98 protein-coding genes, 1 tRNA gene, 2 pseudogenes and 1 riboswitch (2 of these 102 cut by a window edge) are annotated in these 115,343 nt (G+C 42.8%); of the genes and pseudogenes, 35 read left to right on the forward strand and 66 right to left on the reverse strand.

Features of this window, described 5'->3' with window-relative positions; genetic code table 11:
* Both QM738_RS15500 and QM738_RS15505 read left to right on the forward strand, forming a co-directional pair.
* Window positions 1-470, forward strand: the 3' portion of a protein-coding gene (locus QM738_RS15500) for a carbon-nitrogen hydrolase (RefSeq protein WP_462277639.1). It extends 403 nt beyond the left edge of the window; only the last 470 of its 873 coding nucleotides appear in the window; the start codon falls outside the window, past its left edge; it ends in the stop codon at window positions 468-470.
* Window positions 471-534: 64 nt separating this feature from the next.
* Entirely contained in the window at window positions 535-1,632 is a 1,098-nt protein-coding gene (locus QM738_RS15505; RefSeq protein ID WP_462277640.1) for an agmatine deiminase family protein, read from the forward strand.
* Between the two features lie 47 nt (window positions 1,633-1,679).
* Here the strand turns inward: QM738_RS15505 and QM738_RS15510 are convergent, their stop codons facing one another.
* The gene (locus QM738_RS15510; RefSeq protein ID WP_462277641.1) at window positions 1,680-2,063 is read right to left on the reverse strand and encodes an SET domain-containing protein-lysine N-methyltransferase; all 384 of its coding nucleotides are present in this window, start codon (window positions 2,061-2,063) and stop codon (window positions 1,680-1,682) included.
* A 69-nt stretch (window positions 2,064-2,132) separates the two neighbouring features.
* On the opposite strand from QM738_RS15510, the gene mgtE reads away from it, so the two are divergent.
* From mgtE to QM738_RS15535, 5 genes are all read left to right on the forward strand, one after another.
* Window positions 2,133-3,524 carry a magnesium transporter gene (mgtE, locus tag QM738_RS15515; protein WP_462277642.1) on the forward strand — a complete coding sequence of 464 codons (1,392 nt, stop codon included), beginning with the start codon at window positions 2,133-2,135 and terminating at the stop codon, window positions 3,522-3,524.
* A gap of 268 nt (window positions 3,525-3,792) precedes the next feature.
* Entirely contained in the window at window positions 3,793-5,628 is a 1,836-nt protein-coding gene (gene glmS / locus QM738_RS15520; protein WP_462277643.1) for a glutamine--fructose-6-phosphate transaminase (isomerizing), read from the forward strand.
* Between the two features lie 166 nt (window positions 5,629-5,794).
* Window positions 5,795-7,915, forward strand: a complete 2,121-nt coding sequence (locus QM738_RS15525) for a DUF4954 family protein (protein WP_462277644.1) — start codon at window positions 5,795-5,797, stop codon at window positions 7,913-7,915.
* Between the two features lie 30 nt (window positions 7,916-7,945).
* On the forward strand, window positions 7,946-8,575 hold the full coding sequence (locus QM738_RS15530) for a peptidylprolyl isomerase (RefSeq protein ID WP_462277645.1): 630 nt from the start codon (window positions 7,946-7,948) through the stop codon (window positions 8,573-8,575).
* Window positions 8,576-8,645: 70 nt separating this feature from the next.
* Entirely contained in the window at window positions 8,646-8,906 is a 261-nt protein-coding gene (locus QM738_RS15535; RefSeq protein ID WP_462277646.1) for a hypothetical protein, read from the forward strand.
* Here QM738_RS15535 and aroQ read toward each other — a convergent pair.
* The 10 genes from aroQ to infA form a co-directional block, all read right to left on the reverse strand.
* Window positions 8,887-9,312 (reverse strand): type II 3-dehydroquinate dehydratase, encoded by a 426-nt coding sequence (aroQ, locus tag QM738_RS15540; protein WP_462277647.1) that lies wholly within the window; start codon window positions 9,310-9,312, stop codon window positions 8,887-8,889. The two genes, QM738_RS15535 and aroQ, sit on opposite strands and share 20 nt — an antisense overlap.
* A 79-nt stretch (window positions 9,313-9,391) precedes the next feature.
* On the reverse strand, window positions 9,392-10,021 hold the full coding sequence (locus QM738_RS15545; protein WP_462277648.1) for a hypothetical protein: 630 nt from the start codon (window positions 10,019-10,021) through the stop codon (window positions 9,392-9,394).
* Between the two features lie 132 nt (window positions 10,022-10,153).
* A complete protein-coding gene (carA, locus tag QM738_RS15550) occupies window positions 10,154-11,254 on the reverse strand; it encodes a glutamine-hydrolyzing carbamoyl-phosphate synthase small subunit (protein WP_462277649.1) in 1,101 nt (366 codons plus the stop codon).
* 243 nt (window positions 11,255-11,497) lie between these two features.
* The gene (gene rplQ, locus QM738_RS15555; protein WP_462277650.1) at window positions 11,498-12,016 is read right to left on the reverse strand and encodes a 50S ribosomal protein L17; all 519 of its coding nucleotides are present in this window, start codon (window positions 12,014-12,016) and stop codon (window positions 11,498-11,500) included.
* A gap of 101 nt (window positions 12,017-12,117) precedes the next feature.
* Complete coding sequence (locus QM738_RS15560; protein ID WP_462277651.1) at window positions 12,118-13,113, reverse strand: DNA-directed RNA polymerase subunit alpha; 996 nt, start codon at window positions 13,111-13,113, stop codon at window positions 12,118-12,120.
* A 76-nt stretch (window positions 13,114-13,189) separates the two neighbouring features.
* Window positions 13,190-13,795 carry a 30S ribosomal protein S4 gene (gene rpsD / locus QM738_RS15565; RefSeq protein ID WP_462277652.1) on the reverse strand — a complete coding sequence of 202 codons (606 nt, stop codon included), beginning with the start codon at window positions 13,793-13,795 and terminating at the stop codon, window positions 13,190-13,192.
* A 198-nt stretch (window positions 13,796-13,993) separates the two neighbouring features.
* A complete protein-coding gene (rpsK, locus tag QM738_RS15570) occupies window positions 13,994-14,407 on the reverse strand; it encodes a 30S ribosomal protein S11 (RefSeq protein ID WP_462277653.1) in 414 nt (137 codons plus the stop codon).
* 160 nt (window positions 14,408-14,567) lie between these two features.
* On the reverse strand, window positions 14,568-14,948 hold the full coding sequence (gene rpsM, locus QM738_RS15575) for a 30S ribosomal protein S13 (RefSeq protein WP_462277654.1): 381 nt from the start codon (window positions 14,946-14,948) through the stop codon (window positions 14,568-14,570).
* 101 nt (window positions 14,949-15,049) lie between these two features.
* Window positions 15,050-15,166: a type B 50S ribosomal protein L36 gene (gene ykgO / locus QM738_RS15580; protein ID WP_255154769.1), complete on the reverse strand. Its 117-nt coding sequence runs from the start codon at window positions 15,164-15,166 to the stop codon at window positions 15,050-15,052.
* A 93-nt stretch (window positions 15,167-15,259) separates the two neighbouring features.
* Window positions 15,260-15,478, reverse strand: coding sequence for a translation initiation factor IF-1 (infA, locus tag QM738_RS15585; protein ID WP_255154770.1), 219 nt, complete (start codon window positions 15,476-15,478; stop codon window positions 15,260-15,262).
* 86 nt (window positions 15,479-15,564) lie between these two features.
* On the opposite strand from infA, the gene QM738_RS15590 reads away from it, so the two are divergent.
* Window positions 15,565-16,236 carry a hypothetical protein gene (locus QM738_RS15590; protein ID WP_462277655.1) on the forward strand — a complete coding sequence of 224 codons (672 nt, stop codon included), beginning with the start codon at window positions 15,565-15,567 and terminating at the stop codon, window positions 16,234-16,236.
* Window positions 16,237-16,249: 13 nt separating this feature from the next.
* Here the strand turns inward: QM738_RS15590 and QM738_RS15595 are convergent, their stop codons facing one another.
* The 12 genes and pseudogenes from QM738_RS15595 to QM738_RS15650 all read right to left on the reverse strand — a co-directional run bounded on the left by QM738_RS15595 (window position 16,250) and on the right by QM738_RS15650 (window position 28,882).
* On the reverse strand, window positions 16,250-19,678 hold the full coding sequence (locus tag QM738_RS15595) for a T9SS type A sorting domain-containing protein (RefSeq protein ID WP_462277656.1): 3,429 nt from the start codon (window positions 19,676-19,678) through the stop codon (window positions 16,250-16,252).
* Window positions 19,679-19,936: 258 nt separating this feature from the next.
* Window positions 19,937-20,344, reverse strand: coding sequence for a hypothetical protein (locus tag QM738_RS15600; protein WP_462277657.1), 408 nt, complete (start codon window positions 20,342-20,344; stop codon window positions 19,937-19,939).
* Window positions 20,345-20,391: 47 nt separating this feature from the next.
* A complete protein-coding gene (locus QM738_RS15605) occupies window positions 20,392-21,510 on the reverse strand; it encodes an ABC transporter permease (RefSeq protein ID WP_462277658.1) in 1,119 nt (372 codons plus the stop codon).
* Window positions 21,507-21,764 carry an ABC transporter permease gene (locus tag QM738_RS15610; RefSeq protein ID WP_462277659.1) on the reverse strand — a complete coding sequence of 86 codons (258 nt, stop codon included), beginning with the start codon at window positions 21,762-21,764 and terminating at the stop codon, window positions 21,507-21,509. Before QM738_RS15610 ends, QM738_RS15605 begins: the two co-directional genes overlap by 4 nt.
* Window positions 21,765-21,834: 70 nt before the next feature.
* Window positions 21,835-22,614: pseudogene (locus tag QM738_RS15615) on the reverse strand (ABC transporter permease); the annotation flags it as partial.
* A gap of 33 nt (window positions 22,615-22,647) precedes the next feature.
* The gene (locus QM738_RS15620; RefSeq protein WP_462277660.1) at window positions 22,648-23,010 is read right to left on the reverse strand and encodes a four helix bundle protein; all 363 of its coding nucleotides are present in this window, start codon (window positions 23,008-23,010) and stop codon (window positions 22,648-22,650) included.
* Between the two features lie 42 nt (window positions 23,011-23,052).
* Window positions 23,053-23,799, reverse strand: coding sequence for an ABC transporter ATP-binding protein (locus QM738_RS15625; protein ID WP_462277661.1), 747 nt, complete (start codon window positions 23,797-23,799; stop codon window positions 23,053-23,055).
* A gap of 1 nt (window position 23,800) precedes the next feature.
* On the reverse strand, window positions 23,801-24,715 hold the full coding sequence (locus QM738_RS15630) for an ABC transporter ATP-binding protein (RefSeq protein WP_462277662.1): 915 nt from the start codon (window positions 24,713-24,715) through the stop codon (window positions 23,801-23,803).
* A 3-nt stretch (window positions 24,716-24,718) separates the two neighbouring features.
* The gene (locus QM738_RS15635; protein ID WP_462277663.1) at window positions 24,719-25,657 is read right to left on the reverse strand and encodes an HlyD family secretion protein; all 939 of its coding nucleotides are present in this window, start codon (window positions 25,655-25,657) and stop codon (window positions 24,719-24,721) included.
* Window positions 25,658-25,666: 9 nt separating this feature from the next.
* Window positions 25,667-26,923 carry a TolC family protein gene (locus tag QM738_RS15640; protein WP_462277664.1) on the reverse strand — a complete coding sequence of 419 codons (1,257 nt, stop codon included), beginning with the start codon at window positions 26,921-26,923 and terminating at the stop codon, window positions 25,667-25,669.
* Window positions 26,924-26,927: 4 nt separating this feature from the next.
* Window positions 26,928-27,545: a TetR/AcrR family transcriptional regulator gene (locus QM738_RS15645; RefSeq protein ID WP_462277665.1), complete on the reverse strand. Its 618-nt coding sequence runs from the start codon at window positions 27,543-27,545 to the stop codon at window positions 26,928-26,930.
* A 179-nt stretch (window positions 27,546-27,724) separates the two neighbouring features.
* Entirely contained in the window at window positions 27,725-28,882 is a 1,158-nt protein-coding gene (locus tag QM738_RS15650) for a homogentisate 1,2-dioxygenase (RefSeq protein WP_462277666.1), read from the reverse strand.
* A 176-nt stretch (window positions 28,883-29,058) separates the two neighbouring features.
* Here QM738_RS15650 and QM738_RS15655 point away from each other — a divergent pair, with 176 nt between their 5' ends.
* Window positions 29,059-29,490: an NUDIX hydrolase gene (locus tag QM738_RS15655; RefSeq protein WP_462277667.1), complete on the forward strand. Its 432-nt coding sequence runs from the start codon at window positions 29,059-29,061 to the stop codon at window positions 29,488-29,490.
* 1 nt (window position 29,491) lies between these two features.
* A complete protein-coding gene (locus QM738_RS15660; RefSeq protein WP_462277668.1) occupies window positions 29,492-30,028 on the forward strand; it encodes a metallophosphoesterase family protein in 537 nt (178 codons plus the stop codon).
* A gap of 1 nt (window position 30,029) precedes the next feature.
* On the opposite strand, the gene QM738_RS15665 is transcribed toward QM738_RS15660, so the two are convergent.
* Window positions 30,030-30,791, reverse strand: a complete 762-nt coding sequence (locus QM738_RS15665) for a M12 family metallo-peptidase (protein WP_462277669.1) — start codon at window positions 30,789-30,791, stop codon at window positions 30,030-30,032.
* Window positions 30,792-30,839: 48 nt separating this feature from the next.
* A complete protein-coding gene (locus tag QM738_RS15670; protein WP_462277670.1) occupies window positions 30,840-31,952 on the reverse strand; it encodes a TolB family protein in 1,113 nt (370 codons plus the stop codon).
* 104 nt (window positions 31,953-32,056) lie between these two features.
* Between QM738_RS15670 and QM738_RS15675 the strand changes: the two genes are divergently transcribed.
* Window positions 32,057-32,854: a tetratricopeptide repeat protein gene (locus QM738_RS15675; protein WP_462277671.1), complete on the forward strand. Its 798-nt coding sequence runs from the start codon at window positions 32,057-32,059 to the stop codon at window positions 32,852-32,854.
* A 178-nt stretch (window positions 32,855-33,032) separates the two neighbouring features.
* Window positions 33,033-33,680 (forward strand): ribulose-phosphate 3-epimerase, encoded by a 648-nt coding sequence (rpe, locus tag QM738_RS15680; RefSeq protein ID WP_462277672.1) that lies wholly within the window; start codon window positions 33,033-33,035, stop codon window positions 33,678-33,680.
* Here the strand turns inward: rpe and QM738_RS15685 are convergent.
* Window positions 33,673-34,554 carry a hypothetical protein gene (locus tag QM738_RS15685; protein WP_462277673.1) on the reverse strand — a complete coding sequence of 294 codons (882 nt, stop codon included), beginning with the start codon at window positions 34,552-34,554 and terminating at the stop codon, window positions 33,673-33,675. The two genes, rpe and QM738_RS15685, sit on opposite strands and share 8 nt — an antisense overlap.
* 148 nt (window positions 34,555-34,702) lie before the next feature.
* Between QM738_RS15685 and QM738_RS15690 the strand changes: the two genes are divergently transcribed.
* From QM738_RS15690 to QM738_RS15735, 10 genes are all read left to right on the forward strand, one after another.
* Window positions 34,703-37,204 (forward strand): TonB-dependent receptor, encoded by a 2,502-nt coding sequence (locus tag QM738_RS15690; RefSeq protein ID WP_462277674.1) that lies wholly within the window; start codon window positions 34,703-34,705, stop codon window positions 37,202-37,204.
* A gap of 5 nt (window positions 37,205-37,209) precedes the next feature.
* Entirely contained in the window at window positions 37,210-37,707 is a 498-nt protein-coding gene (locus tag QM738_RS15695; protein ID WP_462277675.1) for a hypothetical protein, read from the forward strand.
* Window positions 37,708-37,912: 205 nt separating this feature from the next.
* On the forward strand, window positions 37,913-38,263 hold the full coding sequence (locus QM738_RS15700) for a nuclear transport factor 2 family protein (RefSeq protein ID WP_462277676.1): 351 nt from the start codon (window positions 37,913-37,915) through the stop codon (window positions 38,261-38,263).
* Window positions 38,264-38,525: 262 nt separating this feature from the next.
* Window positions 38,526-39,509, forward strand: a complete 984-nt coding sequence (locus tag QM738_RS15705) for a PhoH family protein (RefSeq protein WP_462277677.1) — start codon at window positions 38,526-38,528, stop codon at window positions 39,507-39,509.
* 45 nt (window positions 39,510-39,554) lie between these two features.
* The gene (locus QM738_RS15710; protein WP_462277678.1) at window positions 39,555-40,223 is read left to right on the forward strand and encodes a C40 family peptidase; all 669 of its coding nucleotides are present in this window, start codon (window positions 39,555-39,557) and stop codon (window positions 40,221-40,223) included.
* A gap of 62 nt (window positions 40,224-40,285) precedes the next feature.
* Window positions 40,286-40,888, forward strand: coding sequence for a nuclear transport factor 2 family protein (locus QM738_RS15715; protein WP_462277679.1), 603 nt, complete (start codon window positions 40,286-40,288; stop codon window positions 40,886-40,888).
* Window positions 40,889-40,970: 82 nt separating this feature from the next.
* The gene (locus QM738_RS15720) at window positions 40,971-41,375 is read left to right on the forward strand and encodes a hypothetical protein (RefSeq protein WP_462277680.1); all 405 of its coding nucleotides are present in this window, start codon (window positions 40,971-40,973) and stop codon (window positions 41,373-41,375) included.
* Window positions 41,376-41,385: 10 nt separating this feature from the next.
* Complete coding sequence (gene crcB / locus QM738_RS15725; RefSeq protein WP_462277681.1) at window positions 41,386-41,757, forward strand: fluoride efflux transporter CrcB; 372 nt, start codon at window positions 41,386-41,388, stop codon at window positions 41,755-41,757.
* Window positions 41,758-41,774: 17 nt separating this feature from the next.
* Window positions 41,775-42,314 carry an inorganic diphosphatase gene (locus QM738_RS15730; RefSeq protein WP_462277682.1) on the forward strand — a complete coding sequence of 180 codons (540 nt, stop codon included), beginning with the start codon at window positions 41,775-41,777 and terminating at the stop codon, window positions 42,312-42,314.
* A complete protein-coding gene (locus QM738_RS15735; RefSeq protein WP_462277683.1) occupies window positions 42,311-42,772 on the forward strand; it encodes a sulfite exporter TauE/SafE family protein in 462 nt (153 codons plus the stop codon). Before QM738_RS15730 ends, QM738_RS15735 begins: the two co-directional genes overlap by 4 nt.
* On the opposite strand, the gene QM738_RS15740 is transcribed toward QM738_RS15735, so the two are convergent.
* The gene (locus QM738_RS15740; protein WP_462277684.1) at window positions 42,773-43,516 is read right to left on the reverse strand and encodes a C40 family peptidase; all 744 of its coding nucleotides are present in this window, start codon (window positions 43,514-43,516) and stop codon (window positions 42,773-42,775) included.
* Between the two features lie 79 nt (window positions 43,517-43,595).
* On the opposite strand from QM738_RS15740, the gene QM738_RS15745 reads away from it, so the two are divergent.
* The 3 genes from QM738_RS15745 (at window position 43,596) to QM738_RS15755 (ending at window position 45,710) form a co-directional block, all read left to right on the forward strand.
* Window positions 43,596-44,159, forward strand: a complete 564-nt coding sequence (locus QM738_RS15745; RefSeq protein WP_462277685.1) for an RNA polymerase sigma factor — start codon at window positions 43,596-43,598, stop codon at window positions 44,157-44,159.
* Window positions 44,160-44,238: 79 nt separating this feature from the next.
* The gene (locus tag QM738_RS15750) at window positions 44,239-44,661 is read left to right on the forward strand and encodes a hypothetical protein (protein WP_462277686.1); all 423 of its coding nucleotides are present in this window, start codon (window positions 44,239-44,241) and stop codon (window positions 44,659-44,661) included.
* Window positions 44,662-44,789: 128 nt separating this feature from the next.
* Entirely contained in the window at window positions 44,790-45,710 is a 921-nt protein-coding gene (locus QM738_RS15755) for a methyltransferase domain-containing protein (RefSeq protein WP_462277687.1), read from the forward strand.
* A gap of 47 nt (window positions 45,711-45,757) precedes the next feature.
* Here QM738_RS15755 and QM738_RS15760 read toward each other — a convergent pair whose 3' ends face one another.
* The 7 genes from QM738_RS15760 to QM738_RS15790 form a co-directional block, all read right to left on the reverse strand.
* Window positions 45,758-48,250: a T9SS type A sorting domain-containing protein gene (locus QM738_RS15760; protein WP_462277688.1), complete on the reverse strand. Its 2,493-nt coding sequence runs from the start codon at window positions 48,248-48,250 to the stop codon at window positions 45,758-45,760.
* Window positions 48,251-48,336: 86 nt separating this feature from the next.
* Window positions 48,337-50,718, reverse strand: coding sequence for a hypothetical protein (locus tag QM738_RS15765; RefSeq protein ID WP_462277689.1), 2,382 nt, complete (start codon window positions 50,716-50,718; stop codon window positions 48,337-48,339).
* Between the two features lie 239 nt (window positions 50,719-50,957).
* A complete protein-coding gene (locus QM738_RS15770; protein WP_462277690.1) occupies window positions 50,958-52,091 on the reverse strand; it encodes a tetratricopeptide repeat protein in 1,134 nt (377 codons plus the stop codon).
* 159 nt (window positions 52,092-52,250) lie between these two features.
* A complete protein-coding gene (locus QM738_RS15775) occupies window positions 52,251-52,565 on the reverse strand; it encodes a hypothetical protein (RefSeq protein WP_462277691.1) in 315 nt (104 codons plus the stop codon).
* 120 nt (window positions 52,566-52,685) lie between these two features.
* On the reverse strand, window positions 52,686-53,999 hold the full coding sequence (gene der, locus QM738_RS15780) for a ribosome biogenesis GTPase Der (protein ID WP_462277692.1): 1,314 nt from the start codon (window positions 53,997-53,999) through the stop codon (window positions 52,686-52,688).
* A 158-nt stretch (window positions 54,000-54,157) separates the two neighbouring features.
* Window positions 54,158-55,024, reverse strand: coding sequence for a GTPase Era (era, locus tag QM738_RS15785; protein WP_462277693.1), 867 nt, complete (start codon window positions 55,022-55,024; stop codon window positions 54,158-54,160).
* A gap of 130 nt (window positions 55,025-55,154) precedes the next feature.
* Window positions 55,155-55,226, reverse strand: a tRNA-Met gene (locus QM738_RS15790).
* Window positions 55,227-55,331: 105 nt separating this feature from the next.
* On the opposite strand from QM738_RS15790, the gene QM738_RS15795 reads away from it, so the two are divergent.
* Entirely contained in the window at window positions 55,332-56,147 is an 816-nt protein-coding gene (locus tag QM738_RS15795; RefSeq protein ID WP_462277694.1) for an alpha/beta hydrolase, read from the forward strand.
* Between the two features lie 97 nt (window positions 56,148-56,244).
* Here the strand turns inward: QM738_RS15795 and QM738_RS15800 are convergent, their stop codons facing one another.
* Entirely contained in the window at window positions 56,245-56,964 is a 720-nt protein-coding gene (locus QM738_RS15800; RefSeq protein WP_462277695.1) for a head GIN domain-containing protein, read from the reverse strand.
* Between the two features lie 17 nt (window positions 56,965-56,981).
* Window positions 56,982-57,698, reverse strand: coding sequence for a head GIN domain-containing protein (locus QM738_RS15805; protein WP_462277696.1), 717 nt, complete (start codon window positions 57,696-57,698; stop codon window positions 56,982-56,984).
* A gap of 190 nt (window positions 57,699-57,888) precedes the next feature.
* Window positions 57,889-57,989: riboswitch (TPP riboswitch) on the forward strand.
* 59 nt (window positions 57,990-58,048) lie between these two features.
* Between QM738_RS15805 and QM738_RS15810 the strand changes: the two genes are divergently transcribed.
* A complete protein-coding gene (locus QM738_RS15810) occupies window positions 58,049-60,220 on the forward strand; it encodes a TonB-dependent receptor (RefSeq protein ID WP_462277697.1) in 2,172 nt (723 codons plus the stop codon).
* Window positions 60,221-60,297: 77 nt separating this feature from the next.
* Here QM738_RS15810 and QM738_RS15815 read toward each other — a convergent pair whose 3' ends face one another.
* From QM738_RS15815 to QM738_RS15835, 5 genes are all read right to left on the reverse strand, one after another.
* The gene (locus QM738_RS15815) at window positions 60,298-60,606 is read right to left on the reverse strand and encodes a rhodanese-like domain-containing protein (RefSeq protein WP_462277698.1); all 309 of its coding nucleotides are present in this window, start codon (window positions 60,604-60,606) and stop codon (window positions 60,298-60,300) included.
* A gap of 7 nt (window positions 60,607-60,613) precedes the next feature.
* Entirely contained in the window at window positions 60,614-61,423 is an 810-nt protein-coding gene (locus tag QM738_RS15820) for a PASTA domain-containing protein (protein WP_462277699.1), read from the reverse strand.
* A gap of 127 nt (window positions 61,424-61,550) precedes the next feature.
* Window positions 61,551-62,516: a D-alanine--D-alanine ligase gene (locus QM738_RS15825; protein ID WP_462278196.1), complete on the reverse strand. Its 966-nt coding sequence runs from the start codon at window positions 62,514-62,516 to the stop codon at window positions 61,551-61,553.
* A gap of 137 nt (window positions 62,517-62,653) precedes the next feature.
* Window positions 62,654-63,130: a YybH family protein gene (locus QM738_RS15830; protein WP_462277700.1), complete on the reverse strand. Its 477-nt coding sequence runs from the start codon at window positions 63,128-63,130 to the stop codon at window positions 62,654-62,656.
* Window positions 63,131-63,327: 197 nt separating this feature from the next.
* Window positions 63,328-63,678, reverse strand: a complete 351-nt coding sequence (locus tag QM738_RS15835; protein ID WP_462277701.1) for a 4Fe-4S dicluster domain-containing protein — start codon at window positions 63,676-63,678, stop codon at window positions 63,328-63,330.
* A gap of 65 nt (window positions 63,679-63,743) precedes the next feature.
* Between QM738_RS15835 and QM738_RS15840 the strand changes: the two genes are divergently transcribed.
* The gene (locus tag QM738_RS15840) at window positions 63,744-64,739 is read left to right on the forward strand and encodes an acyl-CoA reductase (protein WP_462277702.1); all 996 of its coding nucleotides are present in this window, start codon (window positions 63,744-63,746) and stop codon (window positions 64,737-64,739) included.
* A gap of 177 nt (window positions 64,740-64,916) precedes the next feature.
* Window positions 64,917-66,455 carry a trypsin-like peptidase domain-containing protein gene (locus QM738_RS15845; protein WP_462277703.1) on the forward strand — a complete coding sequence of 513 codons (1,539 nt, stop codon included), beginning with the start codon at window positions 64,917-64,919 and terminating at the stop codon, window positions 66,453-66,455.
* Window positions 66,456-66,530: 75 nt separating this feature from the next.
* Here QM738_RS15845 and QM738_RS15850 read toward each other — a convergent pair whose 3' ends face one another.
* On the reverse strand, window positions 66,531-67,934 hold the full coding sequence (locus tag QM738_RS15850; protein ID WP_462277704.1) for an alpha-amylase family glycosyl hydrolase: 1,404 nt from the start codon (window positions 67,932-67,934) through the stop codon (window positions 66,531-66,533).
* Between the two features lie 102 nt (window positions 67,935-68,036).
* On the opposite strand from QM738_RS15850, the gene QM738_RS15855 reads away from it, so the two are divergent.
* Window positions 68,037-69,260: a 4-hydroxy-3-methylbut-2-enyl diphosphate reductase gene (locus QM738_RS15855; protein WP_462277705.1), complete on the forward strand. Its 1,224-nt coding sequence runs from the start codon at window positions 68,037-68,039 to the stop codon at window positions 69,258-69,260.
* 56 nt (window positions 69,261-69,316) lie between these two features.
* Here the strand turns inward: QM738_RS15855 and QM738_RS15860 are convergent, their stop codons facing one another.
* From QM738_RS15860 to QM738_RS15880, 5 genes are all read right to left on the reverse strand, one after another.
* The gene (locus QM738_RS15860; RefSeq protein WP_462277706.1) at window positions 69,317-73,741 is read right to left on the reverse strand and encodes a beta strand repeat-containing protein; all 4,425 of its coding nucleotides are present in this window, start codon (window positions 73,739-73,741) and stop codon (window positions 69,317-69,319) included.
* Between the two features lie 114 nt (window positions 73,742-73,855).
* A complete protein-coding gene (locus QM738_RS15865; protein ID WP_462277707.1) occupies window positions 73,856-74,485 on the reverse strand; it encodes a Crp/Fnr family transcriptional regulator in 630 nt (209 codons plus the stop codon).
* 350 nt (window positions 74,486-74,835) lie between these two features.
* A complete protein-coding gene (cmk, locus tag QM738_RS15870; protein ID WP_462277708.1) occupies window positions 74,836-75,531 on the reverse strand; it encodes a (d)CMP kinase in 696 nt (231 codons plus the stop codon).
* 53 nt (window positions 75,532-75,584) lie between these two features.
* On the reverse strand, window positions 75,585-75,974 hold the full coding sequence (locus QM738_RS15875) for a c-type cytochrome (protein WP_462277709.1): 390 nt from the start codon (window positions 75,972-75,974) through the stop codon (window positions 75,585-75,587).
* 87 nt (window positions 75,975-76,061) lie between these two features.
* Window positions 76,062-78,608: an ATP-dependent Clp protease ATP-binding subunit gene (locus QM738_RS15880; RefSeq protein WP_462277710.1), complete on the reverse strand. Its 2,547-nt coding sequence runs from the start codon at window positions 78,606-78,608 to the stop codon at window positions 76,062-76,064.
* Window positions 78,609-78,816: 208 nt separating this feature from the next.
* On the opposite strand from QM738_RS15880, the gene QM738_RS15885 reads away from it, so the two are divergent.
* Window positions 78,817-79,194, forward strand: a complete 378-nt coding sequence (locus QM738_RS15885; protein WP_462277711.1) for an STAS domain-containing protein — start codon at window positions 78,817-78,819, stop codon at window positions 79,192-79,194.
* Window positions 79,195-79,323: 129 nt separating this feature from the next.
* Window positions 79,324-80,226 (forward strand): ribonuclease Z, encoded by a 903-nt coding sequence (locus QM738_RS15890; protein WP_462277712.1) that lies wholly within the window; start codon window positions 79,324-79,326, stop codon window positions 80,224-80,226.
* A 113-nt stretch (window positions 80,227-80,339) separates the two neighbouring features.
* Here the strand turns inward: QM738_RS15890 and QM738_RS15895 are convergent, their stop codons facing one another.
* The 6 genes from QM738_RS15895 to galA all read right to left on the reverse strand — a co-directional run bounded on the left by QM738_RS15895 (window position 80,340) and on the right by galA (window position 88,564).
* Window positions 80,340-81,527 (reverse strand): alpha/beta hydrolase, encoded by a 1,188-nt coding sequence (locus tag QM738_RS15895; protein ID WP_462277713.1) that lies wholly within the window; start codon window positions 81,525-81,527, stop codon window positions 80,340-80,342.
* Between the two features lie 68 nt (window positions 81,528-81,595).
* Window positions 81,596-82,474, reverse strand: coding sequence for a 4-hydroxy-tetrahydrodipicolinate synthase (dapA, locus tag QM738_RS15900; protein ID WP_462277714.1), 879 nt, complete (start codon window positions 82,472-82,474; stop codon window positions 81,596-81,598).
* A 99-nt stretch (window positions 82,475-82,573) separates the two neighbouring features.
* Window positions 82,574-83,383, reverse strand: coding sequence for a murein L,D-transpeptidase catalytic domain family protein (locus tag QM738_RS15905; protein ID WP_462277715.1), 810 nt, complete (start codon window positions 83,381-83,383; stop codon window positions 82,574-82,576).
* A gap of 178 nt (window positions 83,384-83,561) precedes the next feature.
* Entirely contained in the window at window positions 83,562-84,524 is a 963-nt protein-coding gene (locus QM738_RS15910) for a glycoside hydrolase family 5 protein (protein WP_462277716.1), read from the reverse strand.
* Between the two features lie 6 nt (window positions 84,525-84,530).
* On the reverse strand, window positions 84,531-85,670 hold the full coding sequence (locus tag QM738_RS15915) for a glycoside hydrolase family 26 protein (protein ID WP_462277717.1): 1,140 nt from the start codon (window positions 85,668-85,670) through the stop codon (window positions 84,531-84,533).
* Between the two features lie 23 nt (window positions 85,671-85,693).
* Window positions 85,694-88,564, reverse strand: a complete 2,871-nt coding sequence (gene galA / locus QM738_RS15920) for a beta-galactosidase GalA (protein WP_462277718.1) — start codon at window positions 88,562-88,564, stop codon at window positions 85,694-85,696.
* A 150-nt stretch (window positions 88,565-88,714) separates the two neighbouring features.
* Here galA and QM738_RS15925 point away from each other — a divergent pair, with 150 nt between their 5' ends.
* Window positions 88,715-90,388 carry an alpha-amylase family protein gene (locus tag QM738_RS15925; RefSeq protein WP_462277719.1) on the forward strand — a complete coding sequence of 558 codons (1,674 nt, stop codon included), beginning with the start codon at window positions 88,715-88,717 and terminating at the stop codon, window positions 90,386-90,388.
* Between the two features lie 12 nt (window positions 90,389-90,400).
* On the opposite strand, the pseudogene QM738_RS15930 reads toward QM738_RS15925, so the two are convergent.
* The 12 genes and pseudogenes from QM738_RS15930 to QM738_RS15985 form a co-directional block, all read right to left on the reverse strand.
* A pseudogene (locus tag QM738_RS15930) lies at window positions 90,401-92,376 on the reverse strand (glycoside hydrolase family 97 protein).
* Between the two features lie 25 nt (window positions 92,377-92,401).
* Window positions 92,402-94,138, reverse strand: a complete 1,737-nt coding sequence (locus QM738_RS15935; protein ID WP_462277720.1) for an alpha-L-arabinofuranosidase — start codon at window positions 94,136-94,138, stop codon at window positions 92,402-92,404.
* Window positions 94,139-94,153: 15 nt separating this feature from the next.
* Window positions 94,154-96,937, reverse strand: coding sequence for a glycoside hydrolase family 31 protein (locus QM738_RS15940; protein WP_462277721.1), 2,784 nt, complete (start codon window positions 96,935-96,937; stop codon window positions 94,154-94,156).
* 22 nt (window positions 96,938-96,959) lie between these two features.
* Entirely contained in the window at window positions 96,960-99,221 is a 2,262-nt protein-coding gene (locus QM738_RS15945) for a glycoside hydrolase family 3 N-terminal domain-containing protein (protein WP_462277722.1), read from the reverse strand.
* Entirely contained in the window at window positions 99,211-100,479 is a 1,269-nt protein-coding gene (locus QM738_RS15950) for an AGE family epimerase/isomerase (protein WP_462277723.1), read from the reverse strand. Before QM738_RS15950 ends, QM738_RS15945 begins: the two co-directional genes overlap by 11 nt.
* Window positions 100,476-101,693 carry a glycoside hydrolase family 130 protein gene (locus QM738_RS15955; RefSeq protein WP_462277724.1) on the reverse strand — a complete coding sequence of 406 codons (1,218 nt, stop codon included), beginning with the start codon at window positions 101,691-101,693 and terminating at the stop codon, window positions 100,476-100,478. The genes QM738_RS15950 and QM738_RS15955 overlap by 4 nt, the downstream gene beginning before the upstream one ends.
* A 30-nt stretch (window positions 101,694-101,723) precedes the next feature.
* Window positions 101,724-103,553, reverse strand: coding sequence for a sodium:solute symporter family protein (locus QM738_RS15960; RefSeq protein ID WP_462277725.1), 1,830 nt, complete (start codon window positions 103,551-103,553; stop codon window positions 101,724-101,726).
* Between the two features lie 15 nt (window positions 103,554-103,568).
* Window positions 103,569-104,726, reverse strand: coding sequence for a glycoside hydrolase family 26 protein (locus tag QM738_RS15965; protein WP_462277726.1), 1,158 nt, complete (start codon window positions 104,724-104,726; stop codon window positions 103,569-103,571).
* 1 nt (window position 104,727) lies between these two features.
* Window positions 104,728-105,954, reverse strand: a complete 1,227-nt coding sequence (locus QM738_RS15970) for a glycoside hydrolase 5 family protein (RefSeq protein WP_462277727.1) — start codon at window positions 105,952-105,954, stop codon at window positions 104,728-104,730.
* Window positions 105,955-106,163: 209 nt separating this feature from the next.
* Window positions 106,164-107,192: an IPT/TIG domain-containing protein gene (locus QM738_RS15975; RefSeq protein WP_462277728.1), complete on the reverse strand. Its 1,029-nt coding sequence runs from the start codon at window positions 107,190-107,192 to the stop codon at window positions 106,164-106,166.
* 20 nt (window positions 107,193-107,212) lie between these two features.
* Window positions 107,213-108,790 carry a RagB/SusD family nutrient uptake outer membrane protein gene (locus tag QM738_RS15980; protein WP_462277729.1) on the reverse strand — a complete coding sequence of 526 codons (1,578 nt, stop codon included), beginning with the start codon at window positions 108,788-108,790 and terminating at the stop codon, window positions 107,213-107,215.
* Window positions 108,791-108,813: 23 nt separating this feature from the next.
* On the reverse strand, window positions 108,814-111,918 hold the full coding sequence (locus QM738_RS15985) for a SusC/RagA family TonB-linked outer membrane protein (RefSeq protein WP_462277730.1): 3,105 nt from the start codon (window positions 111,916-111,918) through the stop codon (window positions 108,814-108,816).
* A 203-nt stretch (window positions 111,919-112,121) separates the two neighbouring features.
* On the opposite strand from QM738_RS15985, the gene QM738_RS15990 reads away from it, so the two are divergent.
* Both QM738_RS15990 and QM738_RS15995 read left to right on the forward strand, forming a co-directional pair.
* Window positions 112,122-113,063, forward strand: a complete 942-nt coding sequence (locus tag QM738_RS15990; protein WP_462277731.1) for an AraC family transcriptional regulator — start codon at window positions 112,122-112,124, stop codon at window positions 113,061-113,063.
* A 25-nt stretch (window positions 113,064-113,088) separates the two neighbouring features.
* Window positions 113,089-114,210 carry an SGNH/GDSL hydrolase family protein gene (locus QM738_RS15995; RefSeq protein ID WP_462277732.1) on the forward strand — a complete coding sequence of 374 codons (1,122 nt, stop codon included), beginning with the start codon at window positions 113,089-113,091 and terminating at the stop codon, window positions 114,208-114,210.
* On the opposite strand, the gene QM738_RS16000 is transcribed toward QM738_RS15995, so the two are convergent.
* Window positions 114,211-115,343 carry the 3' portion of a sialate O-acetylesterase gene (locus tag QM738_RS16000; protein ID WP_462277733.1) on the reverse strand. The gene runs 283 nt beyond the window's last position, so the window shows 1,133 of its 1,416 coding nt (coding positions 284-1,416); its start codon lies beyond the right edge, outside the window; it ends in the stop codon at window positions 114,211-114,213. It lies immediately after the preceding gene.

Raw genomic sequence — 115,343 nt, forward strand, 5'->3', positions numbered from 1 at the left:
ACCTGGGCTATAAAGTTTTTAAAACAAAATTCGCCACTATTGGTGTATTGATCTGCTGGGACCAATGGTATCCCGAAGCGGCAAGGATCACTTCATTAATGGGTGCTGAAATTTTATTTTATCCCACTGCTATCGGCTGGGCCACTTCGCAGGATGAAGCCACCAATACCGAGCAATACAATGCCTGGCAAACCATACAGCGCAGCCATGCGGTGGCCAATGGCGTGCATGTGGTAAGTGTGAACCGCGTAGGTTTTGAGCAGGATGGCGCCATGAAGTTCTGGGGCGGTTCTTTTGTAAGCAATCCATTTGGTTCCATCATTTACAAAGCCTCTCATGAAGCGGAAGAAGTGAAAATAGTAGAGATCGATACCAAACTAACAGACCGTTACAGGACACACTGGCCGTTCTTACGTGACAGAAGAATTGATTCTTACCAGCCTATTACAAAAAGATATATTGACGAATAACCCCTATCCCCTAAAGGGGGAAATGGAGAAGATTATGTTTTATAAAATTTAGCGCTATTTATCAATGTCATCACAAAAGAATATAAACACTTCGAATAACTCCCCTTTAGGGGCTGGGGGCAAAACGCCAAAAGAACTCGGATACTATTTCCCTGCAGAATTTGCGAAGCACAGCGCCACCTGGCTCAGCTGGCCGCATAAGGAAGCATCCTGGCCGGGAAAGATCCATACCATCTACCCTTATTACAGCCAGTTCATTAAAGAATTGACAAAGGGAGAAAAAGTGTGCATCAATGTGAATGATGAGAACATGCGGGAGTTTGCCGTGCAGCATTTACAAACTGCCGGTGTTAATTTAGATAAAGTGGAATTCTTCTTTCATCCCACCAACGATGCCTGGTGCAGAGATCATGGTCCTGCTTTTTTGATCAATCCCGGTGCAACAGAAAATAAAAAAGTAATTGTCGACTGGGGTTATAATGCATGGGGCAATAAATATCCGCCATTCGACCTGGATGATGTGATCCCTACTTTGATCGGCAAACATTATAACATCCCCGTTTATAACCCGGGTATTGTAATGGAAGGTGGCTCTGTGGAATTCAATGGCAAAGGCACTATCATGACTTCCACTGCCTGCTTATTGAATCCTAACCGTAACCCGCATTTGAACCAGGGGCAGATAGAAAAATATCTGTACGATTATTACGGTGCAGAACAAATTCTTTGGGTAAATGATGGTATTGTAGGCGATGATACCGACGGACATATTGATGATACCGTTCGTTTTGTAAATGAGGACACGGTGCTTACCGTGGTGGAAGAAAATAAACAGGATGAGAATTATCAATTGCTGCAGGATAATTTAAAACAGTTACAACAAATGCGTTTGCTCAATGGCAAACAATTGAATATTGTGGAACTGCCGATGCCCGACGCTGTTGTGTACGATGACCAAAGATTACCGGCGTCTTATGCCAATTTTTATATCGCCAATCATGCAGTGATAGTGCCCATCTTCAATTGTAAAAAAGATGAGGCAGCGCTCATTACCATACAAAGCTGTTTTCCCGGAAGAGAAGTGGTGGGCATTGATTCTACAGAAATTATCTGGGGCCTGGGTAGTTTTCATTGCATGAGCCAGCAGGAACCCGCCGTGTAGGCACACGTCTGAGGCGTGCGCCTACACGGCGGCGTATCAATACGTGGTTATACCGCATCAAACCATATTTTTGTTGCGTCATTGCTGTCGCCATTATAATTAATGGTCAGCTCCTCTCCTTTTTCTACGGTACGCACGGTTTCTATCATGATCACATCTTCTTCGTAATCCATAAAATAATCGCAATTGCTTTTATAACTGTGATTGTACATGGGTATAAAACCCAGGGCCATACACACCTTATCCCGTTCTTTACCCCATTCAAAAATATAATCGTGGAGTTTGGTCTTGTCCAGGTGCTCCCGGTCTTCTTTTTCCATCACTATCACAGGTGAAATTTCGATGACAGTGCCTTTGGGAATTTTTTCTTTTGTAAAAACGCCCCTGCCTGCATGATCCGTTATATCCAGGTATAAATAAGGCTTAAGCATAACATTCGGTTAAGATTAAATGGGTTAAATTGCGTTCAATCTTTAAGCGAAAATAATAACAAAGTACCGATGTCGCTGGAACTGGAAGAAATATCATTACAACAAAAATTTGAGGAAGCCATTGCATCCGAAGATAAACTGCTGATACAGGATTTCCTGAACCACCAGAATATCAGCGATGTGGCCGATCTTATTTACACCAATGAAGATTTTGAAACACAGATCATCTCCCATCTTTCCATTCACCGTGCGGTAAGTGTTTTTAAAATACTGGAATCCCCTACTCAGAAAAGGATCATCAAAGACCTGCCGGCATTTAAAACTGCCGAACTGCTGAACGAGCTGCCGCCCGATGACCGTACCGATTTTTTCAGCGAACTACCCAGCAGCGTGGTAAGGGAACTGGTGAAAACGCTGAACCCCGAAGAAAGAAAAGTAGCACTTTCGTTGTTGGGTTACCCAGAGAACAGTGTTGGCCGTTTGATGACGCCGGATTATGTGTACGTATACGAAAATGATTCGGTAGAAGACGTATTCAATACCATTCGTCGTGTGGCCAAAAGCAGTGAGACAGTAGATGTATTATACGTACTGAATGATAAAGGTGAATTACTGGATGATATCCGGATCAAGGATTTTATACTGGCCTCCCCCGATAAAAAAGTAAGCGACCTGATGGATGGCCGTTTTATTTCTTTACATGCAGAAGACGACCAGGAAGTAGCCAGCGAGGTATTCAAGATGAATAATCGTGTAGCCTTACCTGTTATAAGTAAAAGTAATAAATTGTTGGGCATTGTTACTATTGATGATATACTGTGGGTGGCGGAAGAAGAATATAGTGAGGATATGCAAAAGATCGGGGGTACACAGGCACTGGATGAACCCTATCTTGAAATGCCGCTCTTTAAGTTATTCCGGAAAAGGATCGGCTGGCTGGTGGTATTGTTTTTAGGAGAGATGCTTACTGCAACTGCGATGGGTTATTTTGAAGGGGAGATACAGAAATTTGTTGTACTGGCCTTATTTATCCCGCTCATTATTTCATCTGGCGGTAATACCGGTTCGCAGGCTTCCACGCTGATCATACAGGCAATGGCAGTGGGCGAGATCACTATTTCCAACTGGTGGCAGGTGATCCGCAGGGAAATAATACAGGGACTGATGCTGGGCTGCGTGTTGGGCATCATTGGTTTTATAAGGGTATTGATATGGGCTAAGATCGTTCCGGGAGTGTATGGCCCTCATGATGTAAGAGTAGCATTTACAGTAGGCTTTGCCTTGCTGGGCGTGGTGCTCTGGGGTACACTCAGCGGTTCAATGTTACCGATAGTTTTAAAAAAATGTGGCGCCGATCCTGCCGTATCTTCTGCCCCGTTTGTAGCCACATTAGTGGATGTTACCGGTCTGGTGATTTACTTTTCTGTGGCCTATTTATTTTTACAGGGCATTTTATTATAAAATAATTCGTACTCCTGGGTCATTTCATACCTCATAGGGTCACAGGGCAGCTGCACATTTCCCAGGGCTGCATTCTGTACCGAAAAAGCATCCTTATTGCATTTTCTAGGAGCCCATTCTTAACAAAATACCTGTATTTGTTATAATAGTGCAATTGCAGGCAGTCCAGCACCGTTAATGGTACAAATTTGCTATTTTGCAACAAAATTAAAACGCCATTAAAGCTGCTGCTAAAGCTGACTGGCCTAAAACAAAAACTAACTCAATTATGTGTGGAATTGTAGGATATACCGGCCCTCGTGAGGCATACCCGATCGTGATAACGGGTTTAAAAAGACTGGAATACCGTGGTTACGACAGTACTGGTGTGGCGCTGCTGAACGGCGGCCTGAAAGTGTACAAAAAGAAAGGCCGTGTGGCCGAACTGGAAGAAAGCATTATTGGCAAGAATCTTCACTCTAATATCGGCATCGGGCATACCCGCTGGGCCACGCACGGCGAACCCAGCGACCGGAATGCGCATCCCCATACCAGCGCCACGGGCAAGCTGGCCATGATACACAACGGCATTATCGAGAACTATGCCCAGATAAAAAAAGACCTGGTGAATAAGGGCTACAATTTTACCAGCGATACCGATACCGAAGTTTTACTGAACTTTATTGAGGACATTAAAAAGAACAATGACTGCGGTCTTGAAGAAGCCGTAAGGGTGGCATTGAAAAGGATCACCGGCGCTTATTGCATTTTGCTGATAGACCAGGACGATGCCGAAACCATCATTGCTGCAAGAAAAGGCAGTCCATTAGTAATTGGTGTGGGTAAAGGCGAACACTTTTTAGGCAGTGATGCCAGCCCGATGCTGGAGTATACCAAAGAAGTGGTGTACGTGAACGATTATGAACTGGCAATTGTAAAACCAGACGAACTCATTCTTAAAAATTTAGGGAACGAAAAGATCACTCCTTTTATCACCAAGCTGGATATGGAACTGGCGGCCATTGAAAAAGGCGGCTACGATCATTTTATGCTGAAGGAGATATTTGAACAGCCTTCCACTATTCATGATTGCTTACGCGGACGCTTAGACGCAACTGCTGGCACTATTACCATGAGTGGTGTAATGAATAATATTGAACATTTTAAAAATGCCAATCGCATCATCATCATAGCCTGTGGCACCAGCTGGCATGCGGGCTTGCTGGCAGAATATGTAATTGAAGAACTCTGCCGTATCCCGGTAGAAGTGGAATATGCCAGTGAATTCCGCTACCGCAACCCGATAGTCAATAAGGGAGATATCATTATTGCCATCAGCCAGAGTGGTGAAACTGCAGATACACTGGTTGCTATCGAAAGGGCTAAAGAGAATGGCGCAATTATTTTTGGTATTGTAAACGTGGTAGGTTCTTCCATTTCCCGTATTAGTGACGGTGGCGCCTACACGCACGCAGGACCTGAGATCGGCGTAGCATCTACCAAAGCATTTACCGGTCAGCTTGCGGTGATCATGATGATGGCATTGAAAATAGGAAAAGAAAAAGGAACGATAACAGAAGACCGCTATAAGACTTTATTACTGGAGCTGGATGCAGTGCCCGAAAAAGTGGAAGCCTTGCTTAAAAGCGCCGACCAGATAAAAAAGATCGCGGAGAAATATAAATCTGCCGGCGATGCCCTGTTCCTGGGCCGTGGCTACAACTTCCCTATTGCGCTGGAAGGTGCATTAAAGCTGAAAGAAATTTCTTACATACATGCAGAAGGTTATCCTGCTGCCGAAATGAAACATGGCCCTATTGCATTGGTGGACGAAAATCTGCCGGTGGTATTTGTAGCTACCAAAGACAGCTACCACGAAAAGATCGTGAGCAATATGCAGGAGATCAAAGCCCGTAAGGGTAAAGTGATCGCCGTGATCACGGAAGGTGATGATATCATTCCTGCTATGGCGGATGATGTGTTTTATGTACCCTCTGCAGATGAGATCATTGCGCCGATGCTGAGCACTATCCCATTACAACTGTTGAGTTATTACGTGGGTATCGCTAAAGGTGTTGATGTGGATAAGCCGAGGAATTTGGCGAAGAGTGTAACCGTTGAATAATGAATAATGGGATAATGAATAATTGATAATTAAATTAGTTGGTTCATTTTCCCATATTAATAATATTGAACCTTAAACAATAAATTTTTATTTATTTGCTATTCAATAATAATGCAGCGTCGCGGATGCATTATTAATTATTCATTGCTAATTATTCATTGCTTTCATGAACATTATCAAAAAACATTCTGTAATTGATCTTGGATACAATTTTGTAGAAAAAAAATATATCCCCGCCGGCAAGGATGAATACCATTTAAGGAACCAGCAGAATGCCAATGGCGTCGCTCACCGCAAACTCACCGCCCTGGAAATTGAAGTATTGGTACGCAACCGTAATACTTCCGACGACTGGAATAATATTTTTGTTTCCTCTTCTTTTAATGCAGAGCTGGTAAAGAACTGTAAGTTCCTGGGGTTGGTACGTATCGGCAACCTGGAACCGTTGTACCTGGAATTTCATAACCTGCGAATGGCTGTGGGATTGTACAACAGCACCATCATCAGCTGCGATTTTGGTAATAATGTTTGTATCGATAATGTCAATTATCTCAGCCACTATATTATTGGCAACGAAGTAATGATCGCCAATGTAAATGAATTGGCCACTACCGACAGGGCAAAATTTGGTAATGGTATTTTAAAAGAAGGTGAAAGTGAAAAAGTAAGGGTATGGCTGGAGCTGTGCAATGAAAATGGCGGCAGAAGTGTTTTACCTTTTGATGGCATGCTGCCCGGCGATGCGTATTTGTGGAGCAAGTACCGCGATGATGAAGCGCTGCTGGATAAATTCAAAGAGTTTACGGAAAACCTTTTTGATAAACAGCATGGTTATTATGGTAAGATCGGCGACCGTACTGTAATAAAAAATTGCAAGATCATTAAAGATGTATGGGTGGGTTCGGATGCTTATTTTAAAGGCGCCAATAAATTAAAGAACCTTACAGTAAACAGTGATGAGAACCGCACTTCACAGATAGGCGAAGGTTGCGAAATTGTGAATGGTATTGTTGGTTATGGCTGCAGGATATTTTATGGCGCCAAAGCGGTGCGTTTTGTAATGGCATCGCATTCGCAGTTAAAGTATGGCGCCAGGTTGATCAACTCTTACCTGGGCAACAATTCCACCATTTCCTGCTGCGAGGTTTTAAATTCATTGATATTTCCTGCACATGAGCAGCATCACAATAATTCTTTTTTATGTGCTGCCATTGTGATGGGACAAAGTAATATGGCTGCAGGTGCTACCATTGGCAGCAACCACAACAGCCGTGCTGCAGATGGTGAGATCATTGCAGGACGTGGTTTTTGGCCGGGCCTGTGCGTAAGTTTAAAACACAATTCAAAATTTGCTTCTTTTACCATTATTGCAAAAGGAGATTTTCCTGCGGAGCTGAACATACCAATTCCATTTAGTTTAGTAAGTAATGATGTAGCCAATGATACGTTGCAGGTAATGCCTGCGTACTGGTTCATGTACAATATGTATGCACTGGCCCGCAATTCTCAAAAATATGTTGACCGCGACCGAAGAACAGAAAAGATACAGCATATTGAATACGATTACCTGGCGCCGGATACTGTGAATGAAATATTTGATGCCCTGAAAATATTAGAAGGGTTAAAACCGGATGAAGAAGGCACAGCAGAAACAACAGGCTGGGAAAATACCAGCCGTGCTGTAAAAGTTACCAAGGTACCACAGGCCATTGCATTGTTTAAAGAGCTGGTAAAATATTATGGTACGTTAGAACTGCTGCACCACCTGCAGCAAAATAAATTCAGCAGCTTTGATCAATTTAAAAAAACACTATCTGCAAAAATACAACGCAGTGAATGGCTGAATATCGGCGGCCAGTTGATCCAGAAGCCTGCGGTGGAAAATTTAAAAAGAAATATCAAATCCGGCAAAGTAAAAGGCTGGAGCGATATGCACCAATTCTATAAACAACAGGGCATTGCTTATACTACTGATAAATTAAGTCATGCTTACACTTCTTTACTGGAAATCCTCAATATTACTCCCCGGCAGTTCACTCCTGCCCTTTTAAAACAATTATTGCAGGAAGCAATGATCACCAAGGAATGGATGAGCAAGGGCATTTACGAATCCCGTGCGAAGGATTACAAAAATCCATTTAAAAAAATGGTGTATGATAACACCGAAGAAATGAACAAAGTAATAGGCAGGCTGGAAGACAACAGTTTTATACAACAGCAGCTGGGTGAACTGGAAGAAATGAAAAAACTGGTAAAGTCAGCCATCCGTAAAATGAAACTGGCATAATTGCCCTATTTTATCCATCAAAATTTTCGTGTGAAAAAAATAATTTCCTGTTTATTGTTTACCTGCATTGTGTTAGCAGCAAAAAGCCAAACGGTTGCCCAGATAAAAAAAGTACTGGATACCACCAGCAATCCCATTGGTTTTGTAAAATATGTATTGAAGAAAAAATATTTTATTGATACCATTACGGTTGTCACCACGGGTTCCTTCATGGGTAAGGCAGACAGCCTGGCTTACAGGGGTAAAGTGGGCAAAACCTATGGCCCTTTTAAGGGAGAAAATATCCTGGTAAAGATATTGTACAAAGCGCCCAATACTTTTTACCATATCAATCATATAGTGCTGGATACAGCCACTTATACGCAAAGTTTTGCCAGTTCGCTGGCGGATACCATCATTGCCAAGATACAATCCGGCCGGGCCAGTTTTGCCAGTATGGCCAGCACGTACAGCGCCGATTACGAATCTTCGCACAAGGGTGGTGACCTGGGTTGGTTCATCCGCGGCGCAATGCTGCCACAGCTGGACGAAGCCATGTCTAAACATAAAAAAGGAGAAATCTTCACCGTATGGACCGCTGCAGGCCTGCATATTGTAAAGATCGCCGATGATCCCAAAAAAGATATTGGGTATGCGTTGATGTTGCGGGTGATATTATGATCCAGAATTTAATAACAGCCCTTCCCGGATAAAGAATAGATTTTTATATTTATATTCTAAAAATCTATTTATGGCAGATCAGCTAAACGAATTCACTAACGAGAACGGTTGCCCTAAATGCGGCAGCGGATTGGTTACGCCTGTAAAATATACCTGGTGGGGAGGTTTGCTGGGCCCGAAAATGCTGCACCATACCAAGTGCGAAAGCTGTGGTTACCGCTACAACAGCAAAACAAGAAAATCCAACACAACAGGTATCATTATCTATTCAGTTGTGTTATTTGTTATTGCATTCGGGGTATTCTATTACCTCAGAACTTCAGTTCAGTAAAATACAAAAGCGCCAGCTCGTAGCCCTTCAGCCCCAGGCCGCTGATAACGCCTTTTGCTTTTGCAGAAACATGGGATAGTTTACGGAATTCTTCGCGGCCAAAAATATTGGAGATATGTACTTCCACCAATGGTGCGGTAACTGCAGCCACCGCATCGCCCAGTGCTACTGATGTATGTGTGTAACCGGCGGGATTTAATATAATACCATCGTATTCATACCCTACTCTTTGTATCTCATTGATCAGTTCTCCTTCTATATTGCTTTGAAAATAGCTCAATTCAAATTTGCTGTACTTCTGCTGCAGGTAATTAAAAAATCCTTCGAAGGATTCCCCGCCATAAATATCCACTTCCCGCTTTCCCAGCAGGTTTAAATTAGGTCCGTTGATGATCGCTATTTTCATATTGCGAAAGTAAGTAAAAGCCTGTATAAACAAAACAGCCCCATTACTGGAGCTGCCCGTTTTATGCGCCTTGTTGTGTTTATTTACTGATAACGCCTTTATCCCGCATATCACTTACAATGGTCTTACTGAATTCGTTGGCCAGATCACCTGCAGAATTTGGATCAAAGGATTTTGTTTGCGCAGAATAGATCAGCCGGTCGCCTTTTGTTTTATAAAAAGATGCTTCCAGTACATAATCGGTAGTGGAGCTGTAATAACCGGGATTATACACCCTGTCGTACAGAACGGAATAACCACCATACCACCTGTTGCGCACTACTGCATACGGTGTGCTGGTAGTGTAGCCGGGAGTGTAATTACGTTCCTGTTTTTTATCGAGCAATGCCACCACCATCACTGCGTCAAAACCATTATCGTTCACCATTTTTACAGCCTGCTCCTCACTCATGGTGCGGAAAGATTTTGGGCCGTACTGATGGGTAGAAGTTTCTACATTAAGTCCTTGATCCTGTAGTTTTTTTGCCACGGCATTTTCTACCGATTCTCTTAATTCCCTGTCCTTGCTTCCTGTAAGGCCCAGTACCAATACCTTGTTATATTTTTCTGTTGTTGCGTCAGGAGATTTCCAGGAAGACAATAGCTTTGTATTGTTGCACGAAGCAAACAGTAACAATGCTATAACGCTGATTGATGCTATCTTTTTCATTTGTCTATTTTTTAAGATTAAAAAATATCACTGTGGCATAGCGCCACATGCTACTCATCTTAAATAAGACAAAAAGAAGTCCAATCTCTTTGTGAAAGAGGAATTTAACGGTGCAATAAGTTACGTTAACGCTCAGTTACTGCCTACCATTGCAATGAACTCGTCAAACAGGTACCTGCTGTCGTGTGGGCCGGGAGTGGCCTCAGGATGGTATTGTACAGAAAATGCAGGTTTATTCTTTAAACGGATACCTTCAATGCTTTCGTCATTCAGGTTCACATGGGTTATTTCTACTTCTGCATGCGCCCTTACTGCTTTGGGATCTACACCAAAGCCGTGGTTCTGCGTGGTGATCTCGCTTTTACCGCTGATGATATTCTTTACCGGGTGATTTAAACCGCGGTGCCCGTGGTGCATTTTAAATGTAGGTATATCATTGGCCAATGCCAGCAACTGGTGGCCCAGGCAGATACCGAATAATGGTTTATTGGAAGCCAGTATCTTCTTCACAGTTGCAATAGCATAATCCATTGGTGCAGGATCACCGGGACCATTGCTGATGAAATAACCGGCAGGGTTGAATTTTTCTAACTCTTCAAAAGATGTTTTTGCAGGAAAAACTTTTGTATAGGCGCCTCTTTCCACCAGGCAGTTCAATATATTTTTCTTGATACCAAAATCCAGCACTGCGATCCTTACTGCACTTTTTTCATTGCCCAAAGTATAAGGTTCAGTAGTACTTACTACAGAGGCGAGTTCCAGCCCATCCATAGAAGGCACTTTTTTAAGCGTTGCTTTTAATTGCTCCACATCCAGTGTTTCGGAAGAAATGATGCAGTTCATAGCGCCCTGTGTGCGTATATGGGCCACCAGTGCCCTTGTATCGATGCCATCAATGGCAACAATGCCCTGCGCCTCAAAATAGTTCTGTAAAGAAGCATCGGCCATAAAGCGGCTGTATTTATCTTCCAGGTTGCGACCGATAACTGCTTTTACTTTTACGCTGTCACTTTCCACATCCGCGGCTTTTACACCATAGTTACCAATATGCACACTGTTCATGATCAGTACCTGGCCATAATAGCTGGGGTCGGTAAACACTTCCTGGTAACCCGTCATACCTGTGTTAAAACATACTTCACCCGTGGCAGTACCGATCTTGCCAAAAGCTGTTCCGTAAAAAACATTACCATCTTCTAAAATTAAAACTGCAGGTGTGGGAGTTGTAGACATGTATCGAAAAGTTTTGCAAAGAAACTAATTCAATTGCGTAATGAATAAATATTTTTTTCACATCCGGGAAATTGTAGATTTCAGATTGCCGATTTTAGATTTACTAGCTAATTAGATTTTTCACGTAAAGGTGCAAAGATTCAATCAAGCTAATCTTCTAATCCTACGAATCCTGGTTTAAAAAAAGCCCTGATAAAAATATCAGAGCTTTTATAAACAGTTGGTTTCAAAATTATAAATGAACTATGCTTTTTCTTCTGTTGCTGTATCAGCTGCAGGAGCTTCAGCGGCTGCTTCTGTTGTTTCGGCAGCTTTCTTTTTAGCACCACCGGCCCTACGTGTTTTCTTAGCAGGTTCTGCAGCAGCTTTAACGCCTTTACCGTAAATTTCGTTGAAGTCAACGAGTTCGATCATAGCAATTTCTGCATTATCACCTACCCTTGCACCCAGTTTAATAATGCGGGTATATCCACCTGGACGGGCAGCAACTTTTGGCGCTACTACGGTGAATAATTCTTTTACCGCTTCTTTATCATTTAAGTAGCTGAACACAATACGGTGATTGTGCATGATCGCTTCTTTACTTGCGGTGTTCTTTGTTTTAGTGATCAATGGCTCAATGTAAGTACGTAAAGCCTTAGCTTTAGCCAAAGTGGTTGTGATCCTTTTGTTAGTGATCAACTGGCAACCCAGGTTCATTAGCAATGCTTTCCTGTGGGAAGCTGTTCTGCTGAGGTTGTTGTTTTTGTCTCCGTGACGCATGACATTTTTGTTTTGTGTTTCGTCTGTACCGTGTCAGGAATTACAGACTACTTCCGTTATGAAAAAAAGCTATTAGCTAATGGCTAATAGCTGTTAGCTATTTACTCGTCGTCTAATTTTAATTTGCTCAGGTCCATTCCGAAGCTTAAGCCTCTTTCGTGTAATACCTGTTCAATTTCGCTCAAAGATTTCTGACCAAAGTTCCTGAACTTCATCAGGTCTTCCTGTTCGTATTGTACCAGTTCGCTTAATGAATTGATCTTCGCAGCTTTTAAGCAGTTGAAGGCACGTACAGAAAGATCCAGGTCTTCCAATGGAGTTTTCAGCATCTTGCGCAGTTGCAAAGTCTGTTCGTCCACCAGGTCTTCTTTCTTATCTTCTTTGGTATCGAAAGTGATGTTCTCATCAGTGATGATCATCAGGTGCTGAATTAAAATGCGGCTGGCTTGTTTTACTGCTTCTTCCGGGTGAATAGTACCATCGGTAACTACTTCCATGATCAGTTTTTCAAAGTCAGTGCGTTGTTCCACACGGGTATTTTCGATCGTGTATTTTACATTCTTTATCGGAGTGTAAATAGCATCTACAGGAATATATCCAAAGTGAGAACTTTTTTCTTTATTGTCTTCAGCAGGCACATAACCACGGCCTTTACCGATAGTGATCTCGATATCCAGTTTAGCGCTGCTGTCCATAGTGCAGATCAGCAGTTCAGGATTCATTACTTCAAAAGATGGTGATGCTTCACCGATCATTGCTGCAGTGAATTCTGCTTTATTTTTAATAGAAAGGGTAACTTTTTCTACGTTGATGTCCTGGTCAACCTTTCTTTTGATACGAACCTGTTTCAGGTTAAGGATGATCTCGGTTACGTCTTCAGTAACACCTTTGATGGTTGCAAATTCATGGTCAGCACCAGAGATGTTGATACCAATAATTGCATAACCTTCCAGGGAGTTCAATAAAACCCTGCGTAAGGCATTACCGATAGTTACACCGTATCCGGGTTCCAGCGGGCGGAATTCGAAGTTAGCTTCAAACTCAGTTGCTTTTTGAAGAACTATTTTATCAGGCTTAACGAAATTTAAAATTCCCATATTTGAATTATTAATTTGTAATGATGAATATTGATGGAATAAAAGAACACGCCAGTGGCGTGATCTGTATCAATTCTTATTTAGAATACAATTCCACAATCAATTGTTCCTTGATATTTTCAGGAACACTTTCCCTTTCAGGATAAGCGATAAAAGTACCTTTTACTTCTGCTTCGCTCCAGTCGATCCAGTTGAACTTAGCATTTTTACCACGCAGGTTGCTGCTGATAGCAGTATTAGCGGCGCTTTTATTTTTCAGACCAATCACATCACCTGGTTTGCAGCTGTAAGAAGGTATGTTCAGCACTTCACCATTTACAGTGATGTGTTTGTGCGATACCAACTGGCGTGCAGCTTGGCGGCTTGGTGCAATACCCATACGGAAAACAGTGTTGTCCAAACGGGCTTCCAGTAATTTGATCAGGTTTTCACCGGTAACACCTTTACGGCGGGCAGCTTCGTCAAATGTTTTACGGAATTGCTTTTCCAGTAATCCATAAGTGTACTTAGCTTTTTGTTTTTCCCTTAACTGTAAAGCGTATTCACCTAAAGTTTTGCGCTTGCGTGTTGCGCCGTGCATACCCGGAGGGTTGCTGTTCTTTGTTAACCATTTACCATTACCGGTAATAGGTTCGCCAAAAATCCTGGAGATCTTTGTTTTGGGGCCTGTGTAACGTGCCATATTTAAATTGTAGTTCCGCTTTTTTTTGATGGTGCGTTGATCAGTAAAAACGGTAAAAATGAATCAAGCACCCTAGTAATATTTTTGGATTTCAGATTGTCGATTTTAGATTTTTTTCGGTCTGGAAAGCTTTGATAAAAAACCAATACTTTTAAACAGGAAGAAATCCGAAATCGTAAATCTGCAATCTGAAATTGCTTAAACCCTACGTTTTTTCGGAGGACGGCATCCGTTGTGTGGCAGCGGAGTAACGTCTTTGATCATCGCTACTTCAATACCATTCTGAGATAAAGAACGGATAGCACCTTCACGGCCAGATCCTGGTCCTTTTACATATACGTCCACCCTTTTTAAACCAGCATCAGAAGCTGTTTTAGCAGCATCAGCGCCTGCCATCTGGGCTGCATACGGCGTGTTCTTTTTAGAACCCCTGAAACCCATTTTACCGGCACTGGACCATGAAATAACCTGGCCCTGTTTGTTGGTTAAACTGATAATGATGTTGTTGAAACTTGCTACAATGTGAGCGTCTCCGTAGCTGTCTACTTTTACTACTCTTTTCTTTGCAGCTGCTTTTGCGCCTTGAGCTTTACCGCCCTGTGCTTTTGCCATAATAATTTTGAATTAGGTAATCTTTAAAAAATGTTATCCAGCCTTAGGCCAGACTGAACTCAACCTCCTGCCGACTTATAAGCGATCCGGTGTTTGTTCAAATTGTAAGTCTTATAAAAAGCTATAAGCTAATGGCTGTTGGCCATTAGCTTAATTTATTTTACTTCTTAGCTACTTTCTTCTTACCGGCAACTGTCTTACGTTTACCTTTTCTTGTACGGCTGTTGGTACGGGTACGCTGACCACGCAAAGGCAAACCTTTACGGTGACGTAAGCCACGGTAGCAGGCGATATCCAGCAAACGCTTGATGTTCATCTGGGTTTCACTGCGCAAAGCACCTTCGGTCTTAAATTCGTTCGCAATGATATTACGGATGGCAGTTTGCTCATCATCATTCCATTGGTTCACTTTTTTATTAACGTCGATACCTGCTTTGGTTAAAATATACTGGGCAGTTGAACGGCCAATACCATAAATATAGGTAAGTCCTATTTCGCCTCTTTTATTTTTTGGTAGATCTATACCGGCAATACGAGCCATATTCTTATTTTAAATTTTAGATTTGCGATTTTAGATTTGGTAGTTGCACATTGTTGTTTTCTTAAATCTGAAATCGACAATCGGCAATCTACAATCCTTTCTTATCCTTGTTTCTGCTTAAAACGAGGATTCTTTTTGTTGATCACATACAGCCTTCCCTTCCTTCTCACGATCTTGCAATCTGCGCTGCGTTTCTTGATTGATGCTCTTACTTTCATGATGTTTGTTTTGTCGTGAGTCGTGAGTGGTGAGTCGTGAGTGTGAAGAACCAGGGTTCTTGCTCACGTCTGACGCATCACGTCTGACGTTTTTTATTTATATCGGAAAATTATCCTTCCTCTTGTTAAATCATAAGGGCTCATTTCCACCCCTACTTTGTCCCCCGGTAAGATACGTATGTAGTGCATGCGCATTTTACCCGAAATTGTAGCTAAAATTTCGTGGCCGTTTTCTAACTTTACTTTGAACATAGCATTGCTTAATGCCTCTACTATTGTTCCGTCCTGTTTAATAAGTGCCTGTTTAGCCATAAATTTGGGAGCGCAAAGATAAGAAGATATATTTAATATTTATCAACAAAATTGTGATATTTACCAACAAAACTACTATTTTCCCCATGAAGAACACCTTTTTGGCCTTTTTGGCCCTCTCCGCCCTCGCTGTTTCCTGTAAAAAAAGCAGTTCCGACAGCGGTACCGCCCCCCAAAAGTACATGAACCTGGCTGCCGGAAGCACCTGGACCTACGAAAGTGTGAATAACCTTACCGTTACCACCACCACCAATATTGTCACGTCCACCAACCGGGATTCGTCCATAAACGGCCGTAGTTACCATGTTTTTACCAACAGCAACGGCGCCGCCAACGACTACTATAATATTACCGGGTCGGATTATTACACTTTCCGCACCCTGCCGGGGGCCTCGGGCGTTCCTCCGCTGGATATCATCTATTTAAAGGAAAATGCTGCGGTGGGCACCAGCTGGAGCCAAACAGTGAATTTGCCGCTCACAGGCTTCCCCAGCGGCGTACCGGTGGTCTTTACCAACACCATCACCGAAACCGGCATCAGCCGCACCGTAAATGCCAGATCTTACACCGGCGTGGTGCATATTGTAACCGGGATCTCTGTTACCGGGCTGCCGGCCAGTTCTATCACTTCTGATATACAATCTTACTACGCCCCTGATTACGGCCTCATCGAAAGCAAAACCAAGATCAGCACCACCCTGTTGCCTTCCAGCAATGTGGACCAGAACACCACTTTAAAGACCGCCACGCTGAAATAGCTCCTTTCCGGCGCTATTTGAACACGATCTTAATGGCCTGACGCTCTTTTGTCTGCAGGTCGGTTACCAGCAGCGTATAAACACCGCTTCCGCTGGCAGCAGTTCTCGGGCAGGTAATTACCTGGTTCTGCACGTTGGTATATATTTTAGAATATACCTGCTGGCCTGTCATGTTCTTTATCTCTATCAGGTAATTCTTTGCAATGCTGCTCTTTACAGCAATGAACAGCACATGCTCTACCGGGTTCGGATATACGCTGATATCTGATTCGCCGTTTTTGATCACCACAGCATTACTGTAACGCACTTTGTTATTGGAATTGGTAAGTTTAAGCCGGTAATAATTATTACCGGTGATAAAGTCCTTGTCCAGGTAACTACACGCCGGCAGTGATGTAACTGCAATGGTTTTATAATCCCGGTTATTACTACTTTTTTCAAGACTGTATTCCTTAATATCATTGATATTGAGGTTCCAGTACAGGCGGTTACCGCCGGATTCTTTATTGCCCACGAGGGTAATATCATCGCCTGCTAGAATAAAACCACAGAAACCCGTAAGCACATAATTGGCATACTTGGTAAGGCATCCGCCATTCACCACGATCTTACAGAAATACCTGCCCGTATCGGCTGGTGTAAGGTTCGGGAAATACAAGCTGGGGCCGGTACCCACCACAATACTATCGTTGGGGTCAATTCTTTTATACCAGGTATAATCGGCATGCGCCATCGAATCCACTCTTAATGTAAGGGCATGGTTGAAGCATTCCAGGGTATCAGCAAACACCAGGAAGTTGGCCAGCGGCAATACGCTCACATCATACAGGCTGGCATTACCGCAGCCATCCACCACCCTTAACCGTATCAGCGAATAAGCGGTACCCGTATTGATAGAGAATATCGGGCTGGACTGTGGTGGTGTAACAATGCTGGGCGAAGCAGGCACACTGCCGATGATCTCGTAAGTATAAGGGCCCACACCACCAACAACGTGAACGCCTACACTAAATGTGTTATTATCGCATTGATAAGCATGTGTACCGGAAAGAATAGGGAAAACATATTCCTTCACCCGTACTGTATCATAAATATGCTTGGTACAGTTTTCCACATAGGTATCAAAAATATATACGGCGGGTCCCAGGTCAAGGAAAGTGTATTTATACCCTGCTATGGATGAGGCATTGATGGTAACTGCCACGCCATTCTTCTTGATTATTTTAGGCACAATATTACCGCCGATATTATTATCGGTAAGGTCTACCAACACGTCTGCAGATCCATTGGGCCATACACCCGACGGACATTTGGGTGTAACTGTGAAGATGTCATTGAGCACGCTCACTACCGGTGCTACAAATGCAGAGTCTTTTGTGCCGCACTGGTCGGTGATCACGATCTTATATTTCTGTACGGTTGCGGCCACCGGCGGCACACTGGAAAAAGTGGCGCTGGTGGCGCTGGTGGTGATCGACTGTATTAAAACTCCCGCAGGCGAATACAGTTCCAGCAGGTAAACCGGTATGCCGGATGTGATAGTAACTTTTATATCGGTGGTGCCAATAGTAACGCATGATTTTTTTGCTGACAAGGTTACTGTTGCCGGAGTTTTCGCTACCGTAAAGCAGCGCTTGATCAATGTATCGTAGCAGGCAGGATCATTCTGTAATGTGATACAGTAAGTGCCAAATGGCAGGTTGGTGAACACGCCGGTGGTATTGCAACTTAACTGCACATTGGCGGCATCGTAAATACAGTATTGCGGGTTGTTGATATTTACCTGCCCGGTTATTGTAGCTGTAAAAGTGGAACAGGTTTTATTGCTTACCGATACTGTTGCGCCAACAGATGGTACCGGGCGGTTAACGGTAAAGCAACGGGTGATGGTGGTATCGTAACAACTTGGATTGTTGGCAATATCTATGCAATAAGAACCATAAGGCAGGTTATTGAACACGCCTGTGGTATTGCAAATGATCAACACATGCGCTGCAGTGTACAGGCAAAACTGCGGGTTGTTAAGATTGGCAGTATCCGTTACCGATGCTGTAAAAGTAGTACAGGTCATATTACTGATGGTGACATTCAATCCTGCTGATGGCATTGGTTTGCGTACGGTGAAGCATCTTACAATGGTGGTATCATAACAACCGGGATCGTTGAATATTTTTATACAGTAACTACCATAGTCAAGATTCGGGAACACGCCGGTGGTATTACAATACATTTGTGTACCTACGGAATCATAGATGCAGTAATTAGGATTATTCAGGTTGGCCTGACCGGTTACGGTTGCAGTAAAAGTTTTACAATAAGTATTGAACACTACATTGGCTGCAGCTGTTGGCAAAGGTCTTCTTACAGTAAAGCAACGGCTGATGGTAGTATCATAGCAGTTATCCCTTATATCAATACAATAAGTTCCGTAAGGCAATAAAGTAAACACACCGGTGCTGTTGCAGCTGAGCAGGTTCTTTGCACTATCATAAATACAAAACTGCGGATTGGTGAGATTAGCCTGCCCGGTAATGGTTGCCGTAAAAGTGGAACAGGCCTGGTTGCTGATCTGCACCGTTGCATCCACTCTCGGGATATTCGGATCTGTCCACGTAACCGATTTGATATTGCCGCAATTATCTTTTACAAATAATTTCACGCTGCGCTTTTTGCCGATAAAATATTTGAACACATTTGTGCTGTACCAGCTGGTATCACCGGGATTGATGGATGCACCATAAGTATAACCATTAAATACAGTGCTGGGAGTAACATTGCCCCTGCTGTCTTTAAGATTGATCGTAACCAGTATACTATCGCAATTAAATTTCGATACCGTGTAAGTGTTGATCCACCAGTCGTAATTCTGTATGATCACATTACGGGTTTGAATGGCGCCGCAGGAATCGGTTAGCTGTATCAGGTAGTTACCACTGATAAGGCCGGTAAATGCACCCGTTGTATTAGTGGTACCCACACCCGATGCAGAAGGCGCAATGATCTTGTACAGGAACGGTGCACGGCCGAATGACTGGCCTGTTACTGTGATAGTACCATCAGCACCATTGATACAGGTAACATCTGTAGATACCATGCTAAAACTGGGCGCCTGGTAATTACCATCAATGGTGATACTATCGGTGGCGTATACACAATTGGTAACAACGTCCTTGATGGTTATCAGGTACCGGCCTGCTGATAAACCCGTTATGAGTGTACTGGATGTATAATTGGTTGCCACAGGGCCCGTAGCCTTGTATTGATAGGTGCCTGAGCCTCCCGACGCATTGATCTGCACCATACCGGTGGCAGCACATCTTGATTCTGTAGTGGTATAACTTACTGTTAACGGTATACAGGTTTGTGAAAAAGCAAGCTTCGGGAGAAGGAAAGTAACCGTTAATATAAAAAAGTAAAATACCGTTAGGTAAAGTTTCTTCATTCAGGGCAGGATTTGGTCTTATTTGACAACGTTTTGTTATTTGAGTTATTGCCATAAATTACCGGGATGTGGATATCTATCAGAAAATAGGGTTCTTTTACTTTTTAATGACATTTTTAAGCGTGCTTTTACCCCGTAAACTACAGGGCCATACTACGGATATTTACCATTGTGTTCGATCTGTTTTGGAGTATGAAATGGGCCATAAAAAAAGCGCCCCCAATAAACCGGGAGCGCTCTTTTTATATTCTAAAACTGTTAATCAAAAGTTTCGTCGTTCAGGTGCACTTTGGTCATTTCGTAAAAATGATTTTGTAACTGGTGCAGTGATAAGGGTTGCACGATATGCCTTCTTTCATCGCGGTACCAGATCTCAAATCTTGAAAAATCATTTTGTACCGGCAGCAACATCCTGAAAGCGCCCTTCATGTACTTTACAGTGCCGTCGTCATTTTGTTGTTTGTGGAATTTTAATTTCAGCAACTGGCTTTCATCTAATGGAATGGCGCTGAGCTGCTCTGTTTCGTACCAGAAATCCTGTGCGCCGGTGTTTACACAAACCTGTTTTTCGTTGTGGTTAAGGCCTGTTACTTCTCCCTGTTTTTTGTCGCCGTCGTTATCGGCAATAAGGTAATCACCTACTTTAATTTCATTAAATTTTATCATAGCAAGTTTTTTTTATTCATCCAATTTAAGGAATTTCTGACAAAAAATCAACTCCGTTTACGATAACTTAATACCGCCCACCCGTTGAAGACCACGGCAAAGCCCAGCATGGCGAACAGCTGGTATTTGATATCGGCGAGCGAGCTGCCTTTTAAAACCACCATGCGCATCACTTCAATAAAATAAGATACCGGGTTAAAGCGGGTGATCCATTTGGCCCATTCGGGCATGCTGTCGATAGAAGTATAAAGACCGCCCAGCAGGATAAAGATCATCATGATAAAAAAGGAGATCAGCATGGCCTGTTGCTGGTTGGCAGAATAGGTGGACAATAGCAACCCAAGACCCAATACCGCTAACAGGTACACGGCTGCAAAAATATAAATGGTAATAAAATGCCCTGCGGGAATGATGCCATAAAATACTCTTGAAATGGTAAGCCCGATAGTAAGCACTAATAAACCGAGCAGCCAGAAAGGAATTAATTTACCAAGGATAAAATGATATTTTTTAATGGGCGTAACATTGATCTGCTCAATGGTGCCGATCTCTTTTTCCTTTACAATATTGAGTGCTGCGAGATTCATCCCTACCATGGTCAATAGTATCACCAGTATGCCCGGCACCATAAAATATTTATAATTCATCAAAGGATTGTACCAGTTGGAAGAAGCAATATCGATCTGCGTTTCGGGATTGAAGCGGGGGAATTGCACCCATTCCGTTCTTACCTGCTGGTTATAATCTTTTATGATACTACCGAGATAAGCCCCGCCCAGGCTGGCTTTTACGCCGTTGATAGCATTGATGGCCAAAAATAATTTTGCTTCATTTTCTTTTACCAGTTCTTTTTCAAACTGCTGGGGTACCTGCAATACGATATCGGCTTTGTCAGCTTCTATTTGTCGCAATGCAGTATTGTAAGAGGATGAATAATCGGTAAGCATAAAATAACCTGATGCAGTTATTTTATTTACCAGCTTTCTTGAATATTCGGAATGATCGTTATCCACCACAGCCAGTTTAATATTCTTTACTTCGTAATCGGCAGCCCAGGGCAACACGATCAACTGTATCACCGGCATGATAAGAATGATGCGCAGGATACCCGGATCGCGGAATATCTGGCGGAATTCCTTCTGCAATAAAAATCGGATCGTTCTCATGCCAAACGGATTTTAAATTTCTTAATGGCCATCGTTAAAAAGAAGATCATCATGCCTGTAAGTATCAATGTTTCTTTCCAGATAGCTTTTAAACCCAGCCCTTTGATCATTACCGATTTTACAATGCTGTAATACCATTTTGCCGGAACGATGTTGGAAACAGTGCGTAACGGCAGCGGCATATTTTCTATCGGGAACATAAATCCGCTGAGCATGATGGTAGGCAGGAACAAGGCTACTAAAGAAATGAACATAGCAGTCTGTTGCGAAGCCTGCACCGGATGATATCAATAATCCCAACGACAATGATACGAGCGTGAATAAAATACTTTCAAACACCAGTAAAAAAATATTGCCATTGATGGGCATTTCCAGCGCAAATACGCTCAGCAATAAAATGGTGGTGATATTTACAACTGATAACAATAAATAAGGCACTGCCTTTGCCAGCACCACTATTTGTGGCCGCATAGGCGACACCAGCATGATCTCCATGGTACCCATTTCTTTTTCTTTTACAATGGTAATGGCCGTCATCATGGTACAAACCAGTAATAATACCATTGCCATTACACCCGGTACAAAATTAAAAGCACCTTTCAATTGCGGGTTGTACAGCATCTTCAATTCTGTATTGATGGTATACGGCAATGAACGGTTTTGTGTAATGCGTTTTTGATAATCCATGATGATCGACGACGCATAATTGGTCAATGTATTGGCCACATTAGGATCGGATGCATCGGCGATCAGCTGCACCTGGGCTTTATTGAAATGCTGCAGGTCTTCGCTAAAATTCGCAGGAAAGATGATAGCAAGTTTGGCGTTACCTTTTTTAAATTCTTCCTGCACCTGGTTGTAACTAACGAGGTTCTTCTCCACATCAAAATAGCGGCTGGCATTCAGTTCGGCGATCAATCCTGTTGATGCAACGTCGTGTGCATTGTCCAGCACAGCGATCTTGGCATTTTTTACTTCATTCGTTAAAGCAAAACCAAATATCACGATCTGCACCACGGGCATGCACAGCAAAATAAACAGCGTGCTTTTATCCCTCCCGATATGGAAGAATTCTTTTTTTACAAATGCGAAGAACTGTTTCATGGTGATGAGCTTTTGGCTACTGGCTGATAGCTATTAGCTTTTTGCTATCAGCAGCCTTTTTATGAATGCGTGTATCATCTTTATTACTTCTTCCAGTATTATATCCAACGCTTCAATATCCTGTACTTTTGTCAGTTTCATTTCTTTTGCAATAACCAAATATGTTTGCACTTCAAATGCAGAACCTAATGATATTTGCAAAAACCTGGCATAATCTTTATCACTGTTCCTGCTGCTTCCTTCAGCAATATTTGCCGGTATTGAAACTGCAGCACGGGTAATTTGTGAAACCAGGCCATATTTTTCTTCCGGCGGAAATTGCTTTACCAATAGGTATATTTTCTTTACCAGTTCAATACTCTTTTGCCAGACGATTAATTCTTTATAATTTTTCATATAGTACTTTTTAGCTAATAGCTAACGGCCAGCAGCTATTAGCTATTGATCGCTTCTCTTGGCTTTTCTTGCAAGCTTCAGGAACACTTCATCCATAGAAGCGGCATTGTAATTTATTTTTAACTGCGATGGTGTATCCAGTGCATCAATCCTTCCATCCACCATAATACTTACCCGGTTGCAATATTCTGCTTCATCCATATAATGCGTGGTAACAAATACCGTAATGCCTTTATCAGATGCTTCATATATCATATTCCAGAATTCCCTTCTCGTTACGGGATCAACGCCGCCGGTGGGTTCATCTAAAAAAACTATTTCCGGTTCATGGAATATCGCCACCGAAAATGCCAGCTTCTGTTTCCAGCCCAATGGCAGCGAACCCACTAATGTGTCGGCTTCTTTTTGCAAATGCAGCTGATCAATGATCGAAATAGTTTTATCTTTTATGAACGCTTTGCTTTTGCCATAAATGCCGCCATAGAACTGCATATTCTCTTTTACTGTAAGATCATCGTATAAAGAAAATTTCTGGCTCATATAACCGATGCTGCGCTTTATTTTTTCGTTGGCTTTGTACACATCCAGTCCTGCAACAGTAGCCTCACCGGAAGTAGGCATTGATAAACCACAGAGCATACGCATGGCTGTCGTCTTGCCTGCACCATTAGCACCCAAAAAGCCAAATATTTCTCCTTTGGCCACTTCAAAACTGATATGGTCCACCGCAACAAAATCGCCAAAGCGTTTGGTAAGCTGGTTTGCCGTTATGACTTTAGTGCTGTTCATTTTAATTTTTCATTAATGCAATAAAGCAGTCCTCAATATTGGGCATCACTTCCTGGGCAATAATATTTTCCGCTGCATGTTCGCTGATAAATGCCTGCAATGCCTGTTTGCCCGTTTCGTTTTTCATCACTGCATGATGGTATTCGCCGAATGGATAAATATCTTCTACAAAATCTTTTGCCTTTAATTCATTCAGCAATTGCAGCATTTTAGCAGACTTTACTGCAAAGAGTGGCTTTGAAAAATCGTTCACAATGCCCTGTGGCGTATTGATAGAAAGCAATTGCCCGCCCTGTATCAAAGCCACACGATCGCAGAGGTCGGCTTCATCCATGTATGGAGTAGACACCAAAATTGTGATGCCCTGTTGTTTCAGTCCTTTCAGCATTTCCCAGAATTCTTTTCTTGAAACCGCATCCACACCGGTAGTGGGTTCATCTAAAAACAATACAGAAGGCCGGTGAATGAGTGCGCAACACAATGCCAGTTTTTGTTTCATACCACCAGATAATTTCCCTGCTTTTCTTTTTTTAAATGGTTCTATCTGTACGTAGATATCTTTTACCAGGTCGTAATTTTCTTCAATGCTGGTATTGAAAATGGTAGCAAAAAAATTCAGATTCTCTTCTACTGAAAGATCGGGGTATAAAGAAAATTTACCGGGCATATAGCCTACCCTTTGGCGGATGGCTTTATAATCCTTCACCACATCAAAATCATCTACGCTGGCCTTGCCACTGTCTGCAAGCAGCAAAGTCGTGAGTATACGGAATAGGGATGTTTTTCCAGCACCATCAGGCCCGATGATGCCAAACAATTCTCCCTGCGCCACGTTGAATGAAACATTATTCAATGCGGTCACCTCTTTTTTCTTCCCGTAGGTCTTGATGATATTTTCAGCAACGATTGCGTTCATGTTTTAAAATTTCACTTCGCCGTACATGCCTATTTTAAGATAGCCGTCGTTCTTTACTTTTATTTTTATGGCGTATACCAGGTTCGCCCTTTCTTCTTTTGTTTGAATGGTCTTGGGGGTAAATTCTGCCTTATCAGATATCCAGGTAATATTACCGCTATATTCTTTGTACTTTTTTGCACCATCATCAATCAGCACTTTCACGGTTTGTCCCAGCTTTACCTGCGGCAGTTGCAGACCGGTGATATAAGCCCTTAAATTCAAGGATGATAGATCGGCAATTTTATAAAGTGCTTTCCCGGAAGCCGCCATTTCTCCTTCCTCAGCATATTTGGTAATAACGGTACCGGTTAGGGGATTTATGATATTCGCCTTCTGCACCTGGTCCTGCAATTGTGCCACTCTTTTTTTCAGCGGATCGGCCTCACTTAAAATACCCCGGTTTTGTGTAGCAGTATTATTTAACTGTACATTGATCTGCTGCTGTGTTACTTCGATCTGTTTTTTGGCTACATCGATCTGCGCATTGATGTCGTCCAGTTGCTTTCCGGTGGCTGCATCTGCTTTCAATAAATTCTCTGTTCTTGTTTTTTCATGCTGCAATGTGGTTAATTGCGATTGCTGCACTGCCAGCTGGTTCTGCAGCAGCTGTACCTGCGGCTGCACATTAGAAGTTTTTTCGCCGAGCGCTTTTATACTGGCTTCCACCTGCTCCTGCTGCAACGAAATATTTTTTGCGTCCACGGTACCTACAACAGAATCTTTGGGTATCAGCATGCCTTCCTCCACACGAAAGGACAATAATTTACCCGGCAGTTCAGACGATACCACCGTTTCATCCGCTTCAAAAGTACCGGTTGCGTCTGCGTTGCTTTCGTTGTTTTTACAGGCCGAAAAAGCAAGGCATAAAAAAGCAATGGTGAGAGTATTTATATGTTTCATAAAAATATTTTATTGTTTTCCTGAAATATTTTGGTAATTGATCTGCGCCTGCAACAACTGCACCTGGTGTGTTATCAGCGATTGCCTCGACTGGTCTTCCGCATTTACTTCCCGCAGGTAATCGTTGGCGGTTATCACACCGTTCTCCAGTTGCGCTTTAGCAGCTTCTTTTACACTCAACCGCAATGCAATGATCTCGTTATCCTTTGCGATCAGTTGCTGCAGCTTACTCACTTCCGATTCCTGTTGTTTTAATGCGGTATTGGTGTTGAGTAAAAAAGTTTCTTTCTGTATACCTATGGATTTTTTATTGATATCGATCAGTTGTTTTTCTTTTTTCTGCGTGTAGAGTCCGCCAAAATTCCAGTTCAAACGAACGCCGGTGGTATAAAAGAAAGAAAAATCATTATCCAGGAAATTCAAGCCCGGCCTTCCGTAACCTCCCTGTGCAAAGAGGCTTGCTTTCGGTTTATTTTTCGAATCGATGAGTTTGTATTGGCCTCCCAATAGTTTTTCCTGTGTGCTGTACAATTTCAATTCGGGTCGATCTATATCACTCGTCATTCCTCCAGGTGCTACTGGTTTTTCCAACTGTGCATCTTCCGGTAATGTTTGATTAATAAACAAACCCAGCACATCTGTTAATCCCTTCCGGGAGGCTTTGATCTCGATGGCCCGTTGGTCGTTCTTCAGCAACTCTGCTTTCAATACATTTACTGAGGAGCGGAATGCAGTTCCATTGGCCAGCTGCGCTTCTGTTTTTTTGATGCCATTTTCCAGGTCGGTTTTTACCAGGCCCGCCTGTTTCAGCTGTTCATCAAAATATAGAACGCTGAGAAATAACTGGTTGATCCTTTCTTTTAATTTATACAACTCCACTTCCACTTTTTGCTGCTCTGCATCTTCATTCAGGTGCTGCAGATTTTTTTGTTCTTTAGTAACGCCGCCATCATATACCAGTTGGTTCACATCAGCCAGTACTTTATATTGATCTTTAGAAGGAGAACTGATATTTACACCGGGAATGGGCACATCGATCTTTGTAACCTGCGACTGGTAAGTTGCCTGCGCACTGATACTGAATTGCGGCAAAAACCCCTTACTTAAATTATCGATATTGATATTGGTGGTTTGTTTCAGCAATTCCCTTTGTTTGATCAATGGATAGTTTTGCTGCGCCAGTTCATAAGCTTTCGCCAGGCTGAGCGGTTGCTGCGCTTTGAGCAAAGCAGGCAACGATAATACTATCAGCAGTAACTTTTTCATCGCTTTATTTCTTTATTGAATCAATAATAAATTTTGGTATCTCTTTTCGCCGCTGTTCTATCACTGCATCAAATTGCTTGTCGTTCAGCTGCAGGTTCTTCGTGATCATCGGCTTTGCTATAAAAGGAAAAATAGTCATCGATAATAAATTCAGCAGCAGGTGTATGGGGTTGATCTTCTTGATCGTTCCTTTCTGTATTTCTTTTTCGATCTGTGCCAGCAATTTCATAGGTTTAGGCCGGTGGCTCATATTCCACAACTTGCCGAAAAACTGCTCTGCATCCCTGTTCACTTCATTCAATATAAACCAGGGCAGGTAAGGGTTTTCGAGCATCTCGTCAATGTATTCATTCACAAACAGTGCTATCTTTTCAAACAGCGGTGCGTCTGATTCAAAAATGATATTCACTTTTGGAAAGAACTTGTTGGCCTCTTCCATAAAGATCACTTCAAACAATTTGTCTTTATCCTTGAAATAGTAATGCAGCATGGCTTTATTGATGCCGGCCTCATCAGCGATATCCTGCATACGGGCACCCGCCATTCCTTTGCTGGTAAACACTTTTCGTGCTGCAGCCAATATCTTTTGCTCTGTAGTGGTATCTATTTTATTTTTAACCATATAGTTTAACCAAATGGTTAACAAAAGTACATAATCTTTTTACTTCGCCAAATTCTTTTTATTGAAAGGTTGTTTTGGGAGACTGGAAGGAAATGAAAAAAGGGGAGTATGGCACGCAGAGGACACAGAGAAAAAATACACATCCTCATTCCCCATACTCCTTATCGAATTGATTATTCTTATTCTGCCCAGCTCATGATATAATTACCGTTCTCTATTTCCAACGCCTGTTTGGTGAGCATCAACGGACGGAAAGTATCTACCATCACTGCCAGTTCTTTGGTTTCTTTCGCACCAATACTTTTTTCAACAGCACCGGGGTGCGGACCATGCGGTATACCTGCAGGATGCAAAGTGATCATGCCCCTGGTTACATTTTTACGGCTCATAAAATCACCGTCCACGTAATAGATCACTTCATCACTGTCGATATTGCTGTGATTATAAGGCGCCGGTATGGCTTGGGGGTGATAATCGAATAAGCGGGGCACAAAGGAACAAACCACGAAGGCATTGGTCTCAAAGGTCTGGTGCACGGGTGGTGGCTGGTGCACACGACCTGTTATGGGTTCAAAATCGTGGATGGAAAAAATATAAGGATAACAGCAACCATCCCAGCCCACTACATCAAAAGGATGGGTACCATAATGCAGTCCATACAACATTCCCCGCTTCTTAGCTTTAATAAGGAAATCGCCTTTTTCATCAATGGTCTTTAAATTGGCAGGTGGCCGCATATCCCTTTCGCAATAGGGTGCATGTTCCATTAGCTGCCCGTATTTGCTCATGTATCTTTTAGGGTAACGTAAAGGCGTAAACGATTCCACAATAAATAGGCGGTTCTTGTCGTCATTGAATGCTATCTGATAAATAGTACCCCTGGGCAATACAATATAATCGCCATAGCCGAAACTCAGTTCACCATATTGTGTATGCACGGTACCGCTCCCCTCGTGTACAAAGATCATTTCATCCGCATCGGTGTTCTTATAAAAATAATCTCCGGTGCCGGATTGCGGTGCAGCCAGTACAATATGGCAATCGTTGTTCACGAGTACAGGGATACGGCTTTTTAAAAACTCTCCGCCGGGTTTAATATTGAATCCCTCGAAGCAACGGTGCTGGAGCATTTTTTCTTCTGCCACCTGCGGACTCACATCCACCTGCGGTTCTGTTTTAATGATCTGTGTGGGCGGATGGCAATGGTACAGCAGCGAATAATCATCGCTGAAACCTTCCGTTGAAAATAACTGTTCGCTGTACAAACCGCCGTCGGGCTTGCGGAACTGGGTATGGCGCTTGTGAGGAATTTTTCCTAAACTATAGTAATGAGACATTTTTTGTAATTAATAATGAATAATTAAGAATTAATAATGAGTTGTAAGGTCAATCATTATTAAAGAAGGCATAGTTCCAGGGAGGCAAGGAGGAAAATATATTTCCAGTTGCGCTTATCGATATAATATGTAAAATTGCGGTGGAATGGCATAGCTTAAAATCGCACCTAAAGTTAATGAATCAAAACATCAAATCAGCAACAACATTTTTGCCCTGTGCAGGATTGCTGTATATCGAGCACCGGAAGCTGCTGCTGGCATTCAGCAACAATAAACAATGCTATTATTTACCGGGCGGTAAAATTGATGCACACGAATCTGCTGCTGCCGCTTTATGCAGGGAAGTGCTGGAGGAAATGAATGTAACTATTGATACAGCAGACCTTGAATTTTATACGCATATCACTGCACCCGCCTATGGCGAAAAAGAAGGCGTGATAATGGAGCAGGATTGTTTTTTGCTGAAGAAAAAAATCGCACCGGCTGCTTCTGCGGAAATTGCCGCTTTACATTATTTCTCTGTGGAATTATATAAGAAAGAGACCAACCAGGCGCCCGGCGCACTGATGGTACTGGAACAATTACAAGCAGCTGACCTTATTGATTAATATGACAAGAATTGGATTGATATCAGATACCCATGGCTACCTGGATGAAAATGTTTTTGAGCATTTTAAGCATTGTGATGAGATATGGCATGCGGGCGATTTTGGGGAGGGTGTTGCTCATGATCTGACGTCCCGTCTGATCATGAGCAACGCCTCTCAACATGGTCAGACGGGGCGTCAGACCATGTTGAGAGGCGTATACGGTAATATCGACGGCAATGATATCCGGAGCGAATATCCCGAGCAATTGGTTTTTATGTGCGAGGAAGTAAAAGTAATGATGCGGCATATTGGTGGCTATCCGCCGCGTTATAATCCCGAAACCAAAAAAGAAATATTATTGCACCGGCCACAACTCTTCATCAGTGGCCACAGCCATATTCTAAAGATCATGTACGATGATCAATTGCAATGCCTGCATATGAATCCAGGTGCTGCCGGTAAGCATGGCTGGCACAAAGTAAGAACATTGATCCGCTTTAATATCCACGGAAAAGAAATGAAAGATTGCGAAGTGATAGAACTCGGCAGCCGGTAAATTATTTGCCGCCATTGGCGTGCAGGTCGGCACGGCAATTAGCATCCAGCGCAGGTATATTACCATTCATTAAAGGCCCCATGATACCCGTGGTCTGCACTTCATAATACATCAGGCAATTGGAATTATTGCAATGTTTTGCATTCGCTGCATCTTCATGTGCTGTCTGCATGGCCGATCCCAGGTTAACCAATCCTAAAAGATGTCCCATTTCATGTTCCAGTATGGTAGACTCCAGTTTGGTGCGGCTCACCTGCCCGATACCACCCGAATTATCCGCCACTTTTTTTGCGAAGATGCACATGGAAGTATTGCGGTAAGCAAAGCCCAACACATTATCCGTGGTGTAATTGCCATCTACGTATAAAAAATTCAGTGCTATCTGGGTACCGGAATTGTATTTGGTACGGTTGGTCTTTTCAATAGCAGCCACATCATCCAGTGAATAAACTGATTTACCACCGGATGCAATGGCACTCTGCACTACGGTAATGCCGCCGGGTTTATTGGCCAGCAGGTTAATAAAATTCACCAGGTTATTTACAGAAGAAACATCGGGCTGGTAGCCGGGCATGTATTGCATTTCAATGATCGCTGAAGTGTACTTGGTAGCACTCAGCAATTCATTGGCAGAGGCGCCAACGGCTTTGGTATTTTCTGTATTACCAACGGTAAGGCCGGATACAGCGTCTTTTTTAGAGCAGGAGTTGTTTACTGCAATAATAATTAATGCAGCTGCACAACATTTCAGGGCTTTGGTCATAAGAATGGCTTTATTTTCTTTACGAAAATATCATGCCAACAGTTTTAGTTAGTTCACCCAATCTGCAATAAAAATGTTGGTATCCCTGGTACCACCATTGTTGCGGTTGCTGCAAAAAATGATCTTTTTGCCATCGGGGCTAAACATAGGAAATGCGTCAAAGGATTTCTCAGCGGAAATTTTTTCTAGTCCTGTGCCATCTTCATTGATCAAAAACAGGTTGAAAGGAAAACCTCTTTTGCTCTGGTGATTGCTGGCAAATATGATGCGTTTGCTGTCGGGTAAATAAGCCGGTGCCCAGTTGGCGTTGCCAAAATTGGTCACCTGTTTTACATTTTTACCATCGGTATCAGCTATATATACTTCCATATTGGTGGGTGCCACTAAATTCTCAGCCAGAAAATCTTTGTATTCTTTTATTTCTTCGGCTGTTTTAGGGCGGCTGGCACGCCAGATTATTTTTTTACCATCGGGGCTGAACCAGGCGCCGCCATCATAACCCAATGTATTGGTCACCCTTTTTTCTTTACCGGTTTTCAGGTCCATGATGTACAGGTCAATATCGCCGTCTTTATCGCTGGTGTAGATGATCTTTTTACCGTCGGGAGATACCGTTGCTTCTGCATCGTAGCCTTTGCTGTTGGTGAGTTGTTTTACGATCTTACCATTCAGGTCGGCCATAAAAATATCGTAGCTGTCGTATAAAGGCCAGATGTATTTGTTGCCATATTTCTTCCTGTCTGGTACGGGCGGACAGGTATCTGCGCCTAAATGTGTGCTGGCGTAAATAATGTGTTTGCCATCCTTTAAAAAAGAACCGCAAGTGGTCCTGCCCTTGCCACTGCTGATCAATCTTGGTTCAAATTTTTCGCCATAAGCGGGCACTTTACCAATGAACATTTCATCGCACATAATGCCTTCTTTAGGATTGGTACGCTGAAAAATGATCCACTTGCCATCAAAACTAAAATAAGCCTCTGCGTTATCACCACCAAAGGTCAGCTGCTGCACATTTTTAAAATGCTTTTCGCCGGGAAAATGGATGGTATCGTCAGTGTGAGTAGTGAGTAGTGAGTGGTGAGTGGGGGTTTTAGGCTTATAAGAACTGATTATAATAGTTAAGGTCAGTAATACTGTTGCTGCAAGGGCAAATCTTTTCATCCGTGTAATTTTAGGCGGCAAAGTTACAAAGCTGATAATTTTAATTGTCAGAAAAATGTCATGACGTTAACAAGTATCAGCTTAATTTTGCGGCAGTATAATTTATGAAACAACTATTATTCTCCCTTTCCGCTTTATTTTTTATTACAGCCTGCAACAATGCGGCTAAAGAAGAGCCGGTTACCCAATTACAGGTGCCTGAACAGGAAAAAGCGCTGAAAGATGCCGTTACCCAATACCCGGATTCGATCCCTTTACGGAAAGCGCTGATAAAATATTATGAAGAATTGCAATCATCGCAGCTTGCCATGAAGGAAGTGGATAATGCTATAAAAGTGGATAGTAATGATGTGGAATTGTGGGATAAAAAAGCCACGATCTTTTTGTATGATGAAGACACACTGAATGCTATCAGGTCGTACAATAAAGCGATTGAAGTATATCCCGATCCGCAATACATCATGTCGGTGGGTGTATTGTACGCTTTTAAAAGAAATGATACAGCGCTGGCCATGGCCGATGCTTTGCTGATGGCCAAAAAATCAAATGCCGATAAAGAAGCCTTATTGATAAAGGGTATTTATTTCGGTGCCATAAACGAAAAACAAAAAGCGCTTGGCTTTTTTGATAATTGCCTTAAACTGGATTACACCTATATGTCAGCCTACCTGCAAAAAGGTATTACACTATTTGAGTTGGGCAAATACCAGGAATCAATTGCCATATTTGATCGGGCCACAACTTTACAAAACAGTTTTGCCGAAGGTTATTACTGGATGGGCAGAAACTATGAACAATTAAAAGACAATAACAACGCTATAGAAAATTACCGCAAGGCATTGTTCTACGATCCTGATTATGTAGAAGTAAAAGAAGCGATGGGAAGGTTGGGGGTTAAGTAGTTGAAAGTGCAAAGTTCATAGTTGAAAGTTCAAAGTTTATAAGTACAAGGCGTTTATTTTACTATTGTGGCTTTATAATTATCTTTGCGGCGAAAAAAGTTAACTCATAACTCATAACTCATAACTCATAACTCATAACTCATAACTCATAACTCATAACTCATAACTCATAACTCAAATGCCCATCATCGCTCCTTCCCTTTTAGCATCTAATTTTTTAAACCTTGAAGCCGAGTGCAAAATGCTGAACGAAAGCCAGGCCGATTGGTTTCACCTGGATGTAATGGACGGACGTTTTGTACCCAATATCAGTTTTGGACCAATGCTTATCGAATTCTTCCGGAAAGCCACCACCAAGGTTTGTGATGTGCATTTAATGATCGAGGAACCCGAAAAATATACAGAAGCTTTTAAAAAAGCCGGCGCCGATAATTTAACCGTGCATATTGAAGCCTGCCGCAACCTGCACCGCAATATCCAGCAGATAAAAGAGCTGGGCATGAAAGCAGGCGTGGCCATCAACCCTCATACACCGGTGGAAAGTTTAAAAGATATTTTAGCAGATATTGACCAGGTGTGCATGATGAGCGTGAACCCCGGTTTTGGCGGCCAGTCATTCATTCCTTATACACTCACTAAAATAAAGGAGCTGCGCAAAATGATCGATGAACGTTCGCTGAACGTAAAGATCGAAATTGATGGCGGCGTAACGGTTGCCAATGCAAAATCTATAATTGATGCAGGCGCCGATGTGCTGGTAGCAGGCAATACCGTTTTTAAAGCGACTGATCCCATTGCCACCATTGCACAATTAAAAGCTATTTAGCAGCACTGAGGGTGTCGTAGATCTGCTTTACAACATTGGCATCTTTTTTTACCCAGTTGGTCTCCTCTTTATCCCATTTGTATTTTTTGGTAATGATGTCTTCCAGCATGCGCTGGCCTTTTAATGCCTGTTCTTTATTGTAAAAGCAATTGATCCATTTGTCTGTTACTTTTTCTTCCCGCATTACAGATATGCCGCCGCTGTACCATACAAAAACAGTGGGCAGTCCCATAAAAGTGATGCTGTTACCGCCTCTTACAATATTATCGTTTAAAAAAGTATGGAAAAAGCCCACGTGTTGCAGCACTCTTTGTTTGATCTCTGCATCAGTTTCCGGTTTTGATGGTTTGATGCGCCATTGGTTATTGGCTCCATAGAACGGATTATTGTTGGGATCCTTCTGCACTTTACCATCGGCCTTATATTCTATCTGCTTTTTATCTGCCGTATTGGTCAGCGCCAGGTTCTTTGCATTAATATTATCGATCGTGTACTGCGCCTTGCCACCGTCTTTATAATTAATAGTGATCGTCTTTCCGGCATCATCCAGCGCCCAGGTACCAAAGCGGATATTATCACGAGGGTTCTGTACCACTGAGCCATCAGCAAAAAATGAAAAACCACGGTAAGGCATATCAAAAGTAGCGCTGCCGCCGGATAATTCAGCTTCCTGGGCATCTTCCTTACTTTCCCAATTTTGCGCCAGTATTACTTTTACATCTTTAGTGGAGCGTACATCCGTGAGCATATCGGGCAATTCGTTGGTCTTGGTGGGCTCAACCTTTGCTTCTTCTTCCTTATTCTTTGCCCCATTGTTGTTACAGCCTGCAGCGATCAATGCCGAAATGCCGATCATAAAAAATATCCGCTTCATAAAATGTATTTTTTTCAAAAATATTAATTACCGTTAATAATATTGCAGCAAAATTTTAAAGGGTTAAATTTAACAAAAAAATAAACGGTATCGCTTTCGGCAGAACTGCCAATATCGGGTAACCATAAAAATATTTTATCTTCACTGCATGAGAATCATTCCGCTGCTGATATTATCATTGCTTTTTTTAACTGCAACCGCCCAAAAGAAAACCGCCTTTGTTTCCGGTAAGGTAATGGACGAAAATGAAAAACCCCTGCAGCATGTATCTGTTGTGATACTGGGCAAATCAACGGGAATGGTGACCGACGACAGTGGCCATTTTAAAATTAAAGTGCCGGCCGATAAAGCATTTGCATTGGTGTTTTCTTTTTCAGGTTATAAAGATGTACAGAAGAATTTTTACCTCAGCAATAATGAAGAAGAAACAACCGTGATACAAATGGAACTGGGTCGTAAAACACTGGATGCGGTAGTGGTAACAGATGATAACCAGCGCAGGGAAACAGGCCTTGCCAAGATCAATCCCGAGAATGCACTCACCCTGCCCAGTACCATTGGCGGCGTGGAAGGATTGATAAAAATATTGGTGGGCAGCAATAACGAACTCAGCTCGCAATACAGCGTACGCGGCGGTAATTACGATGAGAACCTGATCTACATCAACGATTTTGAGATCTTCCGTCCATACCTTGTACGCAGCGGCCAGCAGGAAGGGTTGAGTTTTATCAATCCTGAAATGGCAAAGAATGTAAATTTTTATAATGGCGGTTTCCAGGCAAAATATGGTGATAAAATGAGCAGCGTGCTCGACATTCAATATAAAAAACCAAAAACATTTGGCGGCACTGCTTACATCAGTTTGCTGGAACAGGGACTGAGCCTGGAAGGCGCCAACAAAAAACAAAATGTTACTTACCTGCTGGGCATCCGCAACAAAAGCAATAAGAATTTATTGAGCAGCCAGGAAACCGTTGGGTCGTATATCCCCTCCTCTTCCGATATACAGGCTTTTATCACTTATAAAGCAAGCGAAAAATTACAGTTTGAATTTTTGGGTAATTACTCCGTAACAAAATTCACCCTCTTTCCGCAATCAGCACAAAAAACAACTTCTGTATTCTCTCCTTTTTTTACTGCTAACCTCGGGCTGGATATTGATTTTGAAGGCAAGGAACAGGATGGCTATAAAACAAGCCTGCTGGGTTTAAGCATGGTTTATAATCCCACCCGCAAACTAAAACTAAAGTGGATGCTTAGCCGCTTTGAAGATAAAGAGAATGAAAATTTTGATATTGCCGGTTCCTATCTTTTTGGTGACCGCGATTTTGATAATACCAGCAGCACATTCGGACAGATCATTAATCCCCTGGGCGCAGGTTACTACCAGAATTATGCAAGAAATTCACTGGACATTACTGTGTACAATGCAGCACTGAAAGGCAGCCTGGATAAAGGCAAACATTTTATACAGTTTGGCAACAGCATTGAACAAACCAACATTACTGATAAATTAAGGGAATGGGAATACCAGGACAGCGCCGGTTATTCATTACCCTATAACAGTGCTAACCTGAACATGTACAAATTCCTTAACTCCACTGCGGATCTTTCCATACAAAAATTCAGTGGTTATGTACAGGATAATATCCGCCTGGGTAATGCATCAAAAGATGTGACCCTGCAGGCAGGTGTACGTTACAATTATAATTCGCTGAATAAAGAATTTTTGATAAGCCCCCGCATGCAGCTAAGCTTTAAACCACAATGGAAGAAAGATGTGGTATTGAAGTTTGCAGCGGGCATTTATGATCAGCCGCCTTTTTACCGCGAACTAAGAAAATACGACGGCACCCTGAACACCGCAGTAAAAGCACAAAAAAGTTACCAGGTGGTGGCAGGCATGGATTATAATTTTAAAGGATTGGAGGACCGTCCATTCCGCCTGACCACTGAAGCCTATTATAAAGGACTTACAGATGTGGATGTATATGATATTGATAATGTAAAGATCCGCTATGCAGGTAACAACAATGCCAAAGCCTATGCCACCGGTGTGGAAGCCCGCTTGTTCGGCGAACTGGTGAAAGATGCTGAAAGCTGGCTGAGTATTGGCTTTATGCGCACAAAAGAAGATCTTGATAACGATTATTATTATCAATATAAAAATGCAGCCGGTGAGATCATTACATCGCACAGCACCAATCAAACACCTGTAGATAGTGTCAAGAACAATGTAGGTTATGTACGCCGTCCTACCGACCGGCTGATAACAGTTGGTTTGTACCTTGAAGACTATTTACCCACCAATAAAAATTTTAAAGTGCACCTGAATATGCTGTATGGCAGCAACATGAGTTATAATATTCCCAACAGTGTTAAATACCGCAATGCCCTCATTATTGATCCGTACATAAGGATCGATATCGGTTTCAGTGCACAATTGCTGAGCGAAAAAAGCGAACGCCGCAGCCACAGTCCTTTTAAAGATTTTGAGAATATCTGGGCAAGCTTTGAAGTATTTAATTTGATCGACAGACCTAATACCATCTCTTATCAATTGATAAAAGATTTTGCCAATAATATTTACAGCATCCCCAACCGCTTAACTCCGAGACTGGTGAATTTTAAACTGGTAGCAAGGTTTTAATATGTATGCGCAAACTTAGTTTTACGATATTCATTTTATTTTTTACGGCAACTGTTTACAGCCAGGATAATTTATTGAAGAACGAAAAGCTCATTTTTTCTTTTGATACAAAAAGCGGAAAACATGTAACGATTGCAAGAGACAGTAATGATCAGTATATCATTTACAGGTTTGGCAGTGCTGGTAAAACTGAAATGGAATTTCCCGGTAAAACTGAAAAGAGTTGGAAAGATTTTACTTACGCTTTTTATTTGAGAGGCGGTGGTATCCAGAATGAAGGGATAGACCTTAATTATGTCAGTTTTACAAATAATGGCTTTAAGTATGTGATCTACGATGAGTATTATGCCAGGGGAAACCAAACGGGTATCGGCATAAGAGTGACCGATCTGAAGACCCGAAAAACTATTGATATTAAAGGCAAATACAAAACCATCAAAGGAACACTTGTTGACCTGCGGGATAATAAATTTATTGCAACAAGTGATGGATTAACAGATTAGCTGCAAGTATAATTCTATTGGCGCCGAAGCAACAGATCAACCAACATTATACCACTCATGTAAAAGCATCGTATAAGGTTCTTATTCATCCGCATTTAATGTATATTGAGTGATGCCATCCTCCTTAAAAATTGTACATCCTCTATTGCTTTCCGTCTGTACAGTATTACTTTGCTGCAATACAGCCAAACACAATACAGAATCAGTGGAAGCTGCTATGCAAAAATATGATGCACTCATTCTTCGCCTGGATGCAGACGCTATTTCAAAATTATTTACAGCAGATGGCAAGCTGGGCAACATTGCAACAGGAAGAGATTCGATAAAAAAATTTTTATCCTCTTTTAAGAACGTACAGGTATTATCACAACATTCCTCCACCACTTCAATAAACATCATTGCAGATACTGCTACACAAAATGGTATCTATCATCAAACAGATGTAGTAAACAACCGCGATACTGTAACTGTAAAAGGTGAGTTTACTGCACGCTGGTTATGGATCAATAAAAAAGGTTGGTTCATCCAGCAGATGGAAACAAAACCTACGCAATAGATGATACGATCATTGTAGTAAGCGTCTACTCATTTTGTAGTAGTATTCAATACACTTTAAAAATTGGTACGGCTATTGATGTGATGTTATATTAATTAACATTCTGTTGATAAGTATATTTGTTGAATGTTAATTGATATTCGTTAAATTTGAAAAGGAAGTTTAGAAGTACCAAACAGAATTTTATTTGTTCATTAAAGTGCTGCTATGTTTGGTTGGGATTTTTTACAACAACAGAAACAGTGCGTAAAATTGAAAACCATTGACAGAGACCATCATTAACCTCGAAACCGTTAACCCCATTGAATTCTTTGGCGTGAATAACGGAAAACTGGACATCTTAAAAAAGAAATTTCCTCTCTTAAAAATCTTAAGCCGCGGTACACAAATAAAATTAAGCGGCGCTCCCGAACAAATTGAAGGTGCAAAAGAAAAGATCGATCTGATACTCCAGTACCTGGAACGTAATGGCCACATGAGCGCCAATTACTTTGAACAGATACTCGGTGGTGATGATGAAAGAGTGATCGATAATTTCATGGATCGCAACCCCAATGATGTATTGGTGTTTGGCCCCAATGGCAAAACAGTAAGGGCACGTACCAGCAACCAGAAAAAAATGGTGGAAGCATGCGATAAAAATGATATCGTATTCGCCATTGGCCCTGCAGGTACCGGTAAAACCTATACTGCTGTTGCATTGGCGGTAAGGGCTTTAAAAAACAAACAGGTAAAAAAGATCATTCTTACAAGGCCCGCTGTGGAAGCAGGTGAAAGCCTCGGCTTTTTACCCGGCGATCTGAAAGAAAAGATCGATCCATATTTAAGGCCATTATATGATGCGCTGGATGATATGATACCAGCCGACAAGTTGGGATATTATATGACCACACGCACTATCGAAATTGCACCATTGGCATACATGAGGGGCCGTACACTGGATAACGCTTTTATCATATTGGATGAAGCGCAGAACACCAACGACCTGCAGATAAAAATGTTCCTCACCCGTATCGGGCCCAATGCAAAAGCCATCATCACCGGTGACCCTTCGCAGATCGATCTGCCGAAGAACCAGCAGAGCGGTTTGTTCAAAGCCACACGTATCTTAAAGAATATCGATGGCATTGCGCATATCGAACTGGATGAAGAAGACGTGGTAAGGCACCGCCTGGTTAAATCCATCATCAAAGCCTACAATAAATTTGATGGCAAGGATGAAGAGGAAAAGAAAAAGACTTTGTAGATTTGGTGAATGTTCTTTTTTAAATATACTAACCTTCGAAATACAATGAGGCAGCTTAAGGGTTGCCTCATTTTTTTATGTACCATTATCTTGTATGCATGCAGCGATAGCTCCGGTCATTCCAATATTGAAACTTCATCTGCAGATTCGCTTAAGGAGCAACAAAAAATCCAACGGGCATTTATTGCCATCGACTCGGTAAAAAAAATGGTACAGACCGGCGACCTTGTTGTAAGGACCGGCAATGATTTCACCAGCGAAAGCTTACGCAGCCTCAACCAGCGTGACAGGACTTACTCTCATTGTGGCATTGCCAGTTGGGAACATGATACACTTTTTGTGTACCATGCACTGGGCGGCGATTTTAACCCCGACCAGAAAATACGCCGTGATAATTTTGAGCTTTTTGCAGAGCCTTATTCCAACAGGGGCATTGGCCTGTACCGTTACCAGTTGGATGCAGCCGATATTGACAGCCTGATGATAACCGTGCGCCAGCTATACCATATCGGTATTATGTTCGACATGAAATTTGACCTGCAAAGCAACGACCGCATGTATTGCGCCGAATTTGTTTACAAAAGCCTGGTAATGGGCTGCAACGGAAAATTACGCTTTACCACCAGCCAATTGGGTGATTTTACGTTTGTTGGCGTGGACGATCTTTTTTTGCAACCCTTATGCAGACTGCAAAAAAAGATTTTATACCAATAATAGTTTGAAACATGGAAAATAAAACTAATTTTGAAACCTAAATAAAAACTAAAAATACTATTATGAAAAAAATGTTATTAGCCGTTGCGGTAACTACAACTTTACTATTTGTTAGCTGTAAGTCTGGCGGTGGCGACCCCAAAGCTGTATTGATCGCTTTTTTTGAAGCATTGAGCAAAAAAGATTTTGATGCTGCAAAAAAACTGGCTACCAAAGACAGTGAGCAGATGTTTGCACTGATGCAAATGGGCATGAATATGGCTAAAGACAAAGACGATAAGGAAATGGATAAATTCAATAAAGACAAAATGATCTTTGGCGAACCAAAAATTGATGGCGACAAAGCAACTGTGGAAGTAAAGGATAAAGAAAAAGGCGAAGCAGTGAATTTTATTTTAAAGAAAGAAAGCGGCAGCTGGAAAGTAGCTTTCGATAAAGCATCAATGATGCAGATGGGCGCTGAAAAAATGAGCGAAAAAGGTATGGATCCTACTGCTGCAATGGATAGCCTGAACAGCGGCCTGGATAAATTAAAAGATATGAACGTGGATTCTTTAAGCAATAAAATGAAAGAAGCCGCTGATAAGCTGAACGAGAACAAAGACAAAATTGAAGAAGCCGCTAAAAAAATGAAAGAAGCTGCTGACAAAATGAAACAGCCATAATATCAGAACGCATAAAAAAGAAGCACCCCAAAACCGGGGTGCTTTTTTTATCAGCTTAGCCGAAAGATGTTTAACTTTAACTATGATTAGAAAAACAGCATTCAGCCTTGCAGCAGCTTTTGTTCTATTTGCCTGCAACAGCAATCAGCCCAAAGCGCCCGTTACCAATGTGGAAGTTGCCACTACTTTTATAAGGGCCGTACTGGATGACGATTTTAAAACAGCCGAAAAATACCTTTTAAAAGACGAGACCAACCAGCAGTATTTTGAGAACTCCAGGCGGCAGTACGAAGGAAAAGATAAAAGCGAACTGGAAAAATACAAATCCTCCGAAATACTGATCAATACGCTGAAGGAAGTAAATGACAGTGTAACGCTGGTGAATTACAGCAATACCTATAAAAAAGACAATGCCACCGATCTTAAACTGCTGCGCAGGAATGGCCAGTGGTTCATCGATTTTAAATATACCTTTGTAAAAGAATAGCTGCTGTTACATGCTCAAAAATTTTCTTTTAGTAGGCCTGGGAGGAGCGATCGGCTCCATGCTCCGGTATGCCACTTCATTACTGGTGCCGGTAAAAAATTTTCCCTGGGCTACTTTTGCCATTAACATTACCGGCAGCTTTTTAATAGGTGTTATATTATCATTAAGCTTAAAAAGCGAAACATTTCATAACAACTGGAGATTATTTTTAGCAACAGGTATCTGTGGCGGCTTTACCACCTTTTCTGCTTTCTCTGCCGAAAATGTAGTGCTGCTGCAAAACGGAAAATATTTTATGGCGCTGGCTTATGCTGTATGCAGCGTAATACTGGGCATTGCCGCGGCATGGTGCGGCTTCAAACTCATAACTTATAACTCATAACCTATAATTTTTAACGCATGTACGTACTCCACCCCTGGCATGGCGCTCATTACGGAGATAAAGCCCCGCAGGTAGTAAATGGTTTAATTGAAATTCCGCAGGGCAGCCGCGCCAAATACGAAATAGATAAAAAAACAGGATTACTGAAACTGGACAGGGTGATCTACTCTTCCTTTCACTACCCAGTTAACTATGGCTTTATTCCGCAAACACTCGGCCAGGATGGTGATCCGCTGGATATACTGGTGATGTGTAGCGAAAGCATCCAGTCCCTTTGCCTGGTGGAAGCCACTGTTATCGGTAATATGCAGATGATAGATAACGGCGAAAAAGATGATAAGATCATTGCAGTTGCATCTAAAGATCCCGGTGTGAATTATATTACCGATGTACACGAACTGCCCCGTCATTTTATAGCGGTATTGAAAAATTATTTCGAGAATTACAAAGTACTCGAAAATAAAGTGGTGGAAATAGATGAATTCCAGGATAAGGAAGCTGCCTACAAAGTAATTGATGAAGCGATCGAGTTCTATAAAACCAGTTTCAGCAAATGACCATAAAACAAAAAAATATGGATACGCAAACGATTCTCATTATAATACTGATAGGGATCGCTGCCGGTACACTCAGCGGCCTGGTGGGTGTAGGAGGCGGCATCATCATCGTACCCGCATTGGTATACTTTATTGGTTTCAGTCAAAAAGGAGCACAGGGTACATCATTGGGCGTACTGTTGCTGCCCGTAGGCATACTGGGCGTAATGCAGTATTATAAACAGGGTCATATCGATATTAAAGTGGTGGGATATTTATCCATTGGTTTTATCATCGGCGGTTTGCTGGGCAGCAAAATTGCGCTCACCTTATCGCAGGAAACATCTAAAAAAATATTTGCCATACTCATGATCATCATTGCTGTAAAAATGCTTTTCCTGGACAAGCCTAAAAAAGAGAACAGCGATAACACTGTACAGAATATACAACAGAATACCATCATTAAAAATGACGGCTGATCAGAAATATCTTTTTATGATCCTCAGCTGATGCGTACGCTCCCCCGTATCGGTATTAATGATCCCTGCACTATCGATCTTATCTATTCTTACTTTCACGGAAGCATGGATGATCTCTTTATCATTCAGTAATATGCCTACATGAACGATCTCCCCTGCTGCATCATCAAAAAAAGCCAGGTCGCCGCAACGGGCCTCCTGTAAAAAGCCAACCGGTTCGCCCTGCGTGGCCTGCATGTGAGCATCCCGCAATAAGGGTACATTCAGAAATTTATATACCGCCTGCGCAAAACCACTGCAGTCAATACCAAATACCGAACGGCCGCCCCACAGGTAAGCCGTATTTAAAAACCGGAACGCAATATCTTTAATGGTAGCAGCATCCCGCTTTGCGGTTGCAGGTTGCCAGTGCTTCCCTTTAAATATGGCAGTAGTGTTATTAAGCGACACCAGGCTGCCCAATGGAACAAACATGGGTGCTGCATTGTACTCAACAGTATTGACCCAATCGGCAGCAAGCACTGTCTCATTATTATATGCTTCTTCGTCTACCAGTTTCAATTGGCCTTTCTGGCACCAGCCTTCATACCCATCCGCCTTGCAGGTAACCTGCAACCAGCCTTTAACGGTAGTATTGATAACTTCGCAGCATTCGCCAAATAATAACTGACTGCTCATTTCAGTTCTATGATCGGGTTCCTTACGAATGGGTGCAACGGGCACACTACAAACAGCATATTGCATAACATGAATTTTGTACAGACCTAAATTATGGAAATTACCTTATGTTTACATCTTAGTAATACAAACTTATTGCAAAGTTTTGAGTAAGGACCGATACGAACATATCAACGACAACGAACTGCTGAGCCGTTTTCATGCCGACCATAATAATGAATGGCTGGGTATACTGCTGCAGCGGTACACGATGCTGCTGCTGGGTGTTTGTATGAAGTACCTGAAAAATGAGGAAGAAGCGAAAGACAGTGTACAGCAGGTATTTTTAAAAGCCATTAACGAACTGCACAAGTACAAAGTGGAATATTTTAAGAGCTGGATATACATGGTGGCAAAAAATCACTGCCTGATGAAACTGAGGGACAAAGGCAAATACACGGCCGAGATAAACGAGCAATTAATGGCCACGCCCGATGAAATAACAGATAAAAATAATTATATTGAAAAAGATAAGGCGCTCACCAATATGGCCGAAGCCTTATTACAACTGAACAAAGAACAGCAGGTATGTATAACTTTGTTTTACCTGGAGAAAAAAAGCTACCAGGAAATTACGGAACAAACACAGTTTACATTAATGCAGGTAAAAAGCCATATACAAAATGGTAAACGGAATTTAAAATTATTAATGGAAAAGAAAACGAGTTAAAAGTTGATGGTTCATAAGTTCAAAGCAAATCCATGAACTAAGAACCATCAACAATGACCAATGACCAATGACTTTCTAAATGAGCGATGACCTGAAAAATATATTGAACAACAGCAATAAGGATATTGATAACCAGAAACTGATGGATTACCTCAGCAAACAGTTATCAAAACAGGATACGCATGACCTGGAGAAAATGATGGCAGAAGATGATTTTATCAATGATGCCGTGGAAGGACTGGAACAACTGGGCGATGTGAAAAAACTACCCGTTTCTGTTGAACAGCTGAACAGGGAATTGCAAAAACAAATTGCCAAAAAGAAAGAACGAAAAGAAAAACGCAGGATAAAAGACCAGCCCTGGGTGTATTTTACTATCATATTGTTATTATTGCTCACAGTACTTTGCTATATCATCGTTAAAAAGAAGATGGATAAGCGCCCACCTGCAGATAAACCTGCCACCTCACAACTGCACAGCTACCGCGGCAATACTTTATAACCCTTAGTTTACAGCATCTATGTGCATACCTTCCACAAAAGGTCAATTGCGTCATTTAGTTCTATATTTTCAATATTTTTTGAAAATATAGAATAATTTAGTACCTTTATACCCTAAATCAACAGGATATGAAAACGCTCACCGACCAAAAACCCACCCTTTTAAAGTTCAGTACAGCAGTCACTGCCATACCAGGCTACAATCCAATAAAAGATTATTACAATATTGCCGGGCCCGATTATGAAGCCTGGAGCAGGGATTTCAACATGCACTTTGGCTATTGCAGCCGGTTCACGGATATATTCTCTCTTGAAAAAATGCTGTACCGCATGAACGACGAAGTGCTTAAAAGGCTGGAAATACCTTCAACAAAACCAACTACAATAATAGATCTTGGATGCGGCGTAGGCACCGTTGCCCGCTATACTGCCAAAAAGTACCCTTTGGCAAAACTAACCGGCGTAACCATTGTAGATTACCAGTTAGCCAAGGGTAATGAACTGATCGAAAAAGATCAACTGCAGGATAAAGTAAACCTGGTAAAAGACAATTTTGAAAATATCAGTTTTGCTGATGAGACTTTCGACAGGGCTTACGCACTGGAAAGCGCCTGCCATGCCAGCGGCGCCAATAAAGAACTGGTGATAAAAGAAATGGCCCGCATTTTAAAAACGGGTGGCCGATTCTGCATTGCTGATGGCTTTTTAAAACACGATAAAAAACTGCCCTGGCTCTTCAGGAAACTCAATAAAAAGATCACCGATTGCTGGGCCCTGCCCTGCTTTGGTAATATCGATGGTTTTACAGCAACGCTTGCAAAATACGGTTTGAAAGATATTGAAGTAAAAGAGATCAGCCTGCGCATTGCACCTTCTGTTGCGTACGTTCCTTATACCTGCTTTAAATTCTTTTTGAAAGAACTCTGGAAAACAAAAACGCTCCGCTTAAAAAAAGAAAGATGGAATAATGTGATCGCACCCGTATTGGGTATGATACTGGGTTTATACCGCAGGCATTTTGGATATTATATTATTACCGGTAAAAAATAAAATGGTCCCGCCGTTTTCAGCAGGACCATTGGTATTGTGACAAGCATTTATTGTTTTACAAACCGCACTGTTTTAGAAACCCCTTCTTCTGTATAACCCGTCAGCTGGTAAGTACCGGCGCTCAGTCCTGCAAAGTTTACAGTGAATTGGTTGCTGCCTGCAATCAGGTTATAAGCGATCTTTTGTACCTGCCTTCCGGCTATATCGGTAACGAGTACACTCAGTTTTGTTTTTTGTGCGGCTGTTACATTCAGTACCGCATTGGTGCTGATAACAGTTGGATACAGGCCAACAATATCAAAACCGGTAGCTGCATTCAGCAATACGATCATACTGCTGTAAGTTACCTTGCCATTTATATCGGTGATCTTTAAACGGTAGTAATTACTGCCGTTTAAAGGTTGATTATCGGTATAATCAAACGGTTGCTGGCAGCGGACCGCATCGGCAGTAATACTGTTGATGGAGGTGAAATTCCTTCCGTCTGCACTGCGTTCCAGCACCATGGTGGCGCTTGGGCTGCTGTTGCAGGTCACTTTCCAGTTCAGGTAATGAGCGCCGCTTTGTTTAACACCATTTAAATAGTTCAGACTGATAGGAAGCGGGTTGAGTGCAAAATTGATACTGCCCAAAGCAAATGCTCCAAATGTACCGCTCTGGGTTCCTGTCCAGCTAACCGTACCTGAAGCCGCTGTACCCGTATTATTGCCCGCTGTGCCATAGTTATCCCAGCTGGTTGCACCGGCATTGCTATTGTGTGCCACTACCAGGTCGGCCAGGCTGTTTACATATGGCGCGGTAGTGATGCAGTTATTAATCGTTCCGTTCCATGCCAGTGTTATATCAACGGTAGACGCACCGTTGTCACGGCTCAATGTCCAGTAGTCGCAACGGCTTACATGATCCAGGCCTGTAGCAGTAATAGTTCCCGATCCTAATGCTGAAGCATTACCTCTTTTATACTCCGCCGTAAAAGCATCCGTAGCAGCGCCACCCACAAAAGTAGAGATGCCCAATGTAGCATAACCCCGCAGCGTACCCGAAGATCCGCAACTAGTGCTGCCAACCGGGAAAGTGAATGCCGTATTACCTACTTTTTTTACGGGGCCATTTACAAAAGTTGAGTTGGAGCCACCAGAAACAAATGAACCAGCACTCATCACCAATAAATTACTACTGCTGGTAAAAAGCACACCGTTGGCTAACACTAATGCAGCCGGTGCCGCAGGAATAGTCAATGTGGTGCTCAGCAGGTTAACGCCTGCAGTAGTGGAACTGTTATTGATCGTCAATGCCATTGGCCCGGAAAAAGTGGTCATCGTAAGATTCTGCGCTCCCGTTCCATTTAATACCAACTGGTTTTGTGAACCGTAAGCATAAGTAGCTGTAACAGTGCCTGCACCACTTTGTGTAACATTGCCGGCAACATTCACCTGGCAGGCCCCGAATAACCCTGTAATGATCGGGCGGTTGGTAAGATTGAGTGTACCACCGGTTACAGAAAGATTGCCGCTGATAGTAATGGTAACAGGATTTTCTGTTGCCTTGCCGATATTGTTGATATTACCATACACAGTACCACCGGTGATCTGCATATCGGTCATGATATTACAGGTACCAAAACCCAGCAGCGGCGCTCCCATTTCCACCGTACCGCCCTGCACTGCAAGATGCCCCAAAGTATATCCAGAAGGTTCGGTCGTCATTCTTAAACTGCCGCTATTGGTAGACATAACACGAATGCTGTCCATTGAATATGAAGATGTAGGCAACAATATTGCTGAAGCGCCTGAAATAGTTTGGCCTGCACAGTTCCAGATCAGTAATCCATTATAATTGGCACTGCCGCTGAAAGCAGGCATGGTGCTGGTAACACCTGTAACATTGATAGTAGATCCGTTTTGATAATCCGCTGCCGGAATAGCGCCACCATTACGTGCCCATCCCAATGTAGCACCGCTAAAGAAACGAAGCCTCGTTGTATTACTGTTTAAAAATACACTGGCAGCAGTATGCGGCGACGGAAGATATATGGTACCTGTTGAAGAAACATCTACAATGGTAGCGGCTGTTGTTCCCCCGGTAAGATCCCAGGTGGAAGTATAAGCCAGGTTCATCAATCCATCAACTTTAGCTGTATTGGTGGTACCCGCTGCACCGTAAGTGGTGATCGAAACTCCTGATGTACTTAAAAAAGTGCCTAACGTAAAATTAGAACCCGCTTCCACATACAGCACAGGCGATGTGGCTGGGTTGCTGCTGATGGTTACTGTTTTAGATACACCCGTATTATTAGTAAGCCCGTTGCTGTTGGTTGAACCTAAAGCTCTTATTGCTGCAATAGTGGGATTGATATCTACATTGCAATAGTTGGTTGAACTGAGTATAACGGTATCGGTTGCCCCTGGTACACCCGAGGGAGACCAGTTTGTTGCAACACTCCAGTTGGCATTATTGGCACCGATCCAGGTCTTATTCACCTGCCCTGTTCCTTTCAATAAAGCAACAGCAAAACAAAAAAGCAATATCAGTTTTTTCATAACTACAAATTATTAGTCAGTTTTTCGTTTAAATAATGGCGGTGTTTTATAAGGGCAATTATGTAGGTTATTATTTTTTACAAGACTTACTGTTTTACAAAGCGCACTGTTTTTGAGATACCTTCTTCGATATAACCTGTTAACTGGTAAGTACCGGCGCTGAGCCCTGCAAGGTTTACCGTAAACTGGTTGCTGCCTGCCACTAAATTATACAGTATCTTTTGCACCTGCCTACCCGACATATCGGTAACGAGTACACTCAATTTTGTTTTTTGCGCTGCCGTTACATTCACTACTGCATTGCTGTTTACCACAGCCGGGTACAGTCCCACAATATCAAAACCACTTTCTTTATTCAGCACAGCTGCAATGGCGCTGTAAGTGACCTTACCATTGCGGTCGGTTAATTTTACCCGGTAATAATTAAGCCCAGCCAATAATGCTGCATCCTGGTATTGCCTTACCGCAGTATTTACTTCGGCCAGTTTTATAAAATTTCGTCCGTCTGCGGCACGCTCTACTTCAAGGGTTTTGATATCAGCTGTATTATCGATGATCCATTCAAGGTTGGCTTTATTATTTTGTATTTGTGCAGTAAGATCAATGGTTTTTCCAAAAGCGAGTATCGATCCCACATTGCCAATCACAAAGGAAGAACCGCCTAAAGTTGCAGGAGTAAAAGGCCCTGCGCTGTAACTGCCACTTGGTGTTACAGAGCCCAGCGGGTCAATGCTCCAGGCGCCCGGCGCTCCCGGTATAAAATGCCCCAGTTCCATATTGGCTGCAGGCAGGCAGGAAGCATTGGCATCCGTGCCGGCGTATTGAAACGTCAACTCAACAGTACCCGAAGTGATACTGGAAGTGGAGCCGATATACCAAGTTCTGTTGATCGTTCTTGTGCTATTATAAATGCCCGCAGGGTTATTACCGGTCTCAACTCTTACACTGTAATCGTTTGTAACAGCGCTTGCCTGCGTAAGAATATTCAGCGCATTGTACGTACTGCTGCTGGGTGCAACAGGAAATAATTTACTGGCGTTGGCAGGCATACTCAGCGCAATAAGCGAACCGGTACCGTTAGTAACCGCTTTACCTCCCGCAGAAGAATTCAGTAATCCGTAATTAACCGAAATATTAAAATTGTTGAACGAGATAAAACCGCCGGAAAAATTCAATGCGTGTGGCAATACAATATTGTCCTGCAGGTTGGCGCCCGAAGTATTGTTCGTAACCACAAGTGCCACCTGCCCGGTCACATTATCCATTTCTAAATTCTGCACGCCACCGCCATCCATGCTGATATAATTCTGTGCCGCAAATGTGGAGGATGCTGTGATCAAACCGCCTGATTGTAATATATGCCGGTAAGCAAGTATTTGCCCTGCACCTAAAGTGCCTGTAATGATCCTGTTGGTAAGATTCAATGTACCACCGGTAATAATGATATCACGGTTCACCGTCAACCGCATGCCTGCTGCATTACCTGCAACTTCACCGGAATAGGTTGCGTTGAGCAATACTGTGCCCCCGGTAATTTTCAGATCAGTTGTTATGTTAGCAGTTCTTGGAGGGCTCGTGATTGCAGAGCTCATTTCCAAAGTACCGCCCTGCACTTCCAGGTGGCCGATGGTGTAACTGTTAGGATCAGTAGCCAGGCGCAAAGTACCGGAGCCGGTACTCAGAACGCGGATACTATCCATTGGATAAGTTGCAGTAGGCAACAACACCGCCGCTGCACCTAAAACGGAAGCGTTCTGCGATGCACAATTCCATATCAACAATCCATTATAGTTGGTGCTTCCTACAAAAGTTGTCATGGTGGTGGTAACACCGGTAACATTAATGATGGAGCCATCCTGGTAATCTGCAGTAGGTATGGTACCGCCATTCCTTGACCATAATAATGAAGAGCCTGCTAAAAATCGCAGCGTTCCGGTTGAACTGTTGGTTATTGCAGCACCTGTATGTATCGAGGTAACGTTGATCTGGCCCGTAATATCTGTATTGGTAACATTGGTAATGCCGGCGTTGCAGGGTATCCAGGAAGATGCAAAAAGTAAATTTAAGCTGCCGGCTATTTGTGCAGTATTGGCGCCGCCGGTTCCATAGGTGGAAAATGATATACCAAATCCTCCATTGCCAATAGTTAAATTACTGCCGCTGGCCACACTCAGTACAGAAGGCACCAAACCATTATTCCCGATGGTCATTGATTCTATACCCCCGGAAGAAAGAATATTGCCTCCCACACCGGTTGCCCTTAATGCAGCAATGATGGGGCTTATATCAAGGTCGCAGGCATTGGCCGAATTAAATATTACGGTATCAGTAGCAGCAGGCATACCTGTAGGTAGCCAGTTAGCACCAGTACTCCATGATCCTCCACTGGGGCCATTCCATGTTTTAGTTTGCGAAAAACTTTTAGATAATACAACAGCAAAACAAAAAAACAGTAAAGTTTTCTTCATAACTACAAATTATGGTCAATTTTCCAGGTTAAAACAATGCCGGTGCTGTATGGGCCGGTGTTTTTATGGGGATGGGATCGTGAGCGGAATACTACTATCAGCAAGATACGATAAAAGATAAAAATGCTGCCGCTATTCTGCACTTTAAGCTACGATATTTTCCACATAAACCAGGTAGTTGTGAAAAACAAAAGCCCCTGTACAAATACAGGGGCAGTATACAATTCATTCACCGGTTTTTAATTCATTGCAGTCACTTTATCCTGCAGGCCGGCGGCATTTTTAGAATTAAGCTGTTTCAGTTCATCCACCATCTGCTGCGCCATCGATTTTTTTCCCTGGCTGATGTATATCAGGCCCAGGTAATAGCGGGCATTCTCATTTTTATTATTCAGCTGCAATGCTTTTTTAAGATTGCTTTCTCCCTGTTCCGCATCATTGGTCCTGTAGTAACTATACCCTATCTCTACATAAGCGGCCGTATATGTCGGCTCCATGGCAATACTTTTTTTAAGATACGTGATAGCATCATAGTATTTAGCCTTACTGTTAAGGCAATAGCCCATGCCGAAGTTGGCCTTGCGTTCGTTGCTGTTAATGGCCAGTGCCTTATTATACCAGTTCATCGCTTCATCCATATCCTTGATATTATCCCGGTACACTTCGCCAATGCCATTGTACCCGATATGGCTTTTGGGATCCATTTCTATGGCTTTTTTATAATAAGCAATGGCATCATCATTTTGCTTTAGCTTGCTGCTGGCAAATCCCAGTTCCAGGTAAGTATTGGTATAATCAGTTTTGCTTTCCAAAGATTTTTTAAGACTTATCCTGGCACCTTCGTAATCCTTCTTTGCATTTTGCGTAAACCCTTTGCGGTACCAGTACAGGTAATCAGTGATAGGCGCTTTTGCACTGGCCTCGTATTTTGAAAAGTAATCCAGTATCTTGTCCTCGCTTTCATTCTTACTATAGGCGATCATGCCCAGTTGTTTGTAAGCAAGCGAATAATCAGATTTTAATTGAAGGCAGTTATTGTAATAATAGATTGCCGAATCTGTTTGCTCCAGTTTTTCAAATGCATAACCCGTTTCAAAATTCAGCTTGGGGATACTGGCCCATACTTTTATTATTTTACGAAAGGAAGAAAGTGCATCCCTGTATTGTTTCTGGTCGTTCTGGCACCAGCCCATTTCATAAATAGCTTCGGTATAATCAGGTTTAAGCTGTACCGCCTGTTTAAATTTATCGCAGGCCGCTTTACTGTCCTGTTTTTTCAATTCCAGCCCTTCATTGTAAAGGCTGCTGGCATCCTGCGCTGCGGCAACAGTTGCAGCCAGCATCAACAGGATCGTGATCTTTATAGTACGCATTTTTTGTGATAAAAGTAAAAACTACAGCAGGCAAATCAAATACCGTTCTCTGGGTATTTATGTCATTACGCCGCAGCAGTGATACGATCGTCTTAATGCAAAAAAAAATCCTCCCGCAATTGCAGGAGGACCCGTATTTTAAAACCTTGCGGTTATAAATTAGTGTTTTACAGCTTCTTTAGCTTTATCAACCATTTTATCAGCACCTTCTTTTGCTTTTTCAGTTACAGCTTTCATTTTGCTTGCAGCTGAATCTTTCAATTCGTTCATTTTGCTTGCAGCTGAATCTTTCAGTTCGTTCATTTTGCTTGCAGCTGAATCTTTCATTTCAGTCATTTTGTTTGCAGCAGCAGCGCTGTCAGCTTTAGCTTTAGCAGCAATAGAATCATTAGTAGCTGCAGCTTTGTCGTCAGTAGCGTTAGTACAAGCTGTCATTACAGAGGCAACAGCTAAAATGGCAAATAATTTTTTCATTGTATTTCTTTTTAGTTTTTAATTGGATGCAAAACTAATAGTTTTTTTTAATAATGCAAGTTTTTTAACCAAATTGCTGAATTTCATAACAATAGACCCCAAAAACGGCCCTTTTTTGCCTTATTTTTTCCTGAAAAACAGCCTTACCGGCACCCCGCTGAAATTGAACTTTTCCCGCAGCTGGTTTTCCAGGTAATTCTTGTACGGCGCTTTGATATCATCCGGGTAATTAGCAAAAAATGCGAACGTGGGCGTATGCACCGGCAATTGGGTCACATATTTTATTTTGATCAGGTTGCCCCTTACCACAGGCGGGCGGTACGATTCGATCGCTTTCAGCATTACTTCATTAAGTTGCGAAGTAGGTATTTTGCGCTGCCTGTTCTCGTATACTTCCAGGGCTGCTTCGATGCTTTTAAAAATACGTTGCTTTTCATGCACCGAAATAAAGATGATGGGCACATCAGAGAATGGCGCCAGTTTCTTTTTCAGCACTGCTTCATAATCCTTGGCGGTATTGGTCTTCTTATCCTCCACCAGGTCCCACTTATTTACCAGCACCACAATGCCCTTACCCTTTTTTTCTGCCATCGAAAATATGGCAAGGTCCTGCGCAGTAATGCCCTTGCCTGCATCCAGCATCAGCAAACACACATCCGCTTCATCCAATGCTTTTATGGCACGTATTACCGAATAGAATTCCAGGTCTTCATGCACTTTTGCTTTTTTACGGATACCGGCCGTATCGATCAATATAAATTCCTTGTTGAATAAATTGTAATGGGTATGGATCGTATCCCTGGTGGTACCGGCAATATCGCTTACAATAGTTCTTTCCGTTCCTATCAGCGCATTCAGTAAAGATGATTTACCCACGTTCGGCTGACCAATGATCGCAAATTTGGGCAAGCCATCTTCAGCAGACGCAGCTTCATCATCCGGTTTTATCAATGCAGTGATGGCATCCAATATCTCACCCGTACCGCTGCCGCTAATGGAAGAAACAAAGAAGATGCTTTCAAAACCCAGGCTGTAAAATTCAGTGGCTTCCAACAAGCGATCATGATTATCTACTTTGTTCACCACTAAAAAAACAGGCTTGCTGCTGCGGCGCAATATTTCCGCCATGCTTTCATCCAGGTTGGTAATGCCGGTGGCAACATCCACCATAAAAATGATGGCATTGGCTTCTTCCACGGCGATCAATACCTGCTTGCGGATCTCTTTTTCAAACACGTCGTCGCTGCCGGCAACAAAACCACCGGTATCGATCACATTGAATGTTTTGCCCGCCCATTCGGCAATGCCGTACTGCCTGTCCCTTGTTACACCGCTCACATCATCCACAATGGCCTTACGCTGTTCCAGCATACGGTTAAAGAATGTGCTTTTGCCTACATTGGGCCTTCCTGTTATTGCTACTGTAAAACTCATAACCCCTGTCCCCTAAAGGGGAACTTAGTTTTAATGTTTATAAATTTTCTCCATCAACTTCCTATTTGAAGTGATTGAAAAATAAAATACGCTTTGATTTTCTTACTGCCGGTTCCCCCGGAATTTATCCCGCCCAAAGCGGGAGGTGCGGAGGGGGCTTAATATCCGTATTCTTTCAACTGCATTTCATTATCCCTCCATTTGGGCCGCACTTTTACAAACAATTCTAAAAAGACCTTGCTGCCCAAAAATGCTTCAATATCTTTTCTTGCATTGCTGCCCAGCTGCTTGATCATCTTGCCGCCTTCTCCTAAAATAATACCTTTTTGTGTTTCCCGCTGCACAATGATCTCGGCCCTTATTTTTATCAGTGTTGTTTTTTCTGTGAACTCCTGTATCAATACCGTGGTATGATAAGGTATCTCATCGCCAAATAACTGGAACACTTTTTCCCTTACCAGCTCTCCCACAAAAAATTTGGTGGGCATATCGCTCAGGTCATCTCCATCATAAAAGGGTTGCCCCTCTGGTAACAGTTTGATTATTTTTTTAAGCAGAAAATCAATGCCGTTTTTCTTTAAAGCAGATAATATCACCACATCTTTACAATAAGGTTGTTTCCTGTAAAATTCAGTGATGGTATTTTGTTGTTCTTCTGTTGCTTTATCCGCTTTGTTCAACACCACGATAGCAGGCACTTTTAATTTTAATGCAGTAAAGATGTTGTTGCTTTCTTCCTGCTCTTCATTCACATCCGTTATCAGCAAAGCAATATCCGCATCTTCCAGGCTGCTCTTTACCGCCTGCATCATTTTTTCGTGCAGTTTATATTTCGGCTCAATAATGCCGGGTGTATCAGAAAATATTACCTGGTAATCTTTTTCTGTAAGAATAGCTTTAATACGGTGACGGGTGGTTTGTACCTTATGCGATACAATGGCCATCTTCTCTCCTATCAAGGCATTCAGCAAAGTGCTTTTGCCGGCGTTAGGCTTACCGAATATGTTTACAAAACCTGATTTCATGAATGTGGTGATTAAAAGAATAGAATTACCACCAATTGGCCCAATAACGGCCGGAAGAGAAGAAGGTAATCATATTCATTAACACGTTTGTTAAGAATAAAAAAGGCTCCACAGAGCCTTCAATTTTTTGTTGCGAAGACTGGGATCGAACCAGTGACCTTCGGGTTATGAGCCCGACGAGCTACCGCTGCTCTACTTCGCGGTGCAAAATTAAGGTTTTGTGCATTTGCCACCAAATAATAAACTTTGATTTGTACATTTGGTCATGCTAAAAAAATGTTTTTTAGGGCTAACAGCCTTGCTGCTATTGAGTTCTGTAATAAGCTGTAAAAAGAAAATAAAAGTGCAGGAAGACGAGATTTACAGCCGTCACCTGCAAAGACAGGTAAAACTGACCATCATTTCCACCCCTATACCGGATGATAAAAGCGAACTGAACCTTTTATTGCTCAACGACGGGCAGGATATTACCCGCTTTCGTGTAAAAGAGATCATGGATAGTTTGTACCGCAAAAAATTAATTCAACCCCTTATCGTTGTGGCCATTACTGCCGGCGACCGGAATAAAGAATATGGCGTAAGTGAAATACCCGATTTTATGAACCGTGGTGACAAAGCCGATAAATATGCAGCCTTTATCGACAACGAATTATACCCCTTTGCCAAAAAGAAAGCGGGTGTAAGAAAATTTAAATCGGTGGTGCTGGCGGGCTGTTCGCTCGGCGGCCTTTCTGCTTTTGATATTGCATGGGATAATGCAGACAAGATCGATAAAGTAGGCGTTTTTTCCGGTTCTTTCTGGTGGCGGGATAAAGGCGATAAAGCTGCAGACTACAGCGATGATAAAGACAGGATCATGATCAGCAAGATCCGCTCTTCAAGAAAAAAACCACATTTACAATACTGGTTCTATACTGGTGGGAAAGAAGAGACCGGCGACAGGGATAAGGATGGCGTGATCGATGTGATAGACGATACGAAAGACCTGTTGGAAATGATCAAAAGCAAAAATGTATGTGCGCAGGATGATATTGTTTATACCGAAGATGCCAACGGCATTCATGATTATACTTCCTGGAGCAATCACCTGCCGCAATTCTTACTATGGGCTTTTTCCAAATAGTTTATTAGTTAACTGGTTAAATGGTTTATTGGTTAACCAGTACAACACAAATACTGATCAACCAATAAACAAGTAAACTAATAAACCAATTAACTAATTAACCTTTTCGGGAAACACTGCTGGAGCCACTCGAATGCACTTCGTTCAGTTTGCCATCTCCTTTGTAAGAAATATCACTGGCACCACTGGCGCTGGCTGTTAATTCTTTATTTACCGTAATATTAATATCTGATGCGCCGGATGCTTTTGCATTGCAGATATCAGTCGATAATTCGTAGCCATCAATATCGCTGGCGCCGCTGCTTTCAATACGGGCTGTAGTGGCAATGCCTTTAATGGTGATATCCGAAGCTCCGCTCAGTTCCATTTTAAGATCGGTTACTTTAATAGCGCCTTTAAAATTACTGGCGCCGCTCATAGTAAGCGTTAAAGCTGGAACCGTTACCACACCAGCCACCTGCACCCCGCTGGCACCCGAAGCATCCAGCAATTCCAGCTGCTTAAACGAAACGTATACACGAAGACTTTTGTTCTTGAGCACATTCCACAACTTTTCGCCAAAATAGTAGATCTTCAGCGTATTATTTTCCACCACGGTCTTGATACCTTCCTTGTATTTTTCTTCGGAGGCGCTTACAGCAACAGCCTCCTCTTCCGACTGGGTGAGGAATAATTCGATGCCGCCGGAAACTTTTATCTTATTAAAGCTGCCGCTGATCTCCCGCAATTCTGCATTGGGATCATTCACCACTTCCTTTTGTGCTGTTGCCACCAGGGCCATACAACTCACCAGTACACTTACAATTATTTTTTTCATACAACCACTTTAGATAATTATGCTTTTTTTACAGAGCCGCCACTGTTCACGTTCACTTCTTTTATAACGGCTTCGCCTTTATATTTTACACCGCCGCCGCTATTGGCTTTTGCGTTCAGTTCTTTATTGATGGTGATCCTGATGCCACCACCACTGCTCGCTTTTGCATCGCAGTAATCAACGGCCAGGTCGTAACTTTTAAATACGGCGCCACTGCTTACGTCCACTTTAATTTTATCCGAACTGCCCGAAATATCAATGCTGGAACCGCTGTTCTGTTCTACCACCAGTTCACTTGCCTTCAGCTTACCATTGAGCGAAGAACCGCTGGTAAATTTTATGTCGAGGCTGGTCACATCTATACTGCCCTGGATCTTTACATCCGCACCACCGGAAGCATGTAGCTTTTCCAGTGTTTTAAACGATACATAAGCCTTCAGTTTACGTTTGTCGTTGGTAGACCAGTTGATGCCTTTATTATCGTAATAGATCTTCAGCACGCCTTCTTCCACCACGGTCTTGAAACGCTCCATGTATTTTTCATCCGAAGCGCTTACGGCAACCGATTCTTCGTTGCCCTGTGTAAGGTAAAGGTCCACGCCATCCGAAACATTGATACCGGTAAAGCTGGCATTAAGGGTTCTTTTTTGTGCATTGGCATCCACGATGGTCTTATCCTGTGCAAATGCTGCAACAGCAATAAAGCTGATAAATGATAACAGTAATTTTTTCATGTGAAAATGTTTTTTATGGTTCTACATTACACATCAAATAACCAACCAATTACCCGCTATACCGGCATTCAGTTGGTTATTTCATGGCTATACTTTGTTAATTATACGAAGTAAGGCAACGAATTGTTACATAAATTTTAAAAAAAATAAAAAAGCCCTACCTTCGTGCTGCAAAGTTCTTATTTAACCGACTGAATTTCCGGGGTGTCCGCCTCTTAATGGTGCGACTGAGATTATACCCGCTAACCTGATCAGGATAATGCCTGCGTAGGAAGAAATGGCTCCCGCTTAACAGCGGGAATTTGGCAACGTTCTCTTTTGCTTCGGATTTCAGCACAAATTTTATTGAAATGAAACTGTTTTTCAGTGCATTGTTATGCTCGGGCAGCATAATGTGTTTGGCGCAGACACCTAAAAAAACTGCCGACACCGTTTACTTACAACCTGTGGAAGTAAATGCCGTAAGGGCCTCAGAAAGAGCGCCCTTTGCAAAATCCACCCTGCTGAAAAGCGACATTCAAAAGATCAACCTGGGTCAGGACCTGCCGGTGCTGCTGAACCAAACCCCTTCGGTGGTGGTGAATTCGGATGCCGGTGCCGGCGTAGGCTATACCGGCCTGCGCATCAGGGGTACGGATGGCAGCAGGATCAATGTGACCCTCAATGGCATTCCCTATAATGATGCCGAAAGCCAGGGCTCGTATTTTGTTGACCTGCCGGATTTTTCCTCTTCCATCAACAGTATACAGGTGCAACGCGGCGTGGGTACTTCTTCCAATGGTGCCGGCGCTTTCGGGGCCAGCATCAATCTTTCCACCAACGACATCAACAAAAAATTCTACACCGAACTCAACAACAGCTACGGCTCATTTAATACCACTAAAAACACCCTGCAGTTCGGCAGTGGTATTCTCGGTAATCATTTTACCATTGATGGCAGGCTGAGCCATATCGGCAGCGATGGTTATATCGACCGTGCAAAGAGTAATTTAAAGTCCTTCTATTTCAGCACTGCTTATTTAGATGATAAGAATTCCCTGCGCCTGAATATTTTCAGCGGTAAAGAAAAAACTTACCAGGCATGGAATGGTGTACCGGAATATTTACTGGCCACCAACCGCACCTATAATTCTGCCGGTACTGCAAAAACAGGTGAACCTTACGATAACGAGACCGATAATTATACGCAAACGCATTACCAGCTTTTTTACAACCGTAAGATCAATGATTACTGGAAAGGTAATATAGCCATATTTCTTACCAGGGGAAAAGGTTATTACGAGCAATACAAGGCCGATGCTCAACTGGCCGATTATGGCTTGCCTGATTACAACAATGGCAGCAGCACCATTTCTTCAACCGACCTGGTAAGAAGGTTATGGCTGGATAATAATTTTTATGGCACTGTATTTTCCGCTCAATATCATAAAGCCAAAACAGATCTTACTATTGGTGGTGGTTTGAATCAATATGACGGTAAGCATTACGGAGAGATCGTTTGGGCCAAGGTACAGGCAGCTGTGCCGGCCAACTACCGCTGGTACAATTTAATGGCACATAAAAAAGATCTTTCTTTCTACAGCAAATGGACACAGCAATGGACAGCTACCCTGCAGACTTATGCGGATATCCAGTACCGTTATATTAATTATGCCATCGACGGCTTTGAACACAACCCGGGTTTGCTGGTTAAAAACAATTACAATTTTGTAAACCCTAAACTGGGCATTACCTATACCAAAAGCAACTGGCAGCTGTATGCTTCGTATGCACTGGCGCAGCACGAACCCAACCGCGATGATTTTGAAGCAGGCACCACACAGCAACCAAAACCTGAATTGCTGAACGATTTTGAAGCGGGCATTGAAAGAAAGAAGAGTAATTATTCTTTTGGCATCAACCTGTACTACATGAAGTATAATGATCAACTGATATTAACAGGAAAGATCAATGATGTGGGATCGTACACCCGTACCAACGTGCCCAACAGTTACCGCACCGGTATTGAACTGCAGGGCAGGTATATTTTTACCAAATGGCTGAACGTGGCAGCCAATGCTACTTTCAGCAGTAATAAGATAAAGAATTTTACAGAGTATTTAGATGAGTATAATGCCAGTTGGGACTGGACCGGGCAGACGAGTAATTTTTATGCTTCCACCAATATTGCTTTTTCACCCAACACTATTGCCGGCGGCAGCGTGAACATTACGCCTGTAAAAAATGCGGAGATCAATTTGCTCAGTAAATATGTAAGCAGGCAATACCTTGATAATACCGGTTTAAAGTCCAGGAGCCTGAACTCTTATTATACGCAGGATATACGCCTGAGTTATTTGCTGGAAGGTAATACCTTTAAATCCACCAGCCTTATTGTACAGCTCAATAATATCTTCAGTAAAAAATATGAGCCCAATGGATACAGCTTCAGTTACTTGTACGATGGTAGCTTAACCACGGAAAATTATTATTTCCCGATGGCACCGTTTAACTGGATGGTGGGATTGAATGTGCGATTTTAAAAGGTCAGTGGTGAGTAGCAGTATACAATTTGAAACAGTATGCTGCTGTACTCACTATTCACCACTCACCATTCACTCTACCCGCCAAAGCGTTCTTTCCAGGCAAGCATGCCGCCGGTAAGATTCTTTACATCTGTAAAGCCAAAAGTTTCCAGCATTAAAGCAGCTTGTCCGCTGCGGTTGCCGCTGCGGCAATATACTATCACTTCTTCGTTCTTAAGATCGTCGATATCATCTATCTGCATGATCTGCACTTTACCCAAGGGTAATAAGATACCACCAATATTGAACTCCGCATTTTCATGCGGTTCCCTTACATCTACCAGGTTTAATTTTTCGCCGGAATCCAACCGGAACTTTACTTCATCTGCAGTTATCGTTGTCATAATATTTTTATTTTTCGTTTTTAATTTCTACCGAATCTTTCACTATTTTCATGGCACTGGATAGCCACACATCCATTATCTGACCAGGCTTCATAAAGCGTATCTTTTTCTCCTCGTCAAATCTTTCGGGGCGCTGCTGCCAGATAAAAGCATTAGCAGTATCTCTTACATCGTTGTCGAGTAATGAAGCGCCTAATATGATCCCATTCTCTTCCATATAAGCTTTAGCTTGCACAAAAGTCATCCCCAACAGATCAGGAACAGGTATTTCTTTATCACCGGGCCCGTTGCTGATCACCAGGTCTACCCGGCTACCCCATTGTATCTTTGTTTTTTCGGGTATACGTCCACCGTTATATCGTTGTTCTAATACCGTACCGTATGCAAAATCATTTTTAAATGTGGTATCACCCAATTGTAAATGACTGCGGCGCAGCATATCCAGCGCAGCATTTATGGTCTGGCCCTCCAGTTTTGGCATATCCACCATCGGTGGTGTTACCCTGTTCACCGTAATAAATACGGTACGATTGATCTTTACAGTAGAGTTCGGATCGGGTAATTGTTTTAACACAATGCCTCTTGCAGCTGTATCGGTATATACCGAATCCTGTATCTGCACTTCAAAGCCCTGCTTTTCCAGCAGCTTGATGGCATCTTCTGTTTTTTTACCTACCACTGCAGGCACAGTAAGGTATTCGCCATGCCGGGTGATCCATCCCAGCATCTTTAAAAACAGGAACAGCAGCAGAAATGTAAGGATCGCTGCTGCCAGGATGTTCACCCACAAGGGCCGTTTGGTTAAAAAGTTAAACACAAATAATAATTTTAGATTTTAGATTTGTTCACTGAAATTTTATTTCGGTTTAGTGTATCGAAATTTCATTTCGATTGTTTACCGAAATTGTATTTCGGTTTTTTGATCGAAAAGAAATTTCGATGCACTAAAAACACTCTTCGATCAACAAAGAATAAAATTCCTGCAGCGACATGCCCATTGCTGCCACCTGCTGCGGCACCAGGCTGGCTGCACTTTGCCCCGGCACCGTATTTATTTCCAGCATATAAGGCTCGCCTTCTTTTTCGTTGTAAATAAAATCTATCCGCACAATGCCTTTGCAATTGAATACACTGTAGATCCTTTGCGCCACCGTACGTATTTTTTCTGCTATCGCCTCGTCCACATTTGCAGGAGTGATCTCATCACTGGCACCTTCATATTTTGCTTCGTAGTCAAAAAAATCTTTTTTGGAAATGATCTCGGTTATCGGCAGCGGTATGATCTTGCCTTTGGATTTGAATACACCAATGGTAAACTCTCTGCCGCTGATGAATTCTTCCACCAGCACCTGGTCATCTTCTTTAAATGCTTTATCAATGGCCGCCCCTATTTCATCCGAAGGTTTATTGACCTTGGACATGCCGATACTGGAACCGCCATTGTTGGGCTTTACAAATACCGGGAAGCGCAGTTTTTTGATCACTTCATCGGGGCTGGTAAAATTATTTTTTATCAGCAGTACCGAATTCGCCACTTTAATACCCGAAAATGCGGCTACTGAAACAGTATACCGTTTATTAAAAGTGAGTGCTGATGATGCTGCATCACAACCGGTATAAGGTATCTTTAAACAATCAAAATAGCCTTGGAGTTTACCATCCTCGCCGGGTGTACCGTGCAGGCCGATCAATACTGCGTCGAATTGTATTTTTTTTCCTTCCAGTGTAATGGAGAAATCATTTTTATCTACCGGCACTTTTTGATCGTTGCCCATATAGAACCAACCTTCCGGGTTAATGTCTATCTTATAGCATTCCCATTTAGTTGCATCAATATTCTTTTCGATGGTAATGGCACTTTTGTAGGATATTACGGCTTCGCCAGAGTAGCCGCCGGTAATGAGTGCGATTCTTTTTTATCATTCTGTTTGTAAGGGGTTGATACAGGAAACAAATATAGTTTACTATTGATGATTTGCTGTATTCGGCAGTAATATTATGGATTATTTATAAAAATTCGGAAGGATTTGATATGCAACCATGTTGCTTACTGCTTTTCCGGCTCGCCTACCCCCTCGTTGCCACTGTCCAGCACAAATTTCCAGCTGCCGTCGGATTGTTTTTTCCACACGCTTACATAAGTGCCATAAAGGGACGTATCCTTGCCGGAGGGGGTTAATTTGTAAAGGCCATAGGTATAGCCCAGCTCGCCCGATTGCGCCACAGCGCCGTCTTTTGGCTCCCATTGCAGGGTATAGGCGGTATCATTGATCTGTATCAAAAAATCGATGGCATCTGCGCCTACTATCGGAAACTGGTCGGGCCGCAGTAGCACACCGTTACTGTCAATATATTCCAAAAAAGCATTCTTCATGCCCTTTGCCACACTGAGTTTGGAAAATGCACGGTCGGTATCCATCATCTTCTGCCTTTCTTCGGGCCCGGCCACTTCTTTTTTCTTTTCAAAAAGATTACAGGAGAGCATCACACAGGCCACTACCACTGGAAGTAAAAATTTCATCATGCCGTAAAGATAGTTAAGATACAAAAAGGCGAAAGTATTTTAAAATACCCTCGCCATTGTAGCAGGAAATATCACCTGCCTGTAAAAAGGCAATCAAGCCTTATAAAAAATTTTATTGTGAGTAGTCAGTGGTCAATTGTGAGTAAGGTTTTACAAAAATCAGGCCCTTCTCACGACTGATGATTCACGTCTCACGATCACGCCAAATGCATTTTATCTTTCTTAGCCAGCAGCTCTTCCACCGTTTCTTTATACATATCGTCCGGCACGCAGCAATCTACCGGGCAAACAGCCGCACATTGCGGTTCTTCATGAAAGCCCTGGCATTCGGTACACTTATTAGGTGTAATGTAATACGTGTCGGAACTGATAGGTGCATTGCGCTGGTCAGCATCCACCTGTGTTCCATCCAGCAAAGTATACGTTCCTTTTACAGTGGTGCCATCGGCAATTGCCCATTCCACTCCTCCTTCATAAATTGCATTGTTAGGACATTCTGGTTCGCAGGCACCGCAGTTAATACATTCGTCTGTTATCTTTATAGCCATCTATCGTAATTTTGATCTTTATAAAACCACCCGTAGGGTTACAGGTGCAATTTAATAATAACAATATGAATTTACAAAATAGAATTGAATTATTACAGAAATTAAAAAATTATCTGGAAGAAAATAATCCTGAATGGCAGGAGATAAAAGCAAGGGCTGCTGCATTGAATGGTTGGTTCACACCGGAGTTTATTGATATTGCCGTAAAGAACATCTGCAACGAATTTTTACCTGAGGATAAATTAACCGCATGGGCGCATCATTACCGGCTGGATGATAATATCAATGGAAAAAATATCGGGCTTGTAATGGCAGGCAATATTCCTTTGGTGGGCTTTCACGATTTTTTATGTGTGTTCATCAGCGGGCATTATCAAACCATCAAATTATCCAGCAAGGATGATATTCTGATGAAGCACCTGATACAAAAATTATACAGCTGGGAGATCACTGTTCAGAATTATATTTCACTGGCCGAGATACTGAAAGGTTGTGATGCTTATATCGCCACCGGCAGCAATAACAGTGCAAGATATTTTGAACAATATTTTTCAAAGTACCCGAGCATCATCCGCCGCAACCGTACTTCGGTGGCTGTTTTAACCGGTAAGGAAACTACAGAAGAACTGGATCGCTTATCGGATGATGTGCATTTATATTTTGGCCTCGGTTGCAGGAATATTACCAAGATATGGGTTCCGGAAGGATATGATTTTGTGCCTTTGTTAAAGACTTTTGATAAGTACGCTTATTTTGCCGATCACAATAAATACAAGAATAATTACGACTATCAATTGTCCATTGCTTTGATGAATAATATTTTTTACATGACCAATGGCAGCACTCTATTGATAGAGAGCGAAGAGATATTTTCTGCCATCAGCCAGCTGCATTACAGCTTTTACAGCGATGCAAAACAGGCTGCCGCCCAGCTGGAAGGCAATGATGATATCCAGTGCATCGTGGGGCAGCAATATATGCCTTTCGGGCAGGCCCAAACCCCCGGTTTGCAGGATTATGCGGACGGTGTGGATACCATGCAGTTTTTATTAACTTTATAGTTCATTTTAAACAGTTAAATAACATCTACGAAAGTCTTCCTAATTAACTGTTAAAGATGCCCAATGGTAAATCGAATACTGGCAGTTCTTTGTTATTTTGTAGTACCAGGCAGGGAGTTGAGCAGCAAAGCCTGGTAAGGAACAAATTTTCAGAACAATTAAATAAAACCTAAGAAAATGAAATTCAAACAAGTCTTATTCACAGTTGCAATCAGTGCTGTTACAGCCCTTGGAGTAATATGGGGCTATGGAAAATTCATGAAAACGAATAATGCTTATGCAGGACAGGAAGCCGGGGTAGTACCTTCGAACTATAAATACGCCGGCCTGCTTGACGGGGCCACGCCTCCAACGGGTGCCGTGGATTTTACACAACCAGCTGCTGCAGCTTTACCGGCTGTGGTGCATATCAAAACAAAAACAAACGCCAAGCAGGTCACCAACAACCTGCCCCGTTCCAAATCAAACAGTCCGTTTGGCGACCTGTTTGATGATGACATCTTCAACCAGTTCTTTGGCAATGGCCGCGGCGGTGTGATACCGGAGCAACGTGCCAGCGGTTCGGGTGTGATCGTTAGCGAAGATGGTTATATCATTACCAATAACCATGTGGTAGATAAAGCGGATGAACTGACCGTAACATTAAGCAACAAAAAAACTTATACCGCTAAAGTGGTGGGCACCGATCCTTCTTATGATCTTGCCGTGATCAAGATCGACGCTACCGGTTTGCCCTTCCTTTTATATGGTAATTCAGACGACCTGAAGATCGGTCAATGGGTATTGGCGATCGGTTATCCATTGAACCTGGAAACCACGGTTACTGCAGGTATCGTAAGCGCCAAAGCAAGAAGCCTGGGCCTGAACAAAGACAGGAATGGTGATGCCAAATCGGGTGTGGAATCTTTTATCCAGACCGATGCGGCAGTTAACCAGGGCAATAGTGGTGGCGCCCTTGTAAATACCGATGGAAAATTAGTGGGCATCAACTCCGCCATTGCTTCTCCTACCGGTTATTACTCTGGTTACTCCTATGCTATACCGGTTAATATTGCTAAGAAAGTAGTGGACGACCTGATCAAATTCGGTACAGTGCAGAGAGGTTACCTGGGTGTACAGTTTGTACCTGCCAGCGACCTGAGCGAAGATGAAAAGAAAAGAGCGGGCATTCCTGTAACTGCCGAAGGTATTTATGCGCAGGAAGTACCAACTGACGGTGCAGCTTATGCTGCGGGTATCCGTAAGGGTGATATCATCCGTAAGATCGACGGCATTGAAGTTGCAAGCGGTGCAGAAATGCAGGGCCAGATCAGCCGCTACAAACCCGGCGATAAGATCCCCGTTACTTTTGCCCGTGCAGGTAAAGAAAATACCGTTACTGTAACACTTAAGAACAAGGCCGGCAATTTTGATATTGTAAAAGCAGATGCGGCCATTGACAACCTGGGTGCTGAATTGGCATCACTGGATAGCAAAAAAGCAAAAGATTATGGTATAAGCGGCGGTGTGGTGGTTAAAAAAATAAATGATGGCGCTATCAACGACCAAACCCGTATGAAGGATGGTTTTGTTATATTGAAAGTGAACGGTAAAGCTGTAAAAAGTGTGGATGAACTGAAGACAGAGATCGGCAGCAATAAGAATATCACCATCAGCGGTTTTTATCCCGGCTACGATGGAGAATACGAATACCCGATAACGTTAGGTGACGAGTAATTAGTGCAGAGTTTAAAGTGCAAAGTTTATAGTACAGAGTACGAAGAAGCCCCGTAAATTACGGGGCTTCTTTTATTATAAGGCTTTAACCTTTCCATTTGCTTTAGAGAGAACCATATATTCCCATGCTTTCATTTCAAAATGAGTTTGCCCATCAAAATCCCACCACCTGTCACTGAAAACATCAACATACGGCCCTTTAAAATTATCATCCTTTACATCAAAGTTTATATCCTTATTACTAAAGTTTATGATTGTAATAATACCATCATCATCATTTTTCCGTAAAAAAGCCAGTACACTTTCGTTGGCGGTTGTTGAGAGCAGGTAAGTTGTAACATGAGGGTCGGCTGCTCTCAATGCCGGGTTGTGTTTTTTAAGTAAGAGGAGTTTTTTATAGAAATCATGCAACTCGTATTTGCCATTCCATTCAATAGTATCCTTATCAAAAAATTTCAGGCGTTTCAGGTTGGGCAGTTCCTGTCCGCTGTAGATCATGGGCATACCGTTCCAGGTAAAACTGAATACAGCGAGGGCTTTGGCCATATCGCCATATTTTTCATACTCACTGCCGTTCCAGCTGTTCTCATCGTGGTTGGTGGTGAACCACAGTGGTATATTATCGCCGGAGCAGATAGCATTGTAATCTTTCAATACAGAGTCGAGCACATTCTTATCCTGGTGTTTTTTATAAAAGTCTTCTGTTTTGTGCATCCAGGTCCAGGTGTAGCAGGCATCAAAAGCCTGGTAATAATCGGGGTGTTCCAGCGGATCACTTTCTGCCAACCAGAAAAGTGTTTTTGTTTTTTCCAGTTCGGTCCTCGCTTCCAGCCAGAAATCCAGTTCCACCCAAAAAGCAAGGTCACAACGGAAACCGTCGATATCGCATTCTGTTACCCAGTAGCGCATGGCCTCTATCATGGCTTTGCGCAAAGCAGGATTTTTATAATCCAGCTCAATGATATCATCCATGCCACTGGCAATTTTAAAATCGTTGGTGGCGCTGTCTTTTTCGTAATAATCAGGATGCGTTTTTGTCCATACATGATCCCAGCCGGTATGGTTGGCCACCCAGTCGATGATGACCTTGAAACCCATATCATGCGCCTGTTTTACCAGGTGTTTAAAATCATCCAGGTTGCCGAATTCGGGATTGATAGAAGTATAATCGCTGCAGGCATAATAGCTGCCCATGCTGCCTTTTTTATTTTTTTGCGCAATGGGTGTTATGGGCATGAACCAGAGGGTTTCCACGCCCATTTCTTTTAAACGGGGTAACTGTTGTGCAAAGGCATTAAAAGTTCCTTCGGTAGTGTATTGACGCAGGTTTACTTCGTAAATATTGGTCCTGTTGATCCAGCCGGCTTTTTTATAGTTATTGTGTATCATTTTTTTGTTTAACTGATCGGCAGGTTTATTTCCGGCATTATTACAGGCCGCCATTGCCGCTGCCAGCAGTAATGGAAGTATTCTTTTCATTTACAGGCAATTTTATCCACTCAAATGTAAGAAGGCTTTGCGTAAAAACAGTAAACAGCCGGTTATAAAGGTTCGATAAGCTTATTGTACCTTTGCAGTACAATGAAGCAATTTAATGTTCCTATCATCTATCGCAGTCCTTTGATCAGCGCTATAAAGAACAGGCGCAAGCTGCAGGATAAGATGAAAAAAGATTTCAGCCCTGCCCTGCTGGATTTTGGTCCTGTACAGATTTACCTTGCTAGGCATTTTGGTTTTTGTTATGGCGTAGAGAATGCTATTGACATTGCTTTCCGCACAGTAGAAGAGAACCCGGGCAAGCGCATTTTTTTATTGAGTGAAATGATCCACAACCCGCAGGTGAATGCCGACCTGCTGCAACGAGGCGTGCAGTTTTTACAGGATACGTATGGCAAACAAATTGTTCCCTATGAATCATTGACGAAAGATGACGTAGTGATCATTCCTGCATTTGGTACTACGCTGGCCATTGAAGAAAAATTAAATGCCATTGGTATCCCTACAGAAAAATACAATACCACCTGCCCCTTTGTTGAAAAGGTATGGAACCGCAGCGAACAGATCGCTAAGAAAAATTATACAGTAGTGGTACATGGCAAACCCACGCACGAAGAAACGAGGGCCACTTTTTCGCATGCAGCGCACCATACACCTACCGTAGTGGTGAATGATATGAAGGAAGCCATTGCATTGAGTAAATATATTACCGGCGAAAAAGACAGCGATAGTTTTTATACTGAATTCAAAGGTAGATTTTCGGAAGGGTTTGATGCCGGTAAAGACCTGCAGCGCATCGGCGTGGTTAATCAAACCACTATGCTGGCTAGCGATACACAGGCCATTGCCGATTTTTTAAAACAGGTGATGACAGATAAATACCAGCTTACAGCTGCCAATGTGGAAGAACGTTTTTCTGATACCAGGGATACTTTATGTTATGCCACCAACGATAACCAGAGCGCTGTATATGGCCTGCTGGAAACGGAAGCCGATCTTGCCATTGTGGTGGGTGGCTACAATAGCAGCAATACTTCGCACCTGGTGGAATTGTGCGAAGAAAAACTGCCTACCTATTTCATCAACAGCGAAGAGAAGATCATTTCTTCTTCATTGATACAGCATTTTAATTTTCATACCAAAGAAGAACTGACCACGGTTGATTTTTTACCCGCAAAAGAACCGGTAAAAATATTGATCACCAGTGGCGCCAGCTGCCCCGATGCACTGGTGGAAGGCGTGATAGAAAAACTGCTGTCTTTTTTTAATACCACTACCAGCATCGAAGCTTTGACCGCATCATTTTAAAACAAAAGCCTGTAAGCAATGCTTACAGGCTTTTATATTGTACTGCACTATTTCTTTTACTCTTTAGTTACTTTTTGTACATAATGTATGTTACCTGCTTTGTCAGTTAAACGCAGCATGTAAATACCACTCGCCATTTGGGAAAGATTATCCAGGTTCAACTGGTTATTACCTTTTACAATGCTGTAATTTTTCTGTACCACCAATGTACCGGTCGCATCGATCACCTGTGCATTCAGTGTGGTAGCGGCTTCGCTGTACAGCGATATGGTGATGCTTTCTTTTACAGGGTTAGGCCATGTTCTTATGCCTGCGGTAGCAGATAATCTTACCAGCACTGTTTCAGAATAATAGAACTTACCGTTCACATCCACCACTTTTATCCTGTAATAGATCACCGGTGTGCCTGCCAGCGCACTCACATCATTCAGCAGGCTGTAATTCCTGGTACCGTTGTAAGTACCGGCTGCCGCCACATCGCCTACTGATACAAATGTATTATTATCAATACTGCGTTCTACAAAGAACCTGCTGGTATTGAGTTCGTTTTCTGTTCTCCAGCTTACGGTTACCATGTAGTTCTGCAATACTGCAGCTACATTCAGTTGCTGTACAGGCAGCACAGCTGGTGTACCCACCGGTATCGTGTATGCTGCAACGTTACTAAGGTTACCATTATTGTCATAAGCTGCATAATTGAAGGTTACATTACCATTAAAGCCTGCAGTAGGGTCAAGCCTCATTGCAGCTGCCTGTGCGGTGGTCAATGCAATACCGCCAGGGTTAGCCGCCAATACTGCAGCAGTAAGGTCTGCAAAACCGCCTGTACAGGTGGCGCCTGTTGGTGTTGCAGGACAGGTAATGCTCAACACCCCTTGTGATGTAGGTGGTATGCTGGTGATAACATAACTACCGATAGTGCCATCGGGGTCGCTGCCTGCCAAGCCTGAGATGGCAGTAGGCCCGTTGGTGTTGAACATTTTTGCAGATACCACGTCAGTGGATACTGGAGGCATTCCTGTAACAGGGATGGTATAGGTGGTGGTGTTACTCAACATACCACTGTTATCTGTTGCATGATAATTGAATACCACGTTGCCTGCATAGCCGGCAGCAGGATCAAAACGCATACCTGCGATCTGCGTAGCAGTTAATGGTATACCTCCTGTGCTGGTATAATTCGCCAGTACTGCTGCGGTCAGGTCCTGGAACCCGCCGGTACAGGTTGCACTGGTCAATGTTGGCGGACATGGTACGCTTAATACACCTTGTGCTGTTGCCGGTAATGTTTCTAAGAAATAAGAAGCAATGGTGCCGTCTGCATCTGTTGCCACCAGTGATGGAATTGCAGTAGCGGCATTGGTTTGCGACATAGATGGCGTTACAATGGCCGTAGCAACTGGCGGTGTACCCGTTACCGGTATGGTGTAGATAGCGCCGGCGCTTACAGAACCGCTGTTATCTGTTGTTACATATCCAAAATCAACGATGCCGGTATAATTGGCTGCCGGGTCAAAACGCATACCTGCGGCCTGTGCAGTGGTCAGTACGATGCCGCCCGCATTAGCAGCTAATACAGCTGGTGTAAGATCAGCAAAACCACCGGTACAAGCAGCGCCTGTTGGTGTGGCAGGACAAGGTATGCTCAGCACACCCTGTGCTGCTGAAGGAACAGATACCAGTGTATAACTTGCAATGGTACCATCTGCATCAGAGCCTACCAGGCCGGTGATAGCTGTAGCCGCATTGGTTGCGGGCATTGCTGCTGCTGTAACATTCTTTGCTATCGGCGGTATATTGCCTGTACCTGAAACCGGTAAGGTATAAGTAGCTACGTTACTGGATAAACCGCTATTATCTACCGCCGCATATTTAAATGCTGCAAGACCGGTAAATCCTGCTGTAGGATCGAAACGTAATGCTGCAGCCTGTGCTGCTGTTAATGAAATACCGGTGGGATTGGCCGCCAGTACAGATGAAGTTAAATTGGCAAAACCGCCCGTACAGGTGGCACCTGTTGGTGTTGCAGGACAGGTGATGCTCAATATACCTTGTGTAGAGTCAGGGATGCTTAATATGTTATAGCTGGCGATCGTACCATCTGCATCTGTTGCACTTAAACCACTTATTGCTGTAGCAGCATTACTGTTAGGCATAACCGCATTTATGATATCCAACGCAACCGGGGGCTGTGCTGCCACTGTAATATTGTAGGCAACGGCCGCACTTATGTTACCATTATTATCCGTACTGGTATAAGTGAATGGAGCGGTACCTGAAAAACCTGCTGTAGGTGCAAAACGGATGCCTGCTGCCTGTGTTGGCGTTAGTACAATACCACCCGGGTTAGAAGATAATACTGCAGGCGTAAGATCCACAAAACCACCGGTACAGGTGCCGCCTGTTGGTGTGGCCGGGCAAGGCATGCTCAATACGCCCTGTGCTGCTGTTGGCACTGTTGCAATAGTATAACTTGCAATGGTACCGTCTGCATCACTTCCTGACAATGCGGGTATGGCTGTTGCACCTGCATTAAAGTTAACAGCTGTTGTGATACTGGTGGATACCGGCGCTGCATTGATAACAGGGATATTATATGTTGCAGTGTTACTTACCAGTGCTGAGTTATCGGTAGCGGTATAAGTAAAGCTGGCGGTTCCTGTAAATGTTGCGGCAGGATCAAATACCAGCCTTGCTGCTTCTGCAGGAGTTAATACGGTATTGACAATGATGTCTGCAAAGCCACCACTGCAGGTAAGGCCTGATGGCGTTGAAGGACAGGTTATCCTTAACACACCTGATGCTGCTGATGGTATAGCTGTGATCCTGTAGCTTGCCACGGTACCATCCAGGTCAGTAGCCTGTAATCCAGGTATTGCAGTATTACCAAGACTATTATTAATAGTTTGTGAAGTAATATTATCTGCTAAAGGAGGCCTTGCTGTTGTTGCGCTTGCCACAACCGGTATAGTATAGTTAGCCGTATTGCTGGTATTACCGCTGTTGTCTACTGCATTATAATTAAATACAGCATTGCCTACAAAGCCGCCGGTAGGGTCAAAGCGCATACCAGCCATTTGTGCTGCATTTAAAGGAATACCGGATGGATAATTAGACAACACTGTTGCTGTAAGATCCTGGAAACCTCCTGTACAGGTAGAGCCTGTTAAAGTAGGATTAACGCCACCACATGGCACACTTAATACACCTGCAGCTGCAGAAGGTAAAGTAGTTACCTGGTAGCTGGAGATGGTTCCATCAATATCAGAAGAGTTCAATGCCTGGATAGCAGTGGCTGCATTGCTGTTGACCATACTGTTCTCCATAATATTATTAGATACCGGCGGCATAGATGTTACCGGTAATGTATATACTGCTGTATTGCTCACATTACCGTCGTTATCAGTTGCTGTAAAATTAAATGTGGCATTACCCGTAAAGTTAGCTGCAGGGTCAAAGCGCATAGCTGCTGCCTGTGCAGTGGTCAGTACGATACCGCCTGGATTGGCGGTGAGCACCGCTGCTGTAAGATCGGCAAAGCCACCGGTACAGGTAGCACCTGTTGGTGTGGCCGGGCAGGGAATGCTTAACACACCCTGTGCTGCTGTTGGCACAGTAGTTATTTTATAACTGGCAATGGTGCCATCTGCATCTGCTGATGTTAAACCGGGTATGGCAGTAGCTGCCTTACCCTGTGGCATAGACGCATTTATAAAATTATCCGCAACCGGTGGTAACCCCGGTACTTTTGTAAAGCTGATATCCCCTATTGCTACGGTCTGGCGGGCCGGATCGCCGGTGGCACCCGGACCTTCATCCCAAACCAGGGTAAGTTCTGTGATCGGGCTGCCGAATTGCACATATACGGTAGCGCCCTGGTTGGCGATGCTGTTGGTAGCTGCGTTACCCCCAGACAGTGCCTGGTTACCATAAGCAGTATTACCACTGATCAATACCGTATCGGGTGCAGTAACAGTGGCTTCGAATTTTGTAACGATAGGATTTGAAACAGCTACGGTACCTTTTTTACCTGTAAAAGTAAAACGGTCAATATAGCTCAATGGATTCGTTCTGTCCATATCACCTACATAAAAAGATACACTGCTTACAGGTTTTGTAAAAGTAATGACTGTTGTAACAGTTGAAGTCAGTGAACTCCAGTCTACTGATTCCACCAAAGGACTTCCGCCTGTGCTGCCTGGTAAGAACCATGCAGTACCGCCTACAGTACCTACTGCGGGTGTATTATTCTGGAACGCATCGTTGGTAGCTGTGGTAGCTGAACTTATGTTACCAGCAGGACTGGTATTGGTTATCACTACTGTAGCATCGATACCCGAACCACCGATATTGGTAACATTCTTTGAATAGGTTGGGCCGGTCCACGATGTTGAGCCCCAATGAAGATTGTACGTTTGTGCGTGAGACACCAATGCACAACATAATAAAAGCGAGCAAAGTAGTAGAGGTACTTTTTTCATCTGGATAAAGTTTAGATTTAGTTATACTTAAAAATTTGGTTTGTTTCAGAAAGCCAATTTTTAAAAACGGGTGCAAAGAAAAAATAAAATTGAAATTCAACAATGTGACTAATATCACAACACCGAAATAATTTTTATTGCGTTGTGATTCATTTTTATTTTTCCTGCTTCTTCCATTTTTTTTAATAGTCTCGATATCACCTCCCTCGATGTATTCAATCCATCTGCAATTTCCTGGTGGCTTATTTTTAAAACATCTGATTGTTTCACCTTCGATAATTTTTTTAAAAACAATTCCACCTTGCTGTCCATTTTACGAAAAGCAATCGCATCTATTTGTTCCAGGTAAAAAGAATAGTACATAACAGCAGTCTGTAGTATATATTTATACCATTGGTCATGCTTTTTGGCAAGCATGTCTTTGTTGGCGAAGGACATTAAAAGGATGTGAGTTGGTTCGAGGGAGATAAAATTAAGGACAAATCTTTTCTGCTCTTCTTTACTATCGTCGGATATTGACACAGCAAAACTATTGCCAGTTTTTATATACCCGATTAAAAAATTATTACCTTGTTCACTTTGCTGGTAAATTTTTATGCAGCCTTCGGTAATAATGTGCACACCGGGCAACAACTGCCCTTTTTTTACAACTGTTTGACCAGCATCGTAAAATTTCGGAACGCTTAGTTCTTCAATATCACTCAGCAACTCCTTAGAGAAGTGTGGAAATGCACGGTCAAGCATCAGCTTTGATTTGGTTTTTTACAGGTTTAGTTTATACTGCTAACTTATAACTACGATAAAAGTGAAAAGGTGGATTTAGTTTTTTGAAAATATTTTTTGTTTAAACAAAGCAAGCACTTCATACAAGCACGTTAAACAAAGCTGGTTTCAAACACTGTATTTTCACTTATACAACACAGTTAGAATAAGTGTGCAAATATGCACCCCTTTGTTTCGAAATAAAATAAGTAGAATGGATAATTATCAGGTAGCAGTAGCGCTTGTGTTCAGGTAGTACTGCAAAGTAGTACCACAACTACATGCCATAAAACAGCATTGCTTTGCGGGAAATTATTGTTTAGTACAGCTCTTTATTTGTTTACCAGGTCTAATGCAATTTTCAATTGCTCTTCCATGGTAAGATGGGTATTATCAATTTCTATAGCATCGTCTGCTTTACGCAGCGGGCTCACTTCGCGGTGCGAATCGATATAATCCCTCATTTCAAGATTGGTCTTTACTTCTTCCAGGGTAATGTTGGGGTTCTTCTCGTACATTTCTTTAAATCTTCTTTCCACCCTTACTGCTATATCTGCCGTCATAAATATTTTTAATTCAGCGGTTGGAAAAACAGTGGTGCCGATATCCCTTCCATCCATCACCACGCCTTTTTTTTCACCCATTTTTTGTTGCTGCGCCACTGCAAAAGATCGTACTTCTTTTATTGCAGCCACATCGCTTACTTTTTCTGCTATCACCAGGTCCCTGATCACGTACTCCACATTCTCTCCATTCAGTATAATTTCTGATTGCTGCGATTTGGGATTGTATTCAAAATCGATATGGATATTTTCGAGCGCCGTATTTACTTCAGCGGTATCTGTCCAGTCGATATGATTGCGCAGGAAATACAAAGTGATGGCCCGGTACATGGCACCGCTGTCGATATAAACATAACCCAGTTCTTTTGCCAGTTGTTTTGCCAGGGTGCTTTTACCGCACGATGACCAGCCATCTATTGTGATAATGATCTTCTTATTTTCCATTGCGGCACAAAAATGCTGCAAAAATCCCTAATTCAAAAAATAAGTTGCGAATAAAAATACGTAAGAGGAATATATTATTTTTCTTTCGGGATCGGCTCTCCGCGGTGGCAGGTATTACAATTTATTACATTCAAATATTCCGGGCGGGTGTTTTTATCAAAATAAAAATAGTTCTTGTTCACGTCTATCACCATTTTCATCATACCCCTGGCGTTCTCCTTCATGGGGTCTGAATCCGACACAAAATCCAGGCTGTCGCTGCCCTGCTTAACCGGCACATGGCAGAAATTGCATTTTACGCCCAATGCCACGGTATAGCTATCCATAATGCTGTCCAGTTTTGCATCGCTGATATCTTTTGGCAGCACTTTCAGGTTCCTTTCTTTATGGTAAGGCAGCCCCATACCCATGGCAACAAATGCGCCGATACCTGCGATCACTATCAATATCCTGTAATGCTTCATGTTTATACTATACTGTGTAATTAAAGATATAAAAAAAGGGCCATTTACTTTTCAGCAAATGGCCCCGGTATCGTAAAGCTGTGTTAATTATACTTCAGACTGCTTTTCCTTTTTAGTGCCCTGTTCTTTTAAACTGAATTTTATTTTTTCAGCTTCTTTGTCCAGTTCTGCAACCAACACATCACCGTTCTTGATATTCATGTTCAGTATCTCTTCCGCCAGCGGATCTTCCAGGAATTTCTGGATGGCCCTGTGCAGCGGCCTTGCACCAAATTGTGAATCGTATCCTTTATCGGCAATGAACTCTTTTGCTTCCGGTGTCAGTTCCATAGAGAAACCCAGGTTGGTGAGGCGTTTTAATACACCTTTCATTAAAATATCAATGATCTCGAAGATATTTTCTTTTGAAAGCGAATTGAACACCACCACATCATCGATCCTGTTCAGGAACTCAGGGCTGAAGGTACGTTTCAAGGCTTTTTCTATCACTGCTTTGTTGTTCTCGTCTGCACTGTCCATACGTGCTGCTGTTGCAAAGCCCACACCATCGCCAAAGTCTTTCAGCTGCCTTGCACCAATGTTGGATGTCATGATGATCAGCGTGTTCTTAAAGTCCACCTTACGGCCCATACCATCCGTTAACTGGCCATCGTCCAGCACCTGCAATAGTATATTGTAAATATCCGGGTGTGCTTTTTCTATTTCATCCAACAGTATCACACAATAAGGTTTACGCCTTACCCTTTCGGTCAGCTGTCCACCTTCTTCGTAACCCACATAGCCCGGAGGCGCACCAATCAAACGGCTTACGGTGAATTTTTCCATGTATTCACTCATGTCGATACGTATCAGCGCATCTTCACTGTCGAACATATGTTTGGCCAGCGAACGAGCCAGTTCTGTTTTACCCACACCGGTTGGCCCCAGGAAGATGAATGTTCCGATCGGTTTTTTAGGATCCTTCAATCCCACCCTGTTACGCTGGATGGCTTTCACCACTTTTACAATAGCATCCTGCTGGCCCACTACAGCACCTTTCAGGTCATCGGCCATGCGGCGCAATTTGTCTGTTTCGGCCTGTACCATGCGTTTAACCGGTATGCCCGTCATCATGTGTACCACTTCGGCAATATCTTCTTCCTCGATAGGATAACGTTTGTGCTTGCTTTCTTCTTCCCAGTCGGCTTTTGCTTTTTCCAGTTCTTCCTGCAGGCGTTTTTCTGTATCCCTCAGTGAAGCGGCTTCTTCAAAACGCTGGCTCTTCACCACTTTATTCTTTTCCAGCTTAATGTCCTCGATCTTTTTTTCCAGTTCGATTATTTCAGCAGGAACGTTGATGTTCTTGATATGTTTCCTGGCGCCTACTTCGTCCAATACGTCGATCGCTTTATCGGGCAATAAACGGTCGGTCATGTAGCGGTCACTCAGTTTTACGCAGGCTTCAATGGCTTCCTGGCTGTAAGTAACGTTGTGATAGTCCTCGTACTTGTTCTTGATATTGTTCAGTATCTGGATGGTTTCTTCCACTGATGGCTGTTCCACGATCACTTTCTGGAAACGACGGTCCAGGGCGCCATCTTTTTCAATGTGCATGCGGTATTCATCCAAAGTAGATGCACCAATGCATTGCAGTTCGCCCCTTGCCAAAGCAGGTTTAAAGATATTGCTGGCATCCAGCGAACCGCTGGCGCCACCGGCACCCACAATAGTATGTATCTCGTCGATGAATAGAATTACGTCCCTGTTCTTTTCCAGTTCGTTCATGATGGCCTTCATCCTTTCTTCAAACTGGCCACGGTACTTGGTACCGGCCACCAGCGCTGCAAGGTCCAGGCTCACCACTCTTTTATCGAACAATACCCTGGATACTTTGCGTTGCACAATGCGCAATGCCAGCCCTTCCACTATGGCGGTTTTACCCACACCGGGTTCGCCTATCAAAATGGGATTGTTCTTTTTACGACGGGACAATATTTGCGATACCCTTTCGATCTCGTTCTCACGACCTACGATCGGGTCCAGCGAACCATTCTCAGCCAGGCGGGTGATATCCCTTCCAAAATTATCCAGCACCGGCGTTTTTGTTTTGGGCTGGTTGGCCGCACCGCCACGCTGTGATTTTTGTTGCCCATACTGTTTCCTTTCTTCATCAAATTCCTCATCGCCCTCATCGCTGAATTCGGCCGATGGCGGGTTGCTGGTAACAAAGCCCAGCTCATTTTTAAATACATCATAGTCCACGTCAAACTGGTTCAGTATCTGCGTGGCGATGTTCTCTTTATTTTTAAGGATGGAAAGCATCAGGTGCTCACTCTCCACCAATGCACTTTTTTGCGCCTTAGCTTCTAAAACGGTAATGCGGATCACCTTCTCAGCCTGCTTGGTCAATGGCAGGGAATTGATATTGGCGATGTTTTTTCCTGTTTTATCTTTTACCGCCATTTCAATTTCCTTGCGTAATTCAAACAGGTCGATGTTAAGGGATTTCAAAGTCTTGATCGCAGTGTTCTCACCATCCCTTATCAATCCTAAAACCAAATGTTCTGTGCCAATAAAATCATTTCCCAACCTTAGTGCTTCCTCACGGCTGTAAGAGATAATTTCTTTTACTTGTGCCGAAAAATTGTTGTCCATTTGCTGATTGATTTAGCTTATACAATAATAACGATTATTTTGAAGATTAAGTTTAGCAGAAAGGCCAAATGTTAATATGTTAAAAAGTTAAAAATTTGTTTGCCCTCCTTTTTTTAACTGATAATTCTTTAACGTTAGAACCGTATTTAAATTTTCCTTTACTTTACAAAAAACAACTATACCGTAATCTTCAAAGAGTCTTTACTGAATGAATGTCAAAATAGATACCAAAGAAAAATTCACTGTTATTACGCCGCAGGAAAATGCCTTTGCTGCTAATATGACAGGCGAATTGAGCGATTTACTGCTTCCTTACCTGCAAAAAGACATTCCGCATATCGTTTTTAATATGGTTAACGTAAAACAGCTGGACGAGGTTGCCGGTGAAGCGCTGGCCAACCTGCAGCAGCAGTTTTATGAAAATAACTGTTCCTTTGTGATCTGCAGTTTGCAGGATCAGCCGGAGAAACTGCTGGATGACAATGAATTGCTGGAGCTGATGAACGTGACACCCACCGAAAGCGAGGCCTGGGATATTGTGCAGATGGAGGAAATAGAAAGGGAGCTCCTAAGTGATAATGAATAATGGATAATGAAATAATGAATAGTACATTATTGAGTAGATCCTTTAAGTATTTGAACCGATCCATATTGTAAGAACCTAACTATTAAAAACATTATCAATTATTAATTATTAAATTATTCATTTAAAAGGATGTTGGCACTTACGATACTGGGCAATAATTCTGCAATACCGGCCTTTGACCGCAATCCCACTGCACAGGTTTTACAAACCGCCGACGAAAGCTACCTGATCGATTGCGGGGAAGGTACCCAGATGCAGATGACCCGGTACAAGATCCGCCGCAGCAAGATCACCCGGATCTTCATTTCGCATTTGCATGGCGATCATTATTATGGACTGATAGGTTTACTCACCAGCATGGGGTTACTGGGCCGCACCCAGGACCTGCACCTGCATGCACCGGAACCACTGGATGCTATCCTTAAATTACAGCTGAGTGTGGCTGATACCAAGCTGCCTTTTTCGCTGCATTTTCATCCGTTAAGATCCGAGGGTATTATTGTTGCGGATAAAAAACTGCAGGTTGAATGTTTCCGGGTGAAGCACCGCATTGAATGCTGGGGCTTTTTATTCCGGGAGAAAAAGAATCCGCGGAAAGTAAACGCTGAAAGAGCTGCTATTTACGAGATACCCGCTGCTTTTTACGAAAAGCTGCAACAGGGTTTTGATTATGTAAATAAAAAAGGCAGTATTGTACCCAATGAGGAAGTGACCACCGCCGCTCCCAAAGCCAGGAGCTATGCTTTTTGCGCCGACACCATTTATGATGAATCGCTGGCGGAAAAAATAAAAGAGGTAGACCTGCTTTATCACGAAGCCACTTACCTTAAAGACCTGCATGAAAGAGCTGCCATGCGTTTTCACAGCACCACGCACCAGGCGGCCAGTATTGCCAAACTGGGCAATGTAAAAAAATTACTGCTGGGGCATTTCTCTTCTAAATACGAAACGCTGGATGCTTTTTTACCAGAGGCAAAAGAAGTGTTTGAAAATACAGAGCTGGCATTGGAAGGAACCTGCTACAAAGTATAATGAATAATTGGATAATGGATAATTAATATTTTTTTTGGTCACCAGGTACTCTGAACTTTGTACTCAGAACTTTGCACTTTCAACTTTGAACTTTCAACTTTGAACTCTGTACTCTACTGCTCCAGTTTGATAACGTTATTATAGCCGTCAGCCATCATCCACACATAAAATTCTGCAAACCATTTGCGCCAGGCGGCTTCGTAGTGTTTGCCTTCGGGATCAACGAGTGTATAGATCATGGCATTGGATGCTGCACCTAATTTTTCTGCCACTTCATTCATATCGGTCACATAACGGTCGCCTTCTTTTCCACCAATATAAAAAAAGAATTTACTGTCTACTTTCCTGGTTGCGGAATCGGTCAATGCTTCAATGGCCGGCGCTGTCCAGAATGCAGGAGAAAATATGCCTGCCTTGCCAAACACATCAGGATATTTGAGCGCTGCATAATAAGCGATCAGTCCGCCCATGGAAGAACCGGCAATGATGGTATTTTCCTTGGATGATAAAGTGCGGTAATGCTTATCTATATAGGGCTTCAATGTCTCTGTAATAAAATCCAGGTAATCGTTGCCCTGTGGTGCAAAGGTGGTGGATCTTGAAGAATCTTTTAAAGTAAATTCATACGGGTTGTATTCATTCATCCTGGAAGATCCGCCATTATCAATGCCTACAATGATGCAGCCCTGTTTGCCTTTTGCCACCAGGCTGTCGATGCATTCATCCACGCCCCATTCACTGCCGAAAGCACTGTACGATTCGTCAAATAAATTCTGCCCGTCCTGCAAATACATTACGGGATAATGTTTTTTACCTGCATTATATCCCGGTGGCAAATACACCCAGATGCGGCGGTTCTTATGCAGCTGCGGAATAAAAAAAGCGCTGTCCATTACATGCACATTGGCGCTGGCGGTATGGTATTCTATGGTAGCATGATCGTCTTTCCAGCCATCTACTGTAGCAGTGATGGTGGTGTCTGACGATAACTCAATTTCCCTGTTGGCCACATCTTTTCCTGCAGCCGTGGCCTCCGTTCTTTTCCAGTCGCCACGGGTAAATTTAAAAGCGTATTTTTTTGCTGCCAGCGTTTTTATTTCTAGTACCAGTTTGTCGCCGGTTCTTGAAAAACTATAATGTTCATCGCCGGGGTTCCAGTTGTTGAAATTACCGGCAGCAAAAACGCCCTCTTCCTTATGGGCAGAGGGCGTTGCAACTATTTCTATCCTTAATGTATATTGTGCGAATGATGAAACAGAAAAAACCAACAAAAAAAACAGGATGTATACCTTGTTGTTCATTGTACTGTGGTTTTGATTATTGATCTGTGATAAAGCAATGCAAAATATACAACGAAAATACCGGTATTTTATTTTTTAAGGTATGCTTTCACTTTCTGGTGAATGGCATCGCTTAATGGCACTACGGGCAGGCGCAGTACGTTCTCAATAATACCCAGCTCGTATAAGAATGCTTTTACGCCTGCAGGATTGTTTTCTGCAAATAACAGGTCGCATCCTTCCAGGCATTTGTAATGCAGTGGTTTTGCCGCTTCAAAATTCCCTTTCAGGCTCTGGCGTATCATTTCGCTGAAATCTTTTGGAAAGCAGTTGGCTGCCACGCTGATCACGCCGTCCATACCTGCTGCTATCAGGGGCAATGCAATATGATCGTCGCCGCTTACCACCAAAAAATCCTGTGGCCTGTCGCGGAGTATGTGCATGCACTGCACCATATTGCCGCTGGCTTCTTTCATGCCTGCTATATTCTTTTCTTTTGCCAGGCGCAAAGTGGTTTCTGCAGCCATATTGCTGCCGGTCCTTCCGGGCACATTATACAGTATCACCGGCTTAGGCGATGCTGCTGCCAATGCTTTATAATGCTGGTAGATACCTTCCTGCGATGGCTTATTGTAATAGGGGCTTGCGCTCAATACCGCGATGGCTTTATCGAGTGGATAATCCTGTAAATTTTCTATCACTTCTTTGGTATTGTTGCCACCAATACCCACAACCACAGGCACACGGCCGTTCACCTTTTCGTATGTAAAATTAATGATGTCCTTCTTTTCCTTCGAAGTAAGTGTCGGGGTTTCGCCGGTGGTACCCAGCGATATTAAATACTCCACTCCGTTATCGATATCAAAATCGATGAGTTTACCTAAAGCATCATAATCTACTTCGGTATTGGTTTTAAATGGTGTAACCAGTGCCACACCCGTGCCTTGCAATTGTTGTCTGAGACTCATGTAGTAAAAAAATTTTGGTAAAGTTATTATTATGCAATGAAATCTTAAAACAAAAATCCCCCGTGTGAGCGGGGGACCTTAAACAGATAATATTTTTTATCAACTCCTGTTTGCTGTGGCCATGCCCGCTGCCTGCTTCAGTATCTTGGAATGAGATAGATAGTTCTTATCAGGACTGTAGATGAAAAAACAGGTGCCGTTCTTTATCTTATTGATGATTGGTTTATGCAATTGTTCCGAAACTGCAGGGCATCCCCAGCTGCGGCCGATATAGCCTTGTGACTGTATCAGGTCTTCATTTACATAATCAGCGCCATGCATTACAATGGCACGGCTGTCGGCATTATCATTAAAACCTTTATCCAAACCCTGCAGGTGCAGTGAATAACCATTCTTACCGATATAGGTATTCATGGTCTCATAAAAGCCCAGGCTGCTTTGATTGCTTTCGGGGCGGTTGGAAAATTGCGCTGCATATTCTTTGCCGGAGTTAACACCGTGCGCCACATAAGTATTGAATACCACTTTGTATTTTTCAAGATCGATCACAAACAATCTTTTTTTATAGGAAGGCAAACTGAAATCTGCAATAGAAATGATTTTACGGTTGGCTATCTTTCCTGCTTTTACCAGGTAATCAAAACCGTGCATGGCGCAATCAAAAGCCTGTTGCGATAAACCCATTACATTCAGGCGGAGGCTATCGTATACCATTGCTAGTGTGTTACCGGGTACCACTGCTGGTGCAGCAGGTATTTCTTCAACGGGCGGTGCGGCCACAACTATCTTAGGGCCTACAGTTTTTACTGCTACAGGTCTGTTCTTTGCAAATACAAAGGGGATATGCAGAATGAAAATGAAAAGTGACGAGAAAAAAAGATGAAATTTTTTTAAGCCTTGCTTCTTCATGCTGAATAAGATATTGGTTTTTAAAATTAAAACTTTTAGCAAGCCGGGTGCAAAGGTACAATCTACCCTTCACCAACTTTGTTAAAATCGCCTGCACTACAGGCCTGTACTACAAAGCAAATTTAATACCATATCTAACTCAATTAATAATCAACGTTTTAACATCGAAAATGAGTTGTTATTTTTTATTCACATATTGCTGAAGGGCGTTTTTAGCAGTATTTCCCCACTCTTTTATGTCTTCTTTTTTCCATTTGCCCGTGCTGGATGCGGATGGCAGCAACACCGAACAGGTCTCTTTTTTATCGGATACCGACCATGCGATCCAGCTCAATCCTTTTGTATTCATCCATTGTACATATTTTTCCCATTCAGCATGATCGATAGGCCCATCACCGCTGGCTTCCATACCGGCACATTCTGATACAAATACGGGAAGGCCTTTTGCAATAGCTTCATCCGTTCTGTCACGCAACCATTGCTTGTGTGTGCCTGCATAAAAGTGCATAGTGTACATTAAATTGCTGTAGCCTTTTATAGGATCCGCTGCGGGCAATTGTATATCCTGGCCCCATTTGGGGCAGCCGATCAAGATAATATTATCCGGGTCGATGCTACGGATCAATTGTACCAGTTCTTCGGAATAGGCTTTTACCTCGGGCCATGTTTCATGATCTGGTTCGTTAAACAATTCATAGATCACGTTGGGATATTTGCCATAAGCCGTTGCCATTTGTTTAAAAAATATTTTGGCCTCTGCCAGTTTAATATTGTGGCAATGCCAGTCGATGATGACATAGATGCCCTGTTTGATAGCCGCATCCACCACAGCTTTTATCTTAGCAACAGAACCGGCAGGATCTTTCAGGTAACCGCTGTCGTTCAGCTCCACCCCCATTGCCGCCCTTACCACGGTGCAGTGCCATTGCTGTTTTAATTCTTTTACCACGCCTGCATTATAAAATCTTGGCCACAGGTTGTGCCAACCAAAACTCATACCGTGCAATGCTACGGGCTTACCTTTTGCATCCACCAGTTGTGTACCCAATACTTTTAATTGCCCATGTTCTTTAACCGGTTGTGCGCAAACTTGTATTGCAATAATTAAAAACAATAATGCAGATAATATTTTCTCTTTCATAGCAGCTTATTTTTTCAGCTTGTAGATATTTTTAAGATCGTTCTCAAACAAGGTATAGGGATCGTTATAGAATTTTAAAAAATCGGGCACACTTACCTGCCCGGGATAAGGCGCATAAAAATGCGTGGCACTGGTGGCATCATTGCGCCATACCAACACATAAGATAGATTCATTTTTGCTGACCGCAATGTTTTCAACAAAATTTCTGTCCACCAGGTGGCATTAGGAATAGATTCCAAACCTGTTTCCGTTAGAGCTGCCAGCTTACCTGCTTTGAGGGCGTAATCCGCAACGATCTTTAATTTTAAAATGGCGGAATCCATTTTATAAATGCCGTAGCGGCCCAGGTCGTTGTAATTATCCATACCCACCATGTCTACATAGTCATTGCCGGGATAGCGTTCCAGGTATTGCGCTTCTGTGCCGAATGTATTATCCGGCGAAAATGCGTAAATAAAATTATGTACGTGCAGGCTGTCCCTTAAATAGCTTACAGTAAATTGCCACAGGGTTTTAAATTCATGGGCAGTACAATAAGGTTTGCCCCACCAGAACCAATACCCATCCAGTTCGTGATAAGGTCGAAAGATCATCGGCACCAGTTTCCCATCCTTGCCTTTTACCGATTTTGCCAATGCTGCAATAGTACTTAATATCGCTTTGTATTTTTGGTGATGCGAACCGCCGGGAATAATATTTTTTACCGCGGGTGCAGAAGTAGAATCTTTCCAGTAAAAGACCGGTTCGGAAACCGGGTTATTGAAATGCCAGGCTACTGTTATCACTCCGCCTCGGTTATACGTATCCGTTATTATCTTTTGCAACCGTGTCTTCTCCTTTTCTATCATATCATCCGGCCTGCCGGATAAACCACTGAAGTCCACACCAATTACAGCCGGGTGCGAACCGGTGACCGATCTTACATCCGACCTGCTGGTATCGCTGCTGCTCCATCCGTGGCCATATTCTGTTGCATGCTGGTGACCAAACAGGATATGTTTTTTTGAAAGCTGTTGCAGGTTTGCGTATAAGGCTTTTGTTTCCGCGGTGGCATTGGCATCAATCGGTTTATACCTGTTCTTTTGAGCGGATGAATATATTGCTGTTATAAGCAGGACCGCAATGATGAAAAAATGTTTTTGCACGATATTGTTGTTTGATATTTATTTTACTCCACGGCCGGCCTTGCTTCAGCAGCAATGGCGGGTATTTTTATTACTGCCTGTTTCAATCCATTGCTTTCGGCTGTTACAATTATTTCTCCGGCCGCACCTGTTGACTGTATAATTACCTGTGCCAGCCCGCTGAATAATTTTCTTTTATAAGCTGCTGCCGGCGTTACTACCTGTATCAAACCCGGATCGGTATTGATATTATCCCAGGGCCTGTCTTTTACCAACGGTATTGCCGCTATTGCAATACTGTTGGTGCCTTTATGCAGCATATCACGGTTAAGTATATACGCATTTCCTTTAGGTGTTTGTACAACATGCGCTTCTACTAATTTACCATTGATATAAATACTTTGTTCCTTGCCGATGCTTTTGTAAAATAAGCGAACGGTATCGGCGCTGTTTATTTCCGGCAAATTAAAATTGCACCTGTACAACAGGGCTTTTGTTCTTTCGCCGAATTCTTTGGTGCGGTCGTCTTTAAAAGCGGGTTGCCATTCTTTGTCGTCGTAATTTTCTTCTGTTCCACCGACTACATTGATATCTGTGGTAAATTTTTCTTTCAGGTTTTGTATCGGAAATACTTTTATTGTCTCTATATATTTATCTGCTTCCAGCGATGATGGATTGCCATTGCCTACGCCGATGATCCTGCCCGGCCCGCTGATGCTGAAAATAATTTCATTGTTTGCAGTTGGCACCTGCAGCTCATTTTTATCAGTTGCATCTACGGTGATCATGGCAATATCTTCTTTATTAGCCAGTATGCTGTTCTTATCAGCAACTAAACGAACAGCAGCGGGATCGCCGGTGGTTTGCACTTTATCGGTCATTATTTTTTTGCCGTTCTTATAGCCCAGCGCTTCAAGTGTACCGGCTGCATATTGCACCTTCCATTCCAGGTGACCGTTGACAGGCATTGTTTGTTTGCCCAGGCTTTTTTTATTCAGCAATAATTCCACCGCATCACAATTACTGTATATCCATACGTTTATTGTTTCACCTTCTTTTCCTTTAAAATTCCAGTGGGGTAAAATATGCAGTGTGGGTTTGTTCGTCCACCAGCTGCGCAGGTAATACATAACATCTTTAGCAAAACCGCATTGGTCCAGCATACCAAAATAAGAACCCGTTGAAGGAAAACCATAAGGCGTAGGTTCGCCGCGGTAATCAAAGCCTGTCCAGATGCACATGCCGGCAAGATAATCCCGTGCTGCATAATGTTTCCATCCATCTTCGATGGTAAAAAAATTGGGATACGGTTTTTTATCGTACGCTGCTATCCATTGATTGCTTTCATCATCAAAATAGATTCCTCTTGTAGCCCTGGTAGTCCCTTCTTCTGTTCCCCACATGGGTTGATCAGGAAATTCGGCATGGTGCTGATCGGTGTTGATCTGCCCGATATAATTCACGCCCATTACTTCAATAACATTGGAAATACCTTTTTGCCAACCGCCGCTGATAGCCGCAGTTACTGCACGGGTACTGTCAATTGACTTTGTGAACGCCTGTAATGTGCTGGCTATTTTTGCACCCATTTCATTGCCTTCAATGCCCCATTCTTCATTGCCGATGCTCCAGCTGATGATGCTGGGATGATTCCTGTCCCGCTGTATAAACCTTTTCATATAGTCAAAGTGCGTGCTGCTTACACCCATCAACCGGTTCTCATCTATCACCAGCATGCCCAGCCTATCGCAGGCATCCAGCAATTCCGGCGTGGGCGGATTATGAGAGCAACGATAAATGTTGCAGCCAAATTCTTTTAGTTTTTTTATCCTGAATTCCTGCAATGCATCCGGCATTGCTGTACCAACGCCTGCATGATCCTGGTGGTTGTTGGTGCCATGTAGTTTCAAATGTTTTCCATTGAGAAAGAAGCCTTGTTTTGCATCAAATCGAATAGTGCGGATACCAAAGTTCGTTTCGTAGCGGTCGAGTGTTTTTTCTCCTTCGGTGATCGTTGTGACCAGTTTATAGAGATTAGGTGCGTCTGTCGACCACAGAGCAGGATCGTTTACCCGAATTTTTACAGCAATATTTTTTTGTTCATAAGCATTGAAATTGATGTTGGGAGTATTTTCAACAGCAACGGTCTTTCCTGTTGCATCCAAAATGGTTTGCTGCATATTGATTGTTTTAGCACTTGTAAATTGATTGATGATATTTACCTGTGCATTTATCTCAGCAGTATTTTCTTTTACAGTGCTGGTAACAAATGTTCCATCTGTGGTGATATGCAGCGGCGAAGTTTTATTAAGCCATACATGCCTGTAAATACCGGCGCCTTCATAAAACCATCCTTCTTCCATAGTGGCATCCACCCGTACTGCAATCACATTTTCTCCTCCGTAATGAAGGTATTCGCTGATGTTATATTCAAATCCTGTATAGCCGCTGGGCTCTGTGCCTAAATAAAATCCATTTACCCACACAATAGAATTCCTGAACACACCATCAAATGCAATGCTTATTTTTTTGCCTTCATCTGTTTTGGGAATGGTGAATGTTTTACGGTACCAGCCTACACTCGTATTCGGAAAATTCCTGCCCACTGTTTTAAAACCATGGCTCAGGCTGGCAGTTTTATCGAAAGGTAATTCCACTGCCCAGTCATGCGGCAGGTTTAATTTTCTCCAGCTGCGGTCATCAAAATCTTTTGCTGCAGCGCCATCGCCGTAAGCAGCCTTGGCGAAATAAGAAAAATAGCCGGTGCCGTTATCAAAATCTTTTTTAGCATCATAAGGATGGCCGAATGCAAAACGCCAATTGAAATCCATCAGCAAATGCTCTCTTGCAGTTTGTGAAAAAGCAGCAGTAATATGCAACAGTAAGAGCAGGGAAAGCAATGATTGTTTATTCATACAGCAGCTTTTTTGCTTAAAGCGGAAATTACATTAAAATGAGGAGCTTTATTTTTTTAGCTAATAAAATAAATCAATGGGTTAAAATAGTACCAGTTATTCTTTTATGAAAAATGTACATTAACTTTCCCTTATTAAACCACCGCTGTTATGAACAGGAGACATTTTATACAAACATCCGGATTGTCTTTAGCTGCTTTGCTTTTGCAGGAAAATATTTTTGCAGGGAATGGTGCTGGTAATGCAATGCTTATCAGTTTTCCTGATGCAATAACTGCTGTTGCCGACGGGGTAACTGTTGCGCTTACAGGAAAAGGGCAACAGTCATGGAGCTATCAAAACCTGCAGGTGGTTTTAAAAAATACGGGCAACAACATTGCGGTGTTCATTGAAGCGCCGGGTATACAACTGAGCGCTGTTAGCTTGCACTGGAAAACGCCGGTTAAAAATTCATCGTTGATCCTGAATGATCATTGGGAACGTACTTATGGAGATATATCCTGGCAGCAGCCTGCAGCAACAGCAATATTGCCCTGGTATTTTATGGAACACAATGGCACGACAACGAATGGCTTTGGTGTAAAGACGGGCACGGCTTCTTTCTGTGCATGGCAGATCAGCAATGAAAAACTGAGTTTGACAATGGATACCCGCAGTGGTGGCGAAGGTGTGCAGCTGGGTGACAGAAAATTAAAAGCGGCTGAAATTGTGACGATCAAAAACAACACCGGTGAATCTGCTTTTGAAACAGGCAAGCGCTTTATGAAGCTGATGTGTGCCAAGGCAAGAATGCCTGCACAACCGGTGTATGGCATCAACGACTGGTATTTTACTTATGGCAATAATTCTGAAAAATTAATTCTTGAACATACCCAATTAATGGAGCCGATGGCTGCAGGATTAAGCAATCGTCCTTTTTCTGTGATCGATGCAGGATGGTTTATGCAATCGCCTGCTTCGCCGGGAGATAACAGCTGGGGTGATGTGAGTAAGCCCAATCAAAATTTTGGAGACATGAGCAGCCTTGCGGCTAAATTAAAAAAGACCGGTATGCGCCCCGGTTTATGGACAAGGCCATTATGCTCCGATCCCAAAGATGCCGTTTCATTGACGCTTCCTTATATTAAAGGGAGAGATAAAAAACAAGCCGTACTCGATCCTTCTATTCCTGAAAATATGGAAAGAGTAAAAAACTATTTTAAACTGTATAAACAATGGGGATATGAATTAGTGAAGTTCGATTATACTTCGGCAGATATTTTTGGTAAATGGGGTTTTGAAATGCTGAGAGATAAAACAATGACGGTTGCCGGATGGAAAATGAATGACAGTTCAAAAACCAATGCAGAGATCGTTCTCCATTTTTATAAAAGCATTCGCGAAGCTGCGGGTGATATGTACATCATTGGTTGTAATACTTTCAGTCATTTATCTGCAGGCTTGTTTGAGCTGAACCGTATTGGCGATGACACTTCCGGCAACGAGTGGAGCAGGACTAAAAAAATGGGTGTGAATACGCTTGCCTTCAGGGCTGTGCAGCATGGCGCCTTTTATTCCTGCGATGGCGATTGTGTGGGGTTGACGACAAAAGTACCGTGGACAAAAAATAAACAGTGGATGGAGTTGCTTGCTAAAAGCGGTATGCCCTTATTCATATCTGCGCAACCGGAAGCCACCGGTACTGAACAAAAAGAGATCATTAAAAAATGCTTTGACTTGGCCTCTAAAAATTTACCTGTAGGCGAACCACTGGACTGGATGGAAAATCCATTCCCAAAAAAATGGAAACTAAACAATAGTATTGAAAGTTTCGACTGGGATTAATACACCCATCGGTCATTTTATTTTTATAACAAAGCCACCTCCCGGTGCCATGGTTATATTTAGTTTATCCGTAGCTGTTACCTGTCGCTTTTCTACAGCATAATCAGTTGCATCCCTGTCTGCATTTATTCCATCTTTAAATATCTCCACATTGTATTGACCCGCCGGTAAAAAGAAAGATCTATGGCAATATCCCTTACTGTCCAGTTATTCAGCCCGCCGATATACCATGTATTGTTTGCCTTTTTGGCTATACAAGCGTATGCTGCCAGTTTTCCATCAAGGGCAATCGTTTCATTGAAAGTTGTGGGGATGGAAGCGATAAGATCGGTACATTCCTGTTCTTTTGCATATGCGGTAGGATTATCTGCCAGCATCTGCAATGGCGCATCATACACTATGTACATGGCCAGCTGGTGACAGCGTGTGCCCTGGCTTACGGGTAAATTCTGGCTGGGCTTTGCATTACCTTTAGTACTGTTGCGCATAGCACCGGGGGTATAATCCATCGGCCCGGCCATCATGCGTATATACGGCAACGTTACTTCGTGTTGTGGCACTCTTTCATCGGCGCTCCATTTGCTCCATTCCATGCCACGTACTGCTTCAAAATTGATTACATTCGGATAAGTTACCTGCAATCCCTGTGGTGGAAATGTGCCGTGAAAATCGATCAGCAATTTATATTTTGCGGCAACTGCGGCCATTTGATAAGCCGAAGCGATCATCTTTGCATCGTTCCTGTCCAGGAAATCTACTTTAAATCCTTTGATGCCCATCGCTGCATATTTACTGCAAAATCTTTCAACACCCTGTTCCAATGCATACCAGGTACTCCATAATACCAGGTCAACTTTTTTCTCTTTACCATAAGCGATCAGCTCTTTTAAATTTATCTTATCACTTAATTTATCCAGGTCCCAATCGTCGCTCCAGCCTTCATCTAAAACAATATATTCCAGGTTATTTTTAGCCGCAAAATCGATATAATATTTATAGGTAGGTGTATTGATACCTGCTTTAAAATCCACATGACTTATGTTCCAGTCGTTCCACCAATCCCAGGCCACTTTACCCGGTTTTATCCAGCTGGTATTTGCTATCCTGCTTTTTTCTGCAAGCTGGTAAAAAATATCACAATTCAACAATTCTTTATCTTCTTTACTGATCACTAACACACGCCAGGGGAACATTCTTGCAGCTTTTGATGTTGCAAGATAATCAGCCCTTTTAGTCACCATGTAATTGATTCTATTGAAGCCGCCCAGCTCTTCCTGTTGAGGATAGCCTGCAAAAACAGCTTCCATTGCATTGGGTATGTTTTTGTTTCTGCGCACAAACATTCCGGGATAATCCTGTACATCTGTTTCCAGGAAAACTGCTTTTTTATTTTCCGGTAATTTTACCAGTAAAGGCAGGTAAGCAAGTGTGTCCGTAGCAATATTGCTTATTGTGGTATGTGTATAGAATTCTTCGAAAGAGCAAGTGTACCTTTCTCCACCCCGCAGATCGCTGGTGTGCGGCAATAATAAGGAATCGTTGGCAGCCAGGTTCAATCCTGCATCTTCACCGGTAATAAGCACCGAATCTTTTCGGTTGATGAAAAACCGATAAGCTGCAGCATTATCATAAGCCCTGAATATGATACCATAATTGCCTTTACAGTTCAATACAAGTTCACTGTAATAATTATTTACCGTATCTTTTTTATAGGCAACCGTTCTTATTTTTTCGTTGATGGTATTTGTTTTCGCTGCAATTATTTTTGCATTTTGTCCCAGTATTTCTCCATTATTTAAATGTATTGCAATGGCTGCGGGGTTTGTAATGGTCGTTCCCTCCTGTTTTACGCTCCATTCCATTTTTGCACCAACACTTACAGTTATTTCAATTGTTTTACCCGGCGAATACAATTGATATGTTTTGTTTTGTGCCGCAATGCGGCAACAACACAGCAATAGGATGCAGTATGCAAAAAGTCTTTTCATTTTTGGTATGTTGTAAGCTATTGTATTATTTATCCATCACCAGGTAAACCACCGAACGTGCCGGCATCGACACATTGATACCGCCGCTGGTTAATGCACTGCTGGCCTTGATACTGGTATAAGTTGCAGATGGCCCACCCGTAGGTTCTGTCGGTCCTTCTCCATTAATAAAAACCTTTGAAGAGAATTCGCCGTTATCCGTTCCTCCTGTTAAAGTGTACCAATAATATCTTGCACCGGCTGTTGCATTCTGCAACGTCACATTCACTGTTTCGTTATTGGTGCTTCTATTAATGAGTATCACTGCTTTTTGTCCACTGGTGAATGATGATGCGTAAGATAAAACAGCGCCCAGTACGGTTGATTTCAGCATCCTGTCGCCCATGAATCTTTGAAAATACTGCATGTAATAGAATGCAGGACGTGGGTTCCATTTTACAACGCCAGACTCATCGCCTGCATTGAACAGACCATGATCGTTGCCACTGTTGTATCCATTGGCCAAGTCCCATCTTGCGATCATGCCGTATTTATTTTTGATGGCTTCGCCCATTATAATCGCAGCGTGTATACCATTTACAAACGACACCTGCTGTTTGGATCCCTGCGATGTGATATTATATTCTGTTAATGCAATGGGCTTCGTAGTATTACCTGCTGCCGTAATGGTGTTTTGATAATAGGTTAGCATTGCATTGGTATTATTCGTAGCGGTGTTCAATATTTCTGTTGCAGTGGCATTGGTTTGATAAGGTGTGTAATAGCTGTGAATGATGTAATAATCTGTAGCAGTATTTACCTGCGGCAACAGGCCGCTGTTCCAGGTTTGGTCGGTGGCGGTCTGCCAGGCCTGGGGTTGTGCTTCTAAAATATAAGCGCCAATGTAAATGGTTTTGCCGATCTCCGTTGCTGCTTTCCGCATGGAATCGATGAATACTTTTACATGCTGCCCGTAAAGAGCGCCAGTCACGATCTGCGGTTGTCCGTCTAGGTTAGTTGCAGTGTTGATGCGGTAGCCCGCTTCCCAGGTGCCATTGCATTCGTTGCCTATTTCCCAGTACTTGGTGCGACCATTATCATAGCGCACCCAATCTGCTGCAAGGTGTGCTGCTTTGGCAACAGGATTGGCGCTTGTGCCGTATCGGGCATATCCATAGTTCACCGTTATCATACCCTGGTTGCCGGTTTGCTGCAGCATGGTATAATATTTATCCAGCGAGACCGTCCAGGCAGCTGTATTTTTTCCCACCCAGTAACTGGCTGCGGATAGTGTGCCGTTGGCATCGGACAATTGAGCCGGCGCATCGGCAGGAGTGGCGCCGGGTGCGGCATTCCAGAAATACAGATCGCTGATACTGCCACCGGGAAAACGAATGATATCCGGTTTTAAATTGGTGATATGATTCATCAATGGTACATCATTGATCATATCTCCCATCCAACTATTGGCATTGTGTGAATAAACGGAGGGCACCACTTTGGTGATGATGGTACCGGCATCGATGGTTACGAAAGAACTTGGAGATACCGAAGGTTTGGCCACATCGTTGTATGCAGGAATTGTAAAATTCTTGGGTTGCCAGTCATTCATAAAAAAACCGATGGTGTTGGCAGTTACCGGGTCTGTTGGTGTAGTGGTACCTCCGCCGCCTGTACCACCACCGGTTCCAGTTCCGCTTCCTCCGCCGGTATCAGGCTTTCCACCGCATGCAAGCACGCTCATCAAAACAAAAGATGCCGCTGCAAAAAAAGTATATTTCATAATAACTGCTTTATTTTAAAGATTTACAGCTGTCTTTTCTCCATGATAGCTGATGGTTTGCTTTTTTACAGGAGCATTATTGTTTACCAGCCTGATATTAAAAACACGATCATGCAGCATCCCATCAAATTTGCCGTTGGCTGCATCAATGCTCAATGTTTTTTTTGCTGCGCTAAATTTGAAATGAATGGTGGATGAGTGGTTCTGCTCATAATTATAGTTCTCATTTTCATCTTCGTACAGGGTGAATGCAGCATCTTTATTGCCGTAGATCGTTACGGTTAGTGTATCTGTCGGTTTTTCGGTGCTGTATTGCATTACAGGTCCGGTTATCAATATCGATCCTTCTTTTACAAATACCGGTATATGATCGATGGGCGCATCTGCTGTAATAGTTTGTGCACCGTTGTACATTTTATCAGTATAAAGATCGAACCAATGAACACCTGCCGGAAGATATACTTCCCTGCTTCTTTGTTTGTAATTGTATACCGGGTTTACCAATAATGAATTGCCACACATGAACTGGTCATTGATCGTCAGTACTTTTTTATCGGCTGGAAATTCCATCATCATGCCTTTTAAAAAACTGTTGTTATTAAAATGCACGTCTGCTGCTATGGAATACAAAGTAGGCAAAAGTGTATAGCGTTTTTCGATAGTGCTCACGATTGCTTTGTATGTATCTTCATTTTCTTTGGCAATATTGAAAGGTTCCCTGTAAGGATATTGGCCGTGTGCCCGGAACAAGGGTAAAAAACTTCCGAAGGCATACCATCTTGCCTGCAACTCTTTCCATTCATCCATATCTTTTCCCTGTGCGTAGCGGCTTTCTACTGCAAATCCTCCTGCATCAAAGGTCCAGTAAGGTATACCCGACATAGAAAAATTGATACCGGCTGCAACCTGATTTTTCATATCTGCCCACGTAGAACCTATATCGCCGCTCCACACTGCAGATCCATAACGCTGAATGCCTGCATAACCGGATCGGGTAAGTATGAACACTCTTTTATTATCATTAGTGGCCCGCTGTCCTTCATAAATGCCCTGCGAGTTGAGCAATGGATAACTATTGAAATATTTTACAGCGCTGCCCATGGCATTGGGATAAAAGATATCCTTGCGTTTTGCAATCGGTAAATTAGAATGGATATCGGGTTCCGGTGCATCCATCCACCAGGCGTCTATTTTTTTGCTGTACAAATTATCTTTTAACAGTTGCCAGAATTGTTTTCTTGCAGCGGGATTGTGCACATCGTAAAATGTATTTACATATCCCAGCCAGTCTTTGCGGTCTTCATCCGCATTTTTATTTAATAGAAAGCCCTGTTGCTGCATCAAATTAAAATTGAGTATGCCTTTATAGAATTTAGCCCAAACCGATATCATGAATTTTGTATGGTACTGTTTGTGCAGCACTTCTATCATCGAATCGGGATTGCTGAAACGTGCAGGATCGAATTGCTGGCTGCCCCATTCATTGATCTTCCAGTATTGCCAGTCCATTACAATATTATCGAGCGGGATCTTCTTTTCCCGGAATGTTTTTACAGTCGATAATACTTCGTCCTGTGTTTTATACCGCTCCCTGCTTTGCCAAAAGCCCAGTGCCCATTTAGGTACCATGGGTGCATTGCCGGTAAGTTGACGATAGCCATTTATTATTGCATCATACGTTGTGCCATACACGAAATAATAGTTGATATTCTCCCCGGCTTCCGACTGGAACTGGTATATTTTTTTCTGTTGTATTGTTACCGGTTCTGTTACTTTGCAGCTGAGGTACGATTCTCCTCCATCCGGTATCCATTCAATTTTTATTTTTGTCTTCTTTCCTTTGGTCAATTGCACGGGTACATAAGCGCCGAAAGGATTCCAGCACTGGCGCCAGCGGTCCAGCACCAGTTGATCATTGGCCCATAATTTTAAATAGCCGCCCGCCCATATCTTAAAAGTATATTCGCCGGAAATAGCTCCCTGTACATAACCTTCCCATGTGGCTTTTCCTTCATCCATTTTGAATGCTTTGGGCAGATGCGTCATCAGTTCAAGATCCGCATAATCAATTGTGGTGGCTTTTTCTTCGGTAAATATTTTTGCTGCATCTTTTTTGGATGCATAGGTTGCAGATAAATTTCCTGCCACGCCATTCTTATCAAAAAGTTCCAGGTAATTAAGGTTTTTAAATGTTCTGCCATCGCCAAAATCGGTAATGGAATAATTATCCCATAGAATTCCATAATTTTTATTGGACACCAGGAATGGAATATATACTTCCGTATTGTTCTGGTACAGGGTGATATTGGTATTCTTATAATTCATCACGCCTTGCTGGTGCTGACCCAATCCATACAATGCTTCGTCTGCAGGAGATGCGAACTGCTGCATTATTTTATTGGAAGTATATTTTTCCAGCTGTACCGGCTCCAGCGATTTTGCCGATTCCTTTGTAATGGGTTGACCCTGCTTTGTAAAAAAACTTACCAAGCCTGTCGACTTTGCCACCACGGCTTTTATGCTGTTGGTAATTACGCTTACGGTTGCCGCATCTTCCCAGATATTAAAATCATGCGTGCCGGTTTTTGCAACCACCATAAAACTGGTGTCTGCCTGTATTATTTTATTAGAGGATGAAAGTACCTGTACAATATTACTATTGACCACATTTAATTGTACTGCTTTTATATTCTTATCTGCGGGATAAACTATGATACCGTCAGCCTGCTTTTTATAAACCTGTGCGGATGCACTTATAAAGCCAAAAGACAATGCTGCACATAACAAAAATTGTTTCATGTATTTCAATTTCAAGGGGTCATTAATTATTCCAGGTGAATTTTGCTGTAAGATCACCCACCATTATTTCGAATTCGCCGGGTTCCGTAACCGTTTTTAATTGTGCATTTACAAATGCCAGGTCGTTTTTATCGATCACAAATTTCACTTGCTTAGTCTCTCCCGCTTTCAGGTCAATTTTTTCAAATGCCCGCAATCTTTTATTATTGGGCACAATACTGGCATACAGGTCTTTACTGTATAACTCCACGGTATGTTTGCCATCTATTTTACCGGTATTGGTCACAGTAACACTAATCGTTAATTTTTGATCTCCTTTTAAAGCAGTTGTACTCAATTGAAGGTTGCTGTAAGCAAAGCTGGTATAGCTCAATCCTGCACCAAATGCAAACAGCGGATCATATCCATTCCATAATACATCCGCATTGAATATTTCTCTTTTTTCTTCTGTGCCTTTATGATCGTACATCACGATCTCCCCCATACTTTTCGGGTAACTGAAGGGCATCCTTCCATTGGGATTGTAATCGCCAAACAATACATCTGCTGTGGCTTCTGCCGTTTTTCTACCGCTCCAGAAGGGCAATACAATCGCTTCGCATTTTGGTTCAATATCTGTAATGAATCTTGGCCTTCCTTCCTGTAATATCAAGATCACTTTTTTGCCCGTTGCAAAAACTGCCTTAGCTAAATTCACCTGCTCTTCGGGCAATGCAAGGTCGCGGATATTGCCGGGGCTTTCTGCATACGCATTTTCGCCAAGGCATAAGATGATCACATCTGCATTGGCCGCATTACTATTAAGAGCTGTTACATCGTAGTTGGCTTTGTTATCAAAACCCTTTCCTCCTATAATGATCGTATTGGCTGCACCCGCCTTTGCTGCAATAGCATCCGCCAATGTTTTACTGTCTTTGGGATACCATTCTTCCTGGTTGCCCTGCCAGGTATAACTCCAGCTGCCGTTCAATGCGGCGATGCTTTGTGCTGTAGGACCAATAACAAGCACTTTTGATGATTTGGATAAGGGCAATATATTATTGCTGTTCTTTACCAGTGTTACTGCTTCGTGTGCAGCTTCCAGCGCAGTTGTTTGATACTCCGGTCTGCCAAAATTTGCACGGGCATTTTCTTCTGCATAAGCATTATTAAATAAACCCACTTTGAATTTTAATTGCAGTATCCTTCTTACCGCATCATCAATGCGGCTCATGGGTACTTCTTTTTTTGCTACCGCTTCTTTCAGCAGGTCGAAGAAAGAATAATCGCCGGGCACCATGCTCATATCAATTCCCGCATTGATCGCCATCACCACGGCTTCTCTCGGCGTAGCCGCTACTTTATGAATGGTATGCAAACGAATGATATCTTCCCAGTCGGTAACGATCAAGCCTTTAAAGCCCAGTTCTTTCCGCAACACATCCGTTAATAAATATTTACTGGCATGCACCGGCGTACCATTGATATCGCTGGAGTTGATCATGATGGAGGAGGAACCTGCTTTCACCGCTTCCCTGAACTGCGGTAAATAATATTCCCGCATTTCTATTTCCGGCATATAGATCGGCGTTCTGTCTTTACCTGTACGGGATGCAGAATAACCGAGGTAATGTTTCATGCAACTTGCCACTGCTGTTGCATTAGTAAGCCCATCTTCTTCGTAGCCTTTTATGGCAGCAGCGCCCAATGTTTTGCCGATATACACATCCTCACCATAGGTTTCGGGAAAGCGGGACCATAGCGGTTGCCTGCCAAGGTCCAATACAGGTGCAAAATTCCAGCGCACACCTGATGCCCTTAATTCTTTCGCTGTAATTTTTGCTGCCGCTTTTACCAATGCCGGATTTCGTGTAGCCGCCATTGATATGTTGTGTGGAAACAGTGTGGAGTTCAAGGTGTAGGTTTGCCCATGTATCGCATCCAGTCCATACAGCACGGGTATCTTCAGGTCTGTTTGCTTTGTTTCATCCTGTATCTCTTTAATGAGTTTACGCCAGGTATCCACATCCAGCGCATGCGCCGTGGTATTGAGCATGGAACCCACATGGTATTTATGTATGGCAGCTTTCAGCAATGCCGGGTCGAGTGCCCCATCCGTATTGGCCCAGCCGCCTTTTGCAATTACTGCCAGTGTTACCTGTGTCATCTGGCCTATCTTATCATCCAGGGTCATTTTCTTTAGTAACTGCTCTACCTGCGCATCGGTATTTTTATTTACCTGTGCAATTGCAGCGCAGCTGATCATGCAACAAAAAAACGATACAATAAATAGCTTATGCTTCATGCGTATTATTTTTTTCTAAATGATTGATCCTTTTGATTATTTCTATACAGGCACGGCTGTTGTGGTAGGGGCATTTCCAGATGCCGACTTTGTCTTTTTTCATGGGGGTGTAGGTACACGTCTCGAGGCGTGTACCTACACCCCAATCGGTACGCAGCTGGAGCTGCATACCTACACCCCAAAACCATTCGCCATTTTCTTTATCCTGAATATGTTCCTGCACAAATTGCCAGGAGGCCAATGAAATATCCAGGTACGAACGGTCCTGTGTATTCTGGTAGGCATTAAAATACCCTACCATCGCTTCGGCCTGCGGCCACATGTGTTTTTCTTTGATCAAATGTTCTGATGCGATCTCATACTCGTACCACAATCCTCCATCACTGTCCATGCCCTTCATTACAGCATCGCTCATACAAACCGCCATGTGTTTTGTTTGTTCGATCAATTCCTTGTCTCCTGTAACCTCCGCGGCTTCCTGTAACAACCAGGCTGTTTCAATATCATGCCCGTAAGAAATTGTGGAAGACCTTGGTTGCCATTTTTCATCGAAAAATAAATACTGGTGATGCGTAACAGGATCGATGATATGCTGTAAAAAATAACGCACCAGTTCTGTTATTTTATTTTTTACGGGCTCGTACCGCCATATTTTGTACAATGATGTAAAAGCTTCCAACAGGTGCAGGTGGGTGTTCATCGATTTTTTTTCATTGGCATCTTTATCGCTCAGCCGCAGGTCATCCATTGCCTGCCATTCTCTTGTGAATGCTTCTGTGTACCCGCCATTCACTGTATCGTAACTGTATTTATTAATGGCATCATACAATTCGATGGCTTCTATAATTGCGCTGCTTTCTTTGGTTGCTTTATAATATTCGCTGAAGGCATAGATGGTAAATGCCTGTGCATATACCTGTTTCTTTGTTTCCAATGGATCTCCTTTACAATCCACGGTCCAGTACACGCCCCTGTTTTTTTTATCAATAAAATGATCGCAGATGTATTCAAATGCTCTTTTCGCATGTTGCAGGTAATCAACATTACCGGTTAAATTATAAGCAGCCGAAAAAGACCAGAGTATCCTTGCATTCAGCACAGCTCCTTTAGGCGCTTCGCTGATAACAGTATTGTTATGATCGATCTGTCCTATAAAGCCCCCATTCTTTTCATCTACTGTATTTTTCATCCAGTAGGATAGAATGGCTTCCAGTTCGCACTGCATTTCCGTTCTGTAACTTTGTAAGATCGTTTTCATTTAATGAGGTGTGGTTGCATTTTTTCCATCGCCTGTTCTGATAAATAGGCCAGGTTATCTTCTGCAATTTTTGTTACCGTGGATGCAGATGCAAAAGAATTGAATCCGTCCGGTGCTGTATTGATCACATAGTCCAGCAGTTTTTCTATGGTGGATGTTGCCACGTGCATTCTTGTATCGGATGATGCGTAATAGATGTATACCGTACCATCATCATCTGCTATCCAGCCATTGCTGAATACCACGTTGGATACATCTCCTACCCTTTCATTTCCTTCGGGTGCAATAAAATAACCTGCGGGCTGATGAATGATCCTGGTAAGATCGTCGAGCGCCGTCATGAACATGTACAATACATAACGCAATCCCGCTGCGGTATTGCGTACGCCATGCGCCAGGTGCAGCCAGCCTTTGCTGGTTTTTATTGGTGCCGGTCCCTGCCCGTTCTTAGCTTCGTATACGGTGTGATATACCTTTTGTGCGATCACTGTTTCTTTGTCTATCACGGCTTCTTCAATGCTTTTGCTAAGGCCGAATCCAATGCCGCCGCCGTTGCCGGCTTCTATGAATCCATCCTGCGGTCTTGTATAAAAAGCATATTGCCCGTTCACAAATTCAGGATGTAACACCACGTTCCTTTGTTGAGGTGAAGGTGTTACCAGGTCTTTCAACCGTTCCCATTCAAGCAGGTCTTTAGTGCGTACAATACCGCATTGTGCTATTGCAGCCGTCTGGTCGCCGATATGTGCATTGCTGTCCCTGCGTTCGGTGCAGAACAAACCGTATATCCATCCATCTTCATGCTGCACCAGGCGCATATCATAAATATTGGTATCCGGTATCCCTGTTTCGGGTATGATGATCGGCTTATCCCAGAATTTAAAATTATCAATTCCGTTATCACTCTCTGCCACCGCAAAAAAAGATTTGCGGTCTGCACCTTCCACTCTTGGCAGCAGGATATATTTACCGTTCAGCTTCATAGCGCCGGAATTGAATACCGCGTTTATACCAAAGCGTTCCATTAAAAATGGATTATTGTCCGGGTTAAAATCATAGCGCCAATGCAAGGGGGTATGCATTTCCGTTAGTACCGGGTATTTATAGCGGGTTATGATGCCATTACTGAATTCTACCGCCCCATTGGGTCTTGCTATCAAAGCATCATGAGCCTGTTCCAGGTCATTCAGCCGTTTTTTAAAATCTTTTGTCATACTGTAAATTTTTATTTACAAAAAGTATTGTTAGTCTTCCAGTTTATTCCACCAGGTTCTTTTAAGTATCATGATAATCACCAGGAGTATTATTATTGTGATCAGCAAAGGCAGTTTTATCCACAACACCACGTACATGGGTAAAATTGTCAAGCAGCATTGCGCTATTATGCCCAGTACCACATTGAACATATCCAGCTTAAATCTTTTATTGGGAACAAAAGCCGGATCATCTGCCAGCACCAGTTGATGAACAGGTTTCCAGAAGCCCCAGGGCTTTACTGTGCTGTAAAATCTTTTCAGCACTGCTTCTTCTGTGGGTGGTGCTGTATAAGTACCGGCAAGGCATCCTGCCAGGGATATTGCAAACAGCAACGGGAAATAATATAGGAACTCCACACCTGTAAAGAATTTAGAAAACACCAATGCACCTGCCACGCCGGCAAACATGCCCCAGAAAAATCCATGTGCATTAAAGCGCCACCAGTACCATTTTAGTACATTGGCAGCAATATAACCGCCATACAATCCTGATACGATCCATTGCAATATGCTGTTCACATCTTTTGCCAAAAAGCCAAACACTATTCCTACTGCCACAATGATGATCCCCGATAAATAATTCACCTTGATGATCTTTTTATTGCTGGCTGATGGGTCAATATATTTCAGATACACATCGTTCATAAAGTACGCCTGTGCCGCATTCAATGTACCGGAGAATGTACCTACAAAGGCGCCGAATAAACCGGTCAATACCAATCCTAAAATGCCAACGGGCAAGAACTGGTTTATAGCTGCGGGCAATACTTTTTCAAAATCAACGCCGCCACTGCCATCGCTTAAATTGAGTTGATTATAATACAGTAATCCCAACACGGTTAAACCAATGATCATGGAATAACGCACGGGCAATAATATCAGCGAAACAAAGCCGGTCATCTTGGAAGCATCTTTCGGTGAGCGGGTGCTTAATATCTTTTGCATATCATAATTGGGTGCCGGCCCTGCAAGCGATGCGAAAACCCCTTTAAATAACATCATCATAAAAAATATACCGAACATGCCATATCCATCGCTGTCGATCTTTTTCATCGCATCATCCACTATGCCTTTCCAATTAAGGTCCAGCTTCCAGCCAAAGAAGGGATCATTCCATCCTTTCGGCACATTTAAATTATTGCCGTGCAGATGCCGCATGGCGATCGCTGCAATAGCGATACATCCAATGGTCATGATCACATACTTGATCACGTCGCCCAGCACAATACTGTGCATACCGCCGAGTACGGAATAAAAAACTGCGAACATTGTAAAAACGATGCCATAAAAATGAGCAACGTATTGCGGGGCTACGGTAAAAGGCACATACGCTTTCACGTTATCCCATGGTACAAATATCTCAATGAATTTTCCCAGCCCTACAAACCCATAGGCCAGGAAACCGAGGCAACCGATCAATGCAAAGGCCACCACAACCGTATGCGATGCCTGCACTCCTTTACCGCTCAATCCAAATCTTGTACCCAGCCATCCTGCACCGGTATCGGCATTGCTGCGCCGCAGCCATTTGGATAGATACATCATATTGAACACCTGGTTGAACACGGGCCATAGCCAGGGTATCCACAAACTTTTTACTCCATATACAAAACACAATGCCACCATCCACATCGTACCGCTGATATCAAACATATCCGACGCATCGCTAAGGCCCAGCATATACCAGGGCAGTTTTTTTCCACCCATCAGGTAGCTCTCTTTGCTTTGCCTTGCTCTTTTACGCATGAACCAGCCCAGCATCAGCATACCGGCCAGGTAAGTAAATATGATAGCGATATCTAAAAATTGCAGTTTCATTAGTGGTGTTACTGTTTAGTGCTGCTGGTATAAATTTTCTTTGGCCGCTTCTTTTTCAAAAAGCGTACGGTCGTCGTTATAAAATTTTACAAAATCCTTTTCTGATACCTGTCCTTTGTAAGGAACATAGTAGTGCATTTTTTTCATCCATTCATTATAACCGTGGTTGCGCCATAATAAAATGTAACTCAAGTTATGTTTTCCTATTGCTTTTTGCAATACAGCCGTCCACCATGCTGCATAGGGTATCGCTTCAAAACCTGTTTCTGCAATAGCGGTCAATTTATTGGTTTCCACTGCTGCACTATCTAAAATATTCAATAAGTTATTTACATTTTGGGGGAACCCATCGTCCTTAGATGGATCGCCCCATTGATAACTGTCAAAGCTTATAATATCCACCATATCATCTCCCGGGTAACGTTCCAAGAATTCTTCCTTTGTTTTAAAATCGCCACCGGTATTATACACATAGAGCAGGTTATGGCATTTTTTTACCTCTTTTAAATAATAAACAGTAAAACGCCACAATACTTTAAATTGGTCTGCAACACAATTATTGGTTCCCCACCAGAACCATGTGCCCGTCAATTCATGAAAAGGGCGGAAGAGTACCGGTATCAATTCTTTATTATCTCCTTTCAACGATAAAATAAAATTGGCTGCTTTGTCCAGCCATGTTTTAAACAATGCATGATTAGCGCCACCCGGCAATATAGAAGCCACGGTACCATGGGCAGTATCCCATGCGCCTTTGCCGGTAAGTGGATTATCAAAATGCCAGCTTAAAGTGATCACGCCGCCACGCTGGTAACCTTCTTTTATGAACTCCTTCATTTTTTTAAAAGGCACGCCATCAATATTTTTATCATTGCCGTCTCTTTCCAGTCCGCCAAGATCCCATCCATATACTGCCGGATAATCGCCGCAGACTTCTTTTACATCACTGCGGTCTTTTTCATAACGCCAGTTCACGCCATAAGCAAGGTCATCCTGGTGGCCGAACAAATAACCTTTTGTGGCTAAAGTGCGCAGGTTTTGATACAGGGCTTTAGTTTGCGTCGTTGCATCTTTATCACAGGGCAACAATGTATTTTGTTGCGCCTTTGCTGTATGCAGCAACATTGCCATAATAGCCGTAACAACAATGCTATATGATCGGGTTAGCTTCATTTTATTTTTTTAACAATGCGGTATAATCGCCGATCATTTTCCAGGTAGAAATATCCGTTGCAAAAACAGCATTCAATCCCTGTTCTTCCATTGGCGGATCGCCTAAAAGATCATCGCCTTCTTTCCAGAAGGGTGTGGCATTTTTTGCAGGCTTTCCCAAACCACCGAAGGCCCAGAAATTAACGCCTGCTATACATTGTGCTTCGTTTTTACTTTTTAATAAATGATCAAATATGGAACGGTAATATTGATCCCTGTTGTTGACAGTTGCTTGCAATGAAAAAGAAAGTCCGTCTCTCGGCAATCCAAACTCTTCCAGCACCAATGGCTTGTTGATACGTTCCATTACAGTTGCATGTTCGTTGATGTAAGCCGCTGTTTTATTGATCACTGTTGTAATATCTTTTGCAAACGAACTGTCTTTATACCAGCCCCAGTTCTTAGGCCAGATATGTATCGTGGCATAGTCAACATGTTCATCGCGGTGAATCTCCTCAAATACCTGCATGTTTTCTGTGCCCATATATCCTTCCACACCAAGCGTAAGTAAATGCGCAGGATCTAATTGCTTAATGAGCGCCGTTGTTTTTTGCAGGAATGTTTTATAATCATTGATGGCAGTGGGCAACATCGGTCTGGGTTCATTGGCCACTTCCCAGGCCATGATGGCGGGCTCTGTTGTGTATTTGCGACCGGTTAATTTATTGGTACGCTGCAAAATATGTTTCACCAGGCTCCAGTAATCATTTTTACATGCTTCACAACTATAAAAGCCGCTTACATGTGCCCGGTATTCATCCCATGCATATTTTTTTGCCAGTGCTGTATCACTGATCTTTCCATGCCAGTTTAAATATTGCAGCATGCCGCCACTCCATTCCCAGTTGTTGGTAAAAAAGAAAACAGCATACATTTTTCTTTTCTCCAGTTGCTGCAATAAAAAATCCATCCCCTCCAAAAGATCATCATTGTAAACACCGGGTGCTGTCTGTAATGCAGGATGTACCGGCTGCACTCCGTTGATGATCTTCTCCTGCCCCTGTGCACCTGCCAATACCCGAAGATTATTGATGCCTTTACTTTTTAAAAGATCCAGTTCTTTCAATAATCTCGTCCTGTCACCACCTTTGTTATCGGGCATGGCAATAATACCGGCATACCACATATTGGTGCCGATAAAATAATAGGGTTTATCATTGATAGAAAACTGCTGTTGCCGTGTTTGCACAAAATTATTTTGAGCTAACAGCGAATGATGGAAGCAGGCAAACAAACAAACAAAATATGTGGTAATTATTTTATACACCCTTCGCTTTTTATAGAAAACGCCGTTCCAGAACAAATACAACCTGTTATGCTCCAGAACGACGTTTTTTGATGTAACCAAAAACTAACTGCTGAGAAAATTTTTATAGTTCAATAAATAACAACTCCTGTTTATTTTACAAACATGATGTTATCGAAATAAATAGTTTTACCGGCATCATTTATCTGGAACACCACGGTGTTTACAGAAGTGGTACCCGGAAAATCGGTTGCCAGGTTATACTTGAAATAGGTCCATTTATTGGCCGGTATGGTAATGGTTTTGGTGTTGGCCCAGTTCAGGTTCACATTCACATTCTTATCCACTTCGGCACCCTTGGCCCAGAAAGTAAAATATTTTTCGGTGGTAAGATTGATGGTACCTCCGCCTAGCTGTATACCACCCCATGAACCTGCAGGATCATAAGCGCCTTTAAAAGATTTAAGACCGGTGATCTTATCATCGGTGGATGCCGTGTAAGTACCGCCCCATCCCCAATCCTGGAAACCATTCTGCAATGCTTCGTCAAATACAATAGAAGCTTTTGCAACATTCACCATTTCCTGCGTGGCCACTACCGAACCGCTGGCATTAGTTACTTTTAAAAAGCCACGGGTCAATGTGGTGGCAGGCATCGTGATCACCATCTGTCCCCTTGTTTTGGAAACAATGGTAGCCGCATCGGTGGTACCGTTAAATATTACACTGCTTACGTCATCCAGGTTGCTGCCTGTAATAGTTACGGTAGAACCTGCGACAAAATCCGTAGGAAAGATATTGGATACCACGGGATAAGCCAAGACCCTGAAAGGCACTTTCAGCGTCTTGCCTTCACTGTTAGTAAAGATGATATTCTGCGGGCCGCCATAAGCGGTATCCGGTACACGGAAGATGATATTCTCTTCTGTGTTCAATGTAGACTGGAATGGTGCAGGCACATTCTTATTATCGAACACAATGCTGCGCATTTGTCCAAGACCTGTACCGGTGAGCGTAAGCACCGTACCACCCGAACCGGAATCGGGTTTAATGCCTATGGAAGTTGCCGGTGTACCGGCTTTATAATCCGGGCTGCCGTCGCTGTCTTTTTTACACGATGCAAACGTTATTACAAAAACAGTAACCAACAGTGCTATTATATGGAATGAAACTTTTTTCATATGCTGATTTTTATTTTTTATTAATAATATTTTACAGGTGGTTTAGCCAGTTCGGGGTCCTGCGCCACTTCAGCAGCAGGTATAGGCAGTGTAAGCATATCTTCTGTAATGGTGATGTATTTGGGATACTGCGTGGTACCGCGGTTCTGCGCCAGTATAATGGCTTTTGCTTTAGCAAATCCCTGGCGTTGTATATCAAACCAGTAGTCACCTTCAAATGCAAATTCCACTCTTCTTTCGTGTAAAATATCTGCTGAGTTGATAGTGGTCTTAGGCAACAGCCCAGCCCTCGCACGAACCAGGTTAAATGATTTCAATGCTTCTGCATCTGTGGTACTGGCTGCATCGCCGAGTATGGCTTCTGCATATATCAACAGCACATCTGCATAGCGTAGCAAAGGCGTATTGATACCGGTATTCATACCGATAACAGTTTCGCCTCCAAAGCCGGAACCCGGTCCTACTACATATTTTGCAATATTGGCCCTGGTCTCATTTTTTTGTCCGCCCTGGCCTACAGGTTGCAGCGTATCATACTTATAACCATTCGCCATAAATGTATTGTATGCCGCGTTACCGGTTGCAGTTGGTTTCCAGCTGGGGAAAGACCATCCATGTTCCATGATAGAACCTTTGCGGCGGGTATCGCCTGATTCGTAAGCAGCCACCACATCTACAGTGGGTATATACAATTCCCACATATTGGCTTCGGATGTCTGCAAATTACCCGGTCCACGATCGGGTTGTTTCTGGCTGGCTGTGCCCCATGGATTACCGGCCAGCTGGTGCTGTATGGAGAATAAACATTCTTCATTGTTATTGTTCTTGCTGCTGTTGAACATGCCTGCGTAATCTGTTACCAGTTTATACTTGCCCGAGTTGATCACTTCCAGCGCTTTTGCTTTTGCATTGGCATAATCTTTCGTGTACAGGTACAGTTTAGCCATCATACCTTTTGCAGCATATTTAGTAAGCCTTCCTTTTTGAGGATCTGTTTCAGGCAATCCTGCTTCTGCCAGTTTTAATTCTTCCAATGCAAAGCGGAACACATCTGCTTTTAAATAGCGGGGTATATTAAAATCACCCGATAAGATCACCCTGCCTGGTTCGGTTACAATAGGCGCATCACCCCAGATACGTGCTACATAAAAATATACCACACCCCTGAAGAAATGACACTCTGCAATAGCCGGGTTGATGAAAGTTGGATTACCACCTTTGGATAATTTTATCGTTAGTGCATTCATGTACTCGCTTGTCCAGCCGCCTATTTTATAAAACATCTTCCAGGCATCGGCCAATCTTACTGAGTTAGATGAAATGGTGAAACTCTGGAAAGGATAATCATCGGCGTTGCCGCTACCGGTAAATTCATTACCGGCCAGTTCATCGCCAATACAATCCATGGCCCTGTTCTCAAAACCCGACCAGGGCAATCCGTACAAAGTGCTGGTAAGACTTCTTACTTCATCAGCCGAATTGTAATAATTGTCGATGGTGGTACCATCCAGCGCAGGCCGGTCGGTAAACGATTTTTTGCATGATGCCACTACTGCGGAAGCAGCAATCAAGGCAACATATAAATATTTATTTTTCATTTTAAAAAATTTAGCGGTTAAGATTATAATTCAATATTGATACCGGCTGTGAATGAACGTGGGTTGGGATAATGCCCCTGGTCCACATTTATTAAACGGATATCATTATTGTATGCACCGACCTCCGGATCCATACCGGTGTATTTTGTAATGGTGGCAAGGTTCTGCACAGAAACATAGATCCTGGCATTGCTGATCCTTGCTTTCTTTAAAAGGTATTCCGGTATGCGATAACCTACAGCGATATTTTTAATGCGCAGGTAAGAACCATCTTCAATATAACGGTCCGATACTGCCACGTTATTTACCTGGCCCACTTTGTAGCGGGGCAATGATGCACCGGTGTTAGTGTCTGTATAACGGTCAAGCACAGACGTTAATTGATTGGAATAGGTATTATCCATTTTTTCTAGTCTCCACCTTAAGAAATTATAGATCTTGGCGCCCTGGCTGCCCTGTATGAAAACAGTAAGGTCGAAGTTTTTATAATTCACCGTGTTGGTTAATCCATAAGTGAATTTTGGTAACGGGCTGCCGATGCTGGTTTGATCTGCTTCGGTGATCTTTCCGTCACCATTCAGGTCTTTAAAGCGTACATCACCCAGCCAGGTATGATCCTGGTCTACAGGATAACCAAATTGAGGTAAGCTGTTGGTAAGGTCTTTCTGCGTACGGAACAAACCATCTGTTACGTATCCAAAGAAAGAACCGATAGGCGCGCCGGGCACTGTTTTGGTCAACAGGTATTGATCGTAAAATACCCTGCCGTAAATGGCCGATCCTGCGCCCGCCAGTTTATCCAGCACATTTTTATACTTGGAGAAAATAAGGGTGGTTTTCCATGTAAGATCTTTTGTTTTAATATTGTTAGAAGTGATACTGATATCAATTCCTTTATTCGTCATTTTACCTGTATTGATCACCGGTCCTTTCAGGTCATCCCAGTTATCACCCACACCTAACAAACGTGGACCTGTACCGATGAAGATCATGGAAGCAGTTGATTTGTTATACACATCTACTGAAAGATCGATCCTGCCATTGAGGAAACTTGCATCCAAACCACCATTGGTGGTGATCACTTTTTCCCAGGTAAGATCAGGATTTAAAATACCATTCAGGTAGCTGGATGTGCCAAAGCCAACCGGGCCAGGCCAGAAACCAACACCTGCCCTGTAAGGAATACTGAAATTACCTACAGCGCCGTAACCAAAACGCAGTTTTAAATTGCTTACAATATTTTTATAGGGCTGTGCAAATTTTTCGTTGCTCACCGTCCATGCAAAAGATGCACCGGGGAAATAACCAACCGGGTTGTTCAAACCAAAGTTGGAAGAACGGTCACTACGTATACTTGCAGTAAGCGAGTAACGGTTATCGTAAGTATAGCTGCCCCTGGCAAAATAAGATTCCAAAGCGCCATCGCCTTTACCGCCGCCCAGTTCCCAGGTGGTCTGGTCGCTGCTGCCTGCATTCAGGTCTAACAGGTTGTTGGCTAAATTTATTTTTTTGCCGCTGATGGACTGGCTGTAATTATACTGTGCTTCGTGGCCTGCAGTAGCGCTTACACCATGCTTGCCCTTGTACCAGTTGTAGTTTAAATAATTACGCAGTGTCCATTGTCCATAAGTACTCCTGTAATCGAAATACTGCGAGCTTAACTGGCGGGTGCCAACGTTACCTGCTAACTGGTACGCAACATTATCATAAGGTCCATAATAATAAGACACTTCATTGCGCAGGGAGAAATTTTTCAGGAATTTTATTTCTGCATATACATTGCCGAAGAAGCTCATGGTGTTCACCCTGCTCTTTCTAAGTTCTGTATTGGCAACAGGGTTATCAATATTTTCTGACTGCACACCGGGAATAAAATTATTGGCGCCACCACCCCAGCTGCCATCCAGGTTTTTAACCGGTACCAGCGGGTTCAGTATCGCCATATCCCAGATAGCACCCGGCGCAGCATCTGATAATGCTACGTGCTGAATACCTTTATTGGCATTGGAACTTACACCTACTTTCATCCATGGTTTTATCTGGTGATCTAAATTAAAGCGGGTGGAATATCTTGTAAAGTCAGAACCGATCAATGTACCTTCCTGTTTAAAATAATTCATCGACAGGTAATACACTGTTTTATCATTACCGCCGGAGAAACTTAATTGATGGCTGTTCACCAAACCGTTTTTGAACATTGCATCCTGCCAGTCGGTACCTCTACCCAGTTTGGAAGGATCAGCAAATTCGCCGGTAGGCGTTGTTGCGATCTGGTTTTGATAAATAGCAAATTGCTGCAGGTCCATCAGGTCTAATTTTTTGTAGATCTGAGCAACACCTACATAAGCATCGTAGTTTATTTTACCATCACCTGATTTTCCTTTTTTAGTAGTAATTAAAATAACACCATTTGCAGCTCTTGATCCGTAGATAGCCTGTGCCGATGCATCTTTCAATATATCCACCGATTCAATATCATTGGGATTTAAAGTGGCCATCACACTGTTACCGGTCTGACCGTTTGAACCACCTAATCCTGCATATCCAGAACTCTGGCGGGTGTTTTCGTAAAACGGCACACCATCAATTACAATCAGCGGATCGTTTCCGTTGATGGTGGTGATACCACGTACTTTAACAGAAACACCACCTCCCGGTTGTCCGCCGTTATTATCTACTGTTACCCCTGCAACTTTACCCTGTATGGCCTGGTCGATACCCGCAACAGGCAGGTCTTTCAGGTCTTTCGCTTTTACAGACGAAATAGCGGAAGATACATTCGCTCTCCGGGTGGTACCATAACCGATCACAACCACGTCCTGCAAAACAGCAGCTACCGATTTTAGTGTAACCGTCATCGTTAATGATTTACTGATGCCTACTTCTTCCTGCTGCATACCAATAAATGTTACCAGCAGGGTTTTTGTTTTGGCAGGAACTTCGATGGTGAATTTTCCATTCACATCGGTTTTAACAGCAATGGCCGTTCCTTTTGCAGAAACAGTCGCTCCCGGCAGGGTAGTTCCCTTTTCATCAGACACCGTACCGGTAATTGTTTTTGTTTGCGAAAAAGCGGAGGAATAAAGAATGCACGACATGATCATGCAGAGCAGGAGTTTACATTTCATATAAGCAAGTTTATTTTACCAAAAGTAATTTTTAACAAAATACAGCACGTATACTATTTTATCATTATAGTATACTTTTTTATCAATGCTATTGCCACCAGCTTCGGAAATTACGCAAAATGGCCGCCAGTACTGCATTTCAGCAAATAAAATGAACTGATATTATTTTAATCGCTTAATGTCCTTTTTTTATACTTTTACATTTGAACAACAACTTTGCTGCAAAAGCAGTGGTTGTATTTTTAACGAATGCCTGTTGTATGCAACCTAAATTACTGAGGGAGATAACACCCCTTACACAGAGTGATTGCTTTACCATGTTCTACCGGGTAAAATCTGATTTCAATTTCCCTTTGCATTACCACGAAGAGTTTGAGCTGAATTTTATTGACAATGCCAAAGGTGTAAAAAGGGTGGTGGGCGATCATATCGATGAGATCGATGACCTGGAACTGGTGCTGATCGGCCCTAACCTGCAGCATGGATGGTTCAATCATAATTGCAAGAGCAAAGAGTTTACCGAGATCACGATACAGTTTCACCGCGACCTGTTTGATGAAAAATTCCTGCAACGCAATCAAATGAATTTGATCCGCACTATGTTTGAAAAATCATTGCGGGGCATTTTATTTTCGAGAGAAACTATCAAGGCTTTAAAACCAAGATTACTCCATCTTACCAAGAAACATGGTTTTGATTCGGTGCTGGAACTGATATCGATACTACACGATCTTTCTACTTCCCGGAATATGAAAACACTTTCCGACATCTCGTTCAAGAATGCGGAGACCATCACTTACAACAGCAGAAGGGTGGAAAAAATCATGCAATATTTGAATGTAAATTTCGACCGGAATATTACGCTGGCAGAAGCTGCCGGTATTGTATCGATGAGTGAAGTGGCTTTCAGCCGGTTCTTTAAAACCCGTACGGGTAAAACTTTTATTGATACACTCAACGAGATAAGATTGGGCAATGCTTCCCGTATGCTCATCGACAGTACTCACGGCATTAATGAAATTGCATTCAAATGCGGCTTTAATAATATCTCCAACTTTAACCGGATCTTTAAAAAGAAAAAAGATTGTACCCCCAAAGAATTCCGGCATGAGTATAATGCGGAAGGGATACGTTCTTTTATTTAAGAAAATGTTTAATACACAATTTTCAATGTTCAATATTCAAGTTAAGGGTCAACATAGCAGAAGGGTATTCCTTTTTGCGTGCCTGCTGTTTTTTGTTTTAAGCAGTAATGCTCAATCATATAAAATACAGGTAGACAGTGTAAATGGAAGCAAGCAGCAATTTTATACTGCAGATAATGCTATGATACAATACACCGGCAGGATCGATTTTAGCAATACAGCTATGCCGAGAATGTGGTCCCCGGGGGTGTATATCACTATGCAATTTAAAGGCCCGTCGATCTCGGCAATTATTAAAGACCAGGAACTATGGGGCAAGGATCATAATTACCTTGAAGTGGTGATCGATAATAATGAGCGACGTATCCAGACAAAGTACAAGACCAATTATATCAGTGTCAGCGGTCTTACTGATGGGATACATACTTTGCTCATTTGCAAAAACACCGAATCGAATATTGGATATATAGAATTGGGCGGTGTGTATTGCGATAAATTATTAAAGCCTGCTCCTAAACAAGCGCATAAAATTGAATTCATCGGCAATTCCATTACCTGCGGCGCCAGCAGCGATGCCAGCGAAATTCCCTGTGGTAAAGGTGTTTGGCAGGATCAGCACAATGCGTATATGGCTTATGGTCCTGTTACTGCAAGGGCATTGCATGCACAATGGCATTTGAGTTCGGTATCGGGTATCGGTTTGATACACAGCTGCTGTAATATGAATATCATTATGCCGCCGGTATTTGACAAGATAGAAATGCGGGGCGATTCTATACCCTGGGATTTTAAAAAATACCAGCCTGATGTAGTGACTGTTTGCCTGGGACAAAATGATGGCATACAGGATTCAGCAACATTCAGCAATGCTTATATTTCGTTCGTAAAACAATTGAGGAAATATTATCCCAAAGCACAACTGGTGCTGCTGACCAGCCCGATGGCGGATGAAAAACTGAAAACTTTCTTAAAAGCACAGATCACTGCCGTGGTGAATTTCTTTACTGCATCCGGTGATAAAAAGATCGATAAGTATTTTTTCAGTAGGTCGTACAATGGCGGTTGCGATTATCATCCTTCGCTGGAAGAACATCAACTGATAGCAAGCGAGCTTACCGCTTACTTAAAAAGACTTATGCGCTGGTAATTATTTTTTAACCGGGCTGGTATCCACGGGCCAATCATCAGTTCTGAATAAATTAACCGGCAAACCTTCGCTGCTGAACAGGTTCGGCATGGCCCTATTGCTGAAACCAAAACGCACTGCAACCGGTTGTTTGATCGTTTCATTCCACACCAGGATCGTGTTGCCTTCAATTTTTGTTTTGGCTGGTAAAAAGTTTTTGTCATCACCCGCAATAAAAAAATTGGTGGCCTCTTTTCCCTTCAGCATTAAATTTTTTCCTGCATCATTGAATGCTATCCTGATCTTATTTTTCTCTACCTGCATATTCTTATAAGCAGGGCTTTTATAGGCAACACCCGTTTTACCATAAGCATCCGCCAGTGCATAATTTGCCAGCCGCTCTCCCACTTCTTTTTTAAGCTTGGGGTGAATATCGTTTATATTATCCACCAGGTCGCTGGTAACCACCATGCCCGTATTATTCACTGATGCGGCGGTTTTGGTTTGTGCTTCTCTTAACAAAGCACAGACATTACTATCGTTGTAGGCGAAGGGAGCGATCTGTACAAAATAAAAAGGCAGTTCAGTATTCCATTTTTGCCTCCACGAACCGATCATTGCGGTAAGTAATTGCTGGTAAGTAGCGGCGGTACCGGTATTGCTTTCGCCCTGGTACCAGATGGCGCCGGCAATTTTAAACCCGGTCACCGGTGCTATCATGGCGTTGTACGTGTATGCGGGCAGGTTAGGCCACCATTTACTGGGTTGTATCTTTGCAGCCGCTTCATTGAGTACCTGGTTGTTCTTCACCACATCTTCCGGCGTCCACACTTCAGCCGGTGTGCCGCCCCATGCAGCAGCGATCAATCCTACCGGCACATTCAGTTGTTCATTTAATTTTCTGCCAAAAAAATAAGCAACAGCACTGAATCCTTTCATCGCTTCGGGAGAACATACCACCCATTTCGCTCTCACATCTTCCTGCGGGGCAGTTGCCGAGCTTTTAGGTATATGAAAAAAACGGATCGATGTATTGGTGGCATTCTTCACTTCTTCATCATATTTCAAACCCCAGTACACGGTCATTTCCATATTGCTTTGCCCGCTCGCCAGCCACACTTCACCTATCAGTACATCCTGTATTACAATTTCGT

This window comes from Ferruginibacter sp., assembly GCF_049840995.1.
Classification (GTDB): Bacteria; Bacteroidota; Bacteroidia; order Chitinophagales; family Chitinophagaceae; genus Ferruginibacter.

What these genes read in the sequence shown, in the direction of transcription:
- QM738_RS15740 (WP_462277684.1), bottom strand. Translation starts at nt 43,516, where the DNA reads ATGCAATATGCTGTTTGTAGTGTGCCCGTTGCACCCATTCGTAAGGAA.
- crcB (WP_462277681.1), top strand. Translation starts at nt 41,386, where the DNA reads ATGCTCAAAAATTTTCTTTTAGTAGGCCTGGGAGGAGCGATCGGCTCC.
- QM738_RS15625 (WP_462277661.1), bottom strand. Translation starts at nt 23,799, where the DNA reads ATGAACAGCACTAAAGTCATAACGGCAAACCAGCTTACCAAACGCTTT.
- QM738_RS15775 (WP_462277691.1), bottom strand. Translation starts at nt 52,565, where the DNA reads ATGAAAAAATTATTTGCCATTTTAGCTGTTGCCTCTGTAATGACAGCT.
- QM738_RS15980 (WP_462277729.1), bottom strand. Translation starts at nt 108,790, where the DNA reads ATGAAAAATAAATATTTATATGTTGCCTTGATTGCTGCTTCCGCAGTA.
- QM738_RS15850 (WP_462277704.1), bottom strand. Translation starts at nt 67,934, where the DNA reads ATGAAAAGAATACTTCCATTACTGCTGGCAGCGGCAATGGCGGCCTGT.
- QM738_RS15640 (WP_462277664.1), bottom strand. Translation starts at nt 26,923, where the DNA reads ATGAAAAAGTTACTGCTGATAGTATTATCGTTGCCTGCTTTGCTCAAA.
- QM738_RS15855 (WP_462277705.1), top strand. Translation starts at nt 68,037, where the DNA reads ATGAAGCAATTTAATGTTCCTATCATCTATCGCAGTCCTTTGATCAGC.
- era (WP_462277693.1), bottom strand. Translation starts at nt 55,024, where the DNA reads ATGAAATCAGGTTTTGTAAACATATTCGGTAAGCCTAACGCCGGCAAA.
- rpsD (WP_462277652.1), bottom strand. Translation starts at nt 13,795, where the DNA reads ATGGCACGTTACACAGGCCCCAAAACAAAGATCTCCAGGATTTTTGGC.
- carA (WP_462277649.1), bottom strand. Translation starts at nt 11,254, where the DNA reads ATGTCTACAACTCCCACACCTGCAGTTTTAATTTTAGAAGATGGTAAT.
- QM738_RS15735 (WP_462277683.1), top strand. Translation starts at nt 42,311, where the DNA reads ATGACCATAAAACAAAAAAATATGGATACGCAAACGATTCTCATTATA.
- QM738_RS15595 (WP_462277656.1), bottom strand. Translation starts at nt 19,678, where the DNA reads ATGAAGAAACTTTACCTAACGGTATTTTACTTTTTTATATTAACGGTT.
- QM738_RS15685 (WP_462277673.1), bottom strand. Translation starts at nt 34,554, where the DNA reads ATGAAGCGGATATTTTTTATGATCGGCATTTCGGCATTGATCGCTGCA.
- QM738_RS15950 (WP_462277723.1), bottom strand. Translation starts at nt 100,479, where the DNA reads ATGAAAACGATCTTACAAAGTTACAGAACGGAAATGCAGTGCGAACTG.
- QM738_RS15670 (WP_462277670.1), bottom strand. Translation starts at nt 31,952, where the DNA reads ATGAAAAGATTTGCCCTTGCAGCAACAGTATTACTGACCTTAACTATT.
- QM738_RS15630 (WP_462277662.1), bottom strand. Translation starts at nt 24,715, where the DNA reads ATGAACGCAATCGTTGCTGAAAATATCATCAAGACCTACGGGAAGAAA.
- QM738_RS15810 (WP_462277697.1), top strand. Translation starts at nt 58,049, where the DNA reads ATGAAACTGTTTTTCAGTGCATTGTTATGCTCGGGCAGCATAATGTGT.
- QM738_RS15675 (WP_462277671.1), top strand. Translation starts at nt 32,057, where the DNA reads ATGAAACAACTATTATTCTCCCTTTCCGCTTTATTTTTTATTACAGCC.
- QM738_RS15985 (WP_462277730.1), bottom strand. Translation starts at nt 111,918, where the DNA reads ATGAAATGTAAACTCCTGCTCTGCATGATCATGTCGTGCATTCTTTAT.
- QM738_RS15815 (WP_462277698.1), bottom strand. Translation starts at nt 60,606, where the DNA reads ATGACAACGATAACTGCAGATGAAGTAAAGTTCCGGTTGGATTCCGGC.
- QM738_RS15875 (WP_462277709.1), bottom strand. Translation starts at nt 75,974, where the DNA reads ATGAAGCATTACAGGATATTGATAGTGATCGCAGGTATCGGCGCATTT.
- QM738_RS15800 (WP_462277695.1), bottom strand. Translation starts at nt 56,964, where the DNA reads ATGAAAAAAATAATTGTAAGTGTACTGGTGAGTTGTATGGCCCTGGTG.
- QM738_RS15895 (WP_462277713.1), bottom strand. Translation starts at nt 81,527, where the DNA reads ATGAACAACAAGGTATACATCCTGTTTTTTTTGTTGGTTTTTTCTGTT.
- QM738_RS15535 (WP_462277646.1), top strand. Translation starts at nt 8,646, where the DNA reads ATGGCAGATCAGCTAAACGAATTCACTAACGAGAACGGTTGCCCTAAA.
- QM738_RS15665 (WP_462277669.1), bottom strand. Translation starts at nt 30,791, where the DNA reads ATGACCAAAGCCCTGAAATGTTGTGCAGCTGCATTAATTATTATTGCA.
- QM738_RS15620 (WP_462277660.1), bottom strand. Translation starts at nt 23,010, where the DNA reads ATGAAAAATTATAAAGAATTAATCGTCTGGCAAAAGAGTATTGAACTG.
- QM738_RS15995 (WP_462277732.1), top strand. Translation starts at nt 113,089, where the DNA reads ATGTTCAATATTCAAGTTAAGGGTCAACATAGCAGAAGGGTATTCCTT.
- QM738_RS15560 (WP_462277651.1), bottom strand. Translation starts at nt 13,113, where the DNA reads ATGGGAATTTTAAATTTCGTTAAGCCTGATAAAATAGTTCTTCAAAAA.
- rplQ (WP_462277650.1), bottom strand. Translation starts at nt 12,016, where the DNA reads ATGCGTCACGGAGACAAAAACAACAACCTCAGCAGAACAGCTTCCCAC.
- QM738_RS15975 (WP_462277728.1), bottom strand. Translation starts at nt 107,192, where the DNA reads ATGAAAAAAGTTTCATTCCATATAATAGCACTGTTGGTTACTGTTTTT.
- QM738_RS15690 (WP_462277674.1), top strand. Translation starts at nt 34,703, where the DNA reads ATGAGAATCATTCCGCTGCTGATATTATCATTGCTTTTTTTAACTGCA.
- QM738_RS15645 (WP_462277665.1), bottom strand. Translation starts at nt 27,545, where the DNA reads ATGGTTAAAAATAAAATAGATACCACTACAGAGCAAAAGATATTGGCT.
- QM738_RS15860 (WP_462277706.1), bottom strand. Translation starts at nt 73,741, where the DNA reads ATGAAAAAAGTACCTCTACTACTTTGCTCGCTTTTATTATGTTGTGCA.
- QM738_RS15655 (WP_462277667.1), top strand. Translation starts at nt 29,059, where the DNA reads ATGAATCAAAACATCAAATCAGCAACAACATTTTTGCCCTGTGCAGGA.
- QM738_RS15710 (WP_462277678.1), top strand. Translation starts at nt 39,555, where the DNA reads ATGAGGCAGCTTAAGGGTTGCCTCATTTTTTTATGTACCATTATCTTG.
- der (WP_462277692.1), bottom strand. Translation starts at nt 53,999, where the DNA reads ATGAGTTTTACAGTAGCAATAACAGGAAGGCCCAATGTAGGCAAAAGC.
- rpsK (WP_462277653.1), bottom strand. Translation starts at nt 14,407, where the DNA reads ATGGCAAAAGCACAGGGCGGTAAAGCTCAAGGCGCAAAAGCAGCTGCA.
- QM738_RS15835 (WP_462277701.1), bottom strand. Translation starts at nt 63,678, where the DNA reads ATGGCTATAAAGATAACAGACGAATGTATTAACTGCGGTGCCTGCGAA.
- aroQ (WP_462277647.1), bottom strand. Translation starts at nt 9,312, where the DNA reads ATGAAAATAGCGATCATCAACGGACCTAATTTAAACCTGCTGGGAAAG.
- dapA (WP_462277714.1), bottom strand. Translation starts at nt 82,474, where the DNA reads ATGAGTCTCAGACAACAATTGCAAGGCACGGGTGTGGCACTGGTTACA.
- QM738_RS15865 (WP_462277707.1), bottom strand. Translation starts at nt 74,485, where the DNA reads ATGCTTGACCGTGCATTTCCACACTTCTCTAAGGAGTTGCTGAGTGAT.
- QM738_RS15525 (WP_462277644.1), top strand. Translation starts at nt 5,795, where the DNA reads ATGAACATTATCAAAAAACATTCTGTAATTGATCTTGGATACAATTTT.
- QM738_RS15805 (WP_462277696.1), bottom strand. Translation starts at nt 57,698, where the DNA reads ATGAAAAAATTACTGTTATCATTTATCAGCTTTATTGCTGTTGCAGCA.
- QM738_RS15925 (WP_462277719.1), top strand. Translation starts at nt 88,715, where the DNA reads ATGAACAGGAGACATTTTATACAAACATCCGGATTGTCTTTAGCTGCT.
- QM738_RS15940 (WP_462277721.1), bottom strand. Translation starts at nt 96,937, where the DNA reads ATGAAACAATTTTTGTTATGTGCAGCATTGTCTTTTGGCTTTATAAGT.
- QM738_RS15945 (WP_462277722.1), bottom strand. Translation starts at nt 99,221, where the DNA reads ATGAAGCATAAGCTATTTATTGTATCGTTTTTTTGTTGCATGATCAGC.
- QM738_RS15755 (WP_462277687.1), top strand. Translation starts at nt 44,790, where the DNA reads ATGAAAACGCTCACCGACCAAAAACCCACCCTTTTAAAGTTCAGTACA.
- glmS (WP_462277643.1), top strand. Translation starts at nt 3,793, where the DNA reads ATGTGTGGAATTGTAGGATATACCGGCCCTCGTGAGGCATACCCGATC.
- QM738_RS15650 (WP_462277666.1), bottom strand. Translation starts at nt 28,882, where the DNA reads ATGTCTCATTACTATAGTTTAGGAAAAATTCCTCACAAGCGCCATACC.
- QM738_RS15600 (WP_462277657.1), bottom strand. Translation starts at nt 20,344, where the DNA reads ATGATAAAATTTAATGAAATTAAAGTAGGTGATTACCTTATTGCCGAT.
- QM738_RS15545 (WP_462277648.1), bottom strand. Translation starts at nt 10,021, where the DNA reads ATGAAAAAGATAGCATCAATCAGCGTTATAGCATTGTTACTGTTTGCT.
- QM738_RS15905 (WP_462277715.1), bottom strand. Translation starts at nt 83,383, where the DNA reads ATGAAGAAGCAAGGCTTAAAAAAATTTCATCTTTTTTTCTCGTCACTT.
- infA (WP_255154770.1), bottom strand. Translation starts at nt 15,478, where the DNA reads ATGGCTAAACAGGCACTTATTAAACAGGACGGAACAATAGTAGAGGCA.
- rpe (WP_462277672.1), top strand. Translation starts at nt 33,033, where the DNA reads ATGCCCATCATCGCTCCTTCCCTTTTAGCATCTAATTTTTTAAACCTT.
- QM738_RS15770 (WP_462277690.1), bottom strand. Translation starts at nt 52,091, where the DNA reads ATGCGTACTATAAAGATCACGATCCTGTTGATGCTGGCTGCAACTGTT.
- QM738_RS15840 (WP_462277702.1), top strand. Translation starts at nt 63,744, where the DNA reads ATGAATTTACAAAATAGAATTGAATTATTACAGAAATTAAAAAATTAT.
- QM738_RS15590 (WP_462277655.1), top strand. Translation starts at nt 15,565, where the DNA reads ATGAAGAACACCTTTTTGGCCTTTTTGGCCCTCTCCGCCCTCGCTGTT.
- rpsM (WP_462277654.1), bottom strand. Translation starts at nt 14,948, where the DNA reads ATGGCTCGTATTGCCGGTATAGATCTACCAAAAAATAAAAGAGGCGAA.
- galA (WP_462277718.1), bottom strand. Translation starts at nt 88,564, where the DNA reads ATGAATAAACAATCATTGCTTTCCCTGCTCTTACTGTTGCATATTACT.
- QM738_RS15715 (WP_462277679.1), top strand. Translation starts at nt 40,286, where the DNA reads ATGAAAAAAATGTTATTAGCCGTTGCGGTAACTACAACTTTACTATTT.
- QM738_RS15830 (WP_462277700.1), bottom strand. Translation starts at nt 63,130, where the DNA reads ATGATGAAATTTTTACTTCCAGTGGTAGTGGCCTGTGTGATGCTCTCC.
- QM738_RS15955 (WP_462277724.1), bottom strand. Translation starts at nt 101,693, where the DNA reads ATGACAAAAGATTTTAAAAAACGGCTGAATGACCTGGAACAGGCTCAT.
- QM738_RS15885 (WP_462277711.1), top strand. Translation starts at nt 78,817, where the DNA reads ATGAATGTCAAAATAGATACCAAAGAAAAATTCACTGTTATTACGCCG.
- QM738_RS15720 (WP_462277680.1), top strand. Translation starts at nt 40,971, where the DNA reads ATGATTAGAAAAACAGCATTCAGCCTTGCAGCAGCTTTTGTTCTATTT.
- QM738_RS15505 (WP_462277640.1), top strand. Translation starts at nt 535, where the DNA reads ATGTCATCACAAAAGAATATAAACACTTCGAATAACTCCCCTTTAGGG.
- QM738_RS15765 (WP_462277689.1), bottom strand. Translation starts at nt 50,718, where the DNA reads ATGAAGAAAACTTTACTGTTTTTTTGTTTTGCTGTTGTATTATCTAAA.
- QM738_RS15605 (WP_462277658.1), bottom strand. Translation starts at nt 21,510, where the DNA reads ATGAGAACGATCCGATTTTTATTGCAGAAGGAATTCCGCCAGATATTC.
- ykgO (WP_255154769.1), bottom strand. Translation starts at nt 15,166, where the DNA reads ATGAAAGTAAGAGCATCAATCAAGAAACGCAGCGCAGATTGCAAGATC.
- QM738_RS15760 (WP_462277688.1), bottom strand. Translation starts at nt 48,250, where the DNA reads ATGAAAAAACTGATATTGCTTTTTTGTTTTGCTGTTGCTTTATTGAAA.
- QM738_RS15890 (WP_462277712.1), top strand. Translation starts at nt 79,324, where the DNA reads ATGTTGGCACTTACGATACTGGGCAATAATTCTGCAATACCGGCCTTT.
- mgtE (WP_462277642.1), top strand. Translation starts at nt 2,133, where the DNA reads ATGTCGCTGGAACTGGAAGAAATATCATTACAACAAAAATTTGAGGAA.
- QM738_RS15510 (WP_462277641.1), bottom strand. Translation starts at nt 2,063, where the DNA reads ATGCTTAAGCCTTATTTATACCTGGATATAACGGATCATGCAGGCAGG.
- QM738_RS15845 (WP_462277703.1), top strand. Translation starts at nt 64,917, where the DNA reads ATGAAATTCAAACAAGTCTTATTCACAGTTGCAATCAGTGCTGTTACA.
- QM738_RS15660 (WP_462277668.1), top strand. Translation starts at nt 29,492, where the DNA reads ATGACAAGAATTGGATTGATATCAGATACCCATGGCTACCTGGATGAA.
- QM738_RS15935 (WP_462277720.1), bottom strand. Translation starts at nt 94,138, where the DNA reads ATGAAATATACTTTTTTTGCAGCGGCATCTTTTGTTTTGATGAGCGTG.
- QM738_RS15880 (WP_462277710.1), bottom strand. Translation starts at nt 78,608, where the DNA reads ATGGACAACAATTTTTCGGCACAAGTAAAAGAAATTATCTCTTACAGC.
- QM738_RS15965 (WP_462277726.1), bottom strand. Translation starts at nt 104,726, where the DNA reads ATGAAGCTAACCCGATCATATAGCATTGTTGTTACGGCTATTATGGCA.
- QM738_RS15960 (WP_462277725.1), bottom strand. Translation starts at nt 103,553, where the DNA reads ATGAAACTGCAATTTTTAGATATCGCTATCATATTTACTTACCTGGCC.
- QM738_RS15610 (WP_462277659.1), bottom strand. Translation starts at nt 21,764, where the DNA reads ATGTTCATTTCTTTAGTAGCCTTGTTCCTGCCTACCATCATGCTCAGC.
- QM738_RS15635 (WP_462277663.1), bottom strand. Translation starts at nt 25,657, where the DNA reads ATGAAACATATAAATACTCTCACCATTGCTTTTTTATGCCTTGCTTTT.
- QM738_RS15730 (WP_462277682.1), top strand. Translation starts at nt 41,775, where the DNA reads ATGTACGTACTCCACCCCTGGCATGGCGCTCATTACGGAGATAAAGCC.
- QM738_RS15910 (WP_462277716.1), bottom strand. Translation starts at nt 84,524, where the DNA reads ATGAAAGAGAAAATATTATCTGCATTATTGTTTTTAATTATTGCAATA.
- QM738_RS15750 (WP_462277686.1), top strand. Translation starts at nt 44,239, where the DNA reads ATGAGCGATGACCTGAAAAATATATTGAACAACAGCAATAAGGATATT.
- QM738_RS15695 (WP_462277675.1), top strand. Translation starts at nt 37,210, where the DNA reads ATGCGCAAACTTAGTTTTACGATATTCATTTTATTTTTTACGGCAACT.